The sequence below is a fragment of the Pseudomonas sp. SO81 genome, from assembly GCF_030374125.1.
Taxonomy (GTDB): Bacteria; Pseudomonadota; Gammaproteobacteria; order Pseudomonadales; family Pseudomonadaceae; genus Aquipseudomonas.
The window spans coordinates 789905-902727 of record NZ_CP126126.1 but is presented as its reverse complement, the minus strand read 5'-3'; the positions used below and the strand labels follow the sequence as shown (position 1 = coordinate 902727).

Below are 112823 nucleotides of genomic sequence, written 5' to 3'. Positions count from 1 at the left end.
TGTTTCCCGACGACAACAAGCTGATCAACCTGCGCGCGCAGTTCGATCAGCATCTGGCCGAGGCCGCGGGAGGAGGGCAGAGCCAGTTGCTCAGCTTGCTCGATCAGGCTGCCGCGGCGATCAACCAGGAGGGCGCGAAGGTGCAGGTGCAGCAACTGGACTTCAATGCCCAGCGCGGCGACCTGGCGCTCAACCTGCAGGCCAACGACTTTGCCTCGCTGGAGAGCTTGCGTACGCGCCTGCAGGAGGCCGGCCTGGCGGTGGACATGGGCTCGGCGAGCCGTGAAGACAGCGGCGTCAGCGCACGCCTGGTGATTGGAGGTAATGGATGAGTGGCTTGGCTTCGCAACTGCAGGCGCGGATTGCCCATCATCCGCTGACCGCCCGCTGGCAGGGGATGCCGGCGCGTGACCGTCTGGCACTGGTGCTGCTCGGCGGCTTCCTGGCGCTGGTGCTGCTCTATCTGCTGCTGTGGCGGCCGGTCAGCCAGAACCTGGAGCAGGCGCGCAGTTTCCTCCAGCAGCAGCGGGCGCTGCACGCCTACCTGCAGGAGCATGCGCCGCAGGTGAGGGCGCTGCAGGGGCGCCCGCAGGTCAGCATCGACGCCACCGCCCTGCAGGGCCTGGTGACCGGCAGCGCCGCCAGCCAGGGCCTGAATGTCGAGCGTCTGGACAACCAGGGCGATGGCGGCCTGCAGGTCAGCCTGCAGCCCACCGAGTTCGCGCGCCTGTTGCGCTGGCTGGTGAGCTTGGAGGAGCAGGGCGTGCGAGTCGACGAGGCGGGGCTGGAGCGGGCCGAGAAGGGGCTGGTGACTACCCGCCTGTTGCTGCGCGCGGGTTGATTGCGATTGCACCAGACGGGTGCCCTCGGCACCCATATCGGGCATGAGCAAGGCAGTCGTGAAAATCGATCCCGAAGAAAAATTTCAAGCAGGGTATTGACTTAGCAAAGGCCTCTGCGTAAATTGCGCCACCTCGCAAGGCTACTCGGGTGATTAGCTCAGCCGGGAGAGCATCTGCCTTACAAGCAGAGGGTCGGCGGTTCGATCCCGTCATCACCCACCATATCTCTTGCGAGACCGACGCGCAGCGGTAGTTCAGTCGGTTAGAATACCGGCCTGTCACGCCGGGGGTCGCGGGTTCGAGTCCCGTCCGCTGCGCCATATATAGAGAAGCCCTCAGTTCGCAAGAACTGGGGGCTTTTCGCATCTGGCGGAAAATTTTCGCCGTCACCGTTTTGTCATCGGGAATCTTCAGTCTGTTGGCATGGTCTTTGTTTCAATCAAGACCTAACGACAGGAGAAAGAACCTATGGATGACTACGTCGAAGAGCTTCTCGAGTCTCGCGCCATCGAGCAGGACCCGGCCGAACCGGCCGAAGACGCCACCGAGCTTTAACCTGCCTGCAGGCGCTGGCTGCGGCGGAACTCCCCGGGAGTCTGCCCGCTCCAGCGCTTGAAGGCGCGCTGGAAGGCCTCTGCCGAGGCGAAGCCGAGCAGGTAGGCGATCTCGCCGAAGGCCAGTTCGGTATCGCGGATATAGGCCATCGCCAGATCCCGCCGCGTCTCATTGAGCAGGGTGCGGAACTGCGTGCCTTCCTCGGCCAGTTTGCGCCTGAGCGTCCAGCTGGGTAATTGCAGTTTCCTCGCCACTTCGTCCAGCTCCGGCTCGCGGCCGTGCAGCATCGGCCCCAGCAGGTGGGTGATGCGCTCGCGCAGGCTGCGGGTGCGAGTCAGCTGTTCCAGTTCCCGTTCGGCCAGCTCCAGCAGTTGCTGCCAGGTGCTGGGGCAGTGCTGCGCCAGGGGTTGGTCCAGGCTGGCGTTGGCCAGGCGCAGACGATTGTGGGCGGCGCCGAATTCCACCGGGCAGCCGAAGCAGGTTTCGTAGCGCTCGGCATAGTCCGGGGCGGGGAACTCGATTTCCACCCGTTCCACCGCCAGTGTCTCGCCGAGCAGGGCGCCGAGCTGGTGGCGCCAGCTGGACAGCACCGAGTCCACCACGAAGCGGTTGAAATCGTTGTACGGGCTGATCGAGTAGAAGCTCAGCCAGGCGCCGCCGGCATCTTCGGTGAAGCTAGACTGGCCGCGGTAGTTGTGGGCGTAGAGCGGCTCGAAGCGGATCAGCGTGCGTGCCGCCTCGCGCAGCGTCGGTGCCTGTCCGGCCGTGACGCCCGCCAGACCGGCCTGGCTGATATGGCTGTGGCGCCCCATCTCCAGTCCTAGGGCGCGGTCCCCGCACAGGCCGATGGCGCTGTGGCCCAGGCGCATGTAGCGCGGGATCGACAGGCGCTCGCGCGGCAGGGCCAGGCGGGTGGCGTCCAGACGGAACTGGCGCAGCAGGTCGTCGGCGGCCAGGCCTTTCTCGGCCAGGGCGGCCACCAGGCCGTGGACGAAGGCGACGGACAGGTCGCCGAGGCGGACGCGGCTCGGTTTCATCTCACAGCCACAGGTTGAGCAGGCGGGCGCCGGGCGCTTCGTCGACCACCTGCCGATTGTCGTGCTGCACCGCCATGCTGCGCCCGTCGCTGCCCAGCCCCCACAACTGACCGCGCATGAACACGGCGATGCCGGCGCGGGCGGGCGTTTCCTGCAGCTGCGCCGGCAGCGAGTGGCGCAACCAGGCCTCGCCTTCGCTGAACTCCCTGGCGCGGCTGCGCAGATCGTCGGGGGTGCCGGACCAGATGCCGTTCCAGTGGTCGTTGCCATGCAGGAAGGCCGGCACGGCGAGCAGCTCCACCTGTTGCGCGACCAGCGGTGCGTAACTCTCCGCCCGCCAGCTGTCGGTGCCGATCAGCACGCCCAGGCGACCGGCCGGGGTGGCGACCACATGTAGTGCCTGGTCCGAGGCGGCGGCGGTGAAGCTGTCCTCATCGCGATGCGGCAGCACCTTGCGCTGGGGCTGGCCGAGCGGCATGCCGTCGCTGCCGAACACCAGGCTGACGTTGTACAGCGGGCCGTCGCCGACCTGCAGCATGCCTTCCTCGACGCGTGGTTCCGGCAGCACGATGGAGCCGGCGACTATGGTTACCCCGTAGGTCTCGGCCAGGCCACCGAACAGGTTCTGGTAGTCGGCGGCCATCTGCTCGGCCTTCATCCGCAGCAGGGCGTCGCTAAAGCGCGCCGTGCCCTGGTTGGCCAGCAGCGCGCGGATCAGTTCCAGCGGATGGCTCAGCCCCAGCCAGATGCGCGCCTCGGCCAGGTCGCGAGCGGCGAATACCTCGCGCTTCTCGCCGACGGCCACCAGCCAGGTGCCGATATGTTCGGGCAGCACTACCACCGTCTTCGGATTCAGCAGGCCTTCGGCCTGGGCCTGGTCCAGGTAGGCGGCCAGCTTGCGGTGCAGGTGCAGGGGGCTGCGGTAGTCGGCGCGGTACAGCTCGGGCTGGATACCCAGCAGGTTGCCGCGGCCCTGGTCGCTGCCCAGGCTGAAGGCCAGCGAGCTGCGTAGGTCGCTGAGGAAATGGCTGGCGGGCCGCCACTGGATCCAGGCGGCGTAGGCGATCAGCAGGGTGACGAGCAGCAGCCAGAAGGTGCGGTGGAGCAACTTGAGCATGATGTGGCCTGGTGGCAAGGAAGCCGCCAGCCTAGGACAAGGCGGCGCCTTTGCCTAGTCGGGCTGTTAGTTACGATCAATAACTTGTGCTTTTCGATCATTGAGCGGTCGGCGGCCGCTCTTTATCGTCTGCCGCAACAACGACCACGTGCGGATCAGTGCGTGGCAGACGTGAATAAGCCCGACGCTGTGGAGATGACCATGAGCAACGCCTACCCGAACCTGCTGGCCCCTCTGGACCTGGGTTTCACCACCCTGAAAAACCGTACCCTGATGGGCTCCATGCACACCGGTCTGGAAGAGAAGCCGGGTGGCTTCGAGCGCATGGCGGCCTACTTCGCCGAGCGTGCCCGTGGCGGCGTCGGTCTGATGGTCACCGGCGGCATCGGCCCGAACGAGGAGGGCGGCGTCTACTCCGGCGCGGCCAAGCTGACCACCGCCGAGGAAGCCGAGAAGCACAAGATCGTCACCAAGGCGGTGCATGAAGCGGGTGGCAAGATCGCCATGCAGATCCTGCATGCAGGCCGCTACGCCTACAGCCCGAAATCGGTGGCGCCGAGCGCCATCCAGGCGCCGATCAACCCGTTCAAGCCGCGCGAGCTGGACGAGGAAGGCATCGAGAAGCAGATCCAGGACTTCGTCACCTGCTCACTGCTGGCCCAGCAGGCCGAATACGACGGCGTCGAGATCATGGGTTCCGAGGGTTACTTCATCAATCAGTTCCTCGCCGCCCACACCAACCACCGTACCGACCGCTGGGGCGGCAGCTACGAGAACCGCATGCGCCTGCCGGTGGAAATCGTGCGCCGCGTGCGTGAGGCCGTAGGCCCGAACTTCATCATCATCTATCGCCTGTCGATGCTCGACCTGGTCGAGGGCGGCAGTACCTGGGACGAGATCGTCCTGCTGGCCAAGGCCATCGAGAAGGCCGGCGCCACCATCATCAACACCGGTATCGGCTGGCACGAGGCGCGTATCCCGACCATCGCCACCAAGGTGCCGCGCGCGGCCTTCACCAAGGTCACCGCCAAGCTCAAGGGTGAGGTCAGCATCCCGCTGTGCACCACCAACCGCATCAACACCCCGGAAGTGGCCGAGCAGGTACTGGCCGAGGGCGATGCCGACATGGTGTCCATGGCCCGTCCGTTCCTCGCCGATCCGGACTTCGTCAACAAGGCCGCTGAAGGCCGTGCCGACGAGATCAACACCTGCATCGGCTGCAACCAGGCCTGCCTGGACCACACCTTCGGCGGCAAGCTGACCAGCTGCCTGGTCAACCCGCGTGCCTGCCACGAGACCGAGCTGAACTACATCCCGACCACCACCGTGAAGAAGATCGCCGTGGTCGGCGCCGGCCCGGCCGGTCTCGCCGCCGCCACCGTGGCCGCCGAGCGCGGCCACAGCGTGACCCTGTTCGACGCGGCCGGCGAGATCGGCGGCCAGTTCAACGTGGCCAAGCGCGTGCCGGGCAAGGAAGAGTTCTACGAGACCCTGCGCTACTTCAAGAAGAAGCTGGAAACCACCGGTGTCGACCTGCGCCTGAACACTCGCGTCAATGTCGACGACCTGGCCAAGGGCGGCTATGACGAGATCATCCTGGCCACCGGCATCGTGCCGCGCACCCCGGCCATCGAAGGCATCGACAACGCCAAGGTGATCAGCTACCTGGACGCCATCCTGCAACGCAAGCCGGTCGGCCAGAAGGTTGCGGTGATCGGCGCCGGCGGCATCGGCTTCGACGTCTCCGAGTTCATCACTCACGCCGGCGAGACCACCAGCCTGAACCGCGATGCGTTCTGGAAGGAGTGGGGCATCGACACCGCGCTGGATGCCCGTGGCGGCATCGCCGGGATCAAGGCCGAGGTGCATCCGGCGGCCCGCGAGGTGTTCCTGCTGCAGCGCAAGAAGTCCAAGGTCGGCGACGGCCTGGGCAAGACCACCGGCTGGATCCACCGCACCGGCCTGAAGAACAAGAACGTGCAGATGCTCAACTCGGTCGAGTACCTCAAGGTCGACGACGCCGGCCTGCACATCCGCATCGCCGAAGGCGAGCCGCAGGTGCTGCCGGTGGACACCGTGATCGTCTGCGCCGGCCAAGACCCGCTGCGTGAGCTGCACGACGGCCTGGTCGCCGCCGGCCAGAGTGTGCACCTGATCGGTGGCGCCGACGTGGCGGCCGAGCTGGACGCCAAGCGGGCGATCAACCAGGGCTCGCGCCTCGCCGCCGAGCTGTAACGGAAACGCCCCGCCCAGTGCGGGGCGTTTGCTATGTGGCCCATAACAACAAGGAGAAACCCATGTCCACCGATCTGCAATTGCAACCGGCTGCCGCCGCCAGCCTGCAGCGCTGGCACCAATTTATCGCCGCCAAGGATCTGCGCCAGCTGCCCGAGCTGCTGCATGCCCAGGCGGTATTCCGCTCGCCGATGGCGCACACGCCCTATCCGGGCGCGCAGGTGGTCAACATGATCCTCAACACCGTGCTGCAGGTGTTCCAGGATTTCGCCTATCACCGCGAGCTGGTCAGTGCCGATGGCCTGAATGTGGTGCTGGAGTTCTCGGCCCGCGTCGGTGAGCGCGAGCTCAAGGGCATCGACATGATCCGCTTCGACGAGAGCGGCAAGATCGTCGAGTTCGAGGTGATGGTCCGTCCGATGAGCGGTTTGCAGGCCCTCGGCGAGGAAATGGGTCGACGTCTGGCGCCTTTCCTGGCGGCTGCCAAGGCCTGATTCGCCCAGCCCGTCACAGTTTCACCCTGCCGCCGGTCTGCTGCCGCGCGGCGGCAGGGCGCTGCCAACCCAGTCACATTGCCCGCGTTCCGTTTTCCCCTAGACTTGCCTGAACAATGGATGGCGCCTGCTTCGCAGGTTATGTGCACGCGCGGAACAACCGTAGCGCGCCGATCGTGATCCCGGTGGCCTTGAGGAAAATCCATGAGCATGCAGAACAAAGCGCAGATGGTCGAAGCGGTGCTGTTCTTCAATGAACAGGGCGTCTGCAAGCAAATGCTCTTCCCCGAATTCGAGGCCCTGCTCGACAACGTGGTGAACATGCCCGAGTTCGCCGATCAGCAGATGCGCATGGCCTATGTGCTGATCAACCCGCGCCTGATGGTGCGTGCCGCGGTGTTCTTCTACCTGGACTTCGATGAGAACGGTGCGGCCGACAAGGGCTGGAACCTGCCGCTGCGCCATCTGGCCGACAATGCCGGGCGTGGCCCGGACCTCGGCGCCGGCCCGATCCGCCTGGCCTGCCGCAGCCAGTGCCCGGTGTCCTGGCACCAGATGCACCTGTGGGACCCCAGCCTGGCGCCCGGCAAGAACGACCTGGCGGTGATCCGCGACGTGGTCAAGCGCAACGCCCTTGGCCTGCTGGCGGAAGAAGAGACCGCCGTGATGCTGCCGGAGCGTCTGCTGGTGGCCGCCGAAGATAAGTGGCAGGCGCCCGACCCCGCCCGCGAAGAGGCCGACAAGCAGGCCGAGCGCAAGGAGCAGGAGCACCGCCTGAAGACCGCCCAGCTGATCAAGCAGCAGCGTCTGCGCATCAGCACCCTGGGCAAGCAGTACGAGGAAGAGCAGGCGCGCTTCAAGCTGGCCGCCGATGAGCGCCAGCGCTCGCTGCAGACCGAGATCCACAACCTGCACCAGGCCTTGCGTCAGCAGGAAGAGCTGAATGCCAGCCTCAAGGAGCAGCTGGGCGCCCAGGCCGACGGCATGCAGCAGACCCGCGAGGAGCTGTCCCGCCAGCTGCGCGATCTGGAGCGCCATGGCCGCACCGAGGCGGACATTCTGCGCGCCCAGTTCGATGCCGAGCTGCAGGCCCGGGTTGCCGCCGCCGTGGCGGAGTTCAAGGAACAGGTGGCCATTCGCGACGTCGAGCTGGCCTACCGCGCCGAGCAGGAGACCCAGCTGCAGAACGAGCTGGAGCGCCTCAAGCGCGAGCGCGACGACCTCGCCAGCCAGGGCGGCGAGCAGATACTCGAGCGCCTGGCCAAGCTCGGCGTGGTGTTCGTCGTCTATCACCCGGGTGCCGGCCACCTGACCATCCCGCTGCAGGATATCGCGCGTTACCAGAACAACCCCCTGAGCTACGCGGCGGCCAAGTGCTTCGTCTCCGAGGAGCAGTACCGCCAGTGGCTGGCGCACTACCAGCAGCCCACGTGCGAGGCCAGCCTGCCGTCCGGCGATCGCTGCTCCATGCCGATCGATCGGGTGGAGACGCCCAGCCGCTTCGTGGTTGGCGAATCCAACTGCTGCGCGCGCCACAAGGCCGGAGCGCGCCTGCGCACCGTGAGCTGAGCGGTTACCATGGAGCCCGGCGCCTGACCCCTGGCGCCCAGCCAATCAGCTCCCGCATGCCTATTGTCCTGCCGCCCTGGAACCCATCCGCGCCCCTGCAGCCCCTGCGGTTCGAATGGCTCGCGCGCGCCGCCGTCGAGGTGGCCGTGCTGCGCCTGGACCTGCTCGATCCGCTGATCTCCGGCAACAAGTGGTTCAAGCTCAAGCCGCATATCGAGGCGGCCGCGGCTGCGGGCGCAGACGGTCTGATCAGCCTGGGCGGCGCTCATTCCAATCACCTGCATGCCCTGGCCGCGGCCGGCCGGCGCTTCGGTTTCGAAACCGTCGGCCTGCTGCGCGGCGAGCCCCAGGCCACGCCCACGACCCGCGATCTGCAGGAGTGCGGCATGTGTCTGCACTGGCTCGGCTACGCCGGCTATCGCGACCGGCATCGTGCGGACTTCTGGCAGCCCTGGCGCGAGCGCTATCCACGGCTGCTGCCGGTGAGCGAAGGCGGTGGCGGTCTGCTGGCGGCCCGGGCCTGCGCAGCTATAGTCGAGTTGGCCAGGGCGCAGTTGGCCGAGCTGGGCTGGGACGACTACCACGGCTGGTGGCTGGCCGCCGGCACCGGTACCACGGCGGCCGGGCTGGTGCTGGCCGAAGGCGGCGAACGCCAGGTGCACGTGGCCATGGCGGTGCCGCCCGGTCATGGCGTGGAGAGCCAGCTGCAGGCCATCCTGCATGAGGCGGGGCGGGTCGATGCGGGCTACCGTCTGCTGGACGCCAGTCGTGGCGGTTTCGGCAGGATCGATGGGCCATTGGCGCAGTGCATCGATGATTGTGAGCGAGCCGGCGGACTGCCGCTGGAACCGCTCTACACGGGCAAGGCCATGCTGGCATTGCGCGGCGAGGTGGAGGCCGGTTACTTTGCTCCGGGTACGCACCTGCTGTTGCTCCATACCGGAGGCTTGCAGGGGCGCCGGGCCATGGCCCAACGCCTGGAAGAACTGGCAGCAGTACGCCAAGAATAATGAAGGACAGGTGTCGATGACCGAGCCGCTGAATCCCGAACAGCTGCGCAGCTTTACCCCGCTCAACGTGCTCTCCGAGCAGCAATGGCGCGAGTTGCGTCCCCAGCTGGTGCCACAGCCGCTATTGGCCGGCCAGCTGCTGTTCCGCCAGGGCGACCAGGCCCGCACCACCTATTACCTGCTGTCCGGCGAGCTGCTGCTGCGCGATGTCGACGGCCGCGAGGAGCGCCTGCAGGCCGGCAGTGAGGCCAGCTGTCATCCGCTGTCGCCGACCCTGCCGCGCCAGCACGAGGCGCGCGCGCTGAGCGACGTCAGCGTACTGGCCCTGGACAGTGCCAATCTCAGCCGCCTGCTGACCTGGCGTCTGGCCTACCAGGACCTGCTGCTGGACCTGGGCAGCAATGGCGACGACGTCGAGTGGCTGGAGCGCCTGCTGGAAAACCCGCTGTTCACCAAAGTGCCGCCGGCCAACGTGCGCGCCATGCTCGAGCGCCTGCGCCCGATCGATCTGCCAACCGGCAGCCGGGTGCTGGTGGAGGGCGAGGGCGGCGACTGCTGCTACTTCCTCAAGAGCGGCCGCGCCGAGGTGTTCCGCGCAGGTGAGGGTGGCCGCCAGGTGCTGGCCGAGCTGGAGGTGGGGGCCTGCTTCGGCGAGGAGGCACTGCTTTCCGATCAGCCACGCAACGCCACCGTGACCATGATCGAGCCTGGCATGGTGCTGCGTCTGGACCGCCATGACTTCTTCGCTCTGCTCAAGGCGCCGGTGGTGGATGAGGTGTCGTTCGGCGAGGCCGCGCGCCTGTTGTCGGCCGGCGCCCAGTGGCTGGACGTGCGCCTGCAGGAGGAGTACGAACGCGGCCATGCGCAGCAGTCGCTGAACATGCCGCTGCACCTGCTACGTCTGAAGGTGCGCCTGCTGGACAAGAGCAAGACCTACCTGTGCTACTGCGACAGCGGCAAACGCAGCGCCAGCGCCGTGTTCCTGCTGTCGCAGATGGGCTTCTCGGCCTACGCCCTGCGCGACGGCCTGGATGCCCTACCGGCGGTACAGCGTGGCGCGCTGCTGTGCGAGAGCGGCCCGGGCTACCTGGCTCGCTCCGGCGGACGTACCGAACGCAGCCACTGATACCTAGCGCGGGGCGCAGTGCGGCCACTGGTCGTTGACCAGAAACAGCCGTTCGCCCTCGCGCCATTCATCGCCATCCCGCTCCAGACGCACCAGCAGCTGTGCCGGTGCTTGCTCGGGCAATCCCTCCATCCTTGCCGCCAGTTGTGCGGGCGACCAGAGTGCCGCTGTCGGCACGCGCGCCGGCGCCAGCCAGGCCTGCCTAGCCTGGGGCTGCCAGTGTTGCCCCGCCGTGGCCAGCCGCGCCCAGTCGCTGCGGCGCAACCAGCGCCCGCGCAGGTGCTCGGGGTTGCAGCCCGAGGGCGGGTGGCAGTCGCCGGGCCAGGGATAGAACAGGTAGCCACCCAGCCAGGCGGCGGAGCGGGGTGGTTGCGTTGTCAGCTCCGTCAGCGTTGTCCGGGCCGCCAAGCTGGACGCCAGCGGCAACTGGTGGCGAGCCAGATGGTCCAGCTTGAGTCCCAGGCGATCCTCGCTGGACGGCCCGAGCCAGTCGGCGGCGTCCGTACCGGGCAGCACGTCCGGTCCCAGGTACAGTTTGATGGCCAGCTCCAGGTGGTGCACGCCCTCGTCGTCCTGCAGCAACAGGTCCAGCTCGCCCAGCGTATGGCCGGCCTGGCGTATCGGCAGATTGGCGGCCAGCAGCCGCACGTCCGGGGCTGCCTGCAGGGCGAACTGCCACAGTCGCTCGTAATAGCGGCCGAGGCGGCTGGAGCCGTTGGCCAGGTGCTCACGCAGTGCCGCGCTGTGCGCTTCCTGGTGCAGCAGCCAGTCGACCAGGCGCTGTGGCTCGACGAGCCAGCGACTGGCGGCCAGTGGATGGCGCAGGGGCAGCTCGCTGCCATCGAGCAGGGCGGGAGAGAGCAGGGCCCAGGCCAGGTCACGCACCTGGGGCTGGCGCAGCTGCGCCAACAGGTCATCCAGTGGCAGATTCATCGGCCGAGCATAGCCGAGGCGGTTTGCTGCGATCAGCGGCTTTCGCCCATAATCCGGGCAACTCCCCCGTTGCAGAGCGCCCCATGGAGCAATTTCGCAATATCGGCATCATCGGCCGCCTGGGCAGCGCCCAGGTGCTCGACACCATTCGCCGCCTGAAGAAGTTCCTGCTCGAGCGTCACCTGCACGTGATCCTCGAAGACACCATCGCCGAGGTGCTGCCCGGCCACGGCCTGCAGACCTGCTCGCGGAAGAACCTCGGCGAGATCTGCGACCTGGTGGTGGTGGTCGGCGGTGACGGCAGCATGCTCGGCGCCGCCCGCGCCCTGGCCCGGCACAAGATTCCGGTGCTCGGCATCAACCGCGGCAGTCTGGGCTTTCTCACCGACATCAAGCCGGACGAGCTGGAAGTGAAGGTCGCCGAAGTGCTGGAAGGGCGCTTCCTCGAGGAGAGCCGCTTCCTGCTGGAGGCCGAGGTGCGCCGCCATGGCGAGGCCATCGGCCAGGGCGATGCGCTCAACGACGTGGTGCTGCACCCGGGCAAGTCGACCAAGATGATCGAGTTCGAGCTGTTCGTCGACGGCCACTTCGTCTGCAGCCAGAAGGCCGATGGTCTGATCATCGCCACGCCGACCGGCTCCACCGCCTACTCGTTGTCCGCCGGCGGGCCGATCATGCACCCCAAGCTGGACGCCATCGTCATCGTGCCGATGTACCCGCACACCCTGTCCAGCCGGCCCATCGTGGTGGATGGCAACAGCGAGCTGAAGATCGTGGTAGCGGATGACCTGCCGATCTACCCGCTGGTGTCCTGTGATGGGCAGAACCACTTCACCTGCGCCCCCGGCGACACCATCACGGTGGCCAAGAAGCCGCACAAGCTGCGCCTGATCCATCCGCTCGACCACAACTACTACGAGGCCTGCCGCACTAAGCTCGGCTGGGGCGGCCGCCAGTGGAGCCACGACTGAGATGCTGCTCGATCCGGCGCGCGGCTACGATCTGATCGGCGACGTGCACGGCTGCGGGCGCAGTCTGGCGCGCCTGCTCGAGCAGATGGGCTACCGCCAGCAGGGCGGCGTCTGGCGTCATCCACAGCGCATGGCGCTGTTCCTCGGGGACCTTATCGACCGCGGCCCGCGCATCCGCGAGGCGCTGCACCTGGTGCATGCCATGGTCGAGGCCGGCCAGGCCCTGTGCATCATGGGCAATCACGAATACAACGCCCTCGGCTGGTACACCGAGGCGCCGCCGGATAGCGAGCGGCGCCATGTGCGCGAGCACACGCCGCGCCACGAGCGGCTGCTGCAGCAGACCTTCCGCCAGTTCGCCGAACATCCGCAGGACTGGCGCGACTTCCTCGACTGGTTCCAGCAGATGCCGCTGTTCATTGACGCCGGGCGCTTCCGCCTGGTGCATGCCTGCTGGGATGACAGCCTGATCGGCGCGCTCAAGGCCGACTATCCGGACGGCCGCATCGACCGCGACTTCGTGGTCGCCTCGGCGGTACCGGGCAGCTTCGCCAACCGCGTGTTCGAGCGCCTGCTGCGTGGCACCGACCTGCGCCTGCCCCAGGGCCTGACCCTGACCAGCGAGGAAGGCTTCACCCGTGCCTACTTCCGCACCAAATTCTGGGAAGACGACCCGCAGACCTATGGCGACGTGGTATTCCAGCCCGACGCCTTGCCCGACAACGTGGCCAGCCTGCCGCTGACCCCGACTGACAAGGGCCGCCTGCTGCAATACGGCCTGGACGAGCCGATGCTGTTCGTCGGTCACTACTGGCGCCGCGGCCGCCCGGCGCCGCTGCGCCCCAACCTGGCCTGCCTGGACTACAGCGCGGTGATGTACGGCAAGCTGGTGGCCTACCGTCTGGACGACGAGCTGCAGATCGACCCGAACAAGTTCGTCTGGGTCGAGGTAGAGCGGCCGGAGGCGCCGCAGTGAGTCCGGTAGAGGCGCTGCGTCGTCCCTTGCAGGAAGACCTCAGCGGTTTCGTCGGCCTGCTGCGCCGGCTGCAGGTGCCGCATCGGGTCAGCGAGGAGCGCGATGCCCAGGTGCTCTGGGTGCCGGCCGAGACACTGGCCGAGCAGGTGCGCGCCTTGTACCTGCGCTATCCGCAGGGTGCCGCGGAGACGGAACTGCCGACGCCTGCGCTACCGGCTCGCCTAGGCATGGTCGCACAGCTGCGCGCCAGCTGGATGACTTCGTTGGTGCTGCTGGTGACGCTGGCGGTCGCCGCCATCACCCTGCTGGGCGACAACTTCGCCACCCTGCGCTGGCTGACCTTTCAGGATTTCCAGATACGCGGCGAGTACCTCTACTTCACACCCTGGCTGGCGACTCTGGAGGCGGGGCAGTGGTGGCGCCTGGTGTCGCCGATGCTTATCCATTTCGGCGTGCTGCATCTGGCGATGAACGGCATGTGGTACTGGGAGCTGGGCCGGCGCGTCGAGGCACGCCAGGGTGGCTGGGCGCTGCTTGGCCTGACTCTGCTGTTCGGTCTGCTGTCCAACTTCGCCCAGTTCTGGTTCGGTGGCCCCTCGCTGTTCGGCGGCCTGTCCGGCGTGCTCTACGGTCTGCTCGGCTACTGCTGGATCTTCCAGCTGCTGGCGCCGACCCCGGCCTACGCGCTGCCGCGCGGCGTGCTGGCGATGATGCTGATCTGGCTGCTGGTCTGCCTGTCCGGGGTGATCGACACCCTGGGCTTCGGCGCCATCGCCAATGCCGCCCACGTCGGCGGGCTGGCCGCCGGATGTGCCGCCGGCCTGATCGGCGGTGCACTGGCGCGTGCGCGCCGGTAAACTTGGCCCCCTGTTTAGCTTCCCGCTGTCGGAGTCCGTTGGATGTCGTCCTTTGCCGAAATGATCGAGAACATCACCCCCGAGATCTACCAGAGCCTCAAGCTGGCGGTGGAAATCGGCAAGTGGCCGGACGGCCGCAAGCTGACCCAGGAGCAGAAGGAGCTGTCGCTGCAGGCCATGATCGCCTGGGAAGTGCAGAACCTGCCCGAGGAAGAGCGCACCGGCTACATGGGCCCGCAGGAATGCCAGTCGCACGCCGAGCCGATCCCGAACCTGCTGTTCAAATCCAACGACACCCTACACTGATGACCCAGGCCATGGACGAGCTGGGCCGTGGTGCGCTGAGCAAGATGAGCATCCGCCTGGGCGAGACGGCGCAATACGCCTTCCGCCTGGACGAGACCGAGGTGCCGGTCAACCCGCTGCTGGGCAAGCGCATCCGCCTGGAGTTTCTCGGCGCGATCCATTGCAGCCACTGCGGGCGCAAGACCAAGAAGAGCTTCGCCCAGGGCTACTGCTATCCCTGTTTCACCAAGCTGGCGCAGTGCGACAGCTGCATCATGAGCCCGGAGAAGTGCCATCACGAACTGGGCACCTGCCGGGAGCCCAGTTGGGGCGAGCAGTTCTGCATGACCGATCATGTGGTGTACCTGGCCAACTCCTCCGGGATCAAGGTCGGCATCACCCGCGCCACCCAGCTGCCGACCCGCTGGCTGGACCAGGGCGCCAGTCAGGCACTGCCGATCTTCCGCGTGGCTACCCGCCAGCAATCCGGCTTCGTCGAAGACCTGCTGCGCACCCAGGTGGCGGACAAGACCAACTGGCGCGCCTTGCTCAAGGGCGATGCCGAGCCTGTGGACCTCGCTGGCGTGCGTGAGCAGCTGATGAGCAGCTGCGCCGAAGGCATCGCCGCGCTGCAGCAGCGTTTCGGCTTGCAGGCGATCCAGCCGGTCAGCGATGTCGAAGTGCTGGAAATCCGTTATCCGGTGGATGCCTATCCGACCAAGGTCGCCAGCCATGACCTGGAGAAGACTCCGGTGGTGGAGGGTATCCTCAAGGGCATCAAGGGCCAGTACCTGATTCTCGACACGGGCGTGATCAATCTGCGCAAATACACGGCCTACCAGGTCGCCGTACTCACCGAATAAGAGGCCACAAGCCGATGCGTACCGAACAGCCGAAAATGATCTACCTCAAGGACTATCAGGCGCCGGACTACCTGATCGACGAGACCCATCTGACCTTCGAGCTGTACGAGGACCACAGCCTGGTCCACGCGCAACTGGTGATGCGCCGCAACCCGGCTCTGGGCGCCGGTCTGCCGCCGCTGGTGCTGGACGGCCAGCAGCTGGAGCTGGTCCGCGTGGCCCTGGACGACCGCGAGCTGGCTGCCTCCGACTACCAGCTGACAGACAGCCACCTGACCCTGCAGCCGACGCAAGAACGCTTCGTCATCGACAGCACCGTGCGCATCCACCCGGAGAGCAACACCGCGCTGGAAGGCCTGTACAAGTCCAGCGGCATGTTCTGCACCCAGTGCGAGGCCGAGGGCTTCCGCAAGATCACCTACTATCTCGACCGCCCGGACGTGATGAGCAAGTTCACCACCACGCTCTCCGCCGAGCAGCACAGCTACCCGGTGTTGCTGTCCAACGGCAACCCGATCGCCAGCGGCAGCGAGGGCGATGGCCGCCACTGGGCAACCTGGGAAGACCCGTTCATGAAACCGGCCTACCTGTTCGCCCTGGTCGCCGGCGACCTGTGGTGCGTGGAAGACACCTTCACCACCATGAGCGCCCGCGAAGTCACCCTGCGCATCTACTCCGAGCCGGAAAACATCGACAAGGTGCAGCACGCCATGGACAGCCTGAAGAAGTCGATGAAGTGGGACGAGGAGGTGTACGGGCGCGAGTACGACCTGGACATCTTCATGATCGTCGCGGTCAACGACTTCAACATGGGCGCCATGGAGAACAAGGGGCTCAACATCTTCAACTCCAGCTGCGTGCTGGCCCGCGCCGAGACCGCCACCGATGCCGCCCACCAGCGTGTCGAGGCGGTGGTGGCCCACGAGTACTTCCACAACTGGTCGGGCAACCGCGTGACCTGCCGCGACTGGTTCCAGCTGTCGCTCAAGGAAGGCTTCACCGTGTTCCGCGATGCCGAGTTCAGCGCCGACATGAACTCGCGCACGGTCAAGCGCATCGAGGACGTGGCCTACCTGCGTACCCACCAGTTCGCCGAGGATGCCGGCCCGATGGCCCACCCGGTACGCCCGGATGCGTACATGGAGATCTCCAACTTCTACACCCTGACCATCTACGAGAAGGGTTCCGAAGTGCTGCGCATGATCCACACCCTGCTGGGCGCCGAGACCTTCCGCAAGGGCTCGGACCTGTACTTTGCGCGCCACGACGGCCAGGCGGTGACCTGCGACGATTTCGTCAAGGCCATGGAAGACGCCAGCGGCGTCGACCTGACCCAGTTCAAACGCTGGTACACCCAGGCCGGCACGCCGCGCCTGGAAGTCAGCGAGAGCTACGATGCGGCGGCTAACACCTATCGCCTGCAGCTGCGTCAGAGCTGCCCGGCCACGCCGGGGCAGAGCGAGAAGCTGCCGTTCGTGATTCCGCTGGAGCTGGCCCTGCTCGACGCCCAGGGCCGCGAGCTGCCGTTGCAACTGGTCGGCGAAGACAAGCCGGTAGGGCGCACCCGCGTACTGCAGGTGACCCAAGCCGAACAGGCCTTTACCTTCGTCAATCTCGAGGCCAAACCGCTGCCTTCGCTGCTGCGCGGTTTCAGCGCGCCGGTCAAGCTGAGCTTCCCCTACAGCCGCGACCAGCTGATGTTCCTGATGCAGCACGATTCCGACGGCTTTAACCGTTGGGAGGCGGGCCAGCAGCTGTCCGTGCAGGTGCTGCAGGAGCTGATCGGTCAGCATCAGCGTGGCGAGGCACTGGTGCTGGATCAGCGCCTGGTCACTGCCCTGCGCAGCGTGCTGGAGAATGAGGCGCTGGACCAGGCCATGGTCGCCGAGATGCTCTCGCTGCCGGGCGAGGCCTATCTCACAGAGATCGCCGAAGTGGCCGATGTCGACGCCATCCACGCCGCCCGCGAATTCGCCCGCGCGCAGTTGGCCGAGGCGTTGTTCCAGCCGCTGTGGGCGCGCTACCAGGCCAATCGCGAGCTGTCGCGCAGCACGCCGTACGTGGCCGAATCCACTCACTTCGCTCGGCGCAGCCTGCAGAACATCGCACTGTCCTACCTGATGCTGACCGGCAGGGACGAGGTGTTGGCCGCGACTCTGGAGCAGTTCAAGGAATGCGACAACATGACCGAGCGCCTCACCGCGCTGGCGGTACTGGTCAATTCGCCCTTCGAGGCGGAGAAGGCCGAGGCGCTGGAAGCCTTCGCCGAGCACTTCAAGGACAACGCCCTGGTCATGGACCAGTGGTTCAGCGTGCAGGCCGCCAGCACTCTGCCGGGCGGCCTGGCTCGCGTGCAGGCGCTGATGCAGCATCCGGCCTTCACCCTGAAGAACCCGAACAAGGTGCGCGCGCTGATCGGTGCCTTCGCCGGCCAGAACCTGGTCAACTTCCATGCGGCCGATGGCAGCGGTTACCGTTTCCTGGCCGACCAGGTGATCAGCCTGAACGCCTCTAACCCGCAGATCGCCTCGCGCCAGCTGGGCCCGCTGACCCGCTGGCGCAAGTACGATTCGCGGCGTCAGGCGCTGATGCGTGGCGAGCTGGAGCGCATCCTCGCCTCTGGCGAGCTGTCCAGCGACGTCTACGAAGTGGTCAGCAAGAGCCTGGCCTGATCGCCTAGCGGATGTTACCGAGCGCTTGCTCGGTAGCATCCGCTGTTACCGCGCTGTTTCCTTTTCTCCTGGTCAGTTTTCACTGCTCGCCAAAGCCCCGTCCCAGACGCTTTCGCCTCGAAAAAACGAGCGGAATCACAAGGTTAGATAGCGCCAGTCGGGAGACAAATTGAGACATCCATAGGCGACATCGGCCAGATTTGGACTGGCGTGCCTGGCATCGAAAAACCCTTGGTAAAACCGGTCTCTTGGTATCGATCTTGAATAGTCCCGCGTCGGCCGAGAGCCGGGCGCGCCCGGCGAGTCGGACATAACAAGAACAATCGATCCATGGAGTTGCCGATGGCCATCCCCTTGCGCAAGTCGTCCCTTTGTCTCGCTCCCGCCAAGGCGGGCTTTGCCCTCGCCGGGCTCATTCCGCTGCTGCTGGCCGTGCCGGCCGGCGCCGTCGAGTTCAGCTTCGTCGATGGCGAGGTGACCGGCTCGCTGGATACCACCCTGTCCTACGGTCAGCTGTACCGGGTGCAGGGCCAGGACAAGACCAACGACGACACCAACGGCAACGACGGTAACCGCAACTTCGATACCGGTCTGGTTTCCGAAGTGTTCAAGGTCACCTCCGACCTGGAGGCCAATTACCAGAACTACGGCATGTTCGTGCGCGGCACTGCCTTCTATGACACCCAGATCATGGACAAGCGCAACGACAACGACGATTTCCGCCCGAGCCAGAGCTACCCGAACAACGACCATTTCACCGACGAGACCCGCCGTAACGCCGGCAACAGCGCCGAGATCCTCGACGCCTACGTCTATGGCAACTGGGACGTGGGCAGCATGCCGCTGACCGTGAAGGTCGGCCGCCAGGTGTTCAACTGGGGCGAGGGGATCTTCTATCGCGGCGGCATCAACACCACCAACCCGATCGACGCCGCCAAGTTCCGCCTGCCGGGCTCCGAGCTGAAGGAAGTGCTGGTGCCGGTGGAGGCCTTCAACTTCAACATCGGCCTGACCGACAACCTGTCCCTGGAAAGCTTCTACCAGTGGAACTGGAAGGAGTCGGCCATCGACCCGGCCGGTACCTTCTTCTCCGAGACCGACCTGTTCGCCGAAGGCGGCAACACGGCCTACACCCGCTACGACAACCCGCTGCTGCCTATCGTGATGTCCGGCTACCAGAGCGCACTCGGCGCCGGCCTGGTCGGCAACGGCCCGTACGGTCCGAACGCCTATCTGGATCCGCAGTACAACGTGTTCAAGGTGGCCAACGTCGGCAGCGACATCAACGCCAAGAACGATGGTCAGTACGGCTTCGCCCTGCGCTACGTGGCCGAGGAGCTGAACCTCACCGAGTTCGGTTTCTACTACATCAACTACCACGCCAAGGAACCGCAGATCGCGGTGGACCTGAGCCACTACGAAGGCGTCGACCTGGCCGCGCTGGAGGCCCTGCAGGGCGCCGCGCTGGCCCCGGCCGTGGCGACTCTGGATGCCGCCAGCAATGCCGTCGCCCGTCGCGAGTACGTGGAAGACATCCGTGTCTACGGCTTCAGCTTCAACACCACCATCGGCGAGGCCTCGGTATTCGGCGAGATCGCCTACCGGCCGAACCTGCCGGTAGGCATCAGCGCCACCAACGACCTGCTCGGCGATCTGCTGGGCCAGGGCTTCTTCGGCCAGACCAACATCTATGACGGCAATGTCGCCGGCGACCAGGCCTGCGCCGATATTTCCGGCAAGCAGCTGTGCCGTGGCCCGATGTTCCACAACTACGAGCGCATCGAGGCGTTCAACCTATCGCTCGGCACCATCTACAACTTCGGCCCGGCGATCAGCTTCGACTCGCTGATGGGGGTGGCCGAGATTGCCTCCGAGCATGCCCGCGCCAGCAGCCTGAGCTACACCGGCTACGACGGCGTCAAGCGCGGCTTCGCCGGTCGCCCGAACGGCGCCTATGTGTCCGGCTACGACGACGAGGATCAGATCAGCCGCGACGCCTACGGTTATACCTTGGCCCTTTCCGGCACCTGGAACGATGTCTACGCCGGGGTCAACCTGTCGCCCTTCGCCGTGTTCAAGCACAACTTCCAGGGCAACTCGCACCAGACCGGCAACTTCGTCGAGGGGGCCATGGCCTACTCGGTCGGCCTGCGCGCCAGCTACCTGAACAGCCTGGAAGCCGAGGTGCAGTACACCGAGTACTACGGCGGCGGGCAGAACAACAGCGGTCGCGATCGCGACAACCTGGGCGTCAACCTCAAGTATTCCTTCTGAAACCGAATCACAGGGCAGGGCGGCCAGGCCGCCCGGCTCGCCAGTACGGAGAACCACCATGTTGATGAAACACACGCTGATGGGCGCCGCAGTCGCCCTCGCGCTTTCCGCCGGCAGCGCCCTGGCCGCCGTTTCCGCCGCGGACGCGACCAAGCTCGGCACCACGCTCACCCCCTTCGGCGCCGAGAAGGCCGGCAATGCCGACGGCAGCATTCCCGAGTGGACCGGCGGCATCACCCAGCCCCCGGCTGGTTACAAGGGCTCCGGTCAGCACCACATCGATCCGTTCCCGGACGACAAGCCGCTGTTCACCATCACCAAGGCCAACCTGGACCAGTACAAGGACAAGCTGAGCGCGGGCCAGATCGCCCTGTTCAACTCCTACCCCGATACCTTCCAGATGCCGGTGTACCAGAGCCGTCGCTCCGGTTCGGCGCCGCAGTGGATCTACGACAACAGCATCAAGAACGCCACCACTGCCAAGCTGGTGGAGGGCGGCAACGGTTTCGCCGACGCCTATGGCGGCGTGCCGTTCCCGATCCCGCAGGACGGCGTCGAGGCGCTGTGGAACCACATCGTGCGCTATCGCGGCACCTACATCACCCGTCGTTCGGTGGAGGCCGCGGTGCAGCGCACCGGCGCCTATTCGCCGGTGGTGTCCGAGGTCGAGGCGCTGTTCCGCTACTACGATCCGAAGGGCAGCTACGCCGACCTGAACAACATCCTGTTCTACTACCTGAACTTCACCAAGAGCCCGGCGCGCCTGGCCGGTGGCGCTGCGCTGGTCCACGAGACCCTCGACCAAGTCAAGGAACAGCGCCAGGCCTGGGCCTACGCGGCCGGCCAGCGCCGCGTGCGCCGTGCGCCGAACCTGGCCTACGACACGCCGATCGCTGCCTCCGAGGGCCTGCGTACCGCCGACGACACCGATATGTTCAACGGCTCGCCGGATCGCTACGAGTGGAAGCTGCTGGGCAAGAAGGAGCTGTACATCCCCTACAACAACTACCGCATCGCCGCCGCCGGGGTGAAGTACGACGACGTGCTGAAAGTCGGCCACGTCAATCCGGAGCTGACCCGCAACGAACTGCACCGCGTCTGGGTCGTGGAGGGCACGCTGAAGCCGGGCGCCCGCCACGTGTACGGCAAGCGCACCCTGTTCCTCGACGAGGACAGCTGGCAGGCCGCGGTAGTGGACCAGTACGACACCCGCGGCGAACTGTGGCGCGTGTCCATCGCCTACCTGAAAAACTACTACGACCTGCCCACCACCTGGTCGGCCATGGAGGCCTTCCACGACCTGCAGAGCCGTCGCTACTACGTGCAGAATCTGGACAGCGAAGAGCCGACCACCGCCAACTTCAGCAAGGCGATTCCGGCCGAGAGCGAGTTCACTCCGTCCGCCCTGCGTCGTCGCGGTACTCGCTAAGCAACAGCAAGGCGGAGGCCGGCCTCCGCCGTTCACCCAGTTCTACTCCCGCCGCTCGTTCGAGTGGCTTTTGCGGCCCGGTCTGCGACCGGGTCGACATTTTTTCGTCTGACCTCTCGGCCTGTTTCGGACCTCTCGGTCGTTGCCTCCGTGCGTGCGCTGCTGCGCGCTTTTGCCTGGGTGTATCTGCTTAACTGCCGCGCGATCGAGCTGGCATCCGGCCATCTCGATCATCGGTCATCACCCGCAATGCGCTGAATTGCTCGCGCCGGCAGTCCGCGCGCCAGGCATTGCTGCAGGCCTTCCGGAAAGGATGCGGGCTTCCGGCAACACCCTGGTGGTGGTGCTTACAGCTGGCCAGCCATGCCTGGCCTGAACGAGTGGAGCAAACAAGAATGTTGAAAGGACTGTTCGCGACCGGGCTGCTGCTGTGCCTGTCGAATGCCGCCCTGGCGGCGGTGAGTGCCGACGAGGCCGCCAAGCTGGGAGCCAGCCTGACCCCGCTGGGTGGCGACAAGGCGGCCAATGCGGCCGGCACCATTCCCGCCTGGAGCGGCGGTATCACTCAGGCCCCGGCGGGTTACGCCGGCCCCGGCCATCACCATGTCGACCCGTTCCAGGGCGACAAGCCGCTGTTCACCATCAGCAAGGCCAACCTGGAGCAGTACAAGGACAACCTGACGCCGGGCCAACTGGCCCTGTTCAAGTCCTATCCGGACAGCTTCCAGATGCCGGTCTACCAGACCCGGCGCAGTGCTTCCGCGCCGCAGTGGGTATACGACAACACCCGTCGCAACGCGGAGAAGGCGCGCCTGCTGGAGGGTGGCAACGGTTTCGCCGAGGCCTTCGGCGGCATTCCCTTCCCGATTCCGCAGAACGGCGTCGAGGCCCTGTGGAACCATGTCGCCCGCTATCGCGGTACCTATGCGGTGCGCCAGTCCTCGGACGCCAGCGTGCAGCGCAATGGCAGCTATGCCCTGGTCACCACGCACCAGGAGGCGCTGTTCAACTATTACCAGCAGGGTGGCTCGGCCGAGCAGTTGGACAACATGCTGTTCTATTACATGGCCGTGACCAAGGCGCCGGCCCGCCTGGCCGGCGGCGCGCTGCTGGTACACGAGACGTTGGACCAGGTGCAGCAGGCCCGTCAGGCCTGGGGTTACGCCGCCGGTCAGCGCCGCGTGCGCCGCGCACCCAATGTCGCCTACGACACGCCGCTAACCACCGCCGACAACCTGATGACTGCCGATGACAAGGACATGTTCAACGGCGCGCCGGATCGCTATGAGTGGAAGCTGCTGGGCAAGCGCGAGATCTACATCCCCTACAACAACTACCGGATCTCCAGCCCGGAGGTCAGCTACGACCAGCTGATCAAGCCCGGCCACCTCGACCCGCAGTTCACCCGCCACGAGCTGCATCGGGTGTGGGTGGTCGAGGGCACGCTCAAGCCCGGCGCCCGGCATGTCTACGCCAAGCGCACCCTGTATCTCGACGAGGACAGCTGGCAGGTGGCGGTGGCCGATCAGTACGACAGCCGCGGCGAGCTGTGGCGGGTCTCCATCGCCTACCTGAAGAACTACTACGAGCTGCCCACCACCTGGTCGGCGCTGGATGTGTTCCACGACCTGCAGTCCGGGCGCTACTACGTGCAGAACCTAGACAACGAGGAGCAGGGCACCAGCGACTTCAGCCAGCCGTTGCCCGAGTCCAACCACTTCTCGGTGGCGACCCTGCGCCGAGTCGGGACGCGCTGAGTTACCAGAGACGTGAAGGCAAAAGGCCGCTAGAGTGCTAGCGGCCTTTACTATGTGGCGATTCTCGGTGATTCGGCGCTTAACAAAACATAACGTCACGCCGATTGTCAGGTTTTTCCAAAGCCGTATAGCATGAGCCCGCCTGATAAAAGGCAATGAACCCACCTATAAGAATAAAGGGGGAAATATATGCGTGAGCCCGTCGTGCGGCGCACCCGCTCCGGTTGCCTGACTTCCGTCCAGGCCCCGGCCCGTCATCACTCGCCGCTGGCGAAAGCGCTGTCGCTGCTCAGCGTATGTTCCGTCCTGGCATTCGCCGCGCCCCTGCCTCTGCAGGCCGCGGACGCAGCTGCCGTCCTCTCCATCGAATCGCCCCAGGCCGTGACCAGCCTGCTGCTCGACGTGACTCATGCCGGCAAGCGCCTGGTCGCCGTTGGCGATCGTGGGCACATCCTGTTTTCCGAAGACGCCGGGCGCAACTGGGTCCAGGCTCGTGTGCCGAGCCGCCAGCTGCTGACCGCGGTGTACTTCGCCGACGACAAGCATGGCTGGGCCGTCGGCCATGATGCGCAGATCCTCGCCACCGACGACGGCGGCGCCAACTGGGATCTGCAGTTCGAAGACCTGCAGCGCGAAGCGCCGCTGCTGGACGTCTGGTTCCGCGATGCCAGCACCGGCTACGCCGTCGGCGCCTACGGCGCGCTGTTGGAGACCACCGACGGCGGCAAGACCTGGAACGACGTCAGCGACCGCATGGACAACGAGGACGGCTATCACCTCAACGGCATCACCGCCGTGAAGGATGCCGGCCTGTTCGCCGTGGGCGAGGCTGGCAGCATGTTCCGCTCCGCCGACTGGGGCCAGACCTGGGAGAAGGTCAAGGGGCCGTATGAGGGCACCCTGTTCGGCGCCATCGGCACCGCCAGCGCCAACACCGTTCTGGCCTATGGCCTGCGCGGCAATCTGTTCCGCTCCACCGATTTCGGCGCCACCTGGCAGCAGGTCAAGCTGCTCTCCGATAGCGGCCCGCTGGAGTTCGGTCTGGCCAACGCCAGCCTGCTCAAGGACGGCACCGTGGTCATCGTCGGCCATGGCGGCAGCGTTCTGACCAGCAAGGACTCCGGGCGCACCTTCACCGTGATCAATCGTCCGGACCGTGCCTCCCTGGCCGGCGCCACCGACGACGCGGCAGGCAACCTGGTCCTGGTGGGGCAGGGCGGCGTGCAGATCGCTTCTCCGACTGGCGCCGAGCCAGGCCAAAAACAATAATCCGGGGCGAATGAGCATATGAGTTCCATGAGTAGCCATCACCAGGACAAGGCGACCTTCCTCGAGCGCCTGATCTTCAACAACCGGCCAATCGTGATCGCGCTGTGTACGGTGATCACCATGCTGCTGCTATGGCAGGCCTCGCACATCCGGCCTTCGACCAGCTTCGAGAAGATGATCCCGCTGGAGCACCCCTTCATCGAGAAGATGCTCGAGCACCGCAACGACCTGGCCAACCTGGGTAACACCGTGCGCATCTCCGTGGAGGCGAAGGATGGCGACATCTTCTCCAAGGAATACATGGAGACCCTGCGCCAGATCCACGACGAGGTGTTCTACATCCCCGGCGTCGACCGTTCCGGTCTGAAGTCGCTGTGGAGCCCGAGCGTACGCTGGACCGAAGTGACCGAAGAGGGCTTCGACGGCGGCGAAGTGATCCCGCAGACTTACGACGGCTCCGCGCAGAGCCTCGGCGAGCTGCGTAGCAACGTGCTGAAGTCCGGTCAGGTCGGTCGTCTGGTGGCCAACAACTTCAAGTCCAGCATCATCGATGTGCCGCTGCTCGAGCAGTACCCGGATCCGAAGGACCAGAGCAAGCTGCTCAAACTGGACTACCGCCAGTTCTCCCACGAGCTGGAAGAGAAGATCCGCGACAAGTACCAGGCGCAGAACCCCAATGTGCAGGTGCACATCGTCGGCTTCGCCAAGAAGGTCGGTGACCTGATCGATGGCCTGATCATGGTGGTGGCCTTCTTCGGCATCGCCCTGGTCATCACCCTGGTGCTGCTGTACTGGTTCAGCTGGTGCATCCGCTCGACCATCTCGGTGGTCTCCACCACCCTGATCGCGGTGGTCTGGCAGCTGGGTCTGATGAACCTGGCCGGTTTCGGCCTCGACCCGTACTCGATGCTGGTGCCGTTCCTGATCTTCGCCATCGGCATCTCCCACGGGGTGCAGAAGATCAACGGTATCGCCCTGCAGTCGAGCGATGCTGACAACGCCCTGACCGCGGCTCGCCGTACCTTCCGCCAGCTGTTCCTGCCGGGCATGATCGCCATCCTGGTGGACGCCGTCGGCTTCATCACCCTGCTGATCATCGACATCGGCGTGATCCGCGAGCTGGCCATCGGCGCCTCCATCGGTGTGGGCGTGATCGTGTTCACCAACCTGATCCTGCTGCCGGTGGCGATCTCCTACATCGGCATCAGCAAGAAGGCCGTCGAGCGCAGCAAGCGTGAGGCCAACTGCGATCAGCCGTTCTGGCGTCTGCTGTCCAACTTCGCTCACCCGGTGGTGGCGCCGATCTCGGTGGTCATCGCCCTGTCCGCCGGCGTGGCCTCCTTCTGGTACCAGAAGGCCCACCTGCAGATCGGTGACCTCGATCAGGGTGCGCCGGAGCTGCGTCCGGACTCGCGCTACAACAAGGACAACGACTTCATCATCAGCAACTACTCGACCAGCTCCGACGTGCTGGTGGTAATGGTCAAGACGCCGAACGAAGGTTGCTCCACGCACCAGACCCTGGCGCCTATCGACCAACTGATGTGGCAACTGGAGAACACCGAAGGCGTGCAGTCGGCCATCTCGATGGTCAGCGTGTCCAAGCAGGTGATCAAGGGCATGAACGAGGGCAGTCTCAAGTGGGAGACCCTGTCGCGCAACCCGGACATCCTCAACAACTCCATCGCCCGTGCGGACGGTCTGTACAACGCCGACTGCTCGCTGGCGCCGGTGCTGGTGTTCCTCAACGACCACAAGGCGGCGACCCTCAAGCGCGCCGTGGGTGTGGTGGAAGAGTTCGCCAAGGAGAACAACAAGGACGATCTGCAGTTCCTGCTGGCTGCCGGTAACGCCGGTATCGAGGCCGCCACCAACGAGGTGATCGCCACGTCCGAGCTGAAGATCCTGGTGCTGGTGTACATCTGCGTGGCGGTGATGTGTCTGATCACCTTCCGTTCCTTCGGCGCCATGCTGTGCATCATCCTGCCGCTGATCCTCACCTCCATCCTGGGTAACGCCCTGATGGCCTGGCTGGGCATCGGCGTGAAGGTGGCGACCCTGCCGGTGATTGCGCTGGGCGTGGGTATCGGTGTCGACTACGGCATCTACATCTACAGTCGCCTGGAAAGCTTCCTGCGGGCCGGCATGCCGCTGCAAGAGGCCTACTACCAGACCCTGCGCTCCACCGGTAAGGCCGTACTGTTCACCGGTCTGTGCCTGGCCATCGGCGTGGTCACCTGGATCTTCTCGGCGATCAAGTTCCAGGCCGACATGGGTCTGATGCTGACCTTCATGCTGCTGTGGAACATGTTCGGTGCTCTGTGGCTGCTGCCAGCCCTGGCGCGCTTCCTGATCAAGCCGGAGAAACTGGCCGGCAAGAAGGGCGGCTCGCTGTTCGCACACTGATCTGACGCGGTACTGAAAAGGGCTCCTTCGGGAGCCCTTTTTTATTGCCTGCTGTTTGTTTCTGGTCAGCTGCCGCGTCCGGTTAGCGGTGGCGGCTATCCCTGCCACCATTGGCTCAAGCAGGACCTCGCTTGGGGGAGTTGTGCGGCTGGCTGAAGGATCGCTAGGGTCTGTTCTGGCAGGGAGTACCAGATAGCTCTGCAGGCGGAAAATTCGGCCGTCGTGCAGCGGTGACAGAGGCCATGCTGCGGATAAAGACGCTGGGTATCGCCGAGCTGCAGCAGGCCTTCGCCGGCAAATGACGGGCATGAAAAAGCCGCCTTGCGGCGGCTCTTTCAATGCGGCTCGAATTACATGTTGGGGTAGTTCGGGCCGCCGGTGCCTTCCGGAGCGATCCAGGTGATGTTCTGGGCCGGGTCCTTGATGTCGCAGGTCTTGCAGTGCACACAGTTCTGCGCGTTGATCTGGAACTTCTTCTCGCCGTCTTCCTTGGTCACCACCTCGTACACGCCGGCCGGGCAGTAGCGCTGCGCGGGTTCGTCGTACTTCGGCAGGTTGACGCTGAGCGGAATGCTGGCATCGGTCAGCTTCAGGTGGCAGGGCTGCTCTTCCTCGTGGTTGGTGTTGGAGAGGAACACCGAGGAGAGTTTGTCGAAGCTCAGCTTGCCGTCCGGCTTCGGATAGTCGATGCGCTTCGACTCTGCAGCGGGCTTCAGGCAGGCATGGTCCGGCTTGGTGTCGTGCAGGGTGAAGGGGATCTTGCCGCCGAAGACGTTCTGGTCCAGCCAGTTCAGGCCGCCACCGAAGACCGGGCCGAACTTGTGCAGCGCCGGGCCGAAGTTACGGCTGCGGAACAGCTCGTCGTACAGCCAGCTGGCCTTGAAGCCATCGACGTAGCCATTGAGCAGGTCGCCGCCCTGGCCGTCGGCCAGCAGTGCATCGGCTACCGCTTCGGCGGCCAGCATGCCGGACTTCATGGCAGTGTGGCTGCCCTTGATCTTGGCAAAGTTCAGGGTGCCCAGGTCGCAACCGATCAGGGCGCCGCCCGGGAAGACCATCTTCGGCAGCGAGTTCAGGCCGCCCTTGCAGATGGCGCGAGCACCGTAGGCGACGCGCTTGCCGCCTTCCAGGTACTGCTTGATCACCGGGTGGTGCTTGTAGCGCTGGAACTCGTCGAACGGCGACAGGAAGGCGTTGCCGTAGGACAGGTCGACGATCAGGCCGACCACCACCTGGTTGTTTTCCAGGTGATAGAGGAAGGAGCCACCGGTGTTCTCGGTACCGACCACGTCCAGCGGCCAGCCGGCGGTGTGTACCACCAGGCCCTGCTCGTGCTTGGCTGGGTCGATGTCCCAGATTTCCTTGATGCCGATGCCGTAGTGCTGGGCGTCGGCTTCGGAGTCGAGGTTGAATTTCTTGATCAGCTGCTTGCCGATGTGGCCACGGCAGCCTTCGGCGAACAGGGTGTACTTGCCACGCAGTTCCATGCCGGGGGTGTAGTAGCCCTCTTTCGGATGGCCTTCACGGTCTACACCGAGGTCGCCGGTAATGATGCCGCGCACTACGCCGTTTTCGTCGATCAGCGCTTCCTGGGCGGCGAAGCCCGGGTAGATCTCGACGCCCAGGGCTTCGGCTTGCTGGGCCAGCCAGCGGCACAGGTTGCCCAGGGAGATGATGTAGTTGCCTTCGTTGTGCATGGTCTTGGGCACGAACAGGCCCGGCACTTTGATGGCGCTGTCAGCGTTCTTCAACATATAGATGTCGTCACGCTTGACTTCGGTGTTCAGCGGGGCGCCCAGCTCTTTCCAGTTGGGGAACAGCTCGTTCAGGGCGCGCGGCTCGAAGACCGCACCGGAGAGGATGTGAGCGCCGACTTCGGAACCCTTCTCGACCACGCAGACGCTGATTTCTTTGCCGGCGTCGGCGGCCTTCTGCTTCAGTCGGCAGGCGGCGGAGAGGCCCGAGGGGCCGGCGCCGACGATGACGACGTCGAATTCCATAAATTCGCGTTCCACAGAGAATCTCCTACTCAAGGCTTCTTCGGTGTTATTGATCTGGCTTGGCTAGGCTTTCTCTGGCCTGCGCGCTGGGCATTATATATATAGCCCCTTGCACGTCCAATACAAACGTTTGTTTGAATTTTGTCAAAGCCGTGTAGCGCAAGGCTTGGCGCCAGATAAATGGGAGTTTTTCGTGTTGACCGAAAAGGGCGTTCCGGTCAAGATACGGGCGGTTTTGCGTTCGCCGTATGGGCTGACCGTCGGTTCCGGCCGACTAGCATCACCGGCCAGGCTTGCCTTGGCGACATTCTTATTCACCGGAGAGTAACGAGGAATCCATGAAGGTTCTTGTAGCTGTCAAACGAGTGGTCGACTACAACGTCAAAGTCCGCGTCAAGGCGGACAACTCCGGCGTCGACCTCGCCAACGTCAAGATGTCGATGAACCCCTTCTGCGAAATCGCCGTGGAAGAGGCCGTACGTCTGAAGGAAAAAGGTGTGGCGAGCGAGATCGTCGTCGTCACCATCGGCCCGAACGCCGCTCAGGAGCAACTGCGCACCGCTCTGGCCCTGGGTGCTGACCGTTCGATCCTGGTTGAGACCAACGAAGAGCTGAACTCCCTGGCCGTGGCCAAGCTGCTGAAAGCCGTGGTCGACAAGGAGCAGCCGCAACTGGTCATCATGGGCAAGCAGGCCATCGACAGCGACAACAACCAGACCGGCCAGATGCTGGGCGCCCTGACCGGCTTCGCCCAGGGCACCTTCGCCTCCAAGGTCGAAGTGGCTGGCGACAAGGTCAACGTGACCCGCGAAATCGACGGCGGTCTGCAGACCGTTGCCCTGGCTCTGCCGGCGATCGTCACCACCGACCTGCGCCTGAACGAGCCGCGCTACGCGTCGCTGCCGAACATCATGAAAGCCAAGAAGAAGCCGCTGGACGTGGTTACCCCGGACGCCCTGGGCGTTTCCACCGCTTCCACCGTCAAGACCCTGAAAGTCGAAGCGCCTGCTGCCCGCAGCGCCGGCATCAAGGTCAAGTCCGTGGCTGAACTGGTCGAGAAACTGAAGAACGAGGCGAAGGTAATCTAAATGACTATCTTGGTTGTTGCAGAACACACTAACGCCGCTCTGGCCGCTGCCACTCTGAACACCGTTGCCGCTGCCCAGAAGATCGGTGGTGACATTCACGTGCTGGTCGCCGGTTCCAATGCCGGTGCCGCTGCCGAAGCCGCTGCCAAAATCGCTGGCGTGAGCAAGGTGCTGGTCGCCGATAACGCCGCCTTCGCCAACCAGCTGCCGGAGAACGTCGCTCCGCTGGTTGCCGAGCTGGGCAAGGGCTACAGCCACATCCTGGCTGCCGCCACCAGCAACGGCAAGAACATCCTGCCGCGCGTTGCCGCTCAGCTGGACGTCGACCAGATATCCGAGATCGTTGCCGTCGAAAGCGCCGACACCTTCAAGCGCCCGATCTATGCCGGTAACGCCATCGCTACCGTACAGTCCTCGGCTGCCGTGAAAGTGATCACCGTGCGTGGCACCGGCTTCGACGCCGCTGCTGCCGAAGGTGGCTCCGCTGCCATCGAAGCCGTTACCACTGGCGGCGACACCGGCAAGTCGTCCTTCGTCGGCGAAGAGCTGGCCAAGTCCGACCGTCCGGAACTGACCGCTGCCAAGATTGTCGTTTCCGGCGGCCGTGGCATGCAGAACGGTGACAACTTCAAGCACCTGTACGCTCTGGCCGACAAGCTGGGCGCTGCCGTTGGCGCTTCCCGCGCTGCCGTCGACGCCGGCTTCGTGCCGAACGACATGCAGGTTGGCCAGACCGGCAAGATTGTCGCTCCGCAGCTGTACATCGCGGTCGGCATCTCCGGTGCCATCCAGCACCTGGCAGGCATGAAGGACTCCAAGGTCATCGTCGCCATTAACAAGGACGAAGAAGCCCCGATCTTCCAGGTGGCTGACTACGGCCTGGTGGCTGACCTGTTCGAAGCCGTACCGGAGCTCGAGAAACTGGTCTGATCCAGCTTCTTCGCTCTCGCAAAAAACCCGCTCATCGAGCGGGTTTTTTGTTTGCGCAAGGCCGGCTTCTACAGACTGTCGAGGAAGGCCTGATAGTGCTGCGCCGTTTCCTCGGGGCGCTCGATCATCGGCGCGTGGCCGCAATCCTTCATCACTACCACGGTCGGTTTCTTCAGCAGCGGTCTCATCACCTCGATGCTGGAGACATGCAGGGCACGGTCCTGCTCGCCCCACAGCACCAGGGTCGGCACCTGGATATTCGGCAGCTCAGGCTCCAGCGGCACATAGTGGCCACGCAGCTGGGCGAAGATGCGGTCGTAGTGTTCCTGGTTGGCCACCGACCTTTCGGCAAAGTAGCGCTTGAGGGAATCCGGCAGCGGTGGGGGGGTGACGAAGACGAAGCTCATCAGCGCGTCGAAGTCCTTGGCTCTGCGGACCACCAGCGGGTTGGGCTCGCCGCGTTCGAGGCGCTGGATCATCTCGCTCTTTTGCGGTGCATTGACCCCGGCGTTGTCCAGAAGCGCGACACTCAGGACCTGTTCGGGATGGCGCGCGGCATACAGCGCGGCGATATGCCCGCCCATGGAATTGCCGATCAGGTGCAGCTTGTCGAGCTGCAGAGCGTTGGCGAAGGCCCGAACTCGCTCCATCTGGCTGACCACATCGTAGCTGGCATCCGGTTTGCTGCTCTCGCCGAAGCCGGGCAGGTCCAGGGCGATGACACGGTAGCGGTGGGTGAGGTGACGGGAGAAGCGCAGCCAGTTATCGCGATCGGCGCCGAATCCGTGAATCATCAGCAGTGTTTCACCGTCCGCCGGTCCGCCTTCGTAGTAATGTATGGTCAGCCCGTCGACCGTGATTGCCTTCGGGGAGACTCCTGCCAACTGGCGTTCGACGAACCGCACACCGGTCACCAGCGCGGCAGGAGAGAGGTACAGGGCACCGGCTGCGCCTGCCAGCAGCAGGGCGATGCCGAGGGCGATTTTTTTCATGGCGAATCCTTATCGCTAATAATTATTAGGCGTGCTTGCTACGCTAGCATGAAGAGTGCGGGGCTGGTGATGGCCCGCCGCTTGCCACGCATACCAGCGGTGCTTCCGATGCGAAAGATGTTGTCGTTGAAAATCCTCGGCCTCATGGGCCTGTTGCTGCTTCCCGGTCTGGCCTCGGCCGCCGGCAAGTGCGAGCGCCTGGTGGCCACCGGCAATCCCGAGTATCCGCCCTATCTTTGGCGCGACCCGCAGAGCCCGCAGCACCTGATCGGTGCCAATGCCGACCTGCTGACGCTGATCGGCAAGCAGCTGGGCGTGAAGATCGAGATCATCTATACCGGCCCCTGGTCCCGCGCCCAGGACGAGGTGCGCACCGGTCGGGTCGACCTGCTGGCCGGCGCCTTCCTCACCCTGCCACGCCTGGAGAGCATGGACTACGTGCATCCGGCCTTCTTCAGCACGCCCAGCGTGGTCTGGGTGCGCAAGGGCCAGGGCTTCCCCTACAGCGGCTGGGAGGATCTACGCGGGCGTACCGGCGGCACATTGGTGCACAACAGTTTCGGTCAGCAGTTCGACAGTTTCGCCAAGGCCAACCTCAGCCTCGAGGAAGTGCCCAGCCTGATCCAGGCCTTCCAGAAACTGTTGCTAGGGCGCACCGACTACGTGATATACGAGCGCTACCCAGGCGTGGCGCTAGCCAACACCCAGGGCATGCTGGAGAGCCTGGAAACCCTGGAGCCGCCGATCTCCAGTGAAGGCCTGTACCTGACCCTGTCACACAACTCCGCCTGCAACGATCCCTGGCTGCGCGGACAGCTGGCGAAAAAGATGACAGAATTGACCGCCGCCGGCCTGCCGGAGTCCCTCCTGCAGCGCAATCTGGAGCGCTGGAAAGCCCAGCAGGCGCAAGCCGCCGACGTTCCCCCGCAAGAGCAGGAAGATTCTCAGTGAACCCACGTCTAACCCTTGTCCTGGCAGTGCTGGCGCTGGCCGGCTGTGCCAACGACCCGGCGCCGAACGAGCAGATGCGCCTCACCGTTCAGGCCGTCGAGCAGGCGCGCGCGGTCGGTGCAGATCCGCAACTCGAGGAGATGCGTGAGGCCGAACGCAAGCTGGCCCGCGCCGAGAAGAACATGGGCGAGGAGGACTACAAGCGCGCCCGGGTGTTCGCCGAACAGGCCGAGCTCGACGCTCGTCTCGCCGAGGCCAAGGTCCTCAACCAGAAGAGCCAGAAGCAGCTCGATGAACTGAACGCGCGCCTCACCCGCCTGCGCAAGCAACTGGGAGAGCTGCCGTGATGCCGAAGATGACCATGGGCGGCGCTCTGCTGCTCTCCCTGGCGCTGCTGGGCGGTTGTGCCAGCCAGCATAGCCAGCAGGTGCTGGGCGAGGCCGAGGCCAGCTTTCAGCAGGTGAAGGAAGATCCGGACGTGCTGCGCAGCGCGCCCAAGGATGTGATCCGTGCGGGTGAGTCGCTGGCCCGCGCCGAGCGTCTGTCCAATTACTGGGGCAGCGCCGACGACGTCGAGCACTACGCCTTCCTCAGCCAACGCTACAGCCAGATCGCCCGCCAGCACGCCGACCTCAACCTCAACCAGGAGCGCCTGGCCAAGCTCGAGCTGGAGCGCGAGCGCCTGCAGCTGGCGCTGCGCGAGGCCAAGCTGCTCAGCGCCCAGCAACAGGGCCCGTGGCTGGAGGAGCAGGTGGTCAGCCTGGCCGCCAGCGAGACCGATCGCGGCCTGGTCATGACCCTTGGTGACGTACTGTTCGACGCCGGTCGTACCGAGCTGAAGGCTTCCGCCAACCGCACCATCCTCAAGCTGGTGCAGTTCCTCCAGATCAACCCGCGGCGCACCATCCGCATCGAGGGCTACACCGATAACCGTGGCGTGGCGGCAGAGAATCTCGAGCTGTCGCGGGCCCGTGCCCAGGCGGTGGCCGACGTGCTGGCCGACCTCGGCATCGATGCCAAGCGCATGCAGGTGAAAGGTTATGGCGAGGCCCATCCCTTGGCGGAGAACGCCTCGGCCAAGGGCCGCGCGCAGAATCGCCGGGTCGAGATACTGATCTCCGACGAGGCTGGCCAGCTCGGCGATTACCGCTAAGCAACCTGCGCTCAACGAAACCCCGGTGCCTCGGCCCGGGGTTTTTTATTAGACCAAAGTCTAATCAGGCCCATGAAGGTCCGCGCCTAAACTAGAACAGATGGAACTGTACCGCTGGCAAATGTTCTGACTGTATCGTCAAGCATCAACTGCATTTCGCTACTGTTACGGTTCAGTACTGCAAGGAGCCTCCTCATGACCAGTTTGTTGCTTTACCAGCGCATCGCCCAGCAGCTGGCCGAGGATATTCGCCGCGGTGTCTACCAGCCGGGCGAGCGCGTGCCCTCGGTGCGTAAGATGAGTTCGCAGCTCAGCGTCAGCCACGCCACCGTGCTGCAGGCCTATGCCAACCTGGAAGACATGGGCCTGATCCGCGCGCGCCCGCAATCCGGTTTCTACGTGCACCAGACCGCTGGCCTGACTGCCTCCACGCCGGATATTGCCCGCGTCGAGCGGCCGGCCATGGTCACCCGCAGCAGCATCATCAGCCAGGTGCTCAACGATTCGCGCCAGGACGGCGTGTTTCCCCTCGGCGCCGCCGTGCCGCACGTGGACTACCTGCCGGTGCGCTCGCTGCACCAGCAATTGGCCAAGGTCACCCGCTTCCAAAGCCCGCGCGCCTTCAGCTACATGTTCAGCCCCGGCTACGAGCCGCTGCGTCGCCAGGTGGCGATCCGCATGCGCGATGCCGGCGTGGTGGTCGATCCTTCCGAAGTGGTGATCACCCACGGCTGCGTGGACGCCATCCACATGGCCCTGCGCGTGCTGACCCAGCCCGGCGACCTGATCGCCGCCGAGTCGCCGACCTATTACGGCCTGCTGCAGCTGGCCGAAGTGCTCGGCCTCAAGGTCATCGAGATTCCCAGCGACCCGACTACCGGCCTCAGCCTGGAGGCCTTGCAGCTGGCCGCCAACCAGTGGCCGATCAAGGCCCTGGTGCTGACCGCGCGGCTGTCCAATCCGCTGGGCGGCAGCATTCCCGAGGAGCGGCAGAAGCAGCTGCTGCGCCTGACCCGCGATCACGGCATCCAGGTGATCGAGGACGACATCTATGGCGAGCTGCTGTTCGAGCCAGGGCGCAGCAAGGCGCTCAAGGCCCATGATCGTGACGACCAGGTGGTGTACTGCTCGAGCTTCTCCAAGACCCTGTCACCGGGCGTGCGCATCGGCTGGATCATCGCCGGCGGCTATCAGGAAGAAGTGGAGCGGCTGCAGACCTTCAGTACCCACTCGGCCTGCAGCGTGACCCAGATGGGCGTGGCCGCCTACCTGGAGAACGGGGGCTACGACCGCCACCTGCGGCATATCCGCCAGGAGTACCGCAAGAACATGACCGCTTACCAACTGGCGGTGCAGCAGCACTTCCCCGAAGGCACGCAGATGACCCGCCCCTACGGTGGCTTCATCCTCTGGGTCAGTCTGCCGGGCAAGGTCAGCGCCCAGGAGCTGCATGTGCGGGCGCTGCAGCAGGGCATCAGCATCGCGCCGGGGATGATCTTCAGCAACACCGAGCAGTTCAACCACTGCCTGCGCCTGACCTGTGGCGTGCCGTGGAACCGCGAGTCGGAGCGGGCGATCATGACCCTCGGCATGCTGGCCAAGCAGCTCTGTCAGGAGTCGGCTGGCGGCCAGCAGTAAGAGCAGGGAATCGACCCGCCGGCAGATGGCGGGTCATTTCTTTCAGGTGCTGGCGAGGGCGGTCGAGAAGCGCTCGCTGCGCAGAGCCCGCCAGGTCCACAGCGCGCCGAGCAGATCCGGCAGGCCGAGCACCAGCAGCATGGGCGAGACCATGCCGGTGGCGACGAAGACGCCGAACACCGCCAGCACCGAGGCGCGCACCGGCACGGTGGCGGCGATGAAGGGCCGCAGGTCCCGGCGCCCGGCCAGGCTGTAGTAGATGCCCAGATAGATCACCAGCAGCCCGACGATGCGGATCCACACCTCTTCGGTCAGTGGGAAGCCGAACAGCGCCAGCAGCAGGTTGGGTGCCAGCAGCAGCGTTGCCCCCAGCACCAGCAGGTAGCAGCCAAAGGCGAAGATGGTTTTTCCGGACGGGCTCATCAGGGTTTCCTTGTACTGAGGGGGGATCAATCGGTGGTGTCGGTCAGGCGGTAGGCCTCAGCATCGAAGCGCCGTGTCGCGCGGCGGAAGCTCCAGCTGAAGCCCGGCCAGATCACCACGTTGCGCCCGCTCTCCGCGTGCTTGTACCAGCTGCGGCAATTGCCCACGGACCACACTGCGCCCTGCATTCGGCTGCGCAGGGCCGCATTGAAGCGCTCCTGCACCTGCGGCTGGATATCCAGGCTGTTCGCCCCCTGGGCCTCCAGGGTATCCAGGGCGCCGAGGATGTAGGCGACCTGCGACTCGATCATGTAGACGATGGAGTTGTGGCCGAGCCCGGTATTGGGGCCCATCAGCAGGAACAGGTTGGGGAAGCCCGCCACCGTGGTGCCCTTGTAGGCCTCGGGGCCCTGGCTCCAGGTGTCGAGAATGTCCTGGCCGTCGCGGCCGAAGATCATCCCGCGCGGGAAGGGCGTGCTGGCCTTGAAGCCGGTGCCGAGGATCAGCAGATCGACCGGGTGGCGCTGGCCGTCCTCGGTGATCACCGCGTCCTCGTCGATCTCGCGGATGCCCTGGGTCACCAGGCTGACATTGGCCTGGGTGATGGCCGGGTAGTAGTCGTTGGAGATCAGGATGCGCTTGCAGCCGATGGCGTAGCGCGGCGTAAGCTGGCGGCGCAGCTCCGGGTCGCGCACCTGGCGACGCAGCAGGTTGAGGGCCAGGAAGCGATGGAAGGCCATCAGTCGCGGATTGAAGGCGAAGCCCAGGGCGCGGGTCTCGTGGGTCGCGTAGATGAAGCTTCTGACCAGCCGCTGCAGCCGCGGGAAACGCCGCAGCAGGCCGCGCTCGAAGCCCGAGAAGCCACGATCCGGCTTGGGGATGATCCACGGCGGGGTGCGCTGGAACACCGTGAGTGCACCGGCGGCCGGCTGGATCTCGGGAATGAACTGGATGGCCGAGGCACCGGTGCCGATCACGCCGATGCGCTTGCCCTTGAGGTCGTAATCGTGGTCCCAGTGTTGGGAGTGGAAGACGCGGCCACGAAAGCGCTGCAGGCCGGCGATGTTCGGGTAGTCGGGCGTGGACAGGGCGCCGGTGCCGGCAACCACGAAGCGGGCGAACACCACCTGGCCGGCGCCATCGGTGACCTGCCACAGCGCGCGCTTTTCCAGCCAGCGCAGCGAGGCTACTTCCCGCTGGAAGTGGATATGCTGCAGCAGCTGGTACTTGTTCGCGCAATGCGCCAGGTAGTCGCGGATCTCCGGCTGCGGTGAGAAGCGCCGCGACCAGTCCGGGTTCGGCTCGAAGGAGAACGAGTAGAGGTGCGAGGGGATGTCGCAGGCGCAGCCGGGGTACTGGTTGACCCACCAGGTGCCGCCGACGCCGGCTTCCTTCTCGTACACCACGAAGTCGTCTTCGCCGCGCTGCTTGAGGCGCACGGCCATGCCGATGCCGGAGAAACCGGCACCGATGATCAGGACCCGGTAGATCTTCTCCGCTGTCAGGGACGCGTTGAGCTGTGCAGTCATCTTCTTCTCTTGTCGCTGCTGGGTTTCTATCGCGTGGGCAAGCTCAACGGACCTGGGCCAGCGCCTCGTCGGACGCGGCGCGCGCTCGGGCGGGCTGCTCGATCTGCGCGGCGATGGCATCCGCCTGCACCTGCAGGATGTCCTGGCCGGTACGCGGGCCGAACAGGCCGGTGAAGTGCAGGAACATGCGCCAGCCGAAGCCCAGGCCATCGCCGCGCTTGCGCGGGATCAGGTGCAGGTGGGCATGGGGGATGTGCTGGTTGCTGGCCTTGCCGTCGTTGACGATCAGGTGCGAGCCCTCGACGCCGAAGCCGGCGCGACGCTGGGCGGCGAGCAGCTTGTCGAAGGTCAGGTAGAGATGCTGGCGGGTGGCGGCCGGCAGCTGGTCGAGCGTCTCCACGTGCTGGCGCGGAATCAGCAGCACATGGCCCTGGCCCAGCGGGTGGATGTCCATGAAGGCGAAGCAGTGCTCGTCCTCGTAGACCTTTACGGAGCGTTCGGTGCCGGCGGCGATCCTGCAGAACAGACAGTCCATTGTCCTCTCCTCAGCTGGCATCGGCGGCCGGCGCAGCCCCGTGGCGGGGCTCCCGCGGCTGACGGGCGAACAGGCGGGCGAGCAGCCAGCGGTCGCGCAGGAACGGCTTGTTGTCGAGCAGCGCGTGGACCTTGTGCAGATTGAAGAACGGCACGCCCGGATAGACGTGGTGCTCGACGTGGTAGTTGATGTTGGCCCAGATCAGGCTGAGCACGCGGCTGGGTATGGTGATGGTGTTGTGTGCCAGGTCTAGGCGCTGCTCGTCCTCGCTGCCGAGGGTGGCCATGGGGAAGTGTTCGTAGCCGCGCGAGATCGGGTTGATCAGCAGCGCCAGCAGCAGCACCGGCAGGATGAAGATCAGCACGAACTGGTAGAGCATGCCCATGCTGTAGAACCAGACGCCGAGCGCCACCATCGTCAGCAGGTTGAACACCAGCTCGCGCAGCACCAGGTTGCGCACCTGGCTGCCGTAGCGCACCAGGGAGAAGTAGGTGAAGCGCGGCACGAACACGGCGATGCGCAGGAACATCCACTTCACGCCACTGGCGTAGTTCCACTCGTCCGGGTCCTTGTCCGCATCGCCCAGGTAGCGGTGGTGGTACTTGTGGCACTCGGTGAAGGACGAGTAGGGGAACACGATGAACCAGGCGAAGAAGCGTCCGACCCAGAGGTTGCAGATGGCGGAGCGGAAGGCGTTCTGGTGGCCGCAATCGTGCTGCAGGATGGTGAAGGCGTGCATCTGGTTGCCGAGCACCAGCACGGCGAGCAGCTGCACCAGCCAGTGATCGCTGAGCAGGATGGCGGCGGCGCCTGCGATCCACACCGCCACGTGCAGCGCCGACCAGAGCAGGAATCTGACCGGGTCGGGCTGCTGCAGGGCCAGCAGCTGCGCCTGGCGCTCGCGGTCGACCTTCAGCTCCGCGCGCTTGGCCAGGCGGATCTCGTCTTGTGCCGCCAGAATCGCTTCTCTATCCACCACGTCCACCTTCCTCGGATTGTTCTGGGTTACTCGACCTGCAGTCGCACGTCGTCCGTCGCCGGATAGCCGATGCACATGAGCGCGTGGCCCATCTTCAACTCGGCCGAGGACAGGCCATGGTCCTCGCGCATCTCTACTTCGCCGGCCAGCTTGGTGCAGATGCAGGCGGTGCAGAAGCCGCTGCGGCAGGAGAAGGGCGGCTGTACGCCGTTGGCCAGAGCGGCCTCGAGAATGGTCTGACCCGGGGGCACGGCGAAGTTGAATTCCTGGCCCTGCATCAGCAGCTGAACCTGCTTCGGCGCGTTGGACTGCGCCGCCGGCTGGGGGCTGGCCTTGGCCGGGGTGAAGCTCTCCATGTGCACCGCTTCGGGAGGGACGCCCATGGCCTGCAGAGCCTCGGTCACTTCGTCCATCATGCCGTTGGGGCCGCAGGCGTAGTACTCGATGGCGTAGCCCGGCGGGTTCGGCAGGGCCTGGAGGATTTCGCTGACCCGCTGGCGGGTCAGGCGGCCGCTGTGCGGGTGGGGCGACTGCGGCTGGGACAGCACGTGCAGCAGGTTCAGGCGCTCGCCGAACAGGCGCTGCAGCTGCTCAAGCTTGTCGCGGAAGATCACCGAGTCGGTGTTGCGGTTGCCATAGATCAGCGACACCCGCGAGTCCGCCTCGAAGTGCAGCGCCGACTTGAGGATGGAGAAGATCGGCGTGATGCCGCTGCCGGCGGCGAACAGCACCAGGTGGCGGCGCTTGCCCGGCTGCGGGGCGAAGGTGAAGCGCCCGTGGGCGCCCAGGGTATGCACTGCATCGCCGGCGGCCAGCTGCTGCACCAGGCGGTTGGACACCTTGCCGCCGGCGATGCGCTTGACCGTGATCGACAGGGTCTTGTCCAGGCCCGGCGTGCTGCTGATCGAGTAGGCCCGACAGCCCTTGGCGCCGTCGCCATCCACGTCGACTTCCAGGGTCAGGTACTGGCCGGCGGTGTAGCGGATCTTGCGCAGCAGCGGCTGCTTGAGGTGGATGGTCACCGCATCCTCGGTTTCCCGCTCGATGTAGGCCACTTTCAGGGTCAGTGCTTTGCTCATGGCTAGGTCACGTCCGCTGTGGTTGCTGGGGGAAGTGAATAGGGCGGGGCGCGGTCTGGTGGCCGGCGGCGCTCTGCTGGTAGGCCTGCTCATGCTCGGCGATGGGCGCGGCGGCGCAGCGGCGCTTGAGCAGGGCGACCTTCTCGGCCTGGGACAGCGGCTCCCACCAGTCCAGCTTGTCGGCCAGGGCGTCGAAGCGGCGCAGCATCAGCATGAGGAACAGGTCGAGCACGCTGAGATCACGGAACACCAGGGACTGCGAGGCCTTCAGCTCCGGCTTGATGCGCTCGAACAGCGCCGGGCTCTCCGACCAGTGCACGTTCTCCCAGTGGTGGTGGCAGGCGTGATAGCCCTCGTTGAGGGTGTTCACCGGCTTCTCCAGCAGGGTCACGGTGTTGTACATGAAGTCCTTGGGGTCCTGCTGGCCGCCGTAGAAGGCATGCTGGCTCCAGTGAATGACACCCATCAGGAAGTTGCTCGCGCACCAGGGCACCAGCATGTACAGCACCGCGATCGGCAGGCTGTAAAGCGCCAGCAGGGCGAACAGGGTCAGGTGCAGCACATTGCCGACGATCATGCTGCGCATCTGCGCCGGCTTGCGCTTGCTGCGGAAGTACAGGTACGGCGACACCAGCAGCTGCTGGTACATCACCTCGCGCACCATGTAGACGAGGAAGTGCCAGGCGTTGGCATGGTCGTAGCGGGCGGTGGCGTAGACATCCAGCGGGCCGGCGTTTTCCCGGTGGTGCTGCTGCAGGTGCGCCGCCGCATGCGGGGTCAGGCCCATGGGGATGGCGAAGAACATGTAGAGGAAGGAGTTGCCGGTCCACTTCTCAACCACGCTGGCGCGCTTGAACAGGCCGCCGACCTTGTGGCCTTCCTGGTGCATGGAGCTGAACGAGCGCACGAAGGCGCGGATGTTCGGGCCGTAGACGCAGGCGTAGAAGCCCAGCACCAGCGGCCAGGAAATCTCCACGATGACCAGCTGGGCGATGAAGATCGGGATGGCGGTCAGGCCCAGGGTGATGGCCGCGGCCAGGATGGGCTCGTCGCGCGGGTCCTTCAGCACCCGGTTCGCCAGGCGCTGGACCTGGGCGTGATAGGTGTTCGTGATGACGCCACCGAGGGCGCAGTAGCCCGGAATCGCCTGCAGGATGCGCCGGCCCAGCTGCAGCGTCAGCGCCAGGGCGAGGATCACGCCGATGGCCGCGGTGTTGAACACCAACAGCACGGCGAACAGTGGAATGGCGAAGAAGTGGAACAGCGGATGGATATTGCCCGGCCGCACCGGATAGAGCGTGTCTGTCGTCGCCATGATTTCAGGCTTCCTGCTGAGTCATGTGGATCATCGCGCCGCGCCCGCACCGACCTCGGCCAGCGCGGGGCGGCGCAGTGCCTTAGCCTTGCGCCGCCGGTGCGGCGGCCGAATCCCGCAGGTACGCCGCGAGCAGCGGCGTGGCGGCGGCGCGGGAGATCGGGTGGAAGCAGATCGCCCGGGAGGCGGCCAGCAGGTAGGCGACTTCGTCGGAGGCGATGAAGGCCATGCCGCCCAGCAGTTCTACTGCCAGGTTGGTGGAGCGCTCGATGGTGCCCTGAACCAGGAAACGGGTGCACAGCGCCTTGCTGTAGCTGGCCTCGTCGGCGGCGCGCTGTTCTTCCAGGTCGCGGGCCGCACCGACCAGGGCCTGGTGCGCGCCTTCCAGCTCGATGGCCAGCTGGGCCAGCGGAGCATCCTCGGTGTGGCGCTTCTTCAGCAGCAGCTCGACCAGCGCCGAAGCCACGCCCAGGTAGGTTCCGCCAACCATCAGCTGGAACCAGCAGAGGCCGGACAGCGAGGTCTCCTGGGCGGAGGCAGCCACGGCCTCGTCGTCCACGGCCTCGGCCAGCAGCATGCGCTCGGCGGGCACGAACACGTCCTCGAATATCAGCGCGTTGCTGTCGGCGGCCTGCAGTACCGGGGTGTTCCAGAAGCGCTCGCGGGATACCCCGTTGCCGTCGTTGAACACCACGGCGAAGCCCTGGGTGATGCTGCCGTCATCGTTCTCGCGAGCCACGCCGACGACTATCACGTCCATGTTGTGGCTCATGGTGCAGGGCTTCTTGGTGCCGCGCAGCAGGTAGCCGCCCTCGACCGGGGTGACCTTGACGCTGGTGTTGAAGATTTCCGCGCCGACCTTGCCTTCGGCAAAGGCCGAGGCGATCAGCAGCTGGTCCTGGCAGATGCCGTAGAGCAGCTCGTCCGCCGCCGGGATCAGGCCGCCGAGCTGCACGATGGTGGCGATGGTGTGGTGGTGCATGGTCATCATCACCGCCAGCGACGGGCACAGGGCGCCGACCGCACGCAGTATCTCCACCGTCTCGCGTGGCGAGGCGCCGAGGCCGCCGTAGGTTTCGGGAATGATCAGGCCGGCGGCCTTGTAAGAGCGGAACAGCTCGCACAGCTCGCTGGAATCTGCCTTCTCCAGCGCCATGCGGCCGCGGGCTTCCAGGGCGGCGATCAGGCCCGGCAGGCGGGCTTCGGTGACGCTTCGTGCGTGTTTCATCGACATGGGATAGTTCTCGAGTTGTTCTTGTGGTTATCCGGCCATCTCGACCAGTTGCTCGACGGCGGGGGCGAAACCGAAGTTCAGGGCCAGCTCGAAGATGGCCTCGGCCTCTTCCAGCGGTGGGCGCTTGCCGATGCTGTAGTCGCGCGTCTTGCCGGCCATGGTCAGGACCATGGTTTCGGCCAGGCAGCTGAAGGTCACGCCGGTGGGCAGGTCGGTGAGGTTCTGGTTGCCGAAGCGGTAGCCGCGCTCGGGCAGGTGGATCAGGCCACCCTCGATGACCGTCACGTCCGGACGCTGCGGCAGCGAGGAATGACCGATATCCGGCGGCTGCGCGCAGTCGCAGATGATCGCGTTGTGGTGCAGCGCGGCCGGGTCGATGAAGGCGGAGCCGTTGGAGGTGGCCGAGAGCACGGCCTCCAGCTTCGGCAGCCAGTGGGCCAGGTCGGAGGCGACCACCACCGGTGGCTGCACGTTGCTGTGCTGGCGAACCAGGGCATCGACGGCGTCGAACAGCTCGCGCAGCTGGGCGTCATCGCCCAGGTCGCGCTCCAGCAGGCTGGCCACCGTCTGCTGCGTCAGCAGCGCGGCGAGGGGCTTGCCGATGCCGCTCGGATGCCCGCTGTGGATGCCGCGCAGGGCGGTGGCATACAGCTCGCCGCCGACCAGTCGCAGCTCGTGCATGGCGCCCTGATTGGCCGCGTTGCCGAGCAGCACCAGGTGTTCGGTGAACTTGCCCAGGCGCAGGCTAGCCAGGCGGCCCACCGAGCCGTAGGCACCGATCACCCCGGTCAGCCGCTTGGCCAGCGGCGCGCCGCGATTGGCGCAGGTGCTGAGCAGGGCGTCGACGCCGACCATGGCGGTGAGGCTGTTGCCGGTGGTGGTGTGGAAGCGGTCGTTGACCACGTCCAGGCCGGCGTTGGAAATCACCGAGGTGTAGGCGCCGAGGCCGACGAAGTCGACGCCCAGCGGGCGCACCGCGTCCAGGTAGTTGTCGATCAGCTTGCGCCGCTTGCCCAGGCTCAGGCGCATCAGGTCGCGCGGCTGCAGCAGGCTGCCGACCAGCCAGCCTTCCACATAGTCGCCCTGGTCGTTGTAGATCTGCCGGGCATGGAAGGACACGCCGGCATCCAGGTCGGGCTTGGCCCAGTCGGAGAACTCGGCCAGCCAGTCCTGCATGAAGGCCTTCTCCTCGCCGACCACACCGAGGGCGTCGACTATGTTGTCGCCGTTGACGCTCTCCTGGGTGGTGGGGTGCAGCAGGAAGGCGAAGCGCCCCAGGCAGCGGCCGCCGCGATCGTGACTGCGCGGTTTGCCGGCGCTGGGCGCCGACCACTTGGCCAGCGGCCCGCGCTGGGCGGGGAAGCCCTGGGCCTCGAGGATCAGGCGGTGCTGCTGGTCGTGGGCGATCAGCTCGGCGGCGGCGGTCAGGCCGTCCACCAGCACGTCGATATCGTCCTGGGCGATGCTCAGCGGCGGCTGGATGCGCAGCACGTTACCCTCGTTGAGGGTCGGCAGGCAGTACACGCCATGGCGGGTCTTCAGGTAGCCGCAGACGATGGGCACCAGGGCGCCGAAGGCGCTGGCCAGGGACAGGGTGTAGAGGCGTTCGCCGGACCAGCGACGGAACTTGAGGCCGAGCATCAGGCCGCGGCCGTCGAGGCTCTCGAACACCTGCGGGTAGCTCTGCACCAGGTTTTCCAGGCGGGTGCGCAGATAGGCGCCGCGCTCGGCCGCCTGGCGCACCACGGCGCGCTCGTTCGCGGTGAGGTGCTCGATCACCGCCAGGCCGATGGCCGCGGTGAAACCGTTCACGCCGAAGGTGGAGCTGTGGTGGCGGTCGAAGTCGCGGCTCCAGCACTGCTCGCCGTAGATGCAGGCACCGATCGGCACCAGACCGCCGCCCAGCGCCTTGGCCAGCAGCAGCATGTCGGGGGTGAGACCGTTGGCTTCGGCGGCGAACAGCTGGCCGGTGCGGCCCAGGCCGGTCTGGATCTCGTCCAGCACGAACAGGGCGCCGTGCTTGCGGCACAGGTTCTGCGCGGCCAGCAGGTAGCCCGCGGGCGGGGTGATCATGCCGGCCTCGCCCTGCACCGCCTCGACGAAGAAGGCGGCGACGCGCTGCTCCTTCAATACCGCTTCGAGGGCTTCCAGGTCGCCGTAGGGCACGTGGCTGAAACCGTTGCCGCGGATATGGAAGGGCTCGCGGTAGACCGGCTTGCCGGTCACACCCACGGCGCCCTGGGTCTTGCCGTGGAAGCCGGTGTGGGTGCCGACGATCAGCTCGCGGTTGGTGGCGGCGCGCGCCAGCTTGATGGCGGCCTCCACCGTTTCCGCGCCACTGGTGGCGAAGCTGACCCTGGCCATCTCGCCGGGAGCGATCTCGATCAGGCGCGCGGCCAGCTGCTCGGCCAGCGGGTTGCCCAGCGGCTGGATGAAGGAGGGCAGGCCGGAGTCGAGGAAGGCGATGGCCGCCTCGCGGATATGTGGCGCGCCATAGCCGAACGGCACGGCGCCGAACTGGCCGACGAAGTCGATCAGCGTATGGCCGCTGGCGGTGGTGATGCGGGTGCCTTGGGCGCTGGTCACCGTCTCGTCGAGACCGGCGAAGTCGAGCAGTTCCTGGCGGGTGCGGTTGATCAGGGAAGGGCTCATGCTGGCTTACCTCGCATCCCCGGTGATGACGGAATGCAGGTGCGCGCTGATCTTGCGCACGCTGTCATGCTGGTAGGCGAACTCGGGGTCCAGCGAGATGCCGAAGAGGTCCTCGAACTCGGCGGAGAGTCCGACGATGAGCACCGAGTCGACGCCCATCTCGTGGAACGAGCGCTCCAGGTCGAGGGAGCTCGAGTCGAGTTCCAGTAGTCCAGCCACGGTCGCCGTGACGGAAGCGGTTATCTCGTCAATATGCACATGTCCTCCACAAGTTCCCTGTCCATATAAAAAGGTCTATATCGCCACGCAGTGGAATAAGACTTGGGCGTTGTAAGCGCAGCGGCATGAATGCCCAAAGGCGTGAATAATTGTTGTTATGGTGCTGCGCGAAATTACTCTCGAGGACAAGTGTTTTCCTTGTGGGATATCACTTGGGAGTTGCGATGTTGGGTGTCCGATGTTTCGCGCTCAATACTCCAGGTGGAGTAATGGCACCGCTTATTTGTGACTTTTGCGCTGGCATATAAATGTCATGAATTATCTGGGGCGAACGGCAATATGGGACGGCAGTTCAACACTGCCGTCCCAGTTATTATTCCGCGGAGTTATCTGTTATTCGTCGGAGAATAACGCGGCGATCTGTGCCCGACTCGATGCATGCAGTTTGCTGAGGATGTTCTGCATGTGCGTCTTTACTGTCTTGTCGCTGATGCCGAGGATCTGGCCGATTTCCCAGTTGGTCTTGCCGCGCACCACCCAGCGGGCGATCTCGGTTTCCCGGCTCGACAGCAGCGAGGATGCCTGGGGGCTGCCGCGATCGTTCTGCTGCTCGCGCAGCTGTTTGCTACCGCGTACGCGGTTCAGCGCGATGTGCAGGTAGGGCGCCAGCACGGTCATGCGCAGTTTGTTCTCGTGGCTGATGTTGGCAGCCGCGTTGACGAAGTAATAGCCGGTGAAGGTGTTGCGCTGCAGCCCCGGGAGCACCATCCAGGCCACGTTGTGGATGCCATGACGGCGGAAGATATCGGCCCAGATGCACTCGGTCGGGGTCTTCAGGTCGCAGGTGGTAGTGAACTTCGGGCGCCCGTAATGCTCGGCCAGGTCGATGTCCAGCGGCGGCACCAGGCCTTCGTTGCCGACGATCTCGCCCAGGCACTCCTCCGACATGGCATCGGTATGGATCAGGTTGTAGACGAAGGCGCGGTGCGCCCTGATCCGGCCGCTGGCGAAGATGAAGTGTTCGCACGGCAGGTACATCGCGAGGGCCTGCTGGGTGCGCAGCTTGAGGTCGTCGATGGTACGTACCGAGGCGATGGCCGTCAGCATCCGCACCAGGGTCAGGCGCTCCTGATTGGCCTCCGGCAACAGCGGCAGCACCGGCGGCGAGTTGCGCTCACTGTCATACACGGCCGCTAGCGGTGCCCTCAGGGTATGCACCAGGCCGGAAGTCGGAGCTCGGAGCAGGGCACTGCCCGCCAGGAAACTCATGCTTCCAGGGTCTGGCTGTTGAGAGTGGAATCGAGCAGGACACGACCGCCAAGCTCGGCGACCACGACTTTCCTGCTCACCTCGATGCTGTCCGCCGGCAATTCCTCATGCAGCGCGCGGATCAATGGTTCGAACAGGCGCCGACACTCCTGGCGCCTGACCTTGCCGCTGGACGTGCGCGGCAACGTGCCGCCGAACACCAGCAGGACTATGGGTTGTGCCACCCGGTGCTGTTGCCAGAGATCGGCCTTGATGTCGGCCAGCACGCGCGCCACGTCCAGTTGCCGGACCGAGCGCCGCTCCACTTCCTGGGCCACCACCAGTTGCTCGCTGTCCTCCAGTTCGACGCTGAACACCGCCGAGCCGTCCGGGCGGAAGCTCTCGTCGGCGCGGAACACCGTGCTCTCGATGTCGCCGGGATGGTGGTTGACGCCATTGAGGATGATCAGGTCCTTGAGGCGGCCGGTGACGTATAGCTCGCCGTCGAGCAGGAAGCCGAGGTCGCCGCTGCGGAAATAGTTGCTGTGCCCGGCTTGCTCCGGGCGCGCCGGGAGGAATGCCTCGGCGGTGCTCTCCGGGCGCCGCCAGTAGCCCTGGGCGACGCTGTCGCCAACCACGCAGATCTCGCCGACCCGGCCCTCGGGCAGGGGTTCGCCGGTCTGCGGATCGCCGATGAAGGGCTCGTGGCCGGGAATGCCGCGCCCGCTGCTGACCAGGGTGCGCACCCGCACCTCCGGCGACTCCATGACGAAGGCGTGGGCCACCGGCTCGGCGCGATTGTCTTCGAGCAATGGGGCATGGAAGTGGCGGACCACCGGCTCGCGCATGGCGCGGTCGCAGGTCACCAGCAGGGTGCCTTCGGCCAGGCCGTAGCAGGGGAAGGCTGCGCCGCTGCGGAAGCCGCAACGGGAGAACTTGGCGTGGAAGGACTCGAGCGTCTGCGCCCGCACATGCTCGGCGCCGTTGAAGGCGATCTCCCAGCAGCTGAGGTCGAGGTCGGCAAGTTCCTCTTCCTTGACCTTCTTCAGGCACAGTTCGTAAGCGAAGTTGGGGCCGCCGCTGATGGTGCCGCGGTACTTGCTGATGGCCTGCAACCAGCGCAGCGGGCGTTGCAGGAAGTGGATCGGCGCCATCAGGGTGCAGGGGTAGCCGACGTGGACCGACTGCAGGATGCCGCCGATCAGGCCCATGTCGTGGTACGGCGGCAGCCAGCTGACGTTGTGGCTGCCCTGATGGGTGGAGAAGTTCTCGTGGATGCTCTGCGAGTTGTGGATCAGGTTGCCGTGGGTGACCACCACACCCTTGGGCGTGCCGGTGGAGCCCGAGGTGTATTGCAGGAAGGCCGCGTCGGCGCGGGTGACCTCCACGGGTTTCCAGTCGCTGGCGCTGGTGCCGAGTTGGGTGATGTCCAGCACCTGTGTCGCCGGTGCCGTATCGGCCAGCCGGGTGCGAATCGCCTCGGTGTCTTCCCGGGTGGTCAGGGCCGCCGCCGGGTTGCAGTCGCCGAGGATGCCGTCCAGGCGGTCCAGGGTCTTGGTGGCGCCTGGCGGGTAGGCCGGCACCGCGATCAGGCCGGCATACAGGCAGGCGAGGAAGCCGGTCACATAGTCGAGGCCGGGCTTGAGCAGGATCAGCACTCGGTCGCCCGGCACACAATGGCGTTGCAGGGTGGCGGCTGCGGCGCTGGCGGCGCGGTCCAGTTCGGCGAAGGTGATGGTGACCTCGCTGTCACGGCCGTCCAGCAGAAAACGGTAGGCGAGTTGATCGGGAATCGTCCTGGCGTGATGTTGCAGACTCTCGGCAAAGTTTGCGTAAGAGAGGTGCTGCTTATGCTCTTTTTCGATCATGTGCTCAACTTTCCCCGATCACTTATTATCGATCTTCTATGACCATTATTTCGAACAAGCGGAGCCGTCTGCGTAGAAGGCTTTGCCGCATTCATCCTCTTGAAGCAGCTATCCGAAGGGAATACTCCAAATGGCGTATATCTGCCATCTCTCTCGCTGCCGCATATTCGACGGACGGTCCGATATGTCGACGAGTTCAACTCCCGAAGGACTTCAGCTCTTTTGGTGTCCTTATATGTGAACCGGCAGGTTCTATATTTCGCGATATTACAAAGCCAGCGCTATTGGATTGGTTGGTGTTATTTCGAACACTTGCACATGAATAGTGCAGGCCGATGACAGCCACTCTCCAAGAATGCGTTGTGTTGAATAAACAACCCGTCAGGAGAGTGCGATGCCCTTTACCGAATACGCAGAATTCGATGCCCTCGGGCTTGCCGAGTTGGTCAGGAAGCGCGAGGTGCAGCCCTCCGAACTGGTAGAGGAGTCGATCCGCCGCATCGAGGCCCTCAATCCCGCGACCAACGCGGTGGTCTACAAGGCCTACGACACGGCCAGGGCGCTGGCGGCGCAACAGGACCGGGCCACGCCCACTGGCCCGCTGCACGGTGTGCCCTTCCTGCTCAAGGACATCCTCGGCGATTGCCAGGGCATGCCGTCGGCCCTGTCGTCGCGCATGCTGCGCGAGCGGGTGATGGAGCAGGACTGCGAGCTGGTCAGCCGCTGGCGCAAGGCCGGGCTGAACTTCATCGGCAAATCCAACACCCCGGAGTTCGGCATCCTGCCGACCACCGAATGCGCCTTCTATGGCCCGGCGCGCAACCCCTGGAACCTGGACTACTCGACCGGCGGTTCCAGCGGCGGCGCGGCGGCGGCGGTGGCCTGCTGCATGGTGCCGGCGGCCCACGGCAACGATGGTGGCGGCTCGATCCGCATTCCCGCCTCGTGCTGCGGCCTGGTGGGCCTCAAGCCGACCCGCGCACGCAACTCGCTGGCTCCCGATTTCGGCGAATTGCTCAGCGGCCTGCTCGACGAGCATGTGCTGACCCGCACGGTGCGCGACAGCGCCGCCTTGCTCGATGCCACCCACGGCGTGGTGCCGGGCGATCCCTATCGGGCTCCGCCGGTGAGCGGCACCTTCCTCGACGAGCTGGCGCGCGAGCCCGGCAAACTGCGCATCGCCTTCTCCCGCGTCGACCCGGCGGGTCGGCCGCTGCATCCCGACTGCATCGAGGCGGTGGAGAAGACTGCCAGGTTGCTCGAGTCGCTCGGCCATGTGGTCGAGGAGGCACAGCCGCAGATCGAACCGGAAAGCTTCGTCGGCGCCTTCACCGCCCTGTGGTTCTCCGGCATCGCCTTCGCCGTGGAACTGATGAGCCTGCAGCTGGGGCGTCCGCCGCAGGAGGGCGAGCTGGAGGGCCTGACCCGTGCGGTGCAGCAGCGTGGCCGTGCCATCAGCGCGGTGGAATACCAGCTGTCCGAGCTGGTGCTGCAGCAGGTTGGCCGGGAGATGGCGCGTTTCCATCAGACCTACGACTGCTGGCTGACGCCGACCCTGGCGACCCCGCCGATCCGCAATGGCGTGGTCGACGTGCAGGAACAGGACCTGGACAAGGCCTACGCGCCGCTGCTGGACTACAGCCCCTTCACCGCCATCCACAACGCCTCCGGGCAACCGGCGATTTCCCTGCCGCTGCACTGGAATGCCGCGGGCCTGCCGATCGGCCTGATGCTCAGCGCCGAGTTCGGTGGCGAGGCACTGCTGCTGCGCCTGGCCGGCCAGCTGGAACAGGCGCAACCCTGGAAACAGCGGCGCCCCGAGCTGTTCCTGCAGCTGCAGGCCGCCGCGCCGGCGCTGGCCTGAGCGAGGAGGGCGCGATGACGGTCCATGAGCCCCTTCGGCAAACCGCGCAAACTGCCGTGCCCTGGCCCACCGACGCGCTGAGCCGCGAGGAGCTGGCGCGCTTCGGCAAGGAGCTGATCCGCCAGACGCTGCCCTTCACCGTGGAGGACCGGCGCCGCAGCTGGTGGCACTTCTGGACCAGCTTCGCGGCGCTCGCGCTGTTCGGCGCTGGCGCCGCCGCGCCGCTGTGGTGGCCGCTGCGCCTGGTGTTCAGCGTGCTGCTCGGGCTGGCGTTGGTGCGCATGTTCGTGCTGTTCCATGACTACATGCATGGCGCGATATTGCGCGGCTCGCGCTTCGCCGACCTGTTCTTCAAGGCCTACGGCCTGATGCTGCTGGCGCCGCCGACGCTGTGGAGGCAGTCCCACGACTACCACCACGGTCACAGTTGCCAGTATGTCGGCGCCGAGCAGGGGCGCCTGCCGCTGCTGTCCACCCATACCGACCTGGGCACCTTCCCGCTGATCTCCACTGAGGAATACGCCCGCGCCAGCACCTGGAAGCGCCTGCGCTATCGCATCGCGCGCCACCCGCTGATGATCCTGCTCGGCTCGCAGACCATCTTCGTGTTCAGCATCTGCCTGGTCTCGCTGATCACCCAGCCGCGCCACCGCTGGTGGTCGCTGCTGGCTCTGTCGCTGAACCTGGCCACGGTGCTGCTGCTGTCGCACTTCGCCCCCGACCTGCTGCTGTACCTGCTGCTGATCCCCATCCTGGTGGGCTCGGCGCTGGGCGTGTACATGTTCTACTGCCAGCACAACTTCCCCGGTGCGCGTTACCCCCAGGGCGAGGACTGGGACTACGTGGAGACGGCGATCCATTCCTCCAGCTACATGCGCACGGGGCCGGTCATGGCCTGGTTCACCGCCAACATCGGCTACCACCACGTGCACCACGCCAACTCGACCATCCCCTTCTATCGCCTGCCCGAGGCGATGGCGGCGATCCCGGCATTGCGCGAGCCGACGGTGACCAGCCTGCACCCGCGTGACATCTGGCACTGCCTCAGCCTCAAGCTGTGGGACCCGGCGGCCAGGCGCATGATCAGCTTCCGCGAATTCCACCAGCAGGCCGCCGCCCGGGCCGACGAGGGAATTTCGCAGGGGGCTTAACCCGGACCGACATGGCACTGCGTCTACCCAGGCGAATGGACTTTTCGCCCGAGGAGAACCCGCCATGTCCAGCATCACCGTTCTGATCCGCCAACCCCTGCTCGCCGGCTTCGGCGCCACCCTGGCGCTGGGCCTGGTGGCCTGCAGCGCCTCCAACGATGAACCCGTCACCAGCGTCGTGGTGCCCAAGGCGGCCGAGTCCCGTGCCAAGCAGGAGATGCTGCACGAGGAGGTCGATGCCAACGCCTCCTACGCCCCTCAGCCGTCGGTGGTGGCCGGTGCCATGGAGGCGCGCAAGGCCATGCCGCAGAGCGTGCCGATGATCGCCCCGGCCGCGCCGTTGGCCGACAGCGCCGCGTTCGGCTACCAGGACGTCTACCGCGAGCAGTACCAGAAGATCGAGAGCAGCCCGGTGCAGGCCGTGGCCCAGCAGCCGGTATCGACCTTCAGCATCGACGTCGACACCGGTGCCTACGCCAATGTGCGGCGCTTCCTCAACGACGGCAGCCTGCCGCCCAAGGACGCGGTGCGCTTGGAGGAGCTGGTCAACTACTTCCCCTACGCCTATCCCAAGCCCGAGGGCGACGTGCCGTTCAGCGTCGCCACCGAGCTGGCGACCACCCCGTGGAATCCTGAGACCCGCCTGCTGCGCGTGGCGATCAAGGCCGCCGACCTGAGCGCCGCCGAGCTGCCACCGGCCAACCTGGTGTTCCTGGTCGATGTGTCCGGTTCCATGGACCGCCGCGAGGGCCTGCCGATGGTGCAGAGCACGCTCAAGCTGCTGGTCGACCAGCTGCGCCCGCAGGATCGCGTGGCCCTGGTCACCTATGCCGGCAATGCCAGCGTGGTGCTGGAATCCACCGCCGGTAGCGAGAAGGCCAAGATTCGCACTGCCATCGACCAGCTCACCGCGGGCGGTTCCACCGCCGGCGAGTCGGGCATCCAGCTGGCCTATCAGGAGGCGCAGAAGGGCATGCTCGAGGGCGGCATCAACCGCATCCTGCTGGCCACCGACGGCGACTTCAACGTCGGCATCAGCGACTTCGAGACGCTCAAGCAACTGGCCGCCGACAAGCGCAAGACCGGTGTGTCGCTGACCACCCTGGGCTTCGGCACCGACAACTACAACGAGCAGCTGATGGAGCAGCTGGCCGATGCCGGCGACGGCAACTACGCCTACATCGACAACCTGCGCGAGGCGCGCAAGGTGCTGGTCGACCAGCTCAGCTCGACCCTGGCCGTGGTGGCCAAGGACGTGAAGATCCAGGTCGAGTTCAACCCGGCCGAGGTCAGCGAATACCGCCTGCTGGGCTACGAGAACCGCGCGCTGAAGCGCGAGGACTTCAGCAATGACAAGGTCGATGCAGGCGAGATCGGCGCCGGGCATACCGTCACCGCCCTGTACGAAGTGGTGCCGGTGGGCGCCAAGGGCTGGCTGGAGCCGCTGCGCTATGCCCAGACCAAGGAGCAGCAGGGCAAGGCCGGCGAGATCGCCTGGTTGCGCCTGCGCTACAAGGCCCCACACGGTGGCGCCAGCAAGCTGGTCGAGCGGCCGATCAGCAAGGGCGAGGCCACGCCGATTGCCAAGGCCAGCGACGACCTGCGCTTCGCCGCCGCGGTGGCCGCCTTCGCCCAGCAGCTCAAGGATGCCAAGTACACCGGCAGCTTCGGCCTGGCCGACAGCGCCAAGCTGGCGCGTGGGGCCAAGGGCGAGGATCCGTTCGGCCTGCGTGGCGAGTTCGTGCAGCTGGTCGAATTGGCGCAGAGCCTGCAAACTCCGCAAAACGTTCAAGTCAGGGCCGACTAATTGAACCAACCACTGATGGACGATGACGCCGCGCTGTTGCGGCGTTATCGCAATGGCGAGGCGGCGGCGTTCACGCAACTCTATGAACGCCACCGCCTCGGCCTGTTCCGCTTCCTGCTCGGCCTGTGCGGCGATCACGCACTGGCCGAGGAGGTGTTCCAGGAAACCTGGATGAGCCTGATCCGCAGCGCCAGCGAGCAGCGCGAGGCGGTGCTGTTCAAGACCTGGCTGTACCAGATCGCGCGCAATCGCCTGATCGACCACTGGCGCAAGAGCGGTCGCCACCAGGGAAAGCTCGATGAGTACGACGAGGCGCAGCACGCCAGCGCCGATCCGGGTCCCGGTCCCGAGCAGCAGCTGTTGCTCAGTCGCGACCAGGAGCGCCTGCAGGCGGCGCTGGCCGATCTGCCCGAGGAGCAGCGCGAGGTGTTCCTGCTGCGCGCCCACGGCGACCTTGAACTTCACCAGATCGCCGAACTCACCCGTACTCCGGCGGAAACCGTGAAGAGCCGCCTGCGCTATGCGCTGAACAAGTTACGTCGGCTGCTGGCCGATCCGGCTTCGGCCGAGGAGGTATCCGCATGAGCCAACACGATCAAGACCTGCAGCAGGAACAGCAACTGCTGGAGCATTTCCGCGAGCACAGCCGGGGCGAGCCCTCCGCCGCCGTGGACGCCCTGATCCTCGTCGCCGCCCACAACGCGCTGGTCGATGCCCAGCCGCGCCTGAACTGGTCGCAGCGCCTGCACGCCTGGCTGTTCGGCGCCGGCAGCCGCACCCGCTGGTCCATGGCCGTGGCCGGCCTGGCGGTATTCGGCATCGGCCTCAATCTGGCGCTGCATACCCGCGAGCAGCTGCCGCAGGCCTACGACGCGCCCGCACCGGCCTCCGCCCCAGCATTGCAGGAAATGGCGCCGGCACCGATAGCGGAGGCGCGCAAGCAGAGCGCCGAGCGCGAGTACAAGAAGGCCGAACAGCCAGAACAGTCCATGGCCGGCGCCCTGGATTCGGGCGCCGCCTTCTCGGTCTCGCCACCGGCCGCCGCCGCACCAAGGCAAATGGCCCCGGCCAAGCCATTGGCCGCGCCGGCGGTCGAAGCCCTGGCCGACTCTGCCGCCGCTCCGGACGAAGCGGATGCGGCGCGTGAGGCTCGTGCCCGTGCCAAGGCTGCTGCCCAGGCAAAGGCCAAGGCAATTGCAGCGGCGCAAGCGGCTAAGCAGCGTGCGGAGGTGCAGGGCGGCGCAGTGTTGAGCGATTCGCTAAGCGAAGATCAGCTGGCCGAAACCCTGGGCCACTCCGATGTAGACGAGGCGCCGCCGCTGGAGCTGCAACTGCACAATGTGCTGAACATGCGTAAGGCCGGGCAGCACGCCGACGCCGATCGGCTGCTGGTCATGCTCAAGCAGCAGCATCCGCAGCGGGACCTGGACGCCGAGCTGAAGCGCCTGCAGGCCGAGCTGGAAAAGCCGGACAGTTCGCGCTAGCGGCGAACGCGTCCGGCTACACTGCGGCTCCCTTCACGCGCAAGGAGCCGCGCCGTGCATTCCGCCGACCCGAACCCGGACGAGCCGCTTTCCCTCCTGCTACTCAAGCTGGTCTGGGAGCTGTTCAAGCTGGTCGCGCCCATCCTGGCGCTGACCCTGATGCATCCGCTGCTGGCATTGGGGGCGGTGCTGCTGGTCGCGCTGCTCGCTTGGGGCGCGGTGCGCCTGGTCTGGCTGCGTCTGGCGCGCTTGTGCAACGGGCTGGTGACGGCCGGCGCCATCGGCTTCGGCTTTTCCATCATCCACTGGGCACCGACCTGGTGGGGGATTCCCGCGGGCATCCTGCTGCTATTCACCGGCCTGGGCCTGGCGGCGACGCTGGAGAGGCGCCTGGGCTTGGCCAGGGTCAAGCCGCAGCCAACCGAGGCGGCGACGGTGAGCGGAATCAGCGCCTGGGGCGGTGACGACCTGCTGACCCCGGAGGGCGAAGTGGTGCGCACCTTCGCCTGGGGCGAGATCGCCATGGGCGGGCCGACCTACGGCAACTACCTGTTCCCCGATGGCGTGCTGCTGGCGGGCATAGGTGCCTCGGCGCGCTTCTCCAGCAGCGGCCGCTACTTCGCCGCGCCACTGCCCAGCCGTGACACCTGGGGCCTGCTGATCCTCGATCGCCAGGAACGGCGGGTGTACCGCAGCGCCGAGGTTGGCGAATTCTGGGAGCTCGACGAGTTCAGCGACGAGGCCATCAGTGGTCGGCACAGCCCGCTGGTGGGCAACCAGAGCTACCGCATGGCACTGGCCGATTTGCTGCGCCAGAGCGAGGCGGTCGACCTGATCGCGGTGGCTGATCTGTGGCTAGAACCGGCCTGGGTGCCCGAGCTGGCGGACCGGGAGTTTCCGGCGCCGGCGGGGACACATTGCCTGCGCGGTATCGCCCATCTGCCCGAGAGCCTGCGCGGCCTGGACGACCCGCTACAGCCGCTGCGCTATCCGAGCCAGCGCCTGGAAATCGATGGCAGACCCAGCGACCTGCTGATCGCCGCCGAAGCGGCGCCGGGGTGGCGCGCCGATGGCCAGGCGCTGGTGTGCCATGCCGCCGCGCTGCAGGCGACATCGCATTGGTCGCGGTCGCTCTGGCTGTGGCAGGCCGGCAAGGGCTGGCGGCAGCTGCCCGAGCCCTGGGTCGCCCCGGACGACGAGCCCGGCCTGGCCTGGGACGGGCCGCTTGAGCTGAGCGAACAGACGCTGACGCTGGGCGGGCGGATGACTACGCCACAGCTCGATCATCTGCGCTTCGGCTACGCGCTGCATGACTATCACAGCGAGGTGGAAACCTGCATCGGCCATGATGCGGAGGGCCGCATCCTGGCCGGCGAGCAGTGCGGTACCGGCCTGCTCCGTGTGCTACCGCTGGCGGGCGAGGGGCTGCGTGGCGAGGGAGCCGTGCTCGGCGAGCCGTTGCTCGGTGGCGAGCCTCCACGCTTCGAGTGGCTGCGCGACGGCCCGGACGGGCGCCTGGGCGCCTACGCCTGTCGTATCGGCGCCCGGGCGCTGGAGGGCGAATGGCTGCTCGATCACCGGGTCTCCGATTGCGGTGGCTACCTGGCCCTGGTGGAGTTTGCCGAGGCGCCTGCCGTGCCACATCGCGTCTGCGTGGTGGATATGCAGCGGCGCCGCCTGCTGGAGTTTGCCGGGCAACCGCTGGTGGCACGGCTGCTGGATTTTCGCGCTGGCGTGCTCAGCCTGGCCCAGGTGCGCGGCCGTCTGGCTCGCGAGGAGGACGACACGCCGCTGCGCCGCTTCGACCGTGCCGCGCCGGCGGCGCTGCGGGCGGCGCGTTTTGTCGCGCGGGAGGAGGACTCGCGCCTCTATTACCAGCGTCTGGATCTGCGCGTAGGCGAGGAGGCGCTAGAGGCCCTGCCGAACTGGCGTCTGGTCGAGCGCCCGCAGGTGGCCAATGCCGACGGCGACTTCGTGTTGCCGGCGCCAGGGGGCGGCGATGCGGCCTGGCTGTTCGGCGCCCAGAGCGAGTATCGCGACCATTACCTGCGCGAGCGCCATCCGCGCGGTGGCGGCTGCCTGCTCACCGCTTCCGGGCTGGCGGTGGCGGATTTGGGCCCGTCGCTGATCTGGTCCGCCGATGGCCGCTACCTGGCGTTGACCCGGCATATCCCGCGCATGCGGGTGGCGGAGCGGGTCGACACCGACCAGTGGCAGCTGCTGTTGCTCGATATTCAGGAGCGCACCCTGCGCAGCACCGGCAGCCATATCGGCTGCATGCCGCAGTTCCTGCGCTTCGCGGACGGGGTGATCGAATGGCGGGTGCTGCCGAGCGACTGGGAGCACGAGGATTCGGCCGCCGAATGGCAGGTGCGCAGTCTGCAGCTGAGCGAGCTGTTGCCGCTGTGCGGGACGCAGCTGCAGGCCCGTGGTGCGCTCTGGCTGCCACCCGAGGAGCTGGTTCGCGCCGGCCAGTGGCAAGGGCTGGATGCCGCTGCGCTGCAGGCCTGGCGCAACATCGAGTAAATCCTTCGGCTTGCCAGAACCGGGGGGAGGGGCGAGCATTGGGGCAACAGTTTGCGAAATCTGCTGCCATGAAATTCATTCGAGTGCTGGCGCTGCCCCTGGTCCTCGGCCTGGTGGCCTGCGACGAGCCACCCAAGCCGCCGGTGCCGGTACCGGAGCCGCCCAAGACCGAGACCGCGCCTACCAAGGCGCAACCCGCTGAGCCTGCCGATCCTGCACCAGTCGTCACAAACAAACTGGTGCCGGAGAAACTGCCCGTAGCCGTACCCAAGCCGCAGCCGGAGCCCGACGAGACGGTGGTGCGCGCGGCTCCGCCAGACAAAGCCCCTGCCGCCGCTCGGGTTATCCCCAAGGTGGCCGAAAAGGCCGCTGCCAAGCAGCCCAAGTTGGAGCCTCTGCCGGAAAAGCTCGACCTGCGCCTGCCGAAGGAGCTGGTCGAGACGCTTGAACCCGCCCCCCAAGAGCAACAAGCGGAGCAGGGGTTGCTGCCGCCTCTGTTTGTCGAGAAACAGGATCAGCCGGGGCCCTACCAGATCAATGGCCGGCTGATCACCAACGACCGCGAGCACGACTACCTGGACTCGGTAGAGGGCGCGGAACTGCAGATCGAGTTCCGCAAATAGCCCGCAGCGCCGCCTCAGGGGCGGCGTGGGGTGCTTCGTCAGTCGACGAACAGATCGGTCATCAGCTTGCCGGCCGGATCGTAGCGGTACTGCTCGAAATCGCTCTGCCCCTGTTCGCGGAGAATTTCCTCGTCGATCAGCAGACGGCCGCTGATGCTGCGCTCGCCGCTGGACAGGATGGCGCAGGCGGCGTCGGCCATGATCGCCGGCAGGCGCGCGGCCTTCATCACCGCGGGGCCGCCGGCCTCGAACTCGATGGCGGCGGTGGCGATCACCGTCTTCGGCCACAGCGAGTTGACGCTGATGCCGTACTTCCTGAATTCCTCGTGCATGCCCAGGGTGAGCATGCTCATGCCGTACTTTGTGGTGGTGTAGGGGCCGTAGCTGGCGAACCACTTGGGGTCGAGGTTGAGCGGTGGCGACAGGCTGAGGATGTGGCCCTTGCTCTGTTTCAGATAGGGCAGCACGGCTTGGCTGCAGACCATAACCGCACGGCTGTTGATCTGGTACATCAGGTCGAAGCGCTTGGGCTCCAGATGTTCGACGCCCTTGAGGCGAATGGCGCCGGCGTTGTTGATCAGTGCATCGATGCCACCGAAGTGCGCCGCGGCGTGAGCCATGGCGGCCTTCACCGCTTCCTCGTCGCGTACGTCCAGCTGCAGAGCCAGGGCCTTGCCACCGACGGCTTCGACTTCGGCGGCCACCGAATGGATGGTACCCGGCAGTTTGGCGTGAGCCTCGGCGCTCTTGGCGGCGATGACGATATTGGCGCCCTGGGCGGCGGCCTTGAGGGCGATCTCGCGGCCGATGCCACGGCTGGCACCGGTGATAAACAGGGTCTTTCCTTGCAGCGACATGGGTGATGCTCCCGTTTCTTCTTGTTCGTTCGGCTCGTGGCTCAGGCTTCTTCGGCGGCGACTTCCACCAGCAGTTGGCGGCTCTTCACCTGGTCGCCTTGGCTGACCTGGACGCGGCGGATCACGCCGTCCATGCCGGCCTTGAGCGGGTGTTCCATCTTCATCGCTTCCAGCACCACCAGCAGCTGGCCCTTGCTGACCTGCTGCCCCTCGCTGACCAGCACGTCGACAATCGCCCCATCCATCGGCGCCTTCACCGTGCCGGAGGCCGCGCCCTCGGCGCCGCTGGCTGGCTCGTGGGTGACGTCGATGAGCTCCAGGTTGCCGCCCTGGCCATACAGCCAGACGCGCTCGCCATCCTGGTGATAGGCCAGGCGGCGGCGTACGCCGTCCAGCTCCAGGGTGGCCCAGCGACCGTCGCTGGCCAGCAGGCGCAGCTCGATGGTTTGCTCGCCGACCTGCGCGCACAGCTGCGGCTGCTTGCCGGTCTGCAGTACCTGCAGCTCCACCGAGTGTTTCTGCTCGCCCTGCTTGAGCAGGAAGCGCCAGGGAGCGCCGCCGCTATTGCGCCAGCCGGAGAGGCCAGGCTGGTGCGCGCGGGAATTGGCCGAGGCCTGGTAGAGCAGGGCGGCGGCAGTTGCCAGTTCGGCGGCAGCCGGCGCTTGTGGTGACAGGCTCGGGTCATTGGCGAAGTGCTCGCCGATAAAGGCGGTGGTGGCGTTGCCGGCAGCGAACTCGGGGTGGGCCAGCAGGTTGGCGAGGAAGCGCTGGTTGCCGTTGACGCCCAGCAGCACGCAGTCCTCGACGGCGCGCACCAGCTTGCGCCGGGCTTCGTCGCGGGTGGCGCCGTAGGCGATGACCTTGGCCAGCATCGGGTCGTAGAACGGAGTGACGGCCTGGCCTTCGACCAGGCCGTGGTCGATGCGCACGCCATCGCGCAGCGCCGGCTCCCAGCGCAGCACCTGGCCAGTCTGCGGCAGGAAGTTGTGCGCCGAGTCCTCGGCGTACAGGCGTACTTCCATGGCGTGGCCGCTGAGGCGGATCTCGTCCTGCTTGAGCGGCAGCGGCTGGCCTTCGGCGACGCGGATCTGCCAGGCCACCAGGTCCTGGCCGGTGATCAGCTCGGTGACCGGGTGCTCGACCTGCAGGCGGGTGTTCATTTCCAGGAAGTAGAAGGCGCCGCTGCTATCCAGCAGGAATTCCACGGTGCCGGCGCCGACATAGTTGACCCGCGCTGCGGCCTTCACTGCCGCCTCGCCCATGGCCTGGCGCAGCTTCGGCGTCATCACCGGGCAGGGCGCTTCCTCGACCACCTTCTGGTGGCGGCGCTGCACCGAGCAATCGCGCTCGCCGAGGTAGACGATGTTGCCGTGCTGGTCGCCGAATACTTGGATTTCCACGTGGCGCGGCTGGATCACCGCGCGCTCGAGAATCAGCTCGCCGGAGCCGAAGGCGTTCTGCGCCTCGGAGCGTGCAGTGCGGATCTGCGAAGCCAGCTCGGACGACTCATGCACCAGGCGCATGCCGCGACCGCCGCCACCGGCGCTGGCCTTGATCATCAGCGGGTAGCCGATGCGCTCGGCCTCACGGCTCAGTGTCTCGTCATCCTGCTCGGCGCCTTCGTAGCCGGGGATGCAGGGTACGCCGGCCTCGAGCATGGCGATCTTCGACAGGCGCTTGCTGCCCATCAGGTAGATGGCTTCCACGGTCGGGCCGATGAAGACGATGCCGGCCGCCTCGCAGGCGCGGGCAAAGTCGGCGTTCTCGGAGAGAAAGCCATAGCCGGGATGGATCGCGTCCACGCCGGTCTTCTGCGCTGCAGCGATGATGTTGTCGATCACCAGGTACGACTGGTTGACCTGGGCCGGGCCGATGCACACGGCTTCGTCGGCCAGCTGCACATGGCGGGCGCCGGCGTCGGCCTCGGAAAATACCGCCACGGTGCGGTAGCCGAGGTCCTGGGCGGTGCGCATCACCCGGCAGGCAATCTCGCCGCGGTTGGCGATCAGAATCTTGTTGAAGGCGGGCATCTAAGTGCTCCTGCTAGTCGTAGCCCGGATGCAATCCGGGGTGGTCGGTTCCCGGATTGCATCCGGGCTACTTCGATTTGTTCCCTCTCCCCTTGGGAGAGGGGCAAGGGGTGAGGGTGTTTCAGGCTGCTCCGAACTGCCTGTGGTTCCCTCACCCCAGCCCTCTCCCGGAGGGAGAGGGCGTAGCCTGTACGTGTCGTCGGCTTACTCCGCCCACTTCGGCTTGCGCTTCTGCACAAAGGCCATGGTGCCTTCCACGCCTTCGCCGCTTACTACCGCATCGGCGAACTGGCCGGCGGCGTGGTCGAGCAGGTTGCCGAGGTTTTCCGTCTCGGTGGCCAGCAGCAGGGCCTTGGTCGCCGCGTTGGCGCTGGGAGCGCACTGGCGCACCTGCTGCAGGCACTCGGCGAGGCGGTCGACCACCGCCTGGTCGTCGGCTTCGCTGAAGTGCACCAGGCCCAGGCGCAAGGCCTCGGCACCGTCGAAGCGGGCAGCGGTGAGGGCCAGGCGGCGGGCCTGGGTCAGGCCGATGCGCTTGACCACGAAGGGCGCGATCTGCGCCGGCAGAATGCCCAGGCTGGTTTCCGGCAGGCCGAACTTGGCCCCCTGGTGGGCGATGGCGATATCGGAGACGCAGGCCAGGCCGAAGCCGCCGCCGAGCACCGCGCCTTCCAGCACGGCGACCAGCACCTGCGGTGCGGCCTGGGCCTCTTCCAGCAGGCTGCCGAAGGCACGGTTCAGCTCGCGATAGGCATCGCCCCCCTTGGCCCTGGCGCCGGCCATGTCCTTGATGTCGCCGCCGGCGCAGAAGTGGCCGTCGGCGCCGCGCAGCACCAGGGCGCGCACGGCCTGGTCGCCACGCACCGCGCGCAGCACGGCGCGCAGTTCCTCGACCATCGCCAGGCTCATGGCGTTGCGGCTCTCTGGGCGGTTAAGGGTGACGTAGAGCACGCCCTCGACCTGTTCCAGCAGCAGGGTTTCGGTATTCGGTAGAGACATCGTCAGCGCTCCGTTGCAGTAGGGCGGGTGCACCCGCGTTGTTATCAGCGCGGGTTTCACCCGCCCTACGGTCAGCCCTTCTTTTTACCGGGCAGAATGCCCATCAGCTTGCAGATGATGCCGAGCATGATTTCGTCGGCGCCGCCGCCGATGGAGACCAGGCGCACATCGCGATACGCACGGGAAACCGGGTTGTCCCACATGAAGCCCATGCCGCCCCAGTACTGCAGGCAGCTGTCGGTGACTTCGCGGCCCAGGCGGCCGGCCTTGAGCTTGGCCATGGAGGCGAGCTTGGTGACGTCCTTGCCTTTCACGTACAGCTCGGTGGCGTGGTAGACGAGGGCGCGCAGGGCCTCGATCTCGCTCTGCAGCTCGGCCATGCGGAAGTGGATGACCTGGTTGTCGATCAGCGGCGTGCCGAAGGTGTGGCGCTGCTTGCAGTACTCGATGGTGGAATCGACGCAGTACTCCAGGCCCTTGATCATGTTGGCCGCGCCGAACATGCGCTCTTCCTGGAACTGCAGCATCTGCATCATGAAGCCCGCGCCTTCCGCGCCGATGCGGTTGCGTTGCGGCACGCGCACGTTGTCGAAGAACACCTGGGCGGTCTCCGAGCTGCGCATGCCGAGCTTGTCCAGGTGCGGACTGAGTGTGATGCCCGGGGTGTTCATCGGCACCACGATCAGCGACTTGTTGACGTGGGGCTTGTCGTCGCTGGTGTTGGCCAGCAGGCAGATAAAGTCGGCGGATGGGGAGTTGGTGATCCACATCTTGCTGCCGTTGATCACGTAGTCGTCGCCGTCCTTGCGCGCGCTGGTCTTCAGGCCGGCCACGTCGGAGCCGGCGCCGACCTCGGAGACGCCGATGCAGCCGACCATGTCGCCGGCGATGGCGGGGCGGAGGAACTCTTCGCGCAGCTCATCGGAACCGAAGCGGGCCAGGGCCGGGGTGCACATGTCGGTCTGCACGCCGATGGCCATGGGAATGCCGCCGCAGTGGATGGTGCCGAACTCTTCGGCGGCGACCACCGAGTAGCTGTAGTCCAGGCCCATGCCGCCGAATTTTTCCGGCTTGGAAATGCCCAGCAGGCCGAGGTCGCCAGCCTTCTTGAAGATCTCGTGCATGGGGAATTTGCCGACCTTCTCCCACTCGTCGACGTGCGGGTTGATCTCGTGCTCGACGAAGTTGCGCACGGTGCGGCGGAGTTCTTCGTGTTCCTGGGTAAAGATCATTGTTGTTATCTCCCTAGAGTTACAGGCGGGCGACGCCGAAAGTGTTGGTCTTGAGCGGGCGGAGGCGGGCCTCCGCGCAGATGTCGAGCAGCAGGCCGAGCAGGGCGCGGGTGTCACGCGGGTCGATCAGGCCGTCGTCCCACAGGCTGGCGGTGCCGTACAGCGCGGTGGACTGGCTGTCGAGCTTCTGCGCGGTGGCCATTTCCAGCATGTCGAGCATCTTCGGATCAGCTTCTTTACCTTCCTTGCGGTGTTTTTCCTCGGTGACGATGCGCAGCACCTTGCCGGCCTGGGCGCCGCCCATCACGGCGGTCTTGCTGTTGGGCCAGGCGAAGATAAAGTGCGGGTCCAGACCTCGACCGCACATGGCGTAGTTGCCGGCGCCGTAGGAGCCGCCGACGACGATGGTCAGCTTGGGCACGGTGGCGTTGGCCACCGCCTGGATCATCTTCGAGCCGTGCTTGATCACGCCGAGCTGCTCGGACTCGGTGCCGACCATGAAGCCGGTGGTGTTGTGGAAGAACAGGATCGGCGTGTCGCTCTGCTCGCACAGCTGGATGAACTGGGCGGCCTTCGCCGCGCCGCGCGGGGTGATCGGGCCGTTGTTGCCGATCAGGCCGCAGGGCTGGCCCTCGATCTGCAGATGGCCGCAGACGGTCTGGCTGTCGAACTCGTTCTTGAAGTCGAGGAACTCGGAGCCGTCGGCGATACGGGCGATGATCTCGCGCACGTCGTAGGGTTTCTTGGCGTCCGCCGGAACCACGCCGAGCAGCTCGTGGGCCGGGTACAGCGGCTCCTTGTAGCTGCGCTGCGGACGCACCGGCAGTTGCGCGTTCCACGGCAGCATGCCGACGATCTCGCGGGCCAGGCGCACGCCGTCGGCGTCGTTCTCGGCCAGGTACTCGGCGGTGCCGGCGACCTGGGCGTGCATCTCCGCGCCACCCAGTTCCTCATCCGTGGCGATCTCGCCGGTGGCGGCCTTGAGCAGGGGCGGGCCGGCGAGGAACATCTTGGCCTTGCCGCGCACCACCACCACATAGTCGGACAGGCCCGGCTGGTAGGCGCCGCCGGCGGTGCTGGAGCCGTGCACCACGGTGATCTGGGGGATGCCGGCAGCGGACAGGCGCGCCTGGTTGGCGAAGGCGCGCGCGCCCTCGACGAAGATGTCGGCGGCGTAGGTCAGGTTGGCGCCGCCGCTCTCGGCCAGGGTGACGATGGGCAGCTTGTTCTCGCTGGCCACCTGCTGCAGGCGCAGGGACTTGCGCAGGCCGGTGGGGGAGATGGTGCCACCCTTGATCGCGCTGTTGTTGGCGATCACCAGGCAGCGCACGCCGGCCACGTAGCCGATGCCGGCGATAATGCCGCCCCCCGCTTGAGTCCCATCCTTGTCGTCGTGCAGCTTGTAGCCGGCCAGGGAGCAGAGTTCGAGGAACGGGCTGCCGGGGTCGAGCAGCAGGTTGAGGCGCTCGCGCGGCAGCAGCTGGCCACGCTTTTCGAACTTGGCCTTGGCCTCGGCCGCCTTGTCGAGGACCTTCTGTTCCACCTCGCGGAAGCTGGCGATGGCGGCCAGCATGGCCTCGCGGTTCTGCGCGAAGCTGTCGCCGTGGACGTCGAGTTCGGATTGGATCACCGGCATCGCATCACTCTCCCTGGTCTTTCAGTACATCGGGCACATAGGCGCGATGGAAGCCGTTGTAGGACTCGCTGTTTTTCGCCTTGCCCAGCGTCCAGGCACGCGTGCCCTGGCTCGCGGCGCCATCGATGCGGATGGTGTTGCCGCTGATGAAGTTGGCGCCGGGGGAGAGCAGGAAGACGATGGCTGCGGCCACCTCCGACTCGGTGCCGATGCGTTGCAGCGGCACGTGGTCCTTGAGGGAGCGGATCATGTTCTTCATCGAGTCGGGGTAGGTATCCATGCCGCTGGAGGCGATCCAGCCCGGCGCCACGGCGTTGACCCGCACGCCGGCGTGGCCCCACTCGTAGGCGGCGGTCTTGGTGAAGTTCTCCATGCCGGCCCGCGCCGCCCCCGAATGGCCCATGCCGGGCATGCCGCCCCACATGTCGGCGAGCATGTTGACGATGCTGCCGCCGGTCTTACTCATGCTCTGGGTGAACACTTCACGGGCGATCAGGAAGCCGCCGACCAGATTGGTGCGCACCACGGTCTCGAAGCCTTTCTGGTTGATCGACACCAGCGGCGCGGGGAACTGACCGCCGGCGTTGTTGACCAGGTGGTGGATCGGGCCGCGCTCGGCGATCACCGCCTTGACCATGGCCTTGACCGCTTCTTCCTCGCGGATATCACACACGGCAAAGCTGGAGCTGCCGCCGTCCTCGGCGATCTCGCCGGCGGTCTTTTCCAGCTTCTCCAGCTTGCGCCCAACCAGCACCACATGGGCGCCGAGGGACGCCAGTTCATGGGCCACGCAGCGGCCGATACCGCTGCCGCCGCCGGTGACCAGGATGGTCTGGCCGGCGAACAGGCTGGCCTTGAAGACTGAGTCGTATGCCATTGTTATTGTCCTTGTTATAGGCTGTCAGCCAGTGCGCGCGGCACCGGAATCGGGAATTCCAGCAACTGCTGGGCGAAGGCCTTGCCCTGCGGGTCGATGCGTAGGCTGGCCACGCCACCGCCGCCCAGGGCGTTCTCCAGCAGGAAGTTGAGGCTGTGGCTGCCCGGTAGGTACCAGCGCTCGACGCGGCCGATCTGCGGGTCGAGCACATGGCTCATCCAGTCCACCACCGCCTCCTTGCCCAGTGCCTCGGCGATCCACGGCAGGTACTCGGGCTTGCGCGCCATCACGCCGATATTGCTGTGGTTGCCCTTGTCGCCGGAGCGGGCCACGGCCAGCTTGATCAGCGGCACGCTGGCGTCGGCCTCGCCGCTGGGCGCGGGTACGTCCGCCTCGACGGCAATGCTGGCCGGGTCGAAGGCGTCGAGCTGGGGCAGGGCGACCGCACTGCGTTCGCCGTTGATTTCCACGGCCAGGGCGCAGGCGCTCTTGTCGACCAGGAAGCTGAACAGGCGAATCACCGGGTACACGGTGGGGCGCCCGCCGACTATGCCGGTCAGGCCCGGCGCCATGCCAGTGGCGGCCTGGGCGATCTCGCGGGAGAACAGGATCAGCGCTTCCTTCTTCGCATGACGCACGCCGAGCTTGATCACCACTTCGCGGGTATCGCGGCGCTGGCCGTGTGGACCGTAAGTGGCCTCGGCGCCCAATAGCTCAATATTCACTTCGCGGTACGGACCCCAGCCGCGCTCAGCGAAGATTTCCTCGGTCTTTTTGATGATCGCCTGGCTGACCCGCTCGGCCTTGGCCACGGCGTCGATGCCGGCGATCAGGCAGCTGGCGGTGCAGCGGAAGCCGTCCGGGTAAGTGGCGCTGACCTTGTACTGGTCGGTCGGTGCCAGGCCGCGGGCGCCTTGCAGCTCGACGCGGTTGGCGCCGACCTGCTTGAGCTCGACCCGGGTGAAGTCGCAGATCACGTCCGGCAGCAGGTAGGCGCGCGGGTCGCCGATCTCGTAGAGCATCTGCTCGCCGACCGAGAGCACGCTGATCAGGCCGCCGGTGCCCTCGGGCTTGGTCACCACGAAGCTGGCATCGTCACGAACTTCGATGACCGGGAAGCCGATGTGTTCGTAGTCCGGTACGTCGCGCCAGTCGGTGAAGTTGCCGCCGGTGCACTGGGCGCCGCATTCGATGATATGGCCGGCGAGGGCGGCCTGGGCCAGCTTGTCGTAGTCGTTCCAGGCCCAGCCGAATTCATGCACCAGGGCGGCACTGACCACCGCGCTGTCGACCACGCGGCCGGTGATGACGATATCGGCGCCGGCCTGCAGCGCGGCGACTATCCCTGGCGCGCCCAGGTAGGCGTTGACCGACACGCACATGGGCGGCAGCGGCGCTCCGCTGAACATCTCGGTGGTGCCGGCCTTGGCCAGCTCGCCGAGCTTGGGCTGCAGGTTGTCGCCATGCAGCACGGCGATCTTCAGCTGCACGCCGGCCTTGTCGCAGGCGGCGGCCAGGGCGGCGGCGCAGGCGGCCGGGTTGACCCCACCGGCATTGCTGATTACGCGGATTTTCTTCTGTGCAATCTCGCCCAGCAGCGGGGCGAGCACTTCGACGAAGTCGGTGGCGTAGCCTTCGTCCGGCTTCTTCATGCGTGCGCCGGCCATGATCGACATGGTGATCTCGGCCAGGTAGTCGAATACCAGGTAATCCAGCTCGGTACCGTGCACCAATTGGGCGGCGGCGGTGGAGGTGTCCCCCCAGAATGCGGAGGCGCAGCCGATGCGGATGGTCTTGCTCATGACGATGCTCTCGCGGCAGCGAAGAAGATGAAACGAACACTACCAAGCAAGCGCTTGGTTGAAAAGTCTTTTGGCAACTTTTATCCGAGCGCTTGCTTGGTCACCTGGCAGGCCCTAAATTCGCCAGCTTGCGTACAATGCGCGACGCAGTGAGTTTCCACGTGGGGATGCAATGAGCCTGGACGAACAAAAAGCCCGAAAAGTGATGCAGGAGCTGGTGGCCCGCGCCGAGCTGACCGACCCGGAAAGCGCCCGCGGCAAGCTGCTGCAGACCGCCGCCCACCTGTTTCGCAGCAAGGGCTACGAGCGCACCACGGTGCGCGATCTGGCGGGGGCCGTGGGCATCCAGTCCGGCAGCATCTTCCACCACTTCAAGAGCAAGGACGAAATCCTCCGCGCGGTGATGGAGGAGACCATCGTCTACAACACCGCGCTGATGCGCGCCGCCCTGGCCGAAGCCTCGGATACGCGGGAGCGGGTGCTGGGCCTGATCCGCTGCGAGCTGCAGTCGATCATGGGCGGTACCGGCGAGGCCATGGGCGTGCTGGTCTACGAATGGCGCTCGCTGTCCGAGGAGAGCCAGGCCTATATCCTCAGCCTGCGCGATACCTACGAGCAGATCTGGCTCGACGTGCTCAGCGATGCCCGCGATGCCGGCTACTTCAATGCCGATCCGTTCGTGCTGCGCCGTTTCCTCACCGGTGCGCTGAGCTGGACCACCACCTGGTTCCGCCCGGACGGCAAGATCACCCTGGACCAGTTAGCCGAAGAAGCGCTGGCCCTGGTCTTCAAGAAAACCTGACTAATAGGCTAAGCTGCTAGCAGCACTGGCTCACGGCCAGTCGCGGCTACAGGGACGAGCCGGACACCTGGCTTTCACCCTCCGAGGTAACCGCGTTGCCCGTGCTTCTCCGCTTGCTGCTGATCACTGTGGTTTTCTGCGCATTCCCGGCAGGCGCCGAGCAGCGCGTGCGTGTCGGTGCCTACCACTTCCCGCCCTATATCGTGAAACCGGAGAGCGCCGCGCCCGAGGGCCTGGTGCCCGAGCTGCTGGCCGCGCTGAACGGCGCGCAGAGCGACTACCGCTTCGACCTAGTGCCGACCTCGGTGACCCGCCGCTACCGTGACTTCACCCACGCGCGCTACGACCTGATCCTGTTCGAGTCGCCGGACTGGGGCTGGCAGGACATTCCCCTGGACAAGCTCGATCTGCAAATCGTCGATGCCGAGGTCTACGTGGCGCGCAACCAGCACGGCCGCGACCAGCGCTTCTTCGACAGCCTGGGCGACAAGCGCATGGCCCTGTACAACGGCTATCACTACGGTTTCGCCGGCTACAACGCCGACCAGGACTACCTGACTCACCAGTTCAATGCGGTGCTCACCTATTCCCACGACAGCAACCTGCTGATGCTGCTGCATGACCGGGTGGATATCAGCGTGGTGACTCGTTCCTACCTGCGCATCTACCAGCGCGAGCATCCGCAGGAAAGGCAGCAGCTGCTGGTGTCCGAACGTACCGATCAGGTCTACCACCACCATGCCCTGTTGCGTCCCCAGGGGCCTATCGATGCGGCGCGCCTAGAAAGCCTACTCGGCCAGCTGCAGCGCAGCGGCAAGCTCGGCGAGCTGCTGCAGCGCTATCACGTGACGGCGGCGACAGAGGCCGGCAGCGAGCGCGCCGACCCGATGCCACGCTGAGCCCGCGGGCCGCGGATCTTTCTCCATTTACGCGGTGGAGGCCCTGGGCTAGTCTTCGCTCAGCTCGGTTGTCTATGAGGTCAATATGTATCGGCGTCGACAGGGATTGCCTGGCGCTTTGCTGGTGTTGGCAGCGTTGTTCAGCACAGGCGTCGGTGCGGCGGACGAGGTATTGATCGCCGCAGTACATTTTCCACCCTACGTGATCAAGCCCGAGTCGAATCCGCACAACGGTCTGCTCGGTGAGCTGGTCGACGCCCTCAATAAAGCTCAGAGCGAGCATCGCTTTGCCCTGCGCGCCACCTCGCTCAATCGCCGCTTCGACGACTTCCGTCAGGCGCGCATCCACGTCGCCATCTTCGAGAACCCCGACTGGAACTGGCAGGGTATCTCCGGCATACGTATCGACCTGGGCCTGGAAGACGCCGAGGTACTGGTGGCTCGTGCCGAGCCGGGGCGTGACCAGCGCTACTTCGACAAGCTGATGGGCAAGCGCATGGCCTTGTTCAACGGCTATCACTATGGCTTCGCCGGCTTCAACAACGATCCCAAGTGGCTGGAGCAGAACTTCAACGCGGTGCTCACCTACTCCCACGAGAGCAACCTCAAGCTGGTGCTGCGCGGGCGTGCCGACGTGGCGCCGATCACCCGCTCCTGGCTCGGGGCGCGCATGCGCGAACAGCCGCAGTTGCAGCAGCAGCTGCTGATCTCGGACTGGGAAGATCAGCGCTACCGCCACTACGCGATCCTCAGCCCGCAGGCGCCGATCAGCGCCGAGGACTTCCGCGCGGCCATGCAACTGCTGCGCGACAGCGGCCAGCTGCAGCGCATCTTCGCGCCCTACGGGATAGACGTCAGACCGAACGTAGCGGGTAACTCAACAACAGCACATGCGACAGATTGACCGCCGCATGCAGCATCACGGCCGACCATAGCCGGCCGCTGTAGTGGAAGACCAGGCCATAACCCAGGCCGGCCACCAGCGCCACCAGGGCGAACAGCGGACTGAACGGCAGGTGCGCGGCGCCGAACAGCAGGGCGGTGGCGATCAGCCCACCGACAGTGTCCAGGCGTGCCACCAGCGCCGGTTGCAGCCAGGCGCGAAACAGCAGTTCCTCCGCCAGCACCGCCACTCCCAGATTCACCGCCAGCCACAGCCAGAGCTGCTGCGGCCATTTCGGCTGCCAGCCGACCAGCCCCAGCGCCAGCGCAGCCAGCGGTACCAATAGCAGCGTGATCAGCCCGGCCAGCGCCGCCAGTCTGGGGTGGATAGTTGGTCGGGACGGCTGGCCCAGCCACCAGGCCAGCAAGGTCAAACCCAGCAGCAGCTTGTCCCAGGACAGGCGCAGAGCATAGGGCGGGGCATCGTCGCTGAGTTGGCGCGGTGGCCACAGTGGTGTCGGCTGGAAGCCGGGCAGCAGGTGGGCGGCCAGGGCGATGCCGCCGAGCAATCCGCCACTCCACCACAGCCAGCGTGGCAGCTGTCGTTCGCCGAACAGCACCCAGGCGATAAAGACGGCGCTCAGCGCCAGGCCCGAAGGCTCGATGAAGCCCAGGGCCAGGCCCATGCCGAGTGCCAGCATGGGCAGGAGCAAACGCAGGTGCAGCGGCGGCATGCAACGTCCTTGTCGGCAGGAAATCAGCGGTCCTGGGCGTCCTTGGCATCCATTTCCGCGTTGCGTTCGTGAATGCGCTTGAGCTGTTCCTCGGTCAGCGGCAGCTTGCGCGCGCTGTCGCGCAGCAACAGCAGACTACCGAGAATAGAGCCGAGGGCCAGGATGATGATCAGCCAGGCGTACCAGGGCATGAGCTTCTCCTTGTGGTTGAAGGCCCCACCATAGCGCCGGCTGTCACACGGCGGCAACCTGGCGCTGCTTGAATGCGGGTCGCACACCGCTGCGCTTGCGGCCCGGAAAGGTGCATGGCAGAGCCGTCGCTGCGTCTAGCAATTCAGCGCGATTGGCTATGGCGGACGAATTCGAACTTTGGCGCGTGAGAGCGACGGGCCTAAGCTCGCCTAGCCTGGCCCATTTCTGAAAGAGGGGAACCACCATGGAAATCATCGTGACCGAGGCCGCCAACCGCGGCTGGATCGTCAAGCTGGGGACGTGCGATGTGCCTTTCCGCTCCCGCGCGGATGCCGGCCTGTTCGTCGAACGGCTGCAGGAGCGCCTGCACGCGCCGCATGATCTGCCGCTTGCGCAGAGTCATACGCCTGTCACACAAGAGGCGCAGCATCGCCCTTAATTCAGGTGCTGCTTCTGACTAACCTCTCCCCGCCGCTATCGAGCGGCTTTTTTTTGCCTGCGATTTGGCTGGTGGAGTTTCTAGAGCAGGTGCTCTAGATTCGCCGCAACACACGCAGGAGAAAAACCATGGTCGATGCCGTGCAGTTCGCCGATGGTAAGTTCCATTGCCCGGTCACCCTCTATTGCGCCGATCCCGCGGCCGCGCACACCCTGGTGGTGCTGCCGGCGCTGGGCGTTACCGCGCGCAAGTACGAGGGCCTGGCCCAGCGCCTGGTGGCGACCGGGTACAACGTGCTGGTGGCCGACTGGCCGGGGCAGGGCGAAAGCCAGCCGCGGCCCAATCGGCGTTTCGACTACGGCTACCGGCAGCTGGTGGAAGAGTTTCTGCCCAAGCTGATCGTTCTGGCCCGGCGCCATTTCCCCCAGGCCGCGCCGGTGCTGCTCGGGCATAGCCTGGGTGGCCATATCGCCACGCTCTACGCCGCGGCCCATCCGGACAGCCCGGTGCCGGTGGTGGGCGTGGCCTGCGGCAACATCCACTATCGCCACTGGAGCGGCTTGGGCAAGCTGCTCACGCCCAGCGTGGCGCTGCTGTTCGGCCTGATCGTCAATGTGCTCGGCTATCTGCCGGGGCGGCGCCTGGGCTTCGGCGGTCACGAGGCGCGCTCGCTGATGCAGGACTGGGGCTGGGTGGCCTTCAGCGGCCACTATCGCCACCTGGGCCTGCCGCTGGCGCCGGCGCCTCGCAGCCGGGTGGCATCGCTGTATATCCAGATGGAGGGCGACCAGTTCGCCCCGCCGGCCTCCACCCTGGGCCTGGCCGAGCTGATCCAGGCGCAGCCGCATATCGAGCAGCTGGCGTCGCCGCGCCCGCCGCAAGAAAACCCGCACAGCGCCTGGCTGAAGGCGCCGCAGAGCGTGGTCGACTGCGTCGACGGCTGGCTGCGGCGCTTGCAGGGCTTCAGTGCGGAATCAGCAGAAGTAGGGTAACGGCCAGCAGCACCAGCATGGTCAGCGCGTGGCTGGCCTGGCGCAGCAGCAGGATGCGGGCGAACAGGCCGGTGCAGTAGAGCAGGCGCAGCATGATGAAGGCGAAGCCGAGGGCGGCGGTCAGCGGCCCGCCGATCTGCCCGGTCGCCTCGCCCAGATAGAGCAGAACGATGAACAGCACTGACTGCTCCAGGCTGTTGCCATGGGCGCGCACGGCCTTGATCAGGTCGGACTTGCCGCCGTCGCCGAAGGCCACCTGATGGCGCATGCGCAGGCGCGAGATATTGAGCGACAGGCCGATCAGCAGCAGTGCCAGGATGGCGGCGATATAGACGCTGTAGAGCATGGTGGTTCCCCTTGTTGTCGTTGTACCGCCAGCCTAGGCCCTGCCGCACCGCTGGAGAAGGGGTAGAAACGACAAAGCCCGACACCGGCCGGGCTCGTCGGGTTGCGCGGCTCAGGCCGCCGGGCGTTGCTGGCGCTGGTAGAGGAATTCCAGCACCGCCGTGCGGTACTCGTGATAGCGGGCGTCGTTGGCCAGGGCCAGGCGATCGCGCGGGCGCTGCAGCTCGACCTGGACGATGTCGCCGATGGTCGCCGCCGGGCCGTTGGTCATCATCACGATGCGATCCGACAGCAGCACCGCCTCGTCCACGTCGTGGGTCACCATCACGACGGTGCTGTGGGTTTGGCCGACGATACGCAGCAGCTCGTCCTGCAGGTGCGCGCGGGTCAGGGCGTCCAGCGCGCCGAAGGGTTCGTCCATCAGCAGCACCTTGGGCTCCATGGCCAGGGCGCGGGCGATGCCGACGCGCTGCTTCATGCCGCCGGAGATCTCGTTGGGGTGCTTGTGGCTGGCATGGTCGAGGCCGACCATGTGCAGCGCCGCGCTGGTGCGTTCCTTGAGCTGAGCCTTGCTCTCCTTGCTACCGAACACCCGCTCCACGGCCAGGTGGACGTTGCCGAAGCAGGTCATCCAGGGCAGCAGGCTGTGGTTCTGGAACACCACGGCGCGCTCCGGGCCGGGGCCGTCGATCTCGCGGCCGTTGCAGATCAACCCGCCCTCGCTGGCCTCCAGCAGGCCGGCGATCAGGTTGAGTACGGTGGACTTGCCGCAGCCGGAGTGGCCGATCAGCGAGACGAATTCGCCCTTGGCGATGCTCAGGTTGACGTCGGCCAGGGCCTGGAAGCGGCCCTTCTTGGTATCGAAGTGTTTGCTGACGCCGGTCAGCTCGACGAACTTGTCCATGGCGGTCTCCTTAGCTCGCATAGTCGAAGCGCTTGGCCAGCACGAGCAGGGCCTGCTCCAGGGCCAGGCCGACCAGGCCGACGATGATGATGGCGATGAGGATGTGTTCGACGTTGAGGTTGTTCCACTCGTCCCACACCCAGAAGCCCAGGCCGGTGCCACCGGTGAGCATCTCCGCGGCGACTATCACCAGCCAGGCCACGCCGATGGCCAGGCGGATGCCGGTCATCAGGTGCGGCAGCACGGCGGGGAACAGGATGCGGGTGAGCACCTTGAACTCCGACAGCTTGAGCACGCGGGCGACGTTCAGGTAGTCCTGCGGCACGCTGGCGACGCCGGCGGCGGTGTTGAGGATGATCGGCCAGATCGAGCTGATGAAGATCACCCAGATCGACGCCGGGCCGGCGGCCTCGAATACCAGCAGACCGATCGGCAGCCAGGCCAGCGGCGACACCGGCCGCAGCAGGCTGATGATCGGCGAGAGCATGCTGGCGAGGAAGGCGAAGCGGCCGATGGCGAAGCCCAGCGGAATGCCGATCAGCGCCGCCAGGCCGAAGCCCAGGCCGACCCGGCCGAGCGAATGCAGGATGTTCCAGCCGATGCCCATGTCGTTGGGACCGTTGTCGTAGAACGGATCGGCGAACAGCTCCAGCGCCGAATACCAGGTCGACAGCGGGCCTGGCAGGCCTTCGCTGCGGGCGGCGATCAGCGCCCACACGCCGATGAACAGGGCGATGCCGAGCAGGGGCGGAATCACCGCCTTGACCAGGCTGGCGAACGCCTCCGCGCCAGGCAAGGCCTGGCGCGGCGCCACGCTGGGCGCGGCTTGTAGCGGTGTTTTCAGTGGCGCGTTCATGGCGACCTCCACACTCAGGCTTTGATGGCGAACGAGGCGGCGTAGGCGGCCGGGTTGCTGCCGTCCCACACCTTGCCGTCGATCAGGGTGCTGCTGCGCAGCGGGCTGCTCGGCACGGCGATGCCCAGGGCTCCGGCGGCCTCGGCGTAGATCTTGGTCTGGTTCACGGCGGCGGCCAGGCCGGCGTAGTCCGGTTCTTCCTTGATCAGGCCCCAGCGCTTGAACTGGGTGAGGAACCACATGGCGTCGGAGTGATAGGGGAAGTTGACGCTGCCGTTCTTGCAGAAGGCCATGGCGTGCGAGTCTTCCCAGCTGTTGCCGAGGCCGTCTTCGTAGTGGCCGAGGAAGCGCTGCTCGATCACTTCGGTCGGCGCGTTGACGTAGGCCTTGCCGGAAATCAGCTTGGCCGTGGACTTCTTGTTCTCGACGCTGGCCTCGATGAAGCGGCTGGCGTCGAGGATGGCCATGACCAGTGCGCGGGCGGTGTTGGGATTCTGCTCGACGAACTCGCGGGAGCAGCCGAGGACCTTCTCCGGATGGTCGGCCCAGATCTTCTGGGTGGTGGTGGCGGTGAAGCCGATCTTGTCGAAGATCGCCCGCGCGCCCCAGGGCTCGCCGACGCAGAAGCCGTCCATGTTGCCGACGCGCATGTTGGCCACCATCTGCGGTGGCGGCACGGTGATGGTCTTGACGTCGGTGAAGGGGTTGATGCCGTGGCTGGCCAGCCAGTAGTACAGCCACATGGCGTGGGTGCCGGTGGGGAAGGTCTGGGCGAAGGTCAGCGGGCTGCCACCCTTCTTGATATGTGCGGCCAGCTGCTCGCCAGTGGTGACGCCGGCTTCCTTGAGCTGCTTGGAGAGGGTGATGGCCTGGCCGTTCTGGTTCAGGCCCATGAGCACCGCCATGTCCTTCTGCGGGCCGGCCAGGCCGAGCTGGGAGCTGTACATCATGCCGTACAGCACGTGGGAGGCATCCAGCTCGCCAGTGTTGAGCTTGTCGCGCACGCCGGCCCAGGAGGCTTCCTTGCTCGGGGTGATGGTCAGGCCGTACTTGGCGGCGAAGCCCTGGGTGGCGGCGACCACCACCGAGGCGCAGTCGGTCAGCGGGATGAAGCCGATCTTCAGCGCGGCTTTTTCCGGTGCATCGGAGCCGGCGGCGTAGGCGGCGCTGCGCAGGAAGCCGGGGGCGGACAGGCCGAGAGCGGCGATACCGCCGACGGTGCCGGCAACGGCGATGGACTGCTTGAGGAAGTTGCGACGGCTGGTATCGACGGGCTTCTTCGAATCACGATCACTCATGGGGTAATTCCTTGCATGGGCAAATAAAAACGGCGTACGCCAGAGCTCCCGATGGGGGAGGGAGCCCTGACGGACGCCGTTGTCCGTGATCCGCGGCTCACCGCCGTTGGTGTGCTGCGCTGGAATCTACGGGGACTTTTGCAAGGGCCTTGCCAGGTTTCGCCGGGCGCAGGAGAAGTGTCGTCGCAGGCAGCGATCTGGTGCTACTGAATGATAGGAGAAGGCTTGCGAATCAGCGGCTTAGCCGAAGTCGGCGGGCCGCTCGACAGGCTGGGCAGAAGCGGCCCGCAGGCGCCTGTTCTGCACCGTGCGGGAGCCATGGCCGCACGGGCGTGAGCGCTTTTGGTTCGATGGAGCGGTATTTCAGACGCGCTGGCGCTGGGCTTCCTCGACGTATTCCTTGAGCCAGCGCAGCACCTCCACCGCCTCCCAGCGGCCGGGATCGAACAACGCATAGGCCTGGCCCTGGTAGCCCACCACATCGACCTGCCGGTGATAGCCGGCGCGCTGCAGCAGGGCCTCGATCTCGGCGAAGCAGGTGTTGAAGTGCACGCGCTTGAAGGGGGTCTTGCTGCCGGTGACCAGGCCTTCCAGGCGCAGCTCGTCTACCGTGGCGCGGATGCTCTCCAGGGGCATCTGGTTCACTTTGTTCTTCAGCTGCAGTACGTCCAGCATGGTCGATCTCCTTGGGTTCCGTGGCCGCAAAAGAGTAAACGAAAAGTACTGTACAAATAAACACTACTGGATAATAGTACAGCTCAAGTGCCGTCGAGATCATCGAGACCGAAGTCGGAACAGGAGCTGCCTATATGCACCACAAGCTGATGACAATTCTGCTGTTGGCCTTGCTGGCGGGCTGCGCCCAGCCGCAGCTGGAGCAACCCAGGGCCAACGGTGCGTATCTGGTGATCGAGGGCGGCGAGGCCTGGGCCGTGCTCGTGCGCGACGGCAAGCGTGTGGAAGAGGCGGGCAGGGTGCTCGATGTGGTCCGTCTGCCAGGGCAGAACTCGCTGATCGCCGCCAGCTACGTGATCGACACGCCCAACTGTGGGCGCCTGCAATGGCTGACCGAGCGTGACGGCGAGGGCGAAGTGACCCGCCTGGCACAGAGCAGCGACCAGGCGCTGGAGCGGCCGGGCTGCATGATCGCCAGCGGCCTGGGCCGCGCCTGGACCGCGCTGGATTACTCCGGTTGATAAAAGCGGCTGATACGAAAAGGCCCCGACGGAAATCTCCGGCGGGGCCTTTTGCATGGCGCCTGGCTCAGTCGACCTGGGCCTTGCGCGGCTTGCTTGCAGGCGGCTGCAGCAGGCCATCGGCACGGAACATCGCCTTGATCCCGCGGATGGCCTGACGGGTGCGGTCCTGGTTCTCGATCAGGGCGAAGCGCACATGGTCGTCACCGTAATCACCGAAGCCCAGGCCCGGCGAGACGCAGACCTTGGCCTCCAGCAGCAGCTTCTTGGCGAACTCCAGCGAACCCAGGTGGGCATAGGGCTCGGGGATCTTGGCCCAGATGTACATGGAGGCCTTGGGCTTCTCCACCATCCAGCCGGCCTCGTGCAGGCCCTTGACCAACATGTTGCGGCGCTGGCGGTACTGTTCGGCGATGTCGCGCACGCACTGCTGATCGCCCTCCAGGGCGGCGATGGCCGCAACCTGCAGTGGGGTGAAGGTGCCATAGTCGTGGTAGCTCTTGATCCGCGCCAGGGCGCTGACCAGCTCCGGGTTGCCGACCATGAAACCGATGCGCCAGCCGGCCATGTTGTAGCTCTTGGACAGGGTGAAGAACTCTACCGCGATGTCCTTGGCGCCTTCCACCTGCATGATCGAGGGGGCCTTCCAGCCGTCGTAGACGATGTCGGCATAGGCCAGGTCGTGGATCACCAGCACGTCGTACTGCTTGGCCAGCGCCACCACCCGTTCGAAGAAGTCCAGCTCCACGCACTGGGCGGTGGGGTTGGAGGGGAAGCCGAGGATCATCATCTTCGGCTTGGGAATGGCCTCGCGAATGGCCCGTTCCAGCTCGGCGAAGAAGTCCACGCCAGGCACCAGCGGCACCGAGCGCACCTGGGCGCCGGCGATCACCGCGCCGTAGATATGGATCGGGTAGCTGGGGTTGGGCACCAGCACGGTGTCGCCATGGTCCAGGGTGGCCAGCATCAGGTGCGCCAGGCCTTCCTTGGAGCCGATGGTGACGATGGCTTCGCTTTCCGGGTCGATCTCCACCTCGTAGCGGTCCTTGTACCAGCGCGAGATGGCGCGGCGCAGGCGGGGAATACCGCGGGAAGTGGAGTAGCCGTGGGTGTCTTCGCGCTGGGCGACCTGCACCAGCTTCTCGACGATGTGCGGCGGGGTGGCGCCGTCCGGATTGCCCATGCTGAAGTCGATGATGTCCTCGCCACGGCGACGGGCGGCCATCTTCAGTTCGGCGGTGATATTGAAAACGTAGGGGGGGAGACGATCGATGCGCGCAAAGCGGCGCTTGGCATTGTCAGCCATGCTTTCCTCGGAGTACGTAAGCGCCCGGAACCGTCCGAGCGACGCAGGCCACATGCGTGTGGCCTGGGGCGAAGATAAGGGTGCGGGCCTGCCGCTGTCCAGAGCAGTTCGCCGGCAAATGAGCGGTGCAGTCGATGGCCCCGGCGCCACGCCCGGCCGATGGTGCAGCGCTTGCGCGCTGCTGCGGGCAGCTCAGAGCTGTCGTTTCAGACGTAACAGCAGTTCCGCCAGGGCATGGACGTGCCGATCCTCGGTGCGCCAGGAGCTGAGGCTCAGGCGGAAGGCCGGACGACCCTGCCAGACGGTCGGGCCGAACCAGACCTCGCCGGAGGCCTGCGCCGCCTCGCGGATGGCAGTGGTCTGCGCATCCGAGTCGCCGCGTACCAGCACCTGGTTGAGCACCACGCGATTGAGCACCTGGTAGCCGCCACCCCGCAGCGTCTCGGCCAATTCTCCGGCCTGGCGGATATGCCGATCGATCAGCTCGCGCAGGCCCTCACGGCCGAGGCTGGCCAGCGCCGCCCAGATCGCCACGCCACGGGCGCGACGGGAGAACTCCAGGGTCAGGTTCTTCTGTGCGTCGCGGCTCGCTGTGGCGTAGGCAGCGTCGCTGTTCATCGCCGCGGCCAGGGCATCGGCGTCGCGGCAGATGGCCATGGCGCTGTCGTAGGGAGTGTTGAGCCACTTGTGGCCGTCGGTGGTCCAGCTATCGGCCTGTTCCACGCCCTCGGCCAGATGGGCTGAAGAAGACGCACGGGCCCATAGGCCGAAGGCGCCGTCGACATGCACCCAGGCGCCGGCCTCTCGGGCCTTGGGGATCAGCTCGGCGAAGCGGTCGAATTCGCCGGTGTTGACCTCGCCGGCCTGCAGGATCAGCAGGGTGCGCTCGTCCAGCGCCGGCAGGCGCGTCGGGTCGATGCGCCCGTGCTCGTCCACCGGCGCGTAGTGCAGGCGGTTCATGCCGAAGCCGAGCACGCGCAGGGCCTTCTTCACCGTGATGTGCGCAGTCTCGGAGAGCACCACGCGGATCTCAGGGGCACCCATCAGGCCGTCGGCGTCGAAGTTCCAGCCCTGGCGCGCCAGCAGCTTGCGGCGGGCGGCAGAGAGGCAGGCGAGGGTGCAGGCGGTGGCGCTGGTGCCGAAGCCCACGGCGCTCTCGCTCGGTAGGCCCAGCGCCTGGCACACCCAGCGGCCGGCGACCTTTTCCAGGCGATCGGCGATGGGCGAGTTGTCGAAGGACGAAGCGCACTGGTCCCACGCCAGCACCATGCGCTCGGCGGCCGCAGCGGCCGGCAGGGTGGCGCCGATGACGAAACCGAAGTAGCGCGGACCGTTGCTGGTCACCGTGGCCGGCGAGCCCAGCTCGTCGAGTTGTTGCAGTACCCGTTGGGCGTCCTGGCCGGATTCGGGCAGGGGCTGGTCGAAGGTGCTCAGGGCGGCGATGGCCTGATCATCGGGGAACACCCGGCGCTGGGCGCTGCCGTCGAAATAGGCGAGGGCGCGGCGGTCGGCCTCGGCCAGCAGCTGGCGTTCGTTCATGGTGCGTACTCGGCGGGGGAAGGTGGTTCTACCCTAGCCGAGTGGCACAGCGTGCCGGCAGATACAGGCGCCGGCCGAGTTGAGCGTTACAGTGCAGCGGTAAAGCTTGAGTGAACCGATACAGTTGCCTTGGTGGGCAGTACAGTTGCAGCGCCGGCTAGCTCAATTGCCCAGCATGTCGTGCATCGCGATGATCTGCTCGGCCACCTGGATCAGCTTCTGCTGGCGGCTCATGGCCTGGCGGCGCATCAGGGTGTAGGCGTCTTCCTCGTTGCAGCTCTTCATCTTCATTAGCAGGCCCTTGGCCAGTTCGATGCGCTTGCGCTCGGCCAACTGCTCGTCGCGGGCCTGCAGCTGGGCGCGCAGGGCTTGATCGCTTTCGAAGCGGGCCATGGCCACGTCGAGTATCGGCTGAAGGCGGTCGGCCTGGATGCCTTCGACTATGTAGGCGCTGACGCCGGACTGGATGGCCTGGCGCATCACCTGCGGGTCGTGTTCGTCGGTGAACATGACGATCGGCCGGGGCTGGTCGCGGGTCACCAGCACCACCTGTTCCATCACGTCGCGGCCCGGGGATTCGGTGTCGATCAGCACGACATCGGGGCGTACCGCCTCGACCCGCTCGGGCAGGTCGATGGTCAGCCCGGATTCGTCGATCACCTCGAAACCGGCCTCGATCAGCGCGCACTTCAGGCGGCCGACCTTCTTCGGGGTATCGTTGATCAGGAGTATGCGTAGCATCGTGCTTATGTCTCGGTCCGTTACAGGGCGATGGCGGCGGCGCTGTCGGCGCGCGCATGGATGGCGAACGAGCGGGCGTAGCTGGCCGGGTCGCTGCCATCCCAGATGCTGCCGTCGAGCAGGGTGGAGCGGCGCATGGACTGCTGCGGCACAGCGATGCCCAAGGCTTCCGCGGCGGTGCGGTAGATATCCAGTTGGTGAATCCGCCGGGCCAGGCCGAAGTAGTCCGGATCTTCCTTGAGCAGGCCCCAGCGGCGGAACTGGGTGAGGAACCAGATGCCGTCGGACAGCCAGGGCATGTTCACCGCGCCGTCGGCGAAGAAGCGCAGCGGATGGGCGTCCAGCCAGGCGTGGCCGAGACCGTCTTCGTACTGGCCGAGGAAGCGCGGCTGGATGGCCGACAACGGTGCGTCGACGTACTCGCTGCTGCTGATCAGCTGGGCGGTGCTGCGCTTGTTCTCCTCGCTCTCGTCGATGAAGCGGCTGGCCTCCAGCACGGCCATGGTCAGGGCGCGTGCGGTGTTGGGGTACTGCTCGACGAATTCGCGGGTCACACCCAGCACCTTCTCCGGGTGGTCGGCCCAGATGTTCTGGCTGGTGGTCAGGGTGAAACCTTGGTCTTCCTCCACCGCCAGGGCGCCCCAGGGGCCGCCGGCGCAGAAGCCGTCGATACGCGCGGCGCGCAGGTGGGCGACCATCTGCGAGGGCGGTACCACCACGGTGTTGACGTCTTCCAGCGGGTGTATGCCCTGGGCGGCGAGCCAGTAGTAAAGCCACATGGCGTGGGTGCCGGTGGGAAAGGTCTGGGCGAAGGTCAGCTTTGCACCACCTTGGCGCACGCGTGCGGCCAGTGCCTCGCCGCTGGTCACGCCGGCCTGCTTGAGCGGCTGCGACAGGTTGAGCGCCTGGCCGTTCTGGCACAGGCCCATGAGGATGGCCATTTCGGTAGCTGTGCCGCCGAGGCCCAGGTGGATGCCGTAGACCTGGCCATACAGGGCTTGGGCGGCGTCCAGCTCGCCGCTCAGCAGGCGATCGCGCAGGCCGGCCCAGGAGGCCTGGCGCTGCAGATTGAGGGTCAGGCCATAGGGCTGGGCGAAGCCTTGCGTCGCGGCGACTATCAGCGATGCCGAGTCGGTCAGGGCCATGAAGCCCAGGTTCAGTGCGCTCTTCTCCGGGGCGTCGCTGCCGGCGACCCAGGCCAGGGCATCGCTACGGGTGTTGCTGGTATCGGTCATGTCTTTGTTCCGCCGTTGAACAAAAAGGCGCCGCACCTGGCCATCACGGAGGTGGCCGGGAGCGACGCCATTGTCTGTGAGTCACTCCGCCGTTGGAGGGACTCTGCTGCATATGGCTTAGCAAGCCATATGCCAGCACGACGGGCGCAGCGGAAAGGACGCTTTCAGCGCTCCATCATCTGCTTGATCTGGTTCTGCGGAATGTGTTGCTTGCGACCTTCGCTGTCTTCGAATTCGTACATGCCGGTGTCGTCGTCCAGCTCGGGTTTGCCATCGCTGGTTAGGATCTGGCCGTCGGTGGTGACCAGCAGGTATTCGCTGGCGCAGCCGGTGAGCGCGGCAAGACAGAAGAGCGCGAGAAGCCAATGTTTCATGAGGTACTCCTGAGTGAAGGCAGTACCGTCACGCTATTCCCGTTGCGCTGTCTCTGGCAAATGCGCGAAAGGGCGCGGCCCGCCGAAGCGGGCCTCGCATGGTCAGCGTTCGATGATCTGCTTCACCGAGCTCTGCGGGATCTGCTGCTCGTTGCCTTCGGCGTCCTCGTAGGTGATCAGGCCGGTTTCATCGTCGATCTCCGGCTTGTCCTCGGAACTGAGCATCTGGCCGTCGGTGGTGGCGATGATGTAGTCGGTGGCGCAGCCGGTGAGGCCGAACACGCAGAGCAGGGCAAGAATCCAGGGTTTCATGGTGAACTCCTTCTGAAAGGGTGCCCGCGAGGGGCTTCAGAAGTTCCGACCACGGCACTCCCGGTTTCGCTCCATAAAAAAAGCCCCGCACTAGGCGGGGCTTTCTCATTGCGCTGACGCTTAGATCTGTACGGCCGGGATCTTGGCGTTGGCGGCCGCTTCGCGGAACTCGGCGATCTGGTCGAAGCTCAGGTAGCGGTAAACGTCGGCAGCCATGCTGTCGATGTTCTTCGCGTACTCCATGTACTCCTCGACGGTCGGCAGCTTGCCGGTGATCGAGGCGACCGCTGCCAGTTCGGCAGAGGCCAGGTACACGTTGGTGGCGTCGCCCAGGCGGTTCGGGAAGTTACGGGTCGAGGTGGAGACCACAGTCGAACCGGTCTGTACGCGAGCCTGGTTACCCATGCACAGCGAGCAGCCCGGCATTTCCATGCGCGCACCGGCCTTGCCGTAGATGCCGTAGTAGCCTTCCTCGGTCAGCTGGTGGGCGTCCATCTTGGTCGGCGGAGCCAGCCACAGACGGGTCGGAATGCCGCCCTTGACCTTGTCCAGCAGCTTACCGGCAGCGCGGAAGTGACCGATGTTGGTCATGCACGAGCCGATGAACACTTCGTCGATCTTCTCACCGGCGACGGTGGACAGCAGACGGGCGTCGTCCGGGTCGTTCGGCGCGCAGAGCACCGGCTCTTTGACGTCGGCCAGGTCGATCTCGATGATCTCGGCGTACTCGGCGTCCTTGTCGGCTTCCAGCAGTTGCGGGTTGGCCAGCCAGGCTTCCATGGCCTGGGCGCGACGCTCCAGGGTACGGGCATCGCCGTAGCCTTCGCCGATCATCCAGCGCAGCATGGTGATGTTGGAGCGCAGGTACTCGGCGATGGCCTTTTCCGGCAGCTTGATGGTGCAACCGGCGGCGGAGCGCTCGGCCGAGGCGTCGGACAGCTCGAAGGCCTGTTCAACGGTCAGCTCGTCCAGACCTTCGATCTCGAGGATACGGCCGGAGAAGGCGTTGATCTTGCCCTTCTTCTCGACGGTCAGCAGGCCCTGCTTGATGGCGTAGTAGGGGATGGCATGGACCAGGTCACGCAGGGTGATGCCCGGTTGTAGCTTGCCCTTGAAGCGCACCAGTACGGATTCCGGCATGTCCAGCGGCATGACGCCGGTGGCGGCGGCGAAGGCCACCAGGCCGGAACCGGCTGGGAAGGAGATGCCCATCGGGAAGCGGGTGTGCGAGTCACCACCGGTACCCACGGTATCCGGCAGCAGCATGCGGTTCAGCCAGCTGTGGATGATGCCGTCGCCCGGGCGCAGGGACACGCCGCCGCGGGTCATGATGAAGTCCGGCAGGGTGTGGTGGGTGTTGACGTCGATCGGCTTCGGATAGGCCGCGGTGTGGCAGAAGGACTGCATCACCAGGTCGGCGGAGAAGCCCAGGCAAGCCAGGTCCTTCAGCTCGTCGCGGGTCATCGGGCCCGTGGTGTCCTGGGAGCCGACGGTGGTCATCTTCGGCTCGCAGTAGGTGCCCGGACGTACGCCTTGGCCTTCCGGCAGGCCGCAGGCGCGACCGACCATCTTCTGGGCCAGGGTGAAGCCCTTGCCGCTGTCGGCCGGAGCGACCGGCTTCTTGAACAGGGTGGACGGAGCCAGGCCCAGCTCGGCGCGTGCCTTCTCGGTCAGACCGCGGCCGACGATCAGCGGGATACGGCCGCCGGCGCGGACTTCGTCCAGCAGCACGTCGGTTTTCAGCTGGAAGCTGGTGACCAGCTCGTCGCTGCCGTTACGGCGCACTTCGCCCTTGTACGGGTACACGTCGATGACGTCGCCCATGGCCAGGTTGGTGCAGTCGAATTCGATCGGCAGGGCGCCGGCGTCTTCCATGGTGTTGTAGAAGATCGGGGCGATCTTGGTGCCGAAGCAGAAACCACCGGCGCGCTTGTTCGGCACGTTCGGGATGTCGTCGCCGAAGAACCACAGCACCGAGTTGGTGGCGGACTTACGGGAGGAACCGGTACCGACCACGTCACCGACGTAGGCAACCGGGAAGCCTTTGGCTTTCAGGGCTTCCATCTGCTTGATCGGGCCGACGCTGCCGGGAACGTCCGGGTTGATGCCGTCGCGGGCCATCTTCAGCATGGCCAGGGCGTGCAGTGGGATGTCCGGGCGGGACCAGGCGTCCGGAGCCGGCGACAGGTCGTCGGTGTTGGTTTCGCCAGTGACCTTGAACACGGTCAGGGTGACTTTTTCCGGAACGGCAGGACGGTTGACGAACCACTCGCCGTCGGCCCAGGACTGCATGACAGCCTTGGCGTTGGCGTTGCCCTTCTTGGCGCGCTCGGCGACGTCGTGGAAGGCGTCGAACATCAGCAGGGTGTGCTTGAGTTGCTCGGCGGCGACTTCGGCCAGCTCGGCGTTGTCCAGCAGCTCGACCATGGTGGCGATGTTGTAGCCGCCCTGCATGGTGCCCAGCAGCTCAACGGCGCGTTGCTTGCTGATCAGAGGGGAGCTGGCTTCGCCCTTGGCCACGGCGGAAAGGAAACCGGCCTTGACGTAGGCGGCTTCGTCCACTCCTGGCGGAACACGGTTGGTGATCAGATCGACGAGGAAGGCTTCTTCGCCAGCCGGGGGATTCTTCAGCAGCTCGACCAGGCCTGCGGTTTGCTCGGCGTTCAGCGGCTGGGGAACGATCCCCTGGGCGGCACGCTCTTCTACGTGTTTGCGATAGGCTTCAAGCACAGTTATTACCCTCATCAGTGGTCGCGGCGGCCCGCAACGCTCATCCTAAAACCGTCGCACGCCGCGCCGCTGCACTTTGTGAGTGCACTGGCCGGTGTGTCGACAGCCTCATACTAGAAGCTGCTTTCAAAGTTTTACGCCGCAGGACGGAAGTGATGAGGGCTGGCGCAGGGTTCACTGAACCCGGCGCCAACGACGTTCCTGGCGGATCAACTGTGCTCGTGACGCTTTGAAAACAGCTTCTGACGGACATCGGCGCCTAAAAAGGCGGTCCGATTCTACTGGAACGGGACGCCAAAGTTAAGCGCAAACCCCGATCCAATCGGCCTCTTAGGCTACTGCCCGTCGTTTGTCTGGCAAGTCGACAAAGGTCTGGGCGGTCATGATGACCCTACCAGGGTGAGCCGCTATCATGAGCGGCCTGTTTCGCCGCGCCGCACCTGCCCCATATGTCCAATCAACGCATCAAGACGCCTTGCGTCGGCCTCTGCTCCACCGTCTATGGCGACCTGGTGTGCCGCGGCTGCAAGCGCTTCCACCACGAAGTGGTGAACTGGAACGCCTACAACGACGACGAGAAGCGTGCGGTGTGGCGGCGCCTGGAGGTGCTGCTGGTGCAGGTGATGCAGGGCAAGGTGGAAGTGTTCGACGCCGGACGCCTGCGCGCGCAGCTGGAGCAACACCAGGTGCGCTTCGTGCCCGAGCAGTCCGAGTATTGCTGGGCTTACCAGCTGATCGCCCGCGCCTCGCGCCTGATCAGCCGTCTGGACGCCTACGGCCTGGCCCTGCTGCCGGAATTCCGCGACTGGGAGCTGCCGGCGCTGCGCGAGGCCATCGATCGCGAGTTCTTCCTGCTATCCGAGGCGCACTACGAGCGCTACATCGCGCCGCGCTTCCTGCGCGAGGGCGTGGAAAGCCGCGTCTGAGGTATTTCGGTCCATGAAAAAGCCGCCCTCGGGCGGCTTTTTCGTTTGCGCGGTGGATCAGCGCTGGGCGACCAGCTCTTCCAGGTGGGCGATGATGTCGTCCGGCTTGAGTACCAACACGTCGCTCTCCAGCGCGTCCAGCACCACTTCCGCGGTGTTGCCGATCAACGCGCCGGAGAGGCCGGTGCGGGCCACGGTGCCGATCACGGTGACCACCGCGCCGAGCTTGTGCGCGGTGTAGGGGATCAGCACGTCGGCCGGGCCTTCTTCCACGTGCAGGCGCTCGTTGCTGACGTCGTACTCGGCCTGGAAGGCCTTGCACTGCTCGCGATAGCGCGCCTCGATGGTTTCCTTGAGCTGGAAGGTCGGGTCGGCCGCCGAGAGCATCGGCGAGGGGTGGGCGCTGATCACGTGCAGGGTGCCGTTGGCCAGGCGCGCGATGTCGTAGCCGTGGCTGACGATGCCGGAGTGCAGGGTGCGGTGCTCGGAGTCGCCATTGCCGACGTCGACCGCGGCGAGAATGACGCCGCCGGTCCAGGGGGTCTCGGTCTTGACCATTAGCACCGGGCTGGGGCAGTAGCGCAGCAGCTTCCAGTCCTCGGGGGTGAGCAGGGCCTTCTTCAGCGGGTTGTCCGGCACGTGCTGCTTGATCACCAGACCGCAGCCCTCGGCCTGCTGCACGGCGACAATAGTTTGGTAGAGACCGTCATTCCACGCCTGCTGGATGGTGGCGCTGTAGCCTTCCTGCTGCAGGCTGGCCTGGTGCTCGGTGAGGTAGGCGCTGTGCTCACCCTTCTTGTCGCAGACCAGCAGGTGCAAGTGCGACTGGGTGACTCCAGCGATCAGCTTGGCACGCTTGAGCGCCAGGCCATCGGATTGCTGCGGGTCCATCACCACCAGAATGCTGCGTATGGCTTGCATGAGCGTCTCCCTGTGCTTGAAGTGCTTTGATGCAGCCCACTATAGAGGCGGCCGCTGGCGGCGGTCTTGACCTGCATCACGGCCTGGCTGGCCCCGCGCGCCTTCATCCGTATAATGGCCCGCCCTTGCTGCCGGTGCCAACTGGCCGTTGCCGTTACCTCTGGATCGTTCGCCGTGAATCTGCCTGAAATCCATCAGTTCCTCGCCTGTCCCACCCCCGCTGCCTGGGTGCAGGCGGCCCTGGCCGATCAGGAAACGCTGCTGATCGATCACAAGAACAACGAGTACAAGGCGGCCTCGACGGCCATGGCGCTGATGGCCAAGTACGGCCAGGAGCTGGACCTGATCAATTTCATGTCGCGCCTGGCCCGCGAGGAGCTGGTGCATCACGAGCAGGTGCTGCGCATCATGAAGAAGCGCCGCATCGATCTGCGCCCGGTGTCGGCGTCGCGCTATGCCTCCGGCCTGCGCAAGCTGGTGCGCAACCATGAGCCGCAGAAGCTGGTCGACACCCTCGTCGTGGGCGCTTTTATCGAGGCGCGCAGCTGCGAGCGCTTCGAGGCACTGGTGCCGCACCTGGACGAGGAGCTGGGCAAGTTCTACGGCGGCCTGCTGAAGTCCGAGGCGCGGCACTTTCAGGGCTATCTCAAGCTGGCCTACCAGTACGGCGAGGAGGCCGATGTGGCGCGGGTGATCGAACGGGTGCGCGAGGCCGAGCGCGAGCTGATCGAGTCGCCGGACGAAGAGTTCCGCTTCCACAGCGGCGTGCCGCAGGCCTGATCCTCATCTTGTGGGCACAAAAAAGCCGGACTCGAGGTCCGGCTTTTTCGTATTCGAAAGGATCAGGCGGCGACGAAGCTGGCCTGGCAGGCGAGGGCGGCCTGGCTGCTCTGGACTTCGTTCAGGGTGTCGCGTACCACTTCCTTGGCCAGGCAGGCGCATTTGCCGCACTGGGTGCCCACGCCGAGGCTCTCGCGCACGTCGCGATAGCTGCAGCAGCCTTCGTAGATGGCTTCGCGGATTTGACCGTCGGTAACACCCTGGCAGAGGCAAACGTACATGGACAGGCTCGAAGTGGGTTGGTGTTGCTGTTAGCGACGGATACTAATGTTAATGAGAATGCTTGTCAAAACTTGATGTCAGCTTTTCCCGCCTGCCGGGTTTTCGCGTTGCCGAATAAAAAACCCGGCCGAGGCCGGGTCTTCATCTGCTGCGCGGGGCTTACTGGTCGAAGTCGTCCCAGCCGCCCATTTCCTTCCAGCGATTGACGATGCCGCAGAACAGCTCGGCGGTCTTCTCGGTGTCGTAGCGCGCGGAGTGCGCTTCTTTGCCGTCGAAGTCGATGCCGGCGGCCTGGCAGGCCTTGGCCAGCACGGTCTGGCCGTAGGCGAGGCCGGCCAGGGTGGCGGTGTCGAAGCTGGAGAAGGGGTGGAACGGGTTGCGCTTGAGGTCGCAGCGAGCCACGGCGGCGTTGAGGAAGCCGAGGTCGAAGCTGCTATTGTGGCCGACCAGGATGGCGCGCTTGCAGCCATTGGCCTTGATCGACTTGCGCAGGCCCTTGAAGATCTCGGTCAGCGCGTGCTCCTCGCTCACCGCCTGACGCAGCGGGTGATCCAGCTTGATGCCGGTGAACTCCAGCGCCGCCGCCTCGATATTGGCGCCCTCGAAGGGCTCGATGCGGAAGAAGTGGGTGTGGTCCGGATAGAGGAAGCCGTCCTCGTCCATGGCGATGGTGGTCGCCGCGATTTCCAGCAGGGCGTCGGTGGCGCTGTTGAAGCCGCCGGTCTCCACGTCCACCACCACCGGCAGGTAGCCGCGGAAGCGCGCGGCCATCGGGTGGCGCGGGCCAGGGGGCAGGCTGCCGTCGAGTTCGTCGTCGAAGTTGTCTTCGCTCACGCTTGATCCTCCAGCAGGCGCCATTGCAGTTTCTCGCCGGCGCGCAGCGGGATCACCAGGTTCTCGCCCAGCGGCAGTTCGCTCGGGCCGGTCCACTCCTCGCGCACCAGGGTGATGCGGTCGGTGTTGCGCGGCAGGCCGTAGAAGTCCGGGCCGAACTGGCTGGCGAAGCCCTCCAGTTTGTCCAGCGCATTGCGCTGCTCGAAGGCCTCGGCATACAGCTCGATGGCTGCATGTGCGGTGTAGCAGCCGGCGCAGCCGCAGGCGGCTTCCTTGGCGTGCTTGGCGTGTGGCGCCGAGTCGGTACCGAGGAAGAACTTCGGATTGCCACTGGTGGCCGCATCCAGCAGGGCTTCCTGGTGGGTGTTGCGCTTGAGAATCGGCAGGCAATAGAAGTGCGGACGAATGCCGCCGACCAGCATGTGGTTGCGGTTGTACAGCAGGTGATGCGCGGTGATGGTAGCGCCCACATTGGCCGGAGCGGCTTTTACGAAGGCGGCGGCATCGCCGGTGGTGATGTGCTCGAACACCACTTTAAGCGTCGGGAAGCGCTCGACCACGCGCGTGAGGTGCTCATCGATGAAGCGTTTCTCACGGTCGAACACGTCGACTTCGGCGCGGGTCACTTCGCCATGCACCAGCAGCGGCAGGCCGACTTCGGCCATGGCTTCCAGGACGTGGAAGATGTTGTCGATGCTGGTCACGCCGGAATCGGAGTTGGTGGTGGCGCCGGCCGGGTACAGCTTGGCGGCATGCACGAAGCCGCTGGCCTTGGCGGCGCGCACGTCTTCCGCGCTGGTCTTGTCGGTGAGATAGAGCACCATCAGCGGCTCGAAGCGGCTGCCGGCAGGACGAGCCGCCAGAATGCGCTCCCGATAGGCACTGGCCTCGTCGGCGTTGCGCACCGGCGGCACCAGGTTGGGCATGATGATGGCGCGGGCGAAGGTCCGCGCGACATCGCGGACGGTGTGCTGCAGGACGGCACCATCGCGCAGATGGATGTGCCAGTCGTCTGGGCGCAGCAGGGTAATGCGGTCGGACATGGGGATTCCCGGCAGGTAAAACGTGGACGAATGCTACCAGTTTTGCCGGCCAGACGGCCTATCAAGTTTCCGCTGTGGTGGCCGATACGGGCTTTGAAAGCCGTATCTCCCCACGGAGCCGATCTTGCGCCAGCCCAGCTTCCTCCTGCTCAGCCTGTTTGCCAGCCTGCCTTGGTGCACGCCGGCTGCGGCCATCACTTTCCAGACGCGCATGGAGAAAGTGGAGTGGAAGGTCGAGGGCGACCAGTTCGAATGCCGCCTGAGCCAGCCCATCGCCGACTTCGGCAGCGGCGAGTTCGTCCGCCGCGCCGGCGAGCAGGCCACATTCCGCCTCAGGGCCCGCGAGCGCTGGCTGGGTGCCGGCTCGGCGACACTGCTGGCCGCCGCCGCACCCTGGCAGCCGGGGCGCGGTGACATCAATCTCGGTGCGTTGAGCATCGGCAGCGGCGAAGTACCGTTCAATAGCAACCAGGAACAGGCCGGGCGCCTACTCACCGGCTTGATGGAGGGACGCAGCCCGCTGGTGCGTCATCGCACCCTGCAGGGCGGCGATAGCCTGGAAGTGCGCCTGTTGCCGATCAAGTTCAACCAGGCCTACAACGACTACCTCAAGTGCACCGTCGGCCTGCTGCCGGTCAATTTCGACCAGATCCGCCAGACCCAGCTGGGCTTCCCCGGCGGTGGCACCACACTGGAGCCGCTGGCCCAGGCCAAGATCGACATCATCCTCGACTTCATCAAGGCCGATCCGACCGTCAACCGCATCCAGCTCGACGGCCATTCCGACAACTCCGGCAACCGCCTGACCAACCGCGACACCTCACGCCGTCGCGCCGTGGCGGTGGAGGAGTACCTCAAGTCGCGCGGCATACCGGCCGAGCAGATCATCGTGCGCTTCCACGGCGAACGTTATCCGCTGGTGAAGAACAGTGGCGAGGCCAACCGGGCGAAGAACCGCCGGGTGACCATGACCCTGTCCCGCGAGCCGGTAGCGGAAACGCCAGCCGAGCCCGCGCCGAGCGCTCCGCCGTCCGCCAGCGAGCCGACGCCCGCCGCAGAGGCTCCGGCGGCTCCCGCGGCGAAATCCTGACGTCGCGCCCACAAATAAAACTGTCGCTTTGTCGCTAGTGTCTGTCGCGCCCCTGTAAATCGGCCGGAACGGCCGGTAGAATCGCTGGTTTTCCGTACAACCCCGTGGAGTTGATTGGCATGGCGGACGTTAAGAAGGTAGTTCTGGCCTATTCCGGTGGCCTGGACACCTCGGTGATCCTCAAGTGGCTGCAAGACACCTATAACTGCGAAGTGGTGACCTTCACCGCCGACCTCGGCCAGGGCGAAGAGGTCGAACCGGCCCGCGCCAAGGCTCAGGCCATGGGCGTCAAGGAAATCTACATCGACGACCTGCGCGAAGAATTCGTCCGCGACTTCGTCTACCCGATGTTCCGCGCCAACACCATCTACGAAGGCGAGTACCTGCTGGGTACCTCTATCGCCCGTCCGCTGATCGCCAAGCGCCTGATCGAGATCGCCAACGAGACCGGCGCCGACGCCATCTCCCACGGCGCCACCGGCAAGGGCAACGACCAGGTGCGCTTCGAACTGGGCGCCTACGCGCTGAAGCCGGGCGTAAAGGTGATCGCCCCCTGGCGCGAGTGGGACCTGCTGTCCCGCGAGAAGCTGATGGACTACGCCGAGAAGCACGCCATCCCGATCGAGCGTCACGGCAAGAAGAAGTCGCCGTACTCCATGGATGCCAACCTGCTGCACATCTCCTATGAAGGCGGCGTGCTGGAAGACACCTGGACCGAGCACGAAGAAGACATGTGGAAGTGGACCAAGTCGCCGGAAGCGGCGCCGGACACCCCCACCTACATCGAGCTGACCTACCGCAAGGGCGACATCGTCGCCATCGACGGCAAGGACATGACCCCGGCCGCCGTGCTGGCCGAGCTGAACCGCATCGGCGGCGAAAACGGCATCGGTCGCCTCGACATCGTCGAGAACCGCTATGTCGGTATGAAGTCCCGCGGCTGCTACGAGACCCCCGGCGGCACCATCATGCTGCGCGCTCACCGTGCCATCGAGTCGATCACCCTGGACCGCGAAGTGGCCCACCTGAAAGACGAGCTGATGCCCAAGTACGCCAGCCTGATCTACACCGGCTACTGGTGGAGCCCGGAGCGTCTGATGCTGCAGCAGATGATCGACGCCTCGCAGACCAACGTGAACGGTGTGGTGCGCCTGAAGCTGTACAAGGGCAACGTTATCGTGGTCGGCCGCAAGTCCGACGACTCACTGTTCGATGCCAACATCGCGACCTTCGAGGAGGACGGCGGCGCCTACAACCAGGCGGACGCGGCGGGCTTCATCAAGCTCAACGCCCTGCGCATGCGCATCGCCGCCGGCAAGGGCCGCAAGCTGTTCTGATAAGCTGAAACCCTGCGCCAAACGAACCCCGGCCATGAGCCGGGGTTCTGTTTTCATAAGCCCGCACCAGGGCAACGATGAGGAAAACCTGATGAGACTGCTGCACACCATGCTGCGCGTCGGCGACATGGATCGCTCCATCGCCTTCTACACCGAAGTACTGGGCATGACCCTGCTGCGCCGCAAGGACTACCCGGACGGCCAGTTCACCCTGGCGTTCGTCGGCTACGGCAACGAGGCCGAGAACAGTGTGATCGAGCTGACCTACAACTGGGGCGTCGACCACTACGAGCTGGGCACCGGCTACGGCCACATCGCCCTGGAAGTGGAAGACGTCTACAAGGCCTGCGAGGACATCCGCGCCCGTGGCGGCAAGATCACCCGCGAGCCGGGGCCGATGAAGCACGGCACCAGCATCCTGGCCTTCGTCGAGGATCCGGACGGCTACAAGATCGAGCTGCTGTCGCCCAAGCGCAACGATTGACAGCTGCTATGCTTTGTAAGTAAAAGCTTACAAAAGCAATGGCCATTTGCCTGGCCATCGAGGTGTTCCATGACGGCTGATCCCCAGGCGCTGCGCCTGATCCGGGTTGTGCAGGAGCTGTCGATGGCGAGGGATGTGGACCGGGTGGCGGAGATCGTCCGTCGCGCGGCCCGCGAGCTGACCGGTGCCGACGGCGCCACCTTCGTTCTTCGCGATGGACAGCAGTGCTTCTATCGCGACGAGGACGCCATTTCGCCCCTGTGGAAGGGGCAGCGCTTCCCCATGAGCCTGTGCATCAGCGGCTGGGCCATGCTCAACCGCCAGGCCACGGTGATCCCGGATATTTACCTGGACCCGCGTATCCCGCATGAGGCCTACCGGCCGACCTTCGTCAAAAGCCTGGTCATGGTGCCGATCCGCACCCTGGACCCGATCGGCGCCATCGGCAACTACTGGGCCAGTCCGCATACCGCTACTACCGAGCAGGTCGAGCTGCTGCAGGCGCTGGCCGATTCCACCTCGATCGCCCTGGAGAACGTGCAGGTCTACTCCGAACTGGAGCGCAGAGTCGAGCAGCGCACCGGGCAACTGGTGGAGGTCAATCATCGCCTGCAGGCCGAGGTGCGCGAGCGCGAGCGGATGGCGGCGGAGGTGCGCCAGCTGTCGCTGACCGACGAGCTGACCGGGCTGCGCAACCGTCGCGGCTTCCTGCTGCTCGCCGAGCGCGAGCTGGAGTCGGCGCGTCGCCGCGGAGGGCGCTGCCTGTTGCTGTATGCCGATCTGGATTATCTGAAACAGGCCAACGACCGCTTCGGCCATGCCGCCGGCGACGCCATGCTGATCGATGCCGCACAGCTGCTGCGTTCGCTGTTCCGCAGCACCGATGTGGTCGCCCGTCTGGGCGGCGACGAGTTCGTGGTGCTGGCCAGCGACTACACCAGCAGCGAAGAAGTGCTGTTGCGTCTGCATCACGCGCTGGAGGCGTTCCGCCGCGATACCGGGCGGCCGCTGTCGCTGAGCGTGGGGCTCGCCGAGTCTTCTCTTCGCGGTGTTGGCGACCTGGATGCCCTGCTGCAGCAGGCGGATACCGCCATGTATGCCAACAAGTGCGCGCGCCGCCGGCCGCTGGCAGTCAATCAGTAACGAAAAAGCCCCGCAGTGCGGGGCTTTTTTCGATCCGACCTCAAAAGTCGTAATCGTAGTCGTTCAACTGTCGCTGCAGGCGTCGCTCATCGAGCAGGTTGTCGATGATGCGGCGCTTGGTCAGATTGGTCTTGGCGACCTCTACCGTGCGCTCGGGGCTGTCTTCCACCTCTTCGGCGACAAAGTCATCTTCGAGTTCTTCTTTGCCAGTGCTCATGTATCACTCCAGCTTTCGGAATGCTGATGGCGCACCTTATAGCGACAAAGCCAGAGCCGGTAAAAAAGATTTTTTCAATCGGTACTATGCCCGATTCAATGGCTTTTCAATCGTCGGAGGTCTTCGCCTTGTACTCGCACAGGTCCTCGATGCGGCAGGCGCCGCAACGCGGCTTGCGTGCCTGGCAGACGTAGCGGCCGTGCAGAATCAGCCAGTGGTGCGCGTCCAGGAGGAATTCCTTGGGCACGAACTTGACCAGCTTCTTCTCCACTTCCAGCACGTTCTTGCCCGGGGCGATGCCGGTGCGGTTGCTGACGCGGAAGATATGCGTGTCCACCGCCATGGCCGGCTGGCGGAAGGCGGTGTTGAGCACCACGTTGGCGGTCTTGCGGCCGACGCCCGGCAGGGCCTCCAGGTCTTCGCGGTTGTCCGGCACCTGGCTGCCATGTTTCTCGACCAGGATGCGGCAGGTCTCGATGACGTTCTTCGCCTTGCTGTTGTACAGGCCGATGGTCTTGATGTACTCGGAGAGGCCCTCGACACCCAGCGCATAGATGGCTTCCGGGGTGTTGGCCACGGGGTAGAGCTTGGCCGTGGCCTTGTTCACACCGACGTCGGTGGCCTGGGCGGAGAGGATCACCGCGATCAGCAACTCGAACGGCGTGGTATAGGCCAGTTCGGTCTTGGGCTCGGGGTTGTCTTCGTGCAGGCGGCGGAAGATCTCAAAGCGCTTGGCGGCGTTCATCGGGCGTCGTCTTGATTGAAGTGGCGGAGCAGGGCAAGCAACAGGCCGAGCAGGATAAAGCCACCGGCGGCGTGCGTCAGCAGTGGCATGCCGGTCGACCAGTGCCAGCCGCTGGCGGCGGGCCCCAGCAGCCAGTCGGCATGGGCGAACAGGCTGCCGTGGCCGAGCAGCTCACGCAAGGCGCCGAGTAGCACGGCGACCAGCGCGAAGATCAGGGCGGGCCTGAGGCCATCCAACGCGGAGTTTTGATCACTCAGGGCCAGCGCGAGGCAGGGCAGGATCAGTAGCGGTAGGAACAGCTCGAGGGCGCCGGCCAACTCGGTGCTGAGCAGCTGCAGCGTCAGCGCCGCGACGCTCGCGAGGATGCCGCCAATCACCAGGGCGGCCAGCACCAGGTGGTTGTCGTGCAATCGGCTACGCAGCGGGGCCAGCAGCAGGCCGCAGAGCGGCAGAACCAGCAGGCCGCACAGGCCGATGCCGAGGGCCTTGATCAGCAGATCGGTGCAGCCCAGCAGGGGCGCCAGGGCGAGCAGCTGCAGGGAGCGCTTCATGGCTGCGCCTCCAGTAGCCGCTCGTGCTCGGCATCGAAGAAGCGCAGGGCGCGCTGCAGGGCGTCGGTCACCGCGCGCGAGGTGATGGTGGCGCCGGCGATCTGATCGACCTGGCCCTGGTCGGCACGCAGCGTCCAGCTGGCTGCGTTGTCGCTCAGTGTCTTGCCGGCAAAGCCGCTCACCCAGGTGGCGCGGTCGGGAGCCAGCAGATCGGCCAGGCCGGGCGTCTCCTGCTGCTGCAGGACCTTGCTGGCGTGCAGCTGGCCATCCGGGGTTATCGCTACCAGCAGGCGGATCGGTCCCTCGTACCCTTTACCGGTCACTGGCAGCAGCACGGCGCTGGGCCGGCCATTCAGGCTGGCCAGGTAGCCCAGCTCGGCGCGAGCGTTGCCTAGCAGGCCGCCGGCCGGCAGAGCGATGGGCTGTTGCAGTGGGCGGTTGTCGTAGCTGCCGGCGGGCAGCAGGTCGAGCAGGGCGCGTTCGGCGGCGGCCTGGCGCTGCTGCACGATGCGTGGTGCGGCGAAATGCTGGAGCGTGGCGAGCAGGGCGGCGCCACACAGGGCGATCGCCAGCAGGAGTGCGGCGCTGCGTTTCATCGTGCGGCCCCCAGGCGATCCAGGCGGGTGACGCACAGGTTCATCAGCAGCACGGCGAAGGCCAGGCCGTCCGGATAGCCGCCCCAGGTGCGGATGGCGTAGGTCAGCAGGCCGACACCGATGCCGAAGTACAAGCGCCCGCGCGCACTGTCCGGGCCGCTGACAGGCTCGGTGACGATGAAGAAGGCGCCGAGCATGGCGGCGCCACTGAACAGGTGCAGCAGCGGCGAGCCGTTGGAGTCCGAGCCCGAACCGTTCCAGCACAGCAGGCTGGCGACGAACAGGGCGCCGAGCATGCCGGCCGGCGCCTGCCAGCGGATCACCTTCTGCTGCAGCAGGAACAGGCCGCCGGCGAGGAAGGCCAGATTGACCCATTCCACGCCGCGCCCGCCGACGCCGCCGAAGGCCGGGTGGCTGGCGAACAGCTCGTCGATGGTCAGGCGGTCGTTGTGGCGCAGGCTGTCCAGCACCGTGGCCTGGCTCCAGCCATCCGGCAGGCCGGGGCCGAAGCCGAAGATCTGCTGCAGTGCGCCGAGCAGACCGTGTTCCGCGCCAGGCGCCGGCCAGTGCACCATCTGCGCCGGGAAGGCGATGAGAGCGAAGGCGTAACCGAGCATGGCCGGGTTGAACGGGTTGTTGCCGAAGCCGCCGAACAGCGCCTTGCCGAACAGGCTGGCGAAGGCGGCGCTGGCCACGGTCAGCCACCAAGGGGCGTAGTTGGGCAGGGCCAGGGCCAGCAGCAGGGCGCTGACCAGGCCGCTGCCTTCGGCCAGCAGTGGCTGTTCGAACAGGCTGCGCGCTTTATCGGCGAGCGCCTGGCCGCGCAGATGACGGCTCAGCAGGTCGCAGGCGCAGCAGGTGAGGGCGGCCAGCAGCAGCTGGACCAGCAGGCCCCAGCCGTTGAACCAGAGCAGGGCCAGGGCGCCGGGCAGGCAGGCGAGCAGCACCTGCTGCATGCTCGGGCGCGGGTCGAAGGCGATTTCAGGGCTGCTGGTAGTCATGCAGCTGTCGCTCGGCATTCGCTAGGCGCTGGCGGGCTTGTTGCAGCGTTTCGGCCGATGCCGCCGCGGGGTTGGCCGTCAGGCGTCGCTCCAGGCGCTGCAGCTCGGCGCGGGCGTAGGCGTGCTCGGTCTTCAGCTCGCGTAACTTGAGGTCCACCGGCTGCTTGTCGGTACGCACCAGGTCGGGCAGCGGCTTGCCGCTGGCCTCTTCAGCGGCGTGCAGGGCCTGGGCGGCAGCCTCCAGGTTGGCGCGCAGCGCTTGCAGCGTTGTGTCGTCTGCACCCTGGCGCGTGGCCTTGTCCAGCTCGGCACGGCGTAGGGCGAATTGAATCTTGGCCTGCTTGAGTGCGGCGATACCTGCAGCGGGAGCCGCTGGCGCTGGCGGCGTGGCTTGCTCCAGAGCCTGCTGGGCACGTTCGGCCGCCTGGCGCAGTTCGTCCACCTGGCGCTGCAGCTCGGGGCTGCCGTGCTGGGCCAGCTGCTTCTCGGCCTTGGCCAGCACCACCTTGGCCATGGCCGCCTCGATCTTCAGGCGCTTGTACTGGTCGTCGCTGCTGGCGGCCGGCTGCGCTGATGTGGCGGGCTGGATCGCAGGGGCGCGTGCCGCACGCTCAGCCTGGCGCTTGGCCTCGTTGCGCGCCAGGCGGGCCAGATGCGCCTCATGGCGGCTGCGGAACTGGTCGGTACGCTGGCGCTGGGTGTCGGCCTCGGTGCCGGCTAGCGGCAGGATGTCGATGCAGTCCACCGGGCAGGGCGCCACGCACAGCTCGCAGCCGGTGCACTCGGCGGTGATCACCGTGTGCATCAGCTTGGCCGCGCCGACGATGGCGTCCACCGGGCAGGCCTGGATGCACTTGGTGCAGCCGATGCACTCGGCCTCGCGGATCAGGGCGATCTGCGGCGGTACGGCGGGCAGCTCCAACGGCAGTTCCGGCACGTCCAGCAGGCGCGCCAGGGCATGGATGGTGTTGGTGCCGCCCGGCGGGCACTTGTTGATTGCCTCGCCATTGGCGATGCCCTCGGCGTAGGGCTTGCAGCCGGGATGGCCGCACTTGCCGCACTGGGTCTGCGGCAGCAGGGCGTCGATGGCCTGGATGCGCCGGGCGTCGCTACGCAAGGCGTTGCTCATACCGCCCCCATGCCGTTGAAGCCGAGGAAGGCCAGGCTCATCAGGCCGGCGGCGATCAGCAGGATCGGCGTGCCGCGGAAGGCGACTGGCACATCGCACTGTTCGATGCGTTCAAGCAGGTCGCTCATCAGTTGCAACACGAGCCAGAAGCCCAGACCGCCACCGATGCCCAGGGCCAGCGCCGCGGTGAAACCATCCAGTGAACGAGCCAGAAGCATGGCACCCAGGCCGTTGCCAATCAGCAGCGGCCACAGGCCGGATTGGTCGAGGGCAGGGCGCAGGCGCTGCAACAGGACCAGGCTGAGCCAGCTCAGTGCTGCCAGCAGCGGTACGCCGATCAGCAGGTAGAGGTAAACCAGGTCGACAGCCAGCAGGATCTGTTGCAGCAGCCAGGCAGTGGGCGCGGTGAGCAGGATCAAGACTGCGCCGGCCAGTCCCAACGCCTGCGCGCGGGCATGGCGCAGGGCATCGGCGGCGAGCGGCAGCCCGAGGATCAGGTTGCTGACCAGCGCGGCGCCGATCAGGGCGAAGAGGAAGTCGGTCATGCGCGTGGCTGAGCGGATTGGCTGGAAAGGGGGGCGTATTATCCCGGCGCTGGCGCGGCGCTACAACCGCGCCAGCCTACCCCTCAAGGCTAGCTCGGCGGGCAGTCAGTAGACCATGCACGCGGCATTGATCAGCCCCACGCTCAGGGCCAGACCGCCGAGGAATACACCATGCGCTAGTTGGCCTTCGGCTATGCCCTGCTTCAGCTCTGGTAGCAGGCGCGCGGCGGCCAGGTACACCAGAGCCTGTACCAGCAGGGCGATGAAGCCCCAGATCAGCATGTCCTGCAGACTGACGCTGTGAGCAATGCAGCTGGCCAGTGGCAAGGCGAAGCCGAGTACGGCGCCGAGCAGGGCCACGGCAGCGGCCAGGTTGCCCTGGCGAATCAGCTTGAGCTCGGCGTAGGGCGTCAGGTGCAGGTAGAGGCTGATGAACAGACCGAACAGGGCCAGGGCGGTGGTGAAGTAGAACAGGAAGTTCGGCAGGTTTTGCAGCAGGGCCATGGCGGTCATTCGATGAAGTAATGGGGGAGGAAGCGACTACTGTCGCGGGTGATGGGCGTGGCGTCTTCGCGGATGCCGAGGCCGGCAGTCTGGTCGCCGACCATCCAACAGCCCAGCACGGTGTAGCTATCTGCAAAGCGCGGCAACGGCGCATAGGCTTGGTAGATGCAGGTATCGGCGGCGTGCGGGCCGTCGCTTTCGAGCGTCTGGCCGGTGCCGACTATCTGGATGTTCTGCCCCTCGCGGGCGTACAGCGGCTTGCGTACGTAAGGCTCAGGCAGGTCGGCGGCGAAGCTGGATGGCAGCAGGTTGGGGTGCCCTGGATTGCGTTGCCAGAGGATTGGCAGCATGGCCTTGCTCGACAGAAGCAGCTTCCACGCCGGCTCCTGGAAGCGGATACCGCTGCTGCCGACATGGGAGCTGAATTCGTCCTGCAGCAGCCATTCCCAAGGGTAGAGCTTGAAGCAGTGTTCAATGGAGCGCTCATGCTGGTCGACGAAGATCCGGCGCTGCTCGTCGTAACCGATGGCTTCGACCGGTACGTAGTGGGTCGGCAGCCCGGCCTGGTGCGCCACGTCGAGCATGTAGAGGACATTGCCGGTGTCTTCCTCGTGGCCCTCGATGGCGGCGAAATGCACATGGCCGTGACCGATCTGGCGCCAGCGCTCGATCAGCTTCTCGTGCAGCGAGTTGAACTGGTCGGCTTCGGGCAGAACGTCGCGTAGCCAGTACCACTGCACCACGCTGGCTTCCAGCAGGCCGGTAGGAGTGTCGGCGTTGTACTCCAGCAGCTTGGGCTTGCCCTGGCCGTTCCAGGAAAAGTCGAAACGACCGTAGAGCGCCGGCTCCTGGCGTTGCCAGGAATCGACTATCAGTTGTTCTGCGCTTGGCGGCAGGGCGAAAGGGGCGAAGTGGCGTTGCTCGATCACCCATTGAGCTGCGTCCAGGTACAAGCGATGCAGTTCCTCGGCGGCTGCTTCCAGAGTTTCGACCTGGGCCAAGCTCAGCTCGTAAGCGGCCGATTCGTCCCAGTAGGTACCGTCGATGCTGTGGAAGGTGAAACCCAGCTCTTCGCACTGCTGGCGCCAGTGCGGGCGTGGGGTGAAGTCAATCCGGCGCATCAGCCACCCGCCGAGAAGCGGGCGCCGCTGAAGCCGAAACCGCTGCGTTTGATCATCTGGCGTTCGACCACCGTATGTGGCTGCTGGGTGCGTGGTCGTGCTCCTGATTCGTAGCTCGGCCCATAGTAGCGACCGCCGCTGTAGCTTCCGGAGCCACTGCTCGAGGTCTCTTCCTGGCAGTAGTAGCTGGGGGACTGTCGCCAGTCCGTCTCGCATTCGGCGCGGGTACGGTACTGGTCGCGGTAGACGTTGCCGTGGTGCAGAGCGGCCAGCAGCACGCCGCCCGAGAGTACGCAGGTGGTGACGAGTTCGGACTTCTTCATCGAATGTCTCGTGCTGGATTGCGGGTGATACGGCGCCATAGCCAGCGCAGTAGCAGGGCGAGAGGGAAGAGGATGATCAGGAAGGGCAGGCCGTAGCCGACGAATTCGATCACCGCGGCGGTGCCTTCGGCCAGGTTGTCCAGCAGGCGTGAGGCTGCGTCGCCAATCAGGCCCAGGCGCGAGCGCTCGTGGGCGCTGCTGAAACTCATGGTCAGCAGGTTGGTGTCCAGGCGGCGCTGGTGCTGGGTGGCTTCCTGGCTCAGGGCCTGCAATTGCACCTCGATCGCCGCCAGTTCCCTGGCCAGGGCCAGCAGGTCGGCGACCGTGAGGCTGTCACGGCTCTGGTATTGCTGCAGTGTCTGTTGCTGGCGCAGTAGTTGGTCGTGCTGCTGGCGGTTGTCCGTTATGACTTGGGCCAGATCTTCGGCGCGGGTGAGGCGACTGACCTGTTCGCCACCTTCAGCCGCCAGGGCGGTGAGCTTTTCCACGCCGCCCGGAGCGATGCGCAGCGTCAGTTCGCCACGTGGATATTGGCCCGAGCTCTGCTCAGCCGCGATCAGACTGCAAGCACCGAAACGCTCGTCCAGGCAGGCCTGGCGAGTGGCGGCCAGGCGCTCGGTGATGCGTTCGCCTGGCAGTTCGATACCGACATGGTGCTCATAGGCCAGGTAGCTGCCGGCCTTGTTGCTTTCGCCCTGTAGGGCGGCTGCGCCCGAACTTTCGCCGCCCTTGTCCGAGCAGCCGGCCAGTGCGGCCAGCAGCAGGGCCACTGTCCATTTGTTCATGTCAGCATCCTTGCTTGGTGGGGCTTACTTGACGCGCTGGCCGGGCTTGGCGCCGCTGTCCGGGCTGAGCAGGTAGATTTCCTCACCGCCAGGGCCGGCGGCCAGAACCATGCCTTCGGAGACGCCGAACTTCATCTTGCGCGGGGCCAGGTTGGCCACGTACAGGGTCAGGCGGCCTTCCAGCTTGCTCGGGTCCGGGTAGGCGGACTTGATGCCGGAGAACACGTTGCGCTTCTCGTCGCCGATGTCCAGCGACAGGCGCAGCAGCTTGTCGGCACCCTCGACGAACTCGCACTTCTCGATCAGGGCGATGCGCAGGTCCACCGCGGCGAAGGCGTCGAAGTTGATCTCGGCGGCCAGCGGGTCCTTGGTCAGCTCACCGTTGCCTGCAGGCTTGGTGGCTTCGGCGGCGAGGTCTTCCTTGGAGGCTTCGGTCATGGCTTCGATCTTCGCGGGTTCGATACGGGTCAGCAGCGGGTTGAACGGGTTCAGCTGGTGGTTGGCCAGCGGGGTTGCCAGATCATTCCAGGTTAGCGGGGCGACGTTGAGGAAGGCCTCGGCGTCGGCGGCCAGCTTCGGCAATACCGGTTTGAGCAGGATCACCAGCTGGCGGAACAGGTTGACGCCCAGGGCGCAGATGTCCTGCACCTCGGCCTGCTTGCCCTCGACCTTGTTCAGCGCCCAGGGCGCCTTGTCGGCGATCCAGGCATTGGCGCGGTCGGCCAGGGCCATGATTTCGCGCATGGCGCGGGAGAAGTCGCGCGCCTCGTAGGCGTCGGCGATGCTCGGGGCGGCGGCCTGGAAGGCGGCCCACAGCTCCGGCTCGGGGTTGGCGTCTACAAGAACCCCATTGTTGCCCTTGTGGATGAAACCGGCGCAGCGGCTGGCGATGTTGACCACCTTGCCGACCAGGTCGGAGTTGACCTTCTGCACGAAGTCTTCGAGGTTGAGGTCGAGGTCATCGACGCCACGGCCCAGCTTGGACGCGTAGTAGTAGCGCAGGTATTCCGGGTTCAGGTGGTCCAGGTAGGTACGCGCCTTGACGAAGGTGCCGCGCGACTTGGACATCTTCTGGCCGTTGACGGTCAGGTAGCCGTGCACGTTGACCGCGGTGGGCTTGCGGTAGCCGGCGCCTTCGAGCATCGCCGGCCAGAACAGGGCATGGAAATTGACGATGTCCTTGCCGATGAAGTGGTACAGCTCGGCGGTCGAGTCCTTATTCCAGAAGGCGTCGAAGTCCAGCTCCGGGCGCTTGGCGCAGAGGTTCTTGAAGCTGGCCATGTAGCCGATCGGTGCGTCCAGCCAGACGTAGAAGTACTTGCCCGGCTCGTCGGGGATCTCGAAGCCGAAGTACGGCGCATCGCGGGAGATGTCCCACTCCTGCAGGCCGCCATCCAGCCATTCGGCGATCTTGTTGGCCACGGCGTCCTGCAGGGTGCCGCTGCGGGTCCAGGTCTTCAGCATGGCTTCGAAGTCGGGCAGCTTGAAGAAGAAGTGCTTGGAGTCCTTGAGCACCGGCACGGCGCCGGAGATGGCCGAGCGCGGGTTCTTCAGCTCGGTCGGCTCGTAGGTGGCGCCGCATTTCTCGCAGTTGTCGCCGTACTGGTCCTCGGCCGCGCATTTCGGGCAGGTGCCCTTGATGAAGCGGTCGGCGAGGAACATTCCCTTCTCGGGGTCGAAGTACTGGGTCACCGAGCGGGTGGCGATATGGCCGGCGTCGCGCAGCTTGAGGTAGATGGCGGCGGACAACTCGCGGTTTTCTTCGCCGTGGGTCGAGTGGTAGTTGTCGAAGTCCACGCCGAAGTCGGCGAAGTCGGCCATGTGCTCGGCCTGGACGTTGGCGATCAGCTGTTCCGGCGTGATGCCTTCCTTCTCGGCGCGCAGCATGATGGCCGAGCCGTGGGCGTCGTCGGCGCAGACGTAGATGGCCTGGTTGCCGCGCAGCTTCTGGAAGCGCACCCACATGTCGGTCTGGATGTACTCGAGCATGTGGCCGAGGTGGATCGAGCCGTTGGCGTAGGGCAGGGCGCTGGTAACGAGAATCTTGCGGGCTTCAGACATGGTGATCGGGCCATCGGGTGTTACGAGGGAAGTCGGCCACTATATAGGCGCGGCGGTTTTTTTTCATCCGTGCGGGGCGCCGCCCTGGGGTAATATGCCCGCCTGTTTTGCCCTGCCTTTCGGAGTTGCCCCATGAGCGCCGTCACCCGCGAAGCGGTCGAAGCCCGCCTGCGCCAGTTCACCGACCCCCATCTGAACCAGGATCCGGTCAGCGCCGGCTGCCTGCGCGAAGTCGATATCCAGGGCGGCAAGGTCGCCGTACGCCTGGAGCTGGGCTACGCCGCCGGGCTGTTCAAGAACGGCTGGGCGCAGATGCTGCAGATGGCCCTGGAGAGCCTGGACGGTGTGGAGTCGGCGCGGGTGCAGGTCGATGTGGCCATCGCCGCGCACAAGGCCCAGGAGCAGGTGCCGGCGCTGGCCGGAGTGAAGAACATCATCGCCGTGGCCTCCGGCAAGGGCGGGGTGGGCAAGTCCACCACCGCCGCCAACCTGGCCCTGGCCCTGGCCCGCGAAGGCGCCCGTGTCGGCATCCTTGACGCCGATATCTACGGCCCCAGCCAGGGCATCATGTTCGGCATCGCGGAAGGTACCCGGCCGCGGGTGCGCGACCAGAAGTTCTTCGTGCCGCTGGAAGCGCATGGCGTGCAGGTGATGTCCATGGCCTTCCTCACCGACGACAGCACCCCGGTGGTCTGGCGCGGGCCGATGGTTTCCGGCGCGTTGCTGCAGCTGGTGACCCAGACCGCCTGGGACGATCTGGACTACCTGATCGTCGATATGCCGCCGGGTACCGGCGACATCCAATTGACCCTCGCGCAAAAAGTGCCGGTAGCCGGCGCGGTGGTGGTCACCACGCCGCAAGATCTGGCTCTGCTGGACGCCAAGAAGGGCGTGGAGATGTTCCGCAAGGTCAATATCCCGGTGCTGGGCGTGGTGGAGAACATGGCCGTGCATATCTGCAGCAACTGCGGTCATGTCGAGCACCTGTTCGGCGAGGGCGGCGGCGAGAAGCTGGCAGCCCAGTACGGCGTCGACCTGCTGGCCTCGCTGCCGCTGTCCATGGCCATCCGCATGCAGGCCGATGGCGGCAAGCCGACCGTGGTAGCCGATACCGAGAGCCAGATCGCCATGGTCTACCAGGAGATGGCCCGCAGCGTCGGCGCGCGCATCACCCTGTCGGGGCTGGGTGCGCAGGCGATGCCGACCATCGAGATCAGTGACGACTGACGCCTCAGGGCGTCAGCAGCGAGCCGCCTTCACTGGGGAACTGCCGGGAACGCAGTTCCTCAACGGTCAGCTCGCGACCGATCCAGAGATGGATCTTATGGGCGCCCGCGCCGCGACATAGCTCGTACAGGCCACGCCGCTCCATCTGCGTCAGCCCGCCCTCCAGATGCTCTAGCGGATGCAGCACCACTTCCGGCTTGAGGAAGGTTTTTCCTGCAATCTGGCTCACGAGCAGCTGCAGGGTCTTTTCCGCAACGGCGAAGTCCGCCAGCAGTGAGCGCGGGTGGTCGAAGCCGTTGAGCACTTCTACCTGCGCCTGGCCCTGCAGCTTTATCGCGGCGTGACCTACGGCGATGGCTTCGCGTTTACCCTTGATGGTTCGCAGCGCCAGCGCAGGCGGTTCATCGAAGGTCATGCCGGACGGCAGGTGCAGGCCGCTGATGCTCTGCGATCTGAGCTTCAGATAGAGCAGGGGCGTCAGATTCTTGAACATGGGGGCATCCGTTCCTGGCTGAAAGGCGCACAGCCTAACGATGGCGAGTCCCATCGTCGACCTGCCCGGCGCCCCTTGGCTCGACGCCCCGACGCCCGGTAAGATGCGCGATCATTTTTCAGCCAATAGCTTCAGGACGCCCGCCATGAGCATCAAATCGGACAAGTGGATTCGCCGCATGGCCCAGGAACACGGGATGATCGAGCCGTTCGTCGAGCGTCAGATCCGTGGTGCCGACGACAACAAGGTGATCTCCTACGGCGTCTCCAGCTATGGCTACGACGTGCGCTGCGCCGCCGAATTCAAGGTGTTCACCAACATCCACTCGGCCGTGGTCGACCCGAAGAACTTCGACGAGAAGAGCTTCGTCGACATCAACAGCGACGTCTGCATCATCCCGCCGAACTCCTTCGCCCTGGCCCGCACCGTCGAGTACTTCCGCATCCCGCGCGACGTACTGACCATCTGCCTGGGCAAGAGCACCTACGCGCGTTGCGGCATCATCGTCAACGTCACCCCGCTGGAGCCGGAGTGGGAAGGCCATGTGACCCTGGAGTTCTCCAACACCACCAACCTGCCGGCGAAGATCTACGCCCACGAAGGCGTGGCGCAGATGCTGTTCCTGCAGTCCGACGAGGCCTGCGAAGTGTCCTACGCCGACCGTGGCGGCAAGTATCAGGGCCAGACTGGCGTGACCTTGCCGAAGGCCTGATCGGCGCTGCCATAAGAAAGCCGGGCTTGCCCGGCTTTTTTGTGCCCGCAGGCCGGCTCAGGTGCCTTCCGACGGCGACCCCTGGATCTGCACGGGCGGCGTATCGACCCATTGCCAGAACAGCTTGTAGCCCACGGCCAGCACCACCGGGCCGATGAACAGGCCGATGATACCGCCGCTGAGCATGCCGCCCAGGGCGCCGATCAGCACCACCGGCATCGGTACATCGACGCCGCGCCCCAGCAGCAGGGGCTTGAGTACGTTGTCGACCAGGCCGGCGAGCATGGTGTAGATGGTGAAGATGATGGCCGCCAGGGTCGGGCCTTCGCTGTAGAAGACGAAGCCGATAACCGGCAGGGTGATCAGCGGCAGTGGCAACTGCATGATGCCCAGCAGCAGGACGCCCATGGCCAGCAGCCCGGCGCCGGGTACGCCCATGACCATGAAGCCGATGCCGAGCAGCAGCATCTGCACGAAGGCGATGCCGATCACGCCCTGGGCCACGGCGCGGATGGTCGCGGTGCAGAGCAATACGAAGTGTCCGCTGCGCTCGGGAGCGATGATGCGCGCCGCGATGCGCTGGGCGCTGCGGTGGCCGTTGTCGCCGTAGGCCATGATGATGGCGCCGATGACCAGGGCGGCGATGAACACCAGGAAGCCGGCGCCGGCCCCGGCGATCTTGCCGAGCAGCACCAGGGTCACATCTTTGATATAGGGCGCCAGGCGCTGCAGCAGGCTGGTCAGGTCGGACGAGGCCTGCTCCCAGAAGCCGTGCAGCGACTCGCCGATCAGCGGCCAGCCGGCGACGGAGTCGGGCGGCGAGGGGATGCGCAGCGAGCCACTTTTCACCGTGTCGATCGCCACCTCCACCGAGTCACCCAGCGAGGCGCCGAGCAGGTAGATCGGCAGCAACAGCACGGCCATGGCGACCAGTACGATCAGCGTGGCGGCGCGGCTGTCGCTGTTGCCCAGGTGTGGCCTGAGCAGGAGGTGCAGCGGGTAGAGGGTGATGGCGAGGATCACCGACCACAGCATGAGGCTGAGGAAGGGGTGGAACACTTCATAGCAGGACACCACCAGCGCGGTGATGAGGCCAGCGCGGATCAGCGTGTCGAGCAGGGTACGCGGCAGGTGTCTGTCCGAGTCGATGGGCGTCATGGGGCGGTCCTTGGCGGCGACGGTTGGCATTGGTCAGCATAGCCGGCCAACGGGCCGCGGCTCGTTTGCCAACCGGAGGGATTCACCATGAGCTTATGGAAATGGGCTGGCGGCCTCGTGCTGGGCTGCGCCGCTACCCTGGCCCAGGCCGAATTGGGCCTGCGCACCGATGGCCAGGTGTTCGGCCTGGCGCCCAGCGCGCCACCGGCTGCCTTCATACAACATCTCGGTGAGCCGACTGCCGAGCTACCGCTGCAGCAGGGGCGGCGTGGTCTCTTGTATGGCAATGCGCTGCTGCTGGTGTTCGAAGGTGAGCGCCTGCGCGAGGTGCGCTGCTGGAAGGTGCAACAGTTCACCGACGAGCTGTTTGTTGGCTGGCTGCAGGACGTGGAGCGCAAAGGCCAGCCCGAGGGCTTCGTGGTTGACGATCGGCTGCGCCTGGGCATGCCGCGGCAGCAGGTAGGCGCTTATCTGGCGGGGCTGGAAGAGGCGGGCGACGAGCGTTCCGATCTGCTGCAGAAGAACGGCCGGCAGATCTGGCTGGGCTATGGCCCGGCACCCGACTATCACCTGGGCGACGACCCCGAGCAGGCGGTGCTGGTCTCCATCAGCGTGCTATTCGAGAAGCCCTGACGCACGAAAATGCAGTGAATTTCTCCGGCCCTGGCGAACTCTACCGCTCAGAGTTCGCCGAGGAGGGCATCTCATGTACGCAACACTGACTCATTTCTTTCCGCCAGGCCCGCGTGGCTGGCAGCTGAACGGCGCCATTCCTGGCCAGCCGGATCCGGATATTCCCGACCAGCCCGGCAAGCCGGACCTACCGCAGCCTCCGGGCGAGCCGACCATTCCCGATCAGCCACCCCCCGCGCCGATAGCCCGCCACTGAGGCGGGCCAGCCCGGCGTCACGGCACCAGCGGCAACTCGCGTTTGTGACGGGTGTTGTCGTAGGTACGCACGATGGTGGCGTAGGCCTCATCACTGACCTTCTCGCCATGCAGGAACGCGTCGATCTCGGCGTAGCTCACGCCGTGGGCTTCTTCGTCGGGCTTGCCCGGGCGTAGCTCTTCCAGGTCGGCGGTCGGCGTCTTTTGTACCAGGTGCTGTGGCGCGCCCAGGTACGCGGCGATGGCGCGCACCTGGCCCTTCACCAGGCCGGAGAGCGGCGCCAGGTCACAGGCACCGTCGCCGAACTTTGTGAAGAAGCCCATCACCGCCTCGGCGGCGTGGTCGGTGCCGATCACCAGACCGTTGTTGGCGTTGGCGATGGCGAACTGGGCGACCATGCGGATGCGCGCCTTGATATTGCCGTTGACGAAGTCGCGGCGCGGCTCGGAGAGCTTCTGCAGGTCGGCGACCTGTTCGCCCAGGCCGAGTACGCTGGGGGCGATATTGACCGTGTCGTTGATGTCGGCTCCGACGAATTTCAGCGAATCCTGGGCATCGTGCTCGTCATGCTGGGTCTTGTGCGGCAGGCGCACGGCAATGAAGCGGTAGCCGGCATCGCCGGTCTCTGCGCGCAGCTCCTCGACCGACAGCTGGGCCAGGCGCCCGGCGGTGGTGGAGTCGACGCCACCGCTGATGCCCAGCACCAGTACCTTCAGGCCCGAATTCCTCAACGTGTTCTTGATGAAGTTCTTGCGCCGCTCGATCTCCGCCACCAGGGCGGCCTCGTCGGCGAAGGGCGGTACCACGTCCAGGGCGGCGGCGATTTCGGCTTGGCGGTTGCTCATGGCTGGGTCCTCATACGCGGAAAACATGTTTCAGGTAGCTGACGAAGTTCTCGTCGCGGCACTGGGTCTTGCCCGGTGTGTCGGAAATCTTGGCGACGGGCTGGCCGTTGCAGGCGGTCATCTTGATCACGATGTTCATCGGCTCGACGCCCGGGATGTCGCAGGTCAGCTTGGTGCCGACGCCGAAGCTTACGTGGATACGACCGTGAAGTGCACGGTAGAGCTGCAGCGACTTTGCAAAGTCGAGGCCATCGGAGAACACCAGGGTCTTGCTCATGGGGTCGATGCCCAGCTTCTCGTAGTGGGCGATGGCCTTTTCCGCCCACTGCAGCGGATCGCCCGAGTCGTGGCGCAGGCCGTCGAACAGCTTGGCGAAGTACAGATCGAAGTCGCGCAGGAAGGCATCCATGGTGATGCAGTCGGTCAGGGCGATGCCGAGCAGGCCGCGGTACTCGCGCACCCAGCAGTCCAGGGCGGCGCTCTGGCTGTCGATCAGACGCGGGCCGAGCTGCTGGTGGGCCATCAGCCACTCGTGGGCCATGGTGCCGAGCGGCTTCAGGTCCAGCTCGCGGGCCAGGTGCACGTTGCTGGTGCCGACGAAGCGCCCGGGGAAGTCACGCTTCATGATCTTCACCATCTGCTCCTGCACCCGGTAGGAGAAGCGTCGGCGGGTGCCGAAATCGGCGACCTGGAAGCCGTCCAGCTCATCGGCCGAGGCCTCGCGCTTGAGCCAGTCGAACTTCTCGTACAGGCGCTCGCTGGCCTGTTCCAGCAGCACCTCGCGATAGCGATAGCGGTTGCGCACCTCGCTGATGATCGCCAGCAGCGGGATCTCGTAGAGGATCACGTGCAGCCAGGGGCCGCGCAGGCGGATGCACAGCTGGCCGTCTTCGATGCTGGTCTGCACATGGCGCGGGTTGAAGCGGAACAGGCCGAGGAAGCGGATGAAGTCGGCCTTCATGAACGGGATGCGCTCGAGGAAGCCCAGTTGATCGGCGGTGACTTCCAGCTCGGCCAGGCGCTCGATCTGGTAGCGGATCTCGGCGAGGTAAGGCGTCAGGTCCTCGGCGTTGCGGCAGCGGAACTCCCACTCCACCTCGGCGTTGGGGTAGTTGTGCAGCACCGCCTGCATCATGGTCAGCTTGTAGAAGTCGGTGTCCAGCAGGTTCTGCACGATGCGCTCGGCGAATACGCTCTCGGTCATCTCAGTTGTCTCCATCCATGTTCAGCGCTGCATCCAGCTCATCCAGGCTGGCGTGCAGGGCGATGCCGGCGGCGCGCATCTCGGCGCAGGCGCTGTTGGCGGTGTCTTCGGCAATGGCCCGGCAGGCCGGCAGGTATACGTCGACCATGAAGCCGGCGCGGCGCAGTTGCAGGGCGGTGGTCTTCACGCAGTAGTCCAGGGCCAGGCCGCCCACCAGCACGCGGTTCACGCCATTGTGCCGGAGAAACTCGATGACGCCCGTGCTGCGTTTCTCGGCCAGGTCGTGGTAGCAGGCGCCGTAGGGGTGCAGGTCCGGCTCCACGCCTTTCCACACGAAGTAGTCGTAGTCCAGCGGGGCGGGCAGCTCGTCGAGCAGTTCGAAGCCCGGCGTGCCCGGCACGCAGTGGCTGACCCAGGACAGGTCGGCATTCGCCAGCGGCAGCGGCTTGAGCATCTCCGCGTGGCTCGGCGCCACCCAGGCGGCCTGCGGGCTGTGCGCGTCCTTGCTGCCCAGGCGCATGGCGGCGCGCTCGGCCAGCTGGTTGAGGGCAGGGGCTATGGCATCGCCGCCGGGAACCGGCAGCTCGTTCGGGCACAGGGGAGTGAAGCCCTTTTGCGCATCGACGTCGAAGCTGGCGATTTTCATCTTGGCATTCCTTGTTGCCGTTGAGGTGGTTACATATTCCATCTGATGAAATAAGTTGGCAAGCGTTTTTTACCGTGACGCGTGAAATTCTGTGAGTTATTCGTCAAGATGAAATAAGTCGCTGGAATACGAAGGAGAGGACATGGCTTCCGCCGAAGTGCTGGCCGGGGTGGACATAGTGGCGCTGCGCCTGGCGGGCGCGCTGCAGCTGCTGCTGATTCGCCGCGCCCAGGCGCCGTTCGAGGGGCAATGGGCGTTGCCGGGCGTGCTGGTCAACGGCCGTTGTGCCGACGCCAGCCTCGACGCCGCCGCCGAGCGCGCACTGCAGGACAAGGCGCGCATCGCCCCGCAGCATCTGGAGCAGGTGGCCACCGTGGGCAACGCCGTGCGCGATCCGCGTGGTTGGTCGCTGTCGACCTTCTACCTGGCGCTGCTGGCGCCGGACACCGAGCTGCAGGGCGATGACCTGCGCTTCGTCCCGCTGGCCGAGGTGCTGGGCGAGGAGTTGCCGCTACCGTTCGACCATGCCCAGCTGGTGGCCCAGGCCGCCGAGCGCCTGGCCGGCAAGGCGGTGTACACCTCGCTGCCGCTTTACCTGCTGGCGCCGCGCTTCACCGTGACCGAGGCGCTGGCGGCGTTCCAGGCCAGTCTCGGGCCGCCGGTGCAGCACACCACGCTGCGCGGACGCCTGGAGAAGATGAAGCAGCACGGCTGGATCCTCGATACCGGGGAAAAGAACCAGCCGAAGATGGGCCGCCCGCAGAACCTGCTGGAGCATCGGCCCCAGGCCGCCGGAGGGTTCATTTTCGATCGCAGCGTGCTGTCCTGAAGTGAACTTGGCCGGCCTGTCGGCTACGCTGCAGAAACTCCCGAAGTACAGTCGCCCGCGCTGCCGGGCAGTGGAAGTCGCCACCATGAAGCGCCACCTTGCCGCCCTGGCTCTGCTCCTCAGCTGTATCACCTTGCCGGCCGGCGCCGCCGGGCTAGCCGCCGAGCTGGTGGATGGCCAGGGCCAGCCGCTGGCCAACGCCGTGCTCAGCCTCAAGGGTATGGGCGCCTCGGCGCACAACGAGCCGGCGATCATGGATCAGCGCGACAAGCAGTTCGTGCCCAGCGTGCTGGCCGTGCGCAGCGGTACTTCGGTGAAGTTCCCCAACAGCGACGACATCCGCCACCACGTCTATTCCTTCTCGCCGACTAAACGTTTCGAGCTGCGCCTGTACAAGGGCACGCCGAGTGAGCCGGTGCTGTTCGACAAGCCCGGCGTGGTGGTGCTCGGCTGCAATATCCACGACTGGATGGTCGGCTACGTCTATGTCACCGACGACCCCTGGTATGCCGTCAGCGATGCCCAGGGCCGGCTGATCCTCGATGGCCTGCCGGCAGGCAGCTACCAGGTCACCCTGTGGCACCCGCAGCTGGAGAACATGCTGCCGCTGAGCGCCGGTACCCTCAAGGTGCCGGCGGCCGGGCTGAGCCAGCGCTTCCCGCTGCAGCTGGCGGGCGCTGCAGTGGCGCCGGCTGCGCCCAAGCCCAGCGCCTTTGGCGAGGCCTTCAGGAAGGCGGCGAGTGAAGTTCAGCCATAGCTTTCAGGCGCGCATCGCCGGGGTCCTGATCCTCCTCCTGTCTGTGGTGGTCGGCGCGCTGTACTTCTCGGTCAAGGCCGCCACCGGCGTGGCGGTGCAGAGCCAGCTGCGCGAAGACCTCGGCGTCGGTGGCCGGGTGCTGGAGCAACTGATCGAGCTGCGCGGCCGCCAGTTGCGCGATGCGGTGCAGGTGCTGGCGGCCGACTTCGGCTTCAAGGACGCGGTGGCCAGCGGCGACAGCGACACCATTCGCTCGGCGCTGGCCAACCATGGCACGCGTATCAAGGCCGATGCCGCGTTGCTGCTGGCGCTGGATGGCACCCTGCAGGTCAGCAGCGATCAGCGCATCGGCGCCGCGGCGGCCGAGCGCCTGGCCGGGCGGGTCGCCGAGCAGGCCGGGCAGGGCGCCCAGGTGTTCCTGTTGCCGGTGGAGGGCGAGGTCTACCTGCTGGTGGCCTCCGCCGTCAGCGC

108 protein-coding genes and 2 tRNA genes (2 of these 110 running past the window's edge) are annotated in these 112823 nt (G+C 65.8%); 52 read left to right on the top strand and 58 right to left on the bottom strand.

The features are described from left to right. From gspL to OH686_RS04250, 4 genes are all read left to right on the top strand, one after another. A protein-coding gene (gene gspL / locus OH686_RS04265) for a type II secretion system protein GspL (RefSeq protein ID WP_289536375.1) crosses the window boundary here: on the top strand, positions 1-332 show its 3' portion. 814 nt of this gene lie to the left of the window's left edge; 332 of the gene's 1146 nt are visible here — the last part of the coding sequence; its start codon lies beyond the left edge, outside the window; it ends in the stop codon at positions 330-332. Continuing rightward, complete coding sequence (locus OH686_RS04260) at positions 329-841, top strand: type II secretion system protein M (protein WP_289536374.1); 513 nt, start codon at positions 329-331, stop codon at positions 839-841. Before gspL ends, OH686_RS04260 begins: the two co-directional genes overlap by 4 nt. Before the next feature lie 147 nt (positions 842-988). Continuing rightward, positions 989-1064, top strand: a tRNA-Val gene (locus OH686_RS04255). A 21-nt stretch (positions 1065-1085) separates the two neighbouring features. Continuing rightward, a tRNA-Asp gene (locus tag OH686_RS04250) sits at positions 1086-1162 on the top strand. Between the two features lie 231 nt (positions 1163-1393). Here OH686_RS04250 and OH686_RS04245 read toward each other — a convergent pair. Then, on the bottom strand, positions 1394-2434 hold the full coding sequence (locus tag OH686_RS04245) for an AraC family transcriptional regulator (protein WP_289536372.1): 1041 nt from the start codon (positions 2432-2434) through the stop codon (positions 1394-1396). 1 nt (position 2435) lies between these two features. Beyond that, positions 2436-3551 (bottom strand): carbon-nitrogen hydrolase family protein, encoded by a 1116-nt coding sequence (locus OH686_RS04240; protein WP_289536370.1) that lies wholly within the window; start codon positions 3549-3551, stop codon positions 2436-2438. A gap of 201 nt (positions 3552-3752) precedes the next feature. Between OH686_RS04240 and OH686_RS04235 the strand changes: the two genes are divergently transcribed. The 5 genes from OH686_RS04235 to OH686_RS04215 all read left to right on the top strand — a co-directional run bounded on the left by OH686_RS04235 (position 3753) and on the right by OH686_RS04215 (position 9985). Further along, entirely contained in the window at positions 3753-5786 is a 2034-nt protein-coding gene (locus OH686_RS04235) for an oxidoreductase (protein WP_502942771.1), read from the top strand. Positions 5787-5848: 62 nt separating this feature from the next. Beyond that, positions 5849-6280 (top strand): nuclear transport factor 2 family protein, encoded by a 432-nt coding sequence (locus OH686_RS04230; protein WP_289536369.1) that lies wholly within the window; start codon positions 5849-5851, stop codon positions 6278-6280. Between the two features lie 204 nt (positions 6281-6484). Next, positions 6485-7849 (top strand): chromosome partitioning protein ParA, encoded by a 1365-nt coding sequence (locus tag OH686_RS04225; protein WP_289536367.1) that lies wholly within the window; start codon positions 6485-6487, stop codon positions 7847-7849. Between the two features lie 56 nt (positions 7850-7905). Beyond that, positions 7906-8859 (top strand): 1-aminocyclopropane-1-carboxylate deaminase/D-cysteine desulfhydrase, encoded by a 954-nt coding sequence (locus OH686_RS04220; RefSeq protein ID WP_289536366.1) that lies wholly within the window; start codon positions 7906-7908, stop codon positions 8857-8859. A gap of 16 nt (positions 8860-8875) precedes the next feature. Further along, entirely contained in the window at positions 8876-9985 is a 1110-nt protein-coding gene (locus tag OH686_RS04215) for a cyclic nucleotide-binding domain-containing protein (RefSeq protein WP_289536364.1), read from the top strand. A gap of 3 nt (positions 9986-9988) precedes the next feature. Here the strand turns inward: OH686_RS04215 and OH686_RS04210 are convergent, their stop codons facing one another. Continuing rightward, positions 9989-10918, bottom strand: a complete 930-nt coding sequence (locus tag OH686_RS04210) for a DUF1853 family protein (protein WP_289536362.1) — start codon at positions 10916-10918, stop codon at positions 9989-9991. 83 nt (positions 10919-11001) lie between these two features. On the opposite strand from OH686_RS04210, the gene OH686_RS04205 reads away from it, so the two are divergent. The 11 genes from OH686_RS04205 to OH686_RS04155 all read left to right on the top strand — a co-directional run bounded on the left by OH686_RS04205 (position 11002) and on the right by OH686_RS04155 (position 26677). After that, the gene (locus OH686_RS04205; RefSeq protein WP_137972561.1) at positions 11002-11889 is read left to right on the top strand and encodes an NAD(+) kinase; all 888 of its coding nucleotides are present in this window, start codon (positions 11002-11004) and stop codon (positions 11887-11889) included. 4 nt (positions 11890-11893) lie between these two features. After that, positions 11894-12865, top strand: coding sequence for a metallophosphoesterase (locus tag OH686_RS04200; protein WP_289538820.1), 972 nt, complete (start codon positions 11894-11896; stop codon positions 12863-12865). Continuing rightward, positions 12862-13722 carry a rhomboid family intramembrane serine protease gene (locus OH686_RS04195; RefSeq protein ID WP_289536361.1) on the top strand — a complete coding sequence of 287 codons (861 nt, stop codon included), beginning with the start codon at positions 12862-12864 and terminating at the stop codon, positions 13720-13722. The genes OH686_RS04200 and OH686_RS04195 overlap by 4 nt, the downstream gene beginning before the upstream one ends. A 42-nt stretch (positions 13723-13764) precedes the next feature. Continuing rightward, positions 13765-14028 carry a YeaC family protein gene (locus OH686_RS04190; RefSeq protein ID WP_021699693.1) on the top strand — a complete coding sequence of 88 codons (264 nt, stop codon included), beginning with the start codon at positions 13765-13767 and terminating at the stop codon, positions 14026-14028. A gap of 11 nt (positions 14029-14039) precedes the next feature. Then, positions 14040-14870 (top strand): DUF2797 domain-containing protein, encoded by an 831-nt coding sequence (locus OH686_RS04185; RefSeq protein ID WP_289538817.1) that lies wholly within the window; start codon positions 14040-14042, stop codon positions 14868-14870. A 14-nt stretch (positions 14871-14884) separates the two neighbouring features. Next, positions 14885-17542: an aminopeptidase N gene (gene pepN / locus OH686_RS04180; protein WP_289536360.1), complete on the top strand. Its 2658-nt coding sequence runs from the start codon at positions 14885-14887 to the stop codon at positions 17540-17542. A gap of 342 nt (positions 17543-17884) precedes the next feature. Then, a complete protein-coding gene (locus tag OH686_RS04175; RefSeq protein ID WP_289536358.1) occupies positions 17885-19816 on the top strand; it encodes a DUF1302 domain-containing protein in 1932 nt (643 codons plus the stop codon). A 58-nt stretch (positions 19817-19874) separates the two neighbouring features. After that, the gene (locus OH686_RS04170; protein ID WP_289536357.1) at positions 19875-21245 is read left to right on the top strand and encodes a DUF1329 domain-containing protein; all 1371 of its coding nucleotides are present in this window, start codon (positions 19875-19877) and stop codon (positions 21243-21245) included. Between the two features lie 395 nt (positions 21246-21640). Beyond that, the gene (locus OH686_RS04165) at positions 21641-23002 is read left to right on the top strand and encodes a DUF1329 domain-containing protein (protein ID WP_289536356.1); all 1362 of its coding nucleotides are present in this window, start codon (positions 21641-21643) and stop codon (positions 23000-23002) included. A gap of 189 nt (positions 23003-23191) precedes the next feature. Beyond that, entirely contained in the window at positions 23192-24271 is a 1080-nt protein-coding gene (locus tag OH686_RS04160; RefSeq protein WP_289536354.1) for a WD40/YVTN/BNR-like repeat-containing protein, read from the top strand. Positions 24272-24289: 18 nt separating this feature from the next. Beyond that, complete coding sequence (locus tag OH686_RS04155; RefSeq protein WP_289536352.1) at positions 24290-26677, top strand: efflux RND transporter permease subunit; 2388 nt, start codon at positions 24290-24292, stop codon at positions 26675-26677. Between the two features lie 350 nt (positions 26678-27027). Here OH686_RS04155 and OH686_RS04150 read toward each other — a convergent pair whose 3' ends face one another. Then, complete coding sequence (locus OH686_RS04150) at positions 27028-28710, bottom strand: electron transfer flavoprotein-ubiquinone oxidoreductase (RefSeq protein ID WP_289536351.1); 1683 nt, start codon at positions 28708-28710, stop codon at positions 27028-27030. Positions 28711-29015: 305 nt separating this feature from the next. Here OH686_RS04150 and OH686_RS04145 point away from each other — a divergent pair, with 305 nt between their 5' ends. Together OH686_RS04145 and OH686_RS04140 are read left to right on the top strand one after the other, a co-directional pair. Continuing rightward, on the top strand, positions 29016-29765 hold the full coding sequence (locus OH686_RS04145) for an electron transfer flavoprotein subunit beta/FixA family protein (protein WP_289536349.1): 750 nt from the start codon (positions 29016-29018) through the stop codon (positions 29763-29765). Beyond that, positions 29766-30695, top strand: coding sequence for an electron transfer flavoprotein subunit alpha/FixB family protein (locus OH686_RS04140; RefSeq protein WP_289536347.1), 930 nt, complete (start codon positions 29766-29768; stop codon positions 30693-30695). It begins immediately after the preceding gene. Positions 30696-30763: 68 nt separating this feature from the next. On the opposite strand, the gene OH686_RS04135 is transcribed toward OH686_RS04140, so the two are convergent. Further along, entirely contained in the window at positions 30764-31687 is a 924-nt protein-coding gene (locus OH686_RS04135) for an alpha/beta fold hydrolase (protein WP_289536346.1), read from the bottom strand. Positions 31688-31804: 117 nt separating this feature from the next. Between OH686_RS04135 and OH686_RS04130 the strand changes: the two genes are divergently transcribed. The 4 genes from OH686_RS04130 (at position 31805) to OH686_RS04115 (ending at position 35429) form a co-directional block, all read left to right on the top strand. Beyond that, positions 31805-32638: a substrate-binding periplasmic protein gene (locus OH686_RS04130; RefSeq protein WP_289536344.1), complete on the top strand. Its 834-nt coding sequence runs from the start codon at positions 31805-31807 to the stop codon at positions 32636-32638. 20 nt (positions 32639-32658) lie between these two features. Beyond that, a complete protein-coding gene (locus OH686_RS04125) occupies positions 32659-32985 on the top strand; it encodes a DUF4398 domain-containing protein (protein WP_137973391.1) in 327 nt (108 codons plus the stop codon). Continuing rightward, the gene (locus OH686_RS04120) at positions 32985-33791 is read left to right on the top strand and encodes an OmpA family protein (RefSeq protein WP_289538814.1); all 807 of its coding nucleotides are present in this window, start codon (positions 32985-32987) and stop codon (positions 33789-33791) included. The genes OH686_RS04125 and OH686_RS04120 overlap by 1 nt, the downstream gene beginning before the upstream one ends. A gap of 195 nt (positions 33792-33986) precedes the next feature. After that, the gene (locus OH686_RS04115; protein WP_137972574.1) at positions 33987-35429 is read left to right on the top strand and encodes an aminotransferase-like domain-containing protein; all 1443 of its coding nucleotides are present in this window, start codon (positions 33987-33989) and stop codon (positions 35427-35429) included. Positions 35430-35471: 42 nt separating this feature from the next. Here OH686_RS04115 and OH686_RS04110 read toward each other — a convergent pair whose 3' ends face one another. The 11 genes from OH686_RS04110 to OH686_RS04060 all read right to left on the bottom strand — a co-directional run bounded on the left by OH686_RS04110 (position 35472) and on the right by OH686_RS04060 (position 48510). Next, positions 35472-35852, bottom strand: a complete 381-nt coding sequence (locus OH686_RS04110) for a hypothetical protein (protein WP_289536342.1) — start codon at positions 35850-35852, stop codon at positions 35472-35474. Positions 35853-35878: 26 nt separating this feature from the next. Continuing rightward, positions 35879-37381 carry a flavin-containing monooxygenase gene (locus OH686_RS04105; protein WP_289536340.1) on the bottom strand — a complete coding sequence of 501 codons (1503 nt, stop codon included), beginning with the start codon at positions 37379-37381 and terminating at the stop codon, positions 35879-35881. Between the two features lie 43 nt (positions 37382-37424). Continuing rightward, positions 37425-37916 (bottom strand): HIT family protein, encoded by a 492-nt coding sequence (locus OH686_RS04100; protein ID WP_289536338.1) that lies wholly within the window; start codon positions 37914-37916, stop codon positions 37425-37427. A 10-nt stretch (positions 37917-37926) separates the two neighbouring features. Next, positions 37927-38892 carry a fatty acid desaturase family protein gene (locus OH686_RS04095; protein WP_289536337.1) on the bottom strand — a complete coding sequence of 322 codons (966 nt, stop codon included), beginning with the start codon at positions 38890-38892 and terminating at the stop codon, positions 37927-37929. 29 nt (positions 38893-38921) lie between these two features. Continuing rightward, on the bottom strand, positions 38922-39974 hold the full coding sequence (locus OH686_RS04090; protein ID WP_289536335.1) for a ferredoxin--NADP reductase: 1053 nt from the start codon (positions 39972-39974) through the stop codon (positions 38922-38924). A 7-nt stretch (positions 39975-39981) separates the two neighbouring features. Then, complete coding sequence (locus OH686_RS04085; protein ID WP_289536334.1) at positions 39982-41289, bottom strand: fatty acid desaturase; 1308 nt, start codon at positions 41287-41289, stop codon at positions 39982-39984. Positions 41290-41371: 82 nt separating this feature from the next. Then, positions 41372-42523, bottom strand: a complete 1152-nt coding sequence (locus OH686_RS04080) for an acyl-CoA dehydrogenase family protein (protein ID WP_289536332.1) — start codon at positions 42521-42523, stop codon at positions 41372-41374. A 27-nt stretch (positions 42524-42550) separates the two neighbouring features. Further along, the gene (locus OH686_RS04075) at positions 42551-45175 is read right to left on the bottom strand and encodes an aminotransferase class III-fold pyridoxal phosphate-dependent enzyme (RefSeq protein ID WP_289536331.1); all 2625 of its coding nucleotides are present in this window, start codon (positions 45173-45175) and stop codon (positions 42551-42553) included. Between the two features lie 6 nt (positions 45176-45181). Further along, positions 45182-45394, bottom strand: coding sequence for an acyl carrier protein (locus tag OH686_RS04070; protein ID WP_289536330.1), 213 nt, complete (start codon positions 45392-45394; stop codon positions 45182-45184). 393 nt (positions 45395-45787) lie between these two features. Beyond that, a complete protein-coding gene (locus tag OH686_RS04065; protein WP_289536328.1) occupies positions 45788-46663 on the bottom strand; it encodes a LuxR C-terminal-related transcriptional regulator in 876 nt (291 codons plus the stop codon). Then, the gene (locus tag OH686_RS04060) at positions 46660-48510 is read right to left on the bottom strand and encodes a fatty acyl-AMP ligase (protein ID WP_289536327.1); all 1851 of its coding nucleotides are present in this window, start codon (positions 48508-48510) and stop codon (positions 46660-46662) included. Before OH686_RS04060 ends, OH686_RS04065 begins: the two co-directional genes overlap by 4 nt. Before the next feature lie 394 nt (positions 48511-48904). Between OH686_RS04060 and OH686_RS04055 the strand changes: the two genes are divergently transcribed. From OH686_RS04055 to OH686_RS04025, 7 genes are all read left to right on the top strand, one after another. Next, positions 48905-50374: an amidase gene (locus OH686_RS04055; protein WP_289536326.1), complete on the top strand. Its 1470-nt coding sequence runs from the start codon at positions 48905-48907 to the stop codon at positions 50372-50374. Positions 50375-50430: 56 nt separating this feature from the next. Then, complete coding sequence (locus tag OH686_RS04050; protein WP_289536324.1) at positions 50431-51525, top strand: fatty acid desaturase family protein; 1095 nt, start codon at positions 50431-50433, stop codon at positions 51523-51525. A gap of 64 nt (positions 51526-51589) precedes the next feature. After that, a complete protein-coding gene (locus OH686_RS04045) occupies positions 51590-53332 on the top strand; it encodes a vWA domain-containing protein (protein WP_289536322.1) in 1743 nt (580 codons plus the stop codon). Beyond that, positions 53333-53917 carry an RNA polymerase sigma factor gene (locus OH686_RS04040; RefSeq protein ID WP_289536320.1) on the top strand — a complete coding sequence of 195 codons (585 nt, stop codon included), beginning with the start codon at positions 53333-53335 and terminating at the stop codon, positions 53915-53917. Beyond that, positions 53914-54816 carry a hypothetical protein gene (locus OH686_RS04035; protein WP_289536319.1) on the top strand — a complete coding sequence of 301 codons (903 nt, stop codon included), beginning with the start codon at positions 53914-53916 and terminating at the stop codon, positions 54814-54816. The genes OH686_RS04040 and OH686_RS04035 overlap by 4 nt, the downstream gene beginning before the upstream one ends. 54 nt (positions 54817-54870) lie before the next feature. Next, positions 54871-57342, top strand: coding sequence for a hypothetical protein (locus OH686_RS04030; protein ID WP_289536318.1), 2472 nt, complete (start codon positions 54871-54873; stop codon positions 57340-57342). A 68-nt stretch (positions 57343-57410) separates the two neighbouring features. Beyond that, on the top strand, positions 57411-57965 hold the full coding sequence (locus tag OH686_RS04025) for a hypothetical protein (protein WP_289536317.1): 555 nt from the start codon (positions 57411-57413) through the stop codon (positions 57963-57965). A 38-nt stretch (positions 57966-58003) separates the two neighbouring features. On the opposite strand, the gene OH686_RS04020 is transcribed toward OH686_RS04025, so the two are convergent. From OH686_RS04020 to OH686_RS03990, 7 genes are all read right to left on the bottom strand, one after another. After that, complete coding sequence (locus OH686_RS04020; protein WP_289536315.1) at positions 58004-58822, bottom strand: SDR family oxidoreductase; 819 nt, start codon at positions 58820-58822, stop codon at positions 58004-58006. A gap of 41 nt (positions 58823-58863) precedes the next feature. After that, positions 58864-60852 carry a geranyl-CoA carboxylase subunit apha gene (gene atuF / locus OH686_RS04015; RefSeq protein ID WP_289536313.1) on the bottom strand — a complete coding sequence of 663 codons (1989 nt, stop codon included), beginning with the start codon at positions 60850-60852 and terminating at the stop codon, positions 58864-58866. 204 nt (positions 60853-61056) lie between these two features. Continuing rightward, a complete protein-coding gene (locus OH686_RS04010; protein WP_289536312.1) occupies positions 61057-61851 on the bottom strand; it encodes an enoyl-CoA hydratase/isomerase family protein in 795 nt (264 codons plus the stop codon). A 71-nt stretch (positions 61852-61922) separates the two neighbouring features. Continuing rightward, a complete protein-coding gene (gene atuD, locus OH686_RS04005) occupies positions 61923-63083 on the bottom strand; it encodes a citronellyl-CoA dehydrogenase (protein ID WP_289536310.1) in 1161 nt (386 codons plus the stop codon). A 19-nt stretch (positions 63084-63102) separates the two neighbouring features. After that, complete coding sequence (gene atuC, locus OH686_RS04000) at positions 63103-64719, bottom strand: geranyl-CoA carboxylase subunit beta (protein WP_289536307.1); 1617 nt, start codon at positions 64717-64719, stop codon at positions 63103-63105. 4 nt (positions 64720-64723) lie between these two features. After that, positions 64724-65596: an SDR family oxidoreductase gene (locus OH686_RS03995; protein WP_289536305.1), complete on the bottom strand. Its 873-nt coding sequence runs from the start codon at positions 65594-65596 to the stop codon at positions 64724-64726. Positions 65597-65610: 14 nt separating this feature from the next. Continuing rightward, a complete protein-coding gene (locus OH686_RS03990) occupies positions 65611-67398 on the bottom strand; it encodes an acyclic terpene utilization AtuA family protein (protein WP_289536303.1) in 1788 nt (595 codons plus the stop codon). Positions 67399-67576: 178 nt separating this feature from the next. Between OH686_RS03990 and OH686_RS03985 the strand changes: the two genes are divergently transcribed. The 3 genes from OH686_RS03985 to OH686_RS03975 all read left to right on the top strand — a co-directional run bounded on the left by OH686_RS03985 (position 67577) and on the right by OH686_RS03975 (position 70003). Continuing rightward, on the top strand, positions 67577-68200 hold the full coding sequence (locus tag OH686_RS03985; protein WP_218569291.1) for a TetR/AcrR family transcriptional regulator: 624 nt from the start codon (positions 67577-67579) through the stop codon (positions 68198-68200). A 95-nt stretch (positions 68201-68295) separates the two neighbouring features. After that, positions 68296-69099: a substrate-binding periplasmic protein gene (locus OH686_RS03980; RefSeq protein ID WP_502942770.1), complete on the top strand. Its 804-nt coding sequence runs from the start codon at positions 68296-68298 to the stop codon at positions 69097-69099. 85 nt (positions 69100-69184) lie between these two features. Then, complete coding sequence (locus OH686_RS03975) at positions 69185-70003, top strand: transporter substrate-binding domain-containing protein (RefSeq protein WP_502942769.1); 819 nt, start codon at positions 69185-69187, stop codon at positions 70001-70003. Here OH686_RS03975 and OH686_RS03970 read toward each other — a convergent pair. Next, positions 69954-70715, bottom strand: a complete 762-nt coding sequence (locus OH686_RS03970) for a CPBP family intramembrane glutamic endopeptidase (protein ID WP_289536300.1) — start codon at positions 70713-70715, stop codon at positions 69954-69956. The genes OH686_RS03975 and OH686_RS03970 overlap by 50 nt on opposite strands. Positions 70716-70738: 23 nt before the next feature. Next, a complete protein-coding gene (locus tag OH686_RS03965) occupies positions 70739-70906 on the bottom strand; it encodes a DUF2897 family protein (RefSeq protein ID WP_137972600.1) in 168 nt (55 codons plus the stop codon). 245 nt (positions 70907-71151) lie between these two features. Between OH686_RS03965 and OH686_RS03960 the strand changes: the two genes are divergently transcribed. Further along, entirely contained in the window at positions 71152-71346 is a 195-nt protein-coding gene (locus tag OH686_RS03960; RefSeq protein ID WP_289536298.1) for a hypothetical protein, read from the top strand. A gap of 128 nt (positions 71347-71474) precedes the next feature. Beyond that, on the top strand, positions 71475-72338 hold the full coding sequence (locus tag OH686_RS03955; protein ID WP_289536297.1) for an alpha/beta fold hydrolase: 864 nt from the start codon (positions 71475-71477) through the stop codon (positions 72336-72338). On the opposite strand, the gene OH686_RS03950 is transcribed toward OH686_RS03955, so the two are convergent. The 5 genes from OH686_RS03950 to OH686_RS03930 all read right to left on the bottom strand — a co-directional run bounded on the left by OH686_RS03950 (position 72310) and on the right by OH686_RS03930 (position 76416). After that, positions 72310-72684, bottom strand: a complete 375-nt coding sequence (locus OH686_RS03950; protein WP_289536296.1) for an MAPEG family protein — start codon at positions 72682-72684, stop codon at positions 72310-72312. The two genes, OH686_RS03955 and OH686_RS03950, sit on opposite strands and share 29 nt — an antisense overlap. Positions 72685-72795: 111 nt before the next feature. Then, the gene (locus OH686_RS03945) at positions 72796-73587 is read right to left on the bottom strand and encodes an ABC transporter ATP-binding protein (protein WP_289536295.1); all 792 of its coding nucleotides are present in this window, start codon (positions 73585-73587) and stop codon (positions 72796-72798) included. Positions 73588-73597: 10 nt separating this feature from the next. After that, positions 73598-74443, bottom strand: a complete 846-nt coding sequence (gene ntrB, locus OH686_RS03940) for a nitrate ABC transporter permease (RefSeq protein ID WP_289536294.1) — start codon at positions 74441-74443, stop codon at positions 73598-73600. Positions 74444-74457: 14 nt separating this feature from the next. Continuing rightward, on the bottom strand, positions 74458-75741 hold the full coding sequence (locus OH686_RS03935) for a CmpA/NrtA family ABC transporter substrate-binding protein (RefSeq protein ID WP_289536292.1): 1284 nt from the start codon (positions 75739-75741) through the stop codon (positions 74458-74460). Positions 75742-76104: 363 nt separating this feature from the next. Continuing rightward, positions 76105-76416 carry a hypothetical protein gene (locus tag OH686_RS03930; protein ID WP_061904031.1) on the bottom strand — a complete coding sequence of 104 codons (312 nt, stop codon included), beginning with the start codon at positions 76414-76416 and terminating at the stop codon, positions 76105-76107. 134 nt (positions 76417-76550) lie between these two features. On the opposite strand from OH686_RS03930, the gene OH686_RS03925 reads away from it, so the two are divergent. After that, positions 76551-76937: a hypothetical protein gene (locus OH686_RS03925; RefSeq protein WP_289536290.1), complete on the top strand. Its 387-nt coding sequence runs from the start codon at positions 76551-76553 to the stop codon at positions 76935-76937. 67 nt (positions 76938-77004) lie between these two features. Here OH686_RS03925 and alaC read toward each other — a convergent pair whose 3' ends face one another. From alaC to acnB, 7 genes are all read right to left on the bottom strand, one after another. Then, entirely contained in the window at positions 77005-78243 is a 1239-nt protein-coding gene (alaC, locus tag OH686_RS03920) for an alanine transaminase (RefSeq protein WP_289536288.1), read from the bottom strand. A 192-nt stretch (positions 78244-78435) separates the two neighbouring features. Continuing rightward, positions 78436-79782, bottom strand: coding sequence for a pyridoxal phosphate-dependent decarboxylase family protein (locus OH686_RS03915; RefSeq protein WP_289536286.1), 1347 nt, complete (start codon positions 79780-79782; stop codon positions 78436-78438). Positions 79783-79944: 162 nt separating this feature from the next. Next, on the bottom strand, positions 79945-80523 hold the full coding sequence (locus OH686_RS03910; RefSeq protein WP_289536285.1) for an ANTAR domain-containing response regulator: 579 nt from the start codon (positions 80521-80523) through the stop codon (positions 79945-79947). A 20-nt stretch (positions 80524-80543) separates the two neighbouring features. Next, positions 80544-81758, bottom strand: a complete 1215-nt coding sequence (locus tag OH686_RS03905; RefSeq protein ID WP_289536283.1) for a CmpA/NrtA family ABC transporter substrate-binding protein — start codon at positions 81756-81758, stop codon at positions 80544-80546. Positions 81759-81922: 164 nt separating this feature from the next. Then, the gene (locus OH686_RS03900) at positions 81923-82132 is read right to left on the bottom strand and encodes a YgdI/YgdR family lipoprotein (protein WP_289536281.1); all 210 of its coding nucleotides are present in this window, start codon (positions 82130-82132) and stop codon (positions 81923-81925) included. A 102-nt stretch (positions 82133-82234) separates the two neighbouring features. Further along, positions 82235-82444 carry a YgdI/YgdR family lipoprotein gene (locus tag OH686_RS03895; protein ID WP_137972613.1) on the bottom strand — a complete coding sequence of 70 codons (210 nt, stop codon included), beginning with the start codon at positions 82442-82444 and terminating at the stop codon, positions 82235-82237. A gap of 120 nt (positions 82445-82564) precedes the next feature. Beyond that, the gene (acnB, locus tag OH686_RS03890; RefSeq protein ID WP_289536279.1) at positions 82565-85174 is read right to left on the bottom strand and encodes a bifunctional aconitate hydratase 2/2-methylisocitrate dehydratase; all 2610 of its coding nucleotides are present in this window, start codon (positions 85172-85174) and stop codon (positions 82565-82567) included. Positions 85175-85623: 449 nt separating this feature from the next. Between acnB and OH686_RS03885 the strand changes: the two genes are divergently transcribed. Then, positions 85624-86100 (top strand): DUF1289 domain-containing protein, encoded by a 477-nt coding sequence (locus tag OH686_RS03885; RefSeq protein WP_137972615.1) that lies wholly within the window; start codon positions 85624-85626, stop codon positions 86098-86100. A 57-nt stretch (positions 86101-86157) separates the two neighbouring features. On the opposite strand, the gene uspL is transcribed toward OH686_RS03885, so the two are convergent. Beyond that, on the bottom strand, positions 86158-87021 hold the full coding sequence (gene uspL, locus OH686_RS03880) for a universal stress protein UspL (protein WP_289536277.1): 864 nt from the start codon (positions 87019-87021) through the stop codon (positions 86158-86160). Between the two features lie 174 nt (positions 87022-87195). Here uspL and OH686_RS03875 point away from each other — a divergent pair, with 174 nt between their 5' ends. Then, positions 87196-87801: a MiaE family protein gene (locus tag OH686_RS03875; RefSeq protein ID WP_289536276.1), complete on the top strand. Its 606-nt coding sequence runs from the start codon at positions 87196-87198 to the stop codon at positions 87799-87801. Positions 87802-87863: 62 nt separating this feature from the next. Here OH686_RS03875 and OH686_RS03870 read toward each other — a convergent pair whose 3' ends face one another. The 3 genes from OH686_RS03870 to pyrC all read right to left on the bottom strand — a co-directional run bounded on the left by OH686_RS03870 (position 87864) and on the right by pyrC (position 89960). After that, entirely contained in the window at positions 87864-88082 is a 219-nt protein-coding gene (locus OH686_RS03870) for a bacterioferritin-associated ferredoxin (protein ID WP_137972618.1), read from the bottom strand. A 160-nt stretch (positions 88083-88242) separates the two neighbouring features. Further along, positions 88243-88917 carry a ribonuclease T gene (rnt, locus tag OH686_RS03865; protein ID WP_289536274.1) on the bottom strand — a complete coding sequence of 225 codons (675 nt, stop codon included), beginning with the start codon at positions 88915-88917 and terminating at the stop codon, positions 88243-88245. Further along, positions 88914-89960, bottom strand: a complete 1047-nt coding sequence (gene pyrC / locus OH686_RS03860) for a dihydroorotase (protein WP_289536272.1) — start codon at positions 89958-89960, stop codon at positions 88914-88916. The genes rnt and pyrC overlap by 4 nt, the downstream gene beginning before the upstream one ends. Before the next feature lie 124 nt (positions 89961-90084). On the opposite strand from pyrC, the gene OH686_RS03855 reads away from it, so the two are divergent. The 4 genes from OH686_RS03855 to OH686_RS03840 all read left to right on the top strand — a co-directional run bounded on the left by OH686_RS03855 (position 90085) and on the right by OH686_RS03840 (position 94014). Further along, complete coding sequence (locus OH686_RS03855) at positions 90085-91050, top strand: flagellar protein MotY (protein ID WP_289536271.1); 966 nt, start codon at positions 90085-90087, stop codon at positions 91048-91050. A gap of 119 nt (positions 91051-91169) precedes the next feature. After that, positions 91170-92387 (top strand): argininosuccinate synthase, encoded by a 1218-nt coding sequence (locus OH686_RS03850; protein WP_137972622.1) that lies wholly within the window; start codon positions 91170-91172, stop codon positions 92385-92387. A gap of 91 nt (positions 92388-92478) precedes the next feature. Further along, positions 92479-92871, top strand: a complete 393-nt coding sequence (gene gloA / locus OH686_RS03845) for a lactoylglutathione lyase (protein ID WP_289536270.1) — start codon at positions 92479-92481, stop codon at positions 92869-92871. 69 nt (positions 92872-92940) lie between these two features. Beyond that, entirely contained in the window at positions 92941-94014 is a 1074-nt protein-coding gene (locus OH686_RS03840; protein ID WP_289536269.1) for a GGDEF domain-containing protein, read from the top strand. Between the two features lie 40 nt (positions 94015-94054). On the opposite strand, the gene OH686_RS03835 is transcribed toward OH686_RS03840, so the two are convergent. From OH686_RS03835 to metG, 12 genes are all read right to left on the bottom strand, one after another. Next, positions 94055-94231, bottom strand: coding sequence for a PA3496 family putative envelope integrity protein (locus tag OH686_RS03835; RefSeq protein WP_192397217.1), 177 nt, complete (start codon positions 94229-94231; stop codon positions 94055-94057). 106 nt (positions 94232-94337) lie between these two features. Next, entirely contained in the window at positions 94338-94976 is a 639-nt protein-coding gene (nth, locus tag OH686_RS03830; RefSeq protein ID WP_289536267.1) for an endonuclease III, read from the bottom strand. Further along, complete coding sequence (locus OH686_RS03825) at positions 94973-95527, bottom strand: Rnf-Nqr domain containing protein (RefSeq protein WP_289536266.1); 555 nt, start codon at positions 95525-95527, stop codon at positions 94973-94975. Before OH686_RS03825 ends, nth begins: the two co-directional genes overlap by 4 nt. After that, a complete protein-coding gene (locus tag OH686_RS03820) occupies positions 95524-96123 on the bottom strand; it encodes an RnfABCDGE type electron transport complex subunit G (RefSeq protein WP_289536264.1) in 600 nt (199 codons plus the stop codon). Before OH686_RS03820 ends, OH686_RS03825 begins: the two co-directional genes overlap by 4 nt. After that, entirely contained in the window at positions 96120-97124 is a 1005-nt protein-coding gene (locus tag OH686_RS03815) for an RnfABCDGE type electron transport complex subunit D (protein WP_289536263.1), read from the bottom strand. Before OH686_RS03815 ends, OH686_RS03820 begins: the two co-directional genes overlap by 4 nt. Then, on the bottom strand, positions 97105-98253 hold the full coding sequence (gene rsxB / locus OH686_RS03810) for an electron transport complex subunit RsxB (protein ID WP_289536262.1): 1149 nt from the start codon (positions 98251-98253) through the stop codon (positions 97105-97107). Before rsxB ends, OH686_RS03815 begins: the two co-directional genes overlap by 20 nt. After that, positions 98250-98798: an Rnf-Nqr domain containing protein gene (locus OH686_RS03805; protein WP_289536260.1), complete on the bottom strand. Its 549-nt coding sequence runs from the start codon at positions 98796-98798 to the stop codon at positions 98250-98252. Before OH686_RS03805 ends, rsxB begins: the two co-directional genes overlap by 4 nt. A 105-nt stretch (positions 98799-98903) precedes the next feature. Next, the gene (locus OH686_RS03800) at positions 98904-99302 is read right to left on the bottom strand and encodes a DUF350 domain-containing protein (RefSeq protein ID WP_043310149.1); all 399 of its coding nucleotides are present in this window, start codon (positions 99300-99302) and stop codon (positions 98904-98906) included. 5 nt (positions 99303-99307) lie between these two features. Next, the gene (locus OH686_RS03795; protein ID WP_289536259.1) at positions 99308-100423 is read right to left on the bottom strand and encodes a glutathionylspermidine synthase family protein; all 1116 of its coding nucleotides are present in this window, start codon (positions 100421-100423) and stop codon (positions 99308-99310) included. After that, positions 100423-100746 (bottom strand): hypothetical protein, encoded by a 324-nt coding sequence (locus OH686_RS03790; protein WP_289536257.1) that lies wholly within the window; start codon positions 100744-100746, stop codon positions 100423-100425. The genes OH686_RS03795 and OH686_RS03790 overlap by 1 nt, the downstream gene beginning before the upstream one ends. Continuing rightward, positions 100743-101531, bottom strand: coding sequence for a DUF4349 domain-containing protein (locus tag OH686_RS03785; protein WP_289536255.1), 789 nt, complete (start codon positions 101529-101531; stop codon positions 100743-100745). The genes OH686_RS03790 and OH686_RS03785 overlap by 4 nt, the downstream gene beginning before the upstream one ends. A gap of 24 nt (positions 101532-101555) precedes the next feature. Further along, on the bottom strand, positions 101556-103592 hold the full coding sequence (gene metG / locus OH686_RS03780; RefSeq protein WP_289536253.1) for a methionine--tRNA ligase: 2037 nt from the start codon (positions 103590-103592) through the stop codon (positions 101556-101558). A 132-nt stretch (positions 103593-103724) separates the two neighbouring features. On the opposite strand from metG, the gene apbC reads away from it, so the two are divergent. Continuing rightward, positions 103725-104819: an iron-sulfur cluster carrier protein ApbC gene (gene apbC / locus OH686_RS03775; RefSeq protein WP_289536252.1), complete on the top strand. Its 1095-nt coding sequence runs from the start codon at positions 103725-103727 to the stop codon at positions 104817-104819. A gap of 4 nt (positions 104820-104823) precedes the next feature. Here the strand turns inward: apbC and OH686_RS03770 are convergent, their stop codons facing one another. Continuing rightward, positions 104824-105312, bottom strand: a complete 489-nt coding sequence (locus OH686_RS03770; protein ID WP_289536250.1) for a rod shape-determining protein — start codon at positions 105310-105312, stop codon at positions 104824-104826. 145 nt (positions 105313-105457) lie between these two features. Between OH686_RS03770 and dcd the strand changes: the two genes are divergently transcribed. After that, a complete protein-coding gene (gene dcd, locus OH686_RS03765) occupies positions 105458-106024 on the top strand; it encodes a dCTP deaminase (RefSeq protein WP_137972634.1) in 567 nt (188 codons plus the stop codon). A gap of 57 nt (positions 106025-106081) precedes the next feature. On the opposite strand, the gene OH686_RS03760 is transcribed toward dcd, so the two are convergent. After that, positions 106082-107182, bottom strand: a complete 1101-nt coding sequence (locus tag OH686_RS03760; protein ID WP_289536247.1) for an AI-2E family transporter — start codon at positions 107180-107182, stop codon at positions 106082-106084. Positions 107183-107269: 87 nt separating this feature from the next. On the opposite strand from OH686_RS03760, the gene OH686_RS03755 reads away from it, so the two are divergent. Next, positions 107270-107815 carry a hypothetical protein gene (locus tag OH686_RS03755; protein WP_289536245.1) on the top strand — a complete coding sequence of 182 codons (546 nt, stop codon included), beginning with the start codon at positions 107270-107272 and terminating at the stop codon, positions 107813-107815. Positions 107816-107888: 73 nt separating this feature from the next. Beyond that, positions 107889-108071: a hypothetical protein gene (locus OH686_RS03750; protein ID WP_256662188.1), complete on the top strand. Its 183-nt coding sequence runs from the start codon at positions 107889-107891 to the stop codon at positions 108069-108071. A gap of 17 nt (positions 108072-108088) precedes the next feature. On the opposite strand, the gene nadE is transcribed toward OH686_RS03750, so the two are convergent. Genes nadE through OH686_RS03735 form a run of 3 tightly spaced genes read right to left on the bottom strand, consistent with a single transcriptional unit; the run spans position 108089 to position 110808 of the window. Next, positions 108089-108916: an NAD(+) synthase gene (nadE, locus tag OH686_RS03745; RefSeq protein WP_289536243.1), complete on the bottom strand. Its 828-nt coding sequence runs from the start codon at positions 108914-108916 to the stop codon at positions 108089-108091. A 10-nt stretch (positions 108917-108926) separates the two neighbouring features. Continuing rightward, positions 108927-110120, bottom strand: coding sequence for a nicotinate phosphoribosyltransferase (gene pncB / locus OH686_RS03740; protein ID WP_289536241.1), 1194 nt, complete (start codon positions 110118-110120; stop codon positions 108927-108929). A 1-nt stretch (position 110121) separates the two neighbouring features. Next, positions 110122-110808: a nicotinamidase gene (locus OH686_RS03735; RefSeq protein WP_502942768.1), complete on the bottom strand. Its 687-nt coding sequence runs from the start codon at positions 110806-110808 to the stop codon at positions 110122-110124. A 100-nt stretch (positions 110809-110908) separates the two neighbouring features. Between OH686_RS03735 and OH686_RS03730 the strand changes: the two genes are divergently transcribed. The 3 genes from OH686_RS03730 to OH686_RS03720 all read left to right on the top strand — a co-directional run. Next, positions 110909-111595, top strand: coding sequence for an NUDIX domain-containing protein (locus OH686_RS03730; protein ID WP_289536237.1), 687 nt, complete (start codon positions 110909-110911; stop codon positions 111593-111595). 85 nt (positions 111596-111680) lie between these two features. Beyond that, positions 111681-112352: a methylamine utilization protein gene (locus tag OH686_RS03725; protein ID WP_289536236.1), complete on the top strand. Its 672-nt coding sequence runs from the start codon at positions 111681-111683 to the stop codon at positions 112350-112352. Next, on the top strand, positions 112336-112823 hold the 5' portion of the coding sequence (locus OH686_RS03720; RefSeq protein WP_289536234.1) for a putative bifunctional diguanylate cyclase/phosphodiesterase. Its footprint extends 1861 nt past the window's final position; 488 of the gene's 2349 nt are visible here — the first part of the coding sequence; its start codon is at positions 112336-112338; its stop codon lies beyond the right edge, outside the window. Before OH686_RS03725 ends, OH686_RS03720 begins: the two co-directional genes overlap by 17 nt.

Coding starts and splice junctions, on each gene's coding strand:
- OH686_RS04260 (WP_289536374.1), top strand. CDS start 329: ATGAGTGGCTTGGCTTCGCAACTGCAGGCGCGGATTGCCCATCATCCG.
- OH686_RS04245 (WP_289536372.1), bottom strand. CDS start 2,434: ATGAAACCGAGCCGCGTCCGCCTCGGCGACCTGTCCGTCGCCTTCGTC.
- OH686_RS04240 (WP_289536370.1), bottom strand. CDS start 3,551: ATGCTCAAGTTGCTCCACCGCACCTTCTGGCTGCTGCTCGTCACCCTG.
- OH686_RS04235 (WP_502942771.1), top strand. CDS start 3,753: ATGAGCAACGCCTACCCGAACCTGCTGGCCCCTCTGGACCTGGGTTTC.
- OH686_RS04230 (WP_289536369.1), top strand. CDS start 5,849: ATGTCCACCGATCTGCAATTGCAACCGGCTGCCGCCGCCAGCCTGCAG.
- OH686_RS04225 (WP_289536367.1), top strand. CDS start 6,485: ATGAGCATGCAGAACAAAGCGCAGATGGTCGAAGCGGTGCTGTTCTTC.
- OH686_RS04220 (WP_289536366.1), top strand. CDS start 7,906: ATGCCTATTGTCCTGCCGCCCTGGAACCCATCCGCGCCCCTGCAGCCC.
- OH686_RS04215 (WP_289536364.1), top strand. CDS start 8,876: ATGACCGAGCCGCTGAATCCCGAACAGCTGCGCAGCTTTACCCCGCTC.
- OH686_RS04210 (WP_289536362.1), bottom strand. CDS start 10,918: ATGAATCTGCCACTGGATGACCTGTTGGCGCAGCTGCGCCAGCCCCAG.
- OH686_RS04205 (WP_137972561.1), top strand. CDS start 11,002: ATGGAGCAATTTCGCAATATCGGCATCATCGGCCGCCTGGGCAGCGCC.
- OH686_RS04190 (WP_021699693.1), top strand. CDS start 13,765: ATGTCGTCCTTTGCCGAAATGATCGAGAACATCACCCCCGAGATCTAC.
- OH686_RS04185 (WP_289538817.1), top strand. CDS start 14,040: ATGGACGAGCTGGGCCGTGGTGCGCTGAGCAAGATGAGCATCCGCCTG.
- pepN (WP_289536360.1), top strand. CDS start 14,885: ATGCGTACCGAACAGCCGAAAATGATCTACCTCAAGGACTATCAGGCG.
- OH686_RS04175 (WP_289536358.1), top strand. CDS start 17,885: ATGGCCATCCCCTTGCGCAAGTCGTCCCTTTGTCTCGCTCCCGCCAAG.
- OH686_RS04170 (WP_289536357.1), top strand. CDS start 19,875: ATGTTGATGAAACACACGCTGATGGGCGCCGCAGTCGCCCTCGCGCTT.
- OH686_RS04165 (WP_289536356.1), top strand. CDS start 21,641: ATGTTGAAAGGACTGTTCGCGACCGGGCTGCTGCTGTGCCTGTCGAAT.
- OH686_RS04160 (WP_289536354.1), top strand. CDS start 23,192: ATGCGTGAGCCCGTCGTGCGGCGCACCCGCTCCGGTTGCCTGACTTCC.
- OH686_RS04155 (WP_289536352.1), top strand. CDS start 24,290: ATGAGTTCCATGAGTAGCCATCACCAGGACAAGGCGACCTTCCTCGAG.
- OH686_RS04145 (WP_289536349.1), top strand. CDS start 29,016: ATGAAGGTTCTTGTAGCTGTCAAACGAGTGGTCGACTACAACGTCAAA.
- OH686_RS04140 (WP_289536347.1), top strand. CDS start 29,766: ATGACTATCTTGGTTGTTGCAGAACACACTAACGCCGCTCTGGCCGCT.
- OH686_RS04135 (WP_289536346.1), bottom strand. CDS start 31,687: ATGAAAAAAATCGCCCTCGGCATCGCCCTGCTGCTGGCAGGCGCAGCC.
- OH686_RS04130 (WP_289536344.1), top strand. CDS start 31,805: ATGTTGTCGTTGAAAATCCTCGGCCTCATGGGCCTGTTGCTGCTTCCC.
- OH686_RS04120 (WP_289538814.1), top strand. CDS start 32,985: ATGCCGAAGATGACCATGGGCGGCGCTCTGCTGCTCTCCCTGGCGCTG.
- OH686_RS04115 (WP_137972574.1), top strand. CDS start 33,987: ATGACCAGTTTGTTGCTTTACCAGCGCATCGCCCAGCAGCTGGCCGAG.
- OH686_RS04110 (WP_289536342.1), bottom strand. CDS start 35,852: ATGAGCCCGTCCGGAAAAACCATCTTCGCCTTTGGCTGCTACCTGCTG.
- OH686_RS04105 (WP_289536340.1), bottom strand. CDS start 37,381: ATGACTGCACAGCTCAACGCGTCCCTGACAGCGGAGAAGATCTACCGG.
- OH686_RS04100 (WP_289536338.1), bottom strand. CDS start 37,916: ATGGACTGTCTGTTCTGCAGGATCGCCGCCGGCACCGAACGCTCCGTA.
- OH686_RS04090 (WP_289536335.1), bottom strand. CDS start 39,974: ATGAGCAAAGCACTGACCCTGAAAGTGGCCTACATCGAGCGGGAAACC.
- OH686_RS04085 (WP_289536334.1), bottom strand. CDS start 41,289: ATGGCGACGACAGACACGCTCTATCCGGTGCGGCCGGGCAATATCCAT.
- OH686_RS04080 (WP_289536332.1), bottom strand. CDS start 42,523: ATGTCGATGAAACACGCACGAAGCGTCACCGAAGCCCGCCTGCCGGGC.
- OH686_RS04075 (WP_289536331.1), bottom strand. CDS start 45,175: ATGAGCCCTTCCCTGATCAACCGCACCCGCCAGGAACTGCTCGACTTC.
- OH686_RS04065 (WP_289536328.1), bottom strand. CDS start 46,663: ATGAGTTTCCTGGCGGGCAGTGCCCTGCTCCGAGCTCCGACTTCCGGC.
- OH686_RS04060 (WP_289536327.1), bottom strand. CDS start 48,510: ATGATCGAAAAAGAGCATAAGCAGCACCTCTCTTACGCAAACTTTGCC.
- OH686_RS04055 (WP_289536326.1), top strand. CDS start 48,905: ATGCCCTTTACCGAATACGCAGAATTCGATGCCCTCGGGCTTGCCGAG.
- OH686_RS04045 (WP_289536322.1), top strand. CDS start 51,590: ATGTCCAGCATCACCGTTCTGATCCGCCAACCCCTGCTCGCCGGCTTC.
- OH686_RS04035 (WP_289536319.1), top strand. CDS start 53,914: ATGAGCCAACACGATCAAGACCTGCAGCAGGAACAGCAACTGCTGGAG.
- OH686_RS04025 (WP_289536317.1), top strand. CDS start 57,411: ATGAAATTCATTCGAGTGCTGGCGCTGCCCCTGGTCCTCGGCCTGGTG.
- OH686_RS04020 (WP_289536315.1), bottom strand. CDS start 58,822: ATGTCGCTGCAAGGAAAGACCCTGTTTATCACCGGTGCCAGCCGTGGC.
- atuF (WP_289536313.1), bottom strand. CDS start 60,852: ATGCCCGCCTTCAACAAGATTCTGATCGCCAACCGCGGCGAGATTGCC.
- OH686_RS04010 (WP_289536312.1), bottom strand. CDS start 61,851: ATGTCTCTACCGAATACCGAAACCCTGCTGCTGGAACAGGTCGAGGGC.
- atuD (WP_289536310.1), bottom strand. CDS start 63,083: ATGATCTTTACCCAGGAACACGAAGAACTCCGCCGCACCGTGCGCAAC.
- atuC (WP_289536307.1), bottom strand. CDS start 64,719: ATGCCGGTGATCCAATCCGAACTCGACGTCCACGGCGACAGCTTCGCG.
- OH686_RS03995 (WP_289536305.1), bottom strand. CDS start 65,596: ATGGCATACGACTCAGTCTTCAAGGCCAGCCTGTTCGCCGGCCAGACC.
- OH686_RS03990 (WP_289536303.1), bottom strand. CDS start 67,398: ATGAGCAAGACCATCCGCATCGGCTGCGCCTCCGCATTCTGGGGGGAC.
- OH686_RS03975 (WP_502942769.1), top strand. CDS start 69,185: ATGTATCGGCGTCGACAGGGATTGCCTGGCGCTTTGCTGGTGTTGGCA.
- OH686_RS03970 (WP_289536300.1), bottom strand. CDS start 70,715: ATGCCGCCGCTGCACCTGCGTTTGCTCCTGCCCATGCTGGCACTCGGC.
- OH686_RS03965 (WP_137972600.1), bottom strand. CDS start 70,906: ATGCCCTGGTACGCCTGGCTGATCATCATCCTGGCCCTCGGCTCTATT.
- OH686_RS03960 (WP_289536298.1), top strand. CDS start 71,152: ATGGAAATCATCGTGACCGAGGCCGCCAACCGCGGCTGGATCGTCAAG.
- OH686_RS03955 (WP_289536297.1), top strand. CDS start 71,475: ATGGTCGATGCCGTGCAGTTCGCCGATGGTAAGTTCCATTGCCCGGTC.
- OH686_RS03950 (WP_289536296.1), bottom strand. CDS start 72,684: ATGCTCTACAGCGTCTATATCGCCGCCATCCTGGCACTGCTGCTGATC.
- OH686_RS03945 (WP_289536295.1), bottom strand. CDS start 73,587: ATGGACAAGTTCGTCGAGCTGACCGGCGTCAGCAAACACTTCGATACC.
- ntrB (WP_289536294.1), bottom strand. CDS start 74,443: ATGAACGCGCCACTGAAAACACCGCTACAAGCCGCGCCCAGCGTGGCG.
- OH686_RS03935 (WP_289536292.1), bottom strand. CDS start 75,741: ATGAGTGATCGTGATTCGAAGAAGCCCGTCGATACCAGCCGTCGCAAC.
- OH686_RS03930 (WP_061904031.1), bottom strand. CDS start 76,416: ATGCTGGACGTACTGCAGCTGAAGAACAAAGTGAACCAGATGCCCCTG.
- OH686_RS03925 (WP_289536290.1), top strand. CDS start 76,551: ATGCACCACAAGCTGATGACAATTCTGCTGTTGGCCTTGCTGGCGGGC.
- alaC (WP_289536288.1), bottom strand. CDS start 78,243: ATGGCTGACAATGCCAAGCGCCGCTTTGCGCGCATCGATCGTCTCCCC.
- OH686_RS03915 (WP_289536286.1), bottom strand. CDS start 79,782: ATGAACGAACGCCAGCTGCTGGCCGAGGCCGACCGCCGCGCCCTCGCC.
- OH686_RS03910 (WP_289536285.1), bottom strand. CDS start 80,523: ATGCTACGCATACTCCTGATCAACGATACCCCGAAGAAGGTCGGCCGC.
- OH686_RS03905 (WP_289536283.1), bottom strand. CDS start 81,758: ATGACCGATACCAGCAACACCCGTAGCGATGCCCTGGCCTGGGTCGCC.
- OH686_RS03900 (WP_289536281.1), bottom strand. CDS start 82,132: ATGAAACATTGGCTTCTCGCGCTCTTCTGTCTTGCCGCGCTCACCGGC.
- OH686_RS03895 (WP_137972613.1), bottom strand. CDS start 82,444: ATGAAACCCTGGATTCTTGCCCTGCTCTGCGTGTTCGGCCTCACCGGC.
- OH686_RS03885 (WP_137972615.1), top strand. CDS start 85,624: ATGTCCAATCAACGCATCAAGACGCCTTGCGTCGGCCTCTGCTCCACC.
- uspL (WP_289536277.1), bottom strand. CDS start 87,021: ATGCAAGCCATACGCAGCATTCTGGTGGTGATGGACCCGCAGCAATCC.
- OH686_RS03870 (WP_137972618.1), bottom strand. CDS start 88,082: ATGTACGTTTGCCTCTGCCAGGGTGTTACCGACGGTCAAATCCGCGAA.
- pyrC (WP_289536272.1), bottom strand. CDS start 89,960: ATGTCCGACCGCATTACCCTGCTGCGCCCAGACGACTGGCACATCCAT.
- OH686_RS03850 (WP_137972622.1), top strand. CDS start 91,170: ATGGCGGACGTTAAGAAGGTAGTTCTGGCCTATTCCGGTGGCCTGGAC.
- gloA (WP_289536270.1), top strand. CDS start 92,479: ATGAGACTGCTGCACACCATGCTGCGCGTCGGCGACATGGATCGCTCC.
- OH686_RS03840 (WP_289536269.1), top strand. CDS start 92,941: ATGACGGCTGATCCCCAGGCGCTGCGCCTGATCCGGGTTGTGCAGGAG.
- OH686_RS03835 (WP_192397217.1), bottom strand. CDS start 94,231: ATGAGCACTGGCAAAGAAGAACTCGAAGATGACTTTGTCGCCGAAGAG.
- nth (WP_289536267.1), bottom strand. CDS start 94,976: ATGAACGCCGCCAAGCGCTTTGAGATCTTCCGCCGCCTGCACGAAGAC.
- OH686_RS03825 (WP_289536266.1), bottom strand. CDS start 95,527: ATGAAGCGCTCCCTGCAGCTGCTCGCCCTGGCGCCCCTGCTGGGCTGC.
- OH686_RS03820 (WP_289536264.1), bottom strand. CDS start 96,123: ATGAAACGCAGCGCCGCACTCCTGCTGGCGATCGCCCTGTGTGGCGCC.
- OH686_RS03815 (WP_289536263.1), bottom strand. CDS start 97,124: ATGACTACCAGCAGCCCTGAAATCGCCTTCGACCCGCGCCCGAGCATG.
- rsxB (WP_289536262.1), bottom strand. CDS start 98,253: ATGAGCAACGCCTTGCGTAGCGACGCCCGGCGCATCCAGGCCATCGAC.
- OH686_RS03805 (WP_289536260.1), bottom strand. CDS start 98,798: ATGACCGACTTCCTCTTCGCCCTGATCGGCGCCGCGCTGGTCAGCAAC.
- OH686_RS03800 (WP_043310149.1), bottom strand. CDS start 99,302: ATGGCCCTGCTGCAAAACCTGCCGAACTTCCTGTTCTACTTCACCACC.
- OH686_RS03795 (WP_289536259.1), bottom strand. CDS start 100,423: ATGCGCCGGATTGACTTCACCCCACGCCCGCACTGGCGCCAGCAGTGC.
- OH686_RS03790 (WP_289536257.1), bottom strand. CDS start 100,746: ATGAAGAAGTCCGAACTCGTCACCACCTGCGTACTCTCGGGCGGCGTG.
- OH686_RS03785 (WP_289536255.1), bottom strand. CDS start 101,531: ATGAACAAATGGACAGTGGCCCTGCTGCTGGCCGCACTGGCCGGCTGC.
- metG (WP_289536253.1), bottom strand. CDS start 103,592: ATGTCTGAAGCCCGCAAGATTCTCGTTACCAGCGCCCTGCCCTACGCC.
- apbC (WP_289536252.1), top strand. CDS start 103,725: ATGAGCGCCGTCACCCGCGAAGCGGTCGAAGCCCGCCTGCGCCAGTTC.
- OH686_RS03770 (WP_289536250.1), bottom strand. CDS start 105,312: ATGTTCAAGAATCTGACGCCCCTGCTCTATCTGAAGCTCAGATCGCAG.
- dcd (WP_137972634.1), top strand. CDS start 105,458: ATGAGCATCAAATCGGACAAGTGGATTCGCCGCATGGCCCAGGAACAC.
- OH686_RS03760 (WP_289536247.1), bottom strand. CDS start 107,182: ATGACGCCCATCGACTCGGACAGACACCTGCCGCGTACCCTGCTCGAC.
- OH686_RS03755 (WP_289536245.1), top strand. CDS start 107,270: ATGAGCTTATGGAAATGGGCTGGCGGCCTCGTGCTGGGCTGCGCCGCT.
- OH686_RS03750 (WP_256662188.1), top strand. CDS start 107,889: ATGTACGCAACACTGACTCATTTCTTTCCGCCAGGCCCGCGTGGCTGG.
- nadE (WP_289536243.1), bottom strand. CDS start 108,916: ATGAGCAACCGCCAAGCCGAAATCGCCGCCGCCCTGGACGTGGTACCG.
- pncB (WP_289536241.1), bottom strand. CDS start 110,120: ATGACCGAGAGCGTATTCGCCGAGCGCATCGTGCAGAACCTGCTGGAC.
- OH686_RS03735 (WP_502942768.1), bottom strand. CDS start 110,808: ATGGAATATGTAACCACCTCAACGGCAACAAGGAATGCCAAGATGAAA.
- OH686_RS03730 (WP_289536237.1), top strand. CDS start 110,909: ATGGCTTCCGCCGAAGTGCTGGCCGGGGTGGACATAGTGGCGCTGCGC.
- OH686_RS03725 (WP_289536236.1), top strand. CDS start 111,681: ATGAAGCGCCACCTTGCCGCCCTGGCTCTGCTCCTCAGCTGTATCACC.